We start from the raw sequence: 114118 nt of genomic DNA on the forward strand, positions 1-114118 counted from the left end.
GGCGCGCTGCTGGAATGCCGGGGCCTGGACGCCGGCTACATCAAGGGCAGTCCCGTTGTCCGTGGTCTCGATCTCGTCCTCGAGGCGGGCAAGGTCACGGCGATACTGGGACCGAACGGTGCGGGCAAGACGACGGTCCTGGTGACCGTTGCCGGGCTGCAGCCCTCCCTCGGGGGTGAGGTGCTGATGAACGGGGAGACACTGCGTAAGGGCAGCGCCCGAACTGCTGCCCGCAAGGGAGTCGTGCTGGTCCCCGACGACCGAGCGCTGTTCACCGGCCTCACGACCCGGGACAATTTGGCTCTCTGCCGTCGCCGCGGCGGGACGACCATCGAACAGGTTCTCGACTTCTTTCCCTCCTTGGCGAAGCGCTACAAGGTCGAGGCAGGCAAGCTCTCCGGTGGGGAGCAGCAGATGCTGGCAGTCGGCCGGGCACTCATGCTCGGCCCGCGTGTCCTACTGATCGACGAACTGTCCATGGGTCTCGCGCCGGTGATCGTGGAGGAACTCCTGCCGATCGTGCGGCGAGTGGCTACCGAGACCGACGCGGCGGTGGTCCTTGTCGAGCAACACGTGCGCCTGGCGTTGGGGGTTGCCGACAACGCCGTTGTCCTGGCGCACGGGGCAGCCGTGCTCTCTCGTCCAGCGGCCGAGCTCATCGCCGACCCCTCGGTTCTCGAGCGGGCCTATTTGGGTGAGACCGTAGACGCCGCATCCTGAGGGGGTCGCCGGTCTGCGAGCTGGCGAGTGAGGTCTGACCTGATGTGGTCTGGGGAGGCCGGGGCTCAAGGCACCGGCCTCCCACACGCCCCCTGATGTTGTCGGGCACCTAGCCCGGCCCGACAAACTCGTCGGGAGGGGTAGCCCAGCCGCAGAGTCGAAGTAATATCCGCTATCTCATCGAGACAAGAGCCTCGCGTGCGACGTGCTCCAGCCGGAGTAAGCGCATCGGGACCGGGGGCACCATGATCCACGTCATTGACAAGGGCGCAGCGGCCCATCGAAAAGACACACCACTGCTCTTCGTTCACGGTGGAAGCCACTCGGCATGGTGCTGGGAAGAGCATTTTCTCGACTACTTCGTGAACGTGGGCTATCGCGCAGTGGCCGTGGATCTTCGCGGCCACGGCGAAAGCCCCACGAGCAAGCCGCTCAACAGCTGTTCCATAGCGGATTACGTCCAGGACGTACGGTCGGTCGCCCAGGGGCTACCGACCGAACCCATCTTGATCGGTCACTCGATGGGCGGTTTCATCGTCCAGAAGTATCTCGAGACGCGGAGCACGCCTGCAGCAGTATTGGTGTCGACGGCCCCGCCCCGTACGTTCGTCCGCGCAGGCCTCCGCACCGCCTTCAGGCAGCCGTGGATCAGCCTGAAAATAGCGATGACTCGCAATCCGGCACGAAGCTTCGGCACTCCCGCTTCCGTGCGGAAGATGCTGTTCCGCCCGGATACCCCAGAGGAAATCGTGCAAAAGTGCTTCTCACGCATCGGTCCAGAAAGCTATCGCGCAGTGTGTCAGGACATGATCTACCGGGATCTCGTTCGACCCAACGTCGTGACGACGCCGATGTTGATACTCGAAGGAGAAGAGGTCTATTGGGGCAAGCAGCTCGCACAGGACACGGCGACGGCCTATCACACCGAACCCGAGTACTTCCCCGACATGGGCCACAACATGATGCTGGAGCCTGGCTGGGCCTCAGTTGCCGAACGAATCCATCAGTGGTTGACCGCTCGACATCTGTGACTGCCGCGAGTTGCGGAAGTCGGCTTCATAGTGGCCAATTCGGCGGCAGCTAAGGTTCGCTGGGGAGCGCCCAGTAGTCGTCGGCGCCGCCATGTGGATCGAGGCGAGAACTGCTGCGCTGACGTCGAATGGGCAGACCCAGCAACACTCGAGCTGGCTCTGAGGCCCCGAACCGGATCGATGGAGCCGTCGATGATGGCCGATCCCAACTCTCCCCGGTCGACCGAGGCGTTGAAGGTGCCGGACACGTGTTGGTCGTTTGATCTACTGCACCATCTGGCCCCCTCGTTCACGTAAAGCACGTCGGCGGCTGCCGTGCCCTTGCAGTGAACTCGACGACGACGACGATCGAACCATGCCCTGCCTCGAGGAAGATGCGGACCCTGCCGTTTATCGGCAACTCATGAGGCCGGCCCGATTGCGATCGACTTGAGCTCGCGGTAGCTCGCGAGCCCCTCTGGTCCCATCTCCCGGCCGAGGCCCGACTGCTTGTAGCCGCCGAACGGCGCATTGAAGGCCTGCGGCGCCCCGTTGATGCTCACCGCCCCGGTGCGGATCCGTCGTGCGACCGCGATTGCACGGTCGGCGTCACCTGACCACACGGAGCCGGACAGCCCATAGATTGAGTCGTTGGCGAGCACCACGGCCTGGTCGACGTCGTCGTAGGGGATCAATGCGACCACTGGGCCGAAGATTTCCTCTTGGGCCACCCGCATCGAGTTCGTGACGTCGGTCAGGAGCGCCGGTTCGACGAAGAAGCCGTCCGAATCGGGGCGACCGCCACCGATCACCCGCGCCCCCTCTTCGGCGGCCAGGCGGAGGTAGCCTTCGACCCGGTCGCGCTGACGCTGGCTAACCAGTGGACCGATCTGGGTCTGCGGATCAAACGGGTCCCCCACCGGGAGTGCGGCGAGCGCGGCTGATAGCGCGTCCTCGATGTCCCCCTTGCGGCTCCGTGGGACGAGTACCCGCGTCTGGGCGATACACGCCTGACCGTTGATCAGCATGGCCATCGGCAGGATCGAGCGGACGAAATGGTCCGGGTCGGCGTCGTCGAGGACGATGGCCGCGGACTTGCCGCCCAGCTCAAGGGTCACGCGACCAATGCGCTCGGCGCAGAGGCCCATGATCCGGCGGCCGGCCGCAGTGCTCCCGGTGAAGCTGACCTTGTCGACGTCGCGGTGGCGAACGAGGTGCTCCCCCACCTCCCGGTCGGCCGGCAGGATGCTGAGCACGCCGTCGGGCAGACCCGCCGCCGACAGCGCGTCCGCGAGCAGGTAGGCGGTCAGCGCAGTCTCCGCCGGCGGCTTGAGTACGACCGAGCACCCAGCCGCGAGCGCCGGCGCGATTTTCAACGTCTCTCCAGCCAGCGGGCCGTTCCACGGGGTGATCGCGGCGACTACGCCGACCGGTTCGCGCGCCACAATGCTGCGATAGGTGCCGTCCGTGCGCACTTCATCGGTGTCCTCGTCCGCCACCAAGCCGGCGTAGTAGCGCAGCTGCGCCATAGAGCTAGGGATCAGGGCCATCGCCGCGAACCAGCGCGGACAGCCCAGCTGGCGGGTGGCCAGGTCGACCGCGGCGTCGCCGAGCTGCTCTATTGCATCTGCAGCCGCGCGCAGAACGGCGGCCCGCTCCGCGCCGGTGCGGCCGGCCCACACGCCGGCATCGAAACTGCGACGCGCGACTGCCACAGCAGCGTCCACGTCACCGATTCCGGCGAGCGTGACGGTACCGAGCACGTCACCGTTGGCAGGGTTGATCGCCTTGTGGTCGCTGCCGTCAATCGAGCGGGTCCAGGAGCCACCGACGAAGACGTTCGGGCGGTTGTAGAGATCGTGCGAAATGGTCATTACTCGTTCCATATCCAACAGTGGGTGTTACCTAGCATTCGGATTGAGTGGACGCCAATAGGGACGTCAGGCGGCCCGCCTCAGTCCTCCGGAAAAGTGATGATGCCCCGGATGTTTTTGCCGGCGAGCATGTCGTCGTAGCCCTCGTTGATCTGGTCCAGCGTGTAACGGTTCGTGATTAGCTCGTCGAGCTTCAACTTGCCGGCCAGATACAAGTTCATGAGGAGTCGGACGTCGGTGAGGGGCTGGCAGGAGCCGAATAGCGCGCCGCGGACGACCTTCTCGTAACTCGTCATGTAGACGGCAGGGAGTTGGAACATCTCCGTCACCTTGCCGACCGATGTGATCACCACTTGGCCGCGCTTGCCCACGATGTCCATCGCCTCGGTCACATTCTGGGGGCTGAGAACACCCACGGTGATGATGGCGTGCTCGGCCATGCGGCCCCACGTCACCTCATTGACGAAGGCTGCGGCCTCCTGCGCGTTCTCGAACGTGTGGGTGGCACCGAAGCCGGTCGCGCTTTCCCGTTTGAACGGGGAGGGGTCCACCACGACAACACGCTCCGCGCCCGCCATCGCAGCGCCCTGGACTGCGTTGGAGCCGACACCCCCGGCGCCGAAGATGACCACGGTGTCACCGGGCTGGACCTTGGCTGCACGCACAGCGCTGCCCCAGCCGGTGGGCACCCCGCAGGCGAGCAGGGCACCGGCCTCGAACGAGATCTCGTCCGGGAGTGGGATCACCGAGTACTCCGAGACGACCATACGATCGGCGAACGTTCCCAGGGCACAGAACCCGCCAAGCTCCTCATCGCCCAGCTGCAGGCGGAAGGTGCCGTCCAACATCTGGCCGGTGCCTGCGTATAGGCCTTGGTCGCAGAGGTTTTGCATGCCCGAGGCACATGAGGGACACACGCCGCAGGCGGGGATGAAGGTGACGGTGACACGGTCGCCGACCGCGACGCGCTCGACGTTTGGTCCCACGGCTTCCACCACCCCCGCGCCCTCGTGACCGCCGACCACGGGATAGCGCGGAGGCGCGTCACCGGTTCGCGCGTGGTCGTCGGAGTGACACATGCCGGCGGCGTGGAGACGGACGAGAACCTCATGCGCCTTCGGCTCGGCGTAGGTGACGTGGGTGATTTCCCAGGGAGTGCCTGGAGCCCGCAGCACAGCGGCCCGCGTCTGGTTCTTCATCAGGAATTCTCTTCTCTGGGTAAGTGGGAGTTAAAAAGTGGGCGACCTCGTTCGGTGCCCAAGTCGAAAATTAGTCTCACGAGATAGATGAGTATCATGTTTTAGCGGCGCCGGTAGTCGATTCAGCCGCTGCTCCAGAACGTTCGGAAATGTACACCCTACGAGGTCTAATCACGTCGGACGTCGAGGAACATCCGCTGGTTCGCTTTTCCAGGAGGTCTGTGAAACGGCCGCTCTGTCGATGGTGGTCTGCCTTCGATGCCCGTTCGAAACACGCGTAATATTCTGTGCTTCAGTCACTTTCATCGCCACTGGCGAGAAGTTATCGGACTCCGGGGCAGGAACAGTCAGGCGTGGCTGCCAGATCGACTGGATCTAATCTAGTGAAGATGGGCGCCCAGACGCGGGCTGACCTTTGCGCAGCTAGGCCCCGACATCCGTCCCAAACGGTAGTCTCAACAACCGTTTACACAACACCCTCGGACAGGGATTCTATGAATGAGGGTCCTTATATCTGGGGCGATCAGCACGCGATTCGCAACCTGCGGATGCTCGGCAAACCGGAGACGGGCGGCGGAGTCAAGCGGCAGTCTGCGACTCCGGGCCCTCGATGCCCGAGAGGGCGGTTCCAGCTGAGCAATCGGGACCGGCACTCCGCACTCAAGCAGCAGCCTTCTACCGCGACTTGTGGTCCGACCAGCGCTGCGCCGCCCGCCACCACGGGCAATTGGTAGTCGACCTGACCGCATGAGTCTGGGCTGTGCGAGCGTTGGCTCACATGCGGGCGGGGCAGAGGGGCTGCTCTTCTGAGTGGGCCGCGCACCACGGTTGCAAAAGACGTCTGCAGCGGGGATTGAGTACACGAATAGCAGTTGATGATTGATCGTCTCGATACGCGGGCCCTCGAAAAGTATTTGATTGCCGTGGGGCGCTCCTGCTGGACGATCCGCCACGTCCAAGGGGCTTTACCTGTGTTTTCGCGGACTCCCGACATGAGGCCGCCCGGCTTTTTACGTCGTCCGCAAGGGGTCAGCGGATCGACGACATCGAGCCGAGTGTGATCTATATCTCGACATCTGGTGCGGAGTGATCTAGGCTTCAGCTGAATTGACTACCCTGAATTATGAGGAGTTGCAGTGACGAAAGTCTGGAAGAAGACGGGTGGCGCCATCGCCCTCGGTCTGGTCGCGGTGCTCGCGGCGGCCTGTGGGGACGACGGCGGTCCGTCCGACAGCTCGCCGTCGTCTGTTGACGTCTCGGTTCTGGGGAAGGCCAACCCCGCGACCGGCAGTCCGGTGAAGGTCGGAGTGTTCAGCGTCGAGGGCGGAACGGCGGTGAGTCTGCCCGAGGTCGGTGACGCGTCAGTGGCCGTCGTCGACTACGCCAACGAGTATCTGGGCGGTCTCGGCGGGCACAAGATCGAGGTGGTGCGTTGTGGTGACAAGGCTGACGGTGCATCGTCTGCGGCTTGTGCCAACCAGTTCGTCCGTGAGGGCGTTGTCGCGGTCGTCTCAGGTCTGTCGGCTACGGCGGATCAGGCGGTTCCGGTGATTCAGGGGGCTGGAATTCCGTGGGTGTCGATGTCGGCGTCGGCGCCGGCCGAGCTTGCCGACGACAACGCGTTCTTCTTCTCTGCCGGCTTCGTCGGGTCACTGGCCGCTCAGGCGGTCTACAGCGCGGAGCAGGGTTGGAAGACGGTGACGCTCATCGGCACTGAGAACCCGCAGGTGGTCTCGGCGGTAAACAGCATTGGCAAGAAGTTGTTCGACGATGAGGGCGTCAAGCTCAACCTCGTGACCGTGCCAAGTGGTACGCCTGATGCGTCCTCGCAGGTTGCTGCCGCGCAACAGACCAACCCGGATGCCCTCTCCATCATCGGTGAGTCGACGCTGTGCCAGACGGTCTTGAGTGCCGCCTCGACTGTGGGAACGAGCGTGCCGAAGATGGTGCTTTCGACCTGTGTCACCGATGAGGTCAAGAACGCCGTGGGCGAGTCGGCCATCGACGGCGCCGTCGTGTTCGCGAACTACGCGCCCACCGGTGACAACGAGGAAGCGAAGCTCTACCAAGCGGTCATGAAGCAGTATGCTCCGGATACCTCGACGGCGGGCCTGACCCCCAATGGATATAGCGTCATGCTCGGTTTCGTCCGTGGGGTCAATGCAGGTGGGCTCGGGACCGGTGATGTCACGCCGGTGGCGATCTCGCAGGCGCTGCGGGGCGCAGTCAATGTACCGCTGCCGATCGGTCTGGGGGAGACCTTCTCCTGCGACAAGACGCAGTTCCCGCTCCAGGGGGTCAAGGGCACGTTCTGCACGTCCACGCAGTTCGCCTCGACGTTTTCCTCCGGCAAACAGGGCACGCCTCAGCCGCTCGACGCGGCTGAAGCGCTAGCCAGCTAGGGCGCGGGATTTAGGCGCAACGGAGCAATCCGTTTTGCAGCGTGCTGATCTGACGTAATGCTGCTCGCGCTGGGGAAGCCACGTTTCGGGACCACTCGATTCGAGGCTTCCCCAGCGTGCGTTCAAGGCCGAATGGGGCTTCGAGGTCGCTCGCTGTACTCCGCCCAAGCACCCGGGCCTGCGTCGAACGCCAGGCCACAAGTCCATTGAGAACATCAACAGGAAGGCGATTTCTATGACGCGACGTTCGGACCGTAGTGCTCCATTTCGGGTGGCGGTGTGGGGGCCTGGTGGTCTCGGTAAAGCGTTGATCCGCGAGGCCATCAACAAGCCGGAGATCGACCTCGTCGGCGTTCTGTGTTTCAGCGACGAGAAGGACGGTCAGGACGCCGGCGAGTACTTCGGCTACGGCACGGCAGGTGTGCGGATGACTACGGACAAAGAAGCGATCCTTGCGCTCAAGCCGGATGTCATCTTGCATGCCACACGGGTCACCGCCCCGGTCGACATCGACTCCGAGGTCACCGGCGACGTGGTCCGCATGCTCGAGTCGGGGATCAACGTGGCCACCGCGGTCGCCTATCACTGGGTGCCGGTTCATGGTGCCGATTTCGTGGAGAAGATCGAGGCTGCCTGTCGCACGGGCGGCACGGCGCTGCATTCGAGTGGGATCAACCCCGGGACGCTCAATGAGCGCTGGGTCGTCGGTCTCACTGGTGTCTGTACGAGCATCGACTCGATCGAGGTTCAGGAGATCGCCGACATCTCCACTCTGTCGAGTATCGACATGCTGGTGAAGGGTATCGGGATCAGCCGAACGCTCGACGACGTGAACCAGGAGACCAAGCACACGCAGGGCAGCCGGTGCTTCCATGAGACGGTCACCTTGACGTGTCACACCCTCGGCATGCAGGTCGAGCGCATCGACTATGAGAAGGGGTACATCCTGGCAAAGGAGGATCGCGACATCTCCGTTCGCAAGCCGGATGGCTCGTCGGAGATCCTCAGGGTTCCGAAGGATACGGTCTCGGGCATTTCCTCCCGATATGTCGCGCAGGTGGCCGGGAGACCATTCTTCACCCTCGAGGAGATCTTCTTCTTGGACGAGAGAGATACCCCGGTCGAGACCGATGGGATGCCTTACCTCGCAACGATTCGCATCGAAGCACAGCCGACCTCGGTGGATGCCCGGATCGGCTTGACTGCGTCGGTACTCGAGGGCAAGCACTTGACGGCCGACGGTATCCGGCCGACGTACAACCTCACTGCGGCGTCACTGATCCAGGCCATCCCGATCGTCTGCGGGGCGCAGCCGGGCATCATCTACCCCTCGACCTTCGCGCACTACTACCCAGACCTACGGGACTTCCCGAGCCCGCTGATCGATGCCCCGCCGCAGGCGGCGTCAACAAGCTGAGGTCCGGCCTGGCTTGACCTAGAGGTTCAACCTCAGAGGAGACCCCGGGCGGGCGGTCTGCGCTGGCCTGAGACTCGGCCGATCCAGGACTACCCGGTGGCTCAGAGTTCGGTCCACAGTGCCCTGTTGAGAAGGGCGCATGACGCCGGCGTCCTGACCGGTTCACTGGCCGGTCGACAGCACCTTCTTCAGGGCGTCCCGCGGCACCGCGGGTGGGGAGGGCCTGGCCCGTCGTTGGTAAGCCCAGCGAACCGAGAGCAGATTTAGACCACTGATTACGAACCCGGAGGCGACCTGAAAGACGCGTCGACCCGGCCGCGAGTCGACTGACGCTCCGCTGATTAACCCCTGTATGGGGCACGACGCACCCGAATTAGGCTTTCACACTGCGACTTTCAAGATAGATGGCCTGTATCGGCAGGTTCGGAAAGGTGAGAGCTGCACAATATTCGGTCTCGGATGTGACGCGAGTCTCGACATGCACCGTTGCATACCTTAGGCTTCAAGGCGAATTGATTACCCTGAATTATGAGGAGTTGCAGTGACGAATGTCTGGAAGAAGACGGGTGGCGCCATCGCCCTCGGTCTGGTCGCGGTTCTCGCGGCGGCCTGCGGAGACGACGGTTCGTCCGGCAGCTCGTCGTCTGTCGACTTGTCGGTTCTCGGCGAGGCAAACCCGGCGACCGGCAGCCCAATAAAGGTCGGGTTGCTCAACGTCGAGGGCGGGACGACGGTGAGCTTGCCCGAGATCGGTGACGCGTCTGTGGCCGCCGTCGACTACGCCAACGAGTATCTCGGTGGTCTCGGCGGTCACAAGATCGAGGTGGTGCGCTGTGGAGACAAGGCCGACGGTGCCTCGGCCGCGGCCTGTGCCAATACCTTCGTCCGGGAGGGCGTCGTCGCGGTCGTTTCGGGACAGACGGCCACGGCAGACCAGGCGGTTCCGGTGATTCAGGGGGCAGGCATTCCGTGGGTGGCGACCGGGGCATCGGCGGCCACCGAACTCGGCAACGACAACGCGTTCTTCTTCGCCTCCGGCTTCGTCGGGACGCTGGCCGCCCAAGCGCTGTACAGCGCGGAGCAGGGCTGGAAAACCGTGACGGTCCTCGGTGCCGAGAACCCGCAGGTGGTCTCGGCGGTGAACAGTGTTGGCAAGAAGCTGTTCGAGGCGCAGGGCGTCAAGCTCAACCTCGTGACCGTGCCCAACGGTACGCCCGATGCGTCCTCGCAGGTTGCAGCCGCACTACAGACCAGCCCGGATGCTTTTGACATCATCGGCGATGCGACGCTGTGCCAGACCATCTTGAGCGCGGCCTCGAATGTGGGAGCGAACGTGCCGAAGATGTCGACTGCCGCCTGCGTCACCGATGAGGTCAAAAGCGCCGTGGGCGAGTCGGCTATCGAAGGCACGGTCGTGTTCGAGCACAACGTCGCCACCGGTGACGACGACGAAGCAAAGCTCTACCAGGCAGTCATGAAGCAGTACGCTCCGGACACCTTGAAGGCAGGCCTGACCCCTAGTGGATATCGCGCCATGCTCGGTTTCGTCCGTGGAGTCAATGCCGGTGGGATCCCGGAGGGTGATGTCACGCCGGCGGCGATCTCTCAGGCGCTCCGGAGCGCAGTTGACGTACCGCTGCCGATCGGGCTGGGGGAAACCTTCTCCTGCGACAAGACGCAGTTCCCCCTCGACGGCGTCAAGGCCACGTTCTGCACGTCCAAGCAGTTCGGGATGACGTATTCTGCTGAGGGTTCGGGCTCGCCGCAGGTGGTCGACGCAGCCGAAGCCCTCTCCAGCTAGGCCGTATGAGACTGCGGTGGGACGGCACGTGTTCGTCAGCGGCGCACTGATCTGAGGCCATCCCTTGTGCGCTGGGTAAGCCCCGACTCGGCAGACCAGTCGAGTCCAGGCTTACCCAGCGTGCCCAGGGCCTGCTCGAGCATGTAGTTGTTGCGATGTCCTGAGAAAGATGCCGCAACAACTACATTGACGCCACCGCTACGAGATGGAGATCGTCGATGTCCCCCGGCACTAGTCCGGGGGGCGGTTCACCGGGCCGCCGGCCGATGAAAGATCGCCAACTGTGCAGTCGCAGCGGCAATCCCGAGACCGGCAGCCACTGCGGCGGCCTTCTTCCCACTCAGTTCGCTGTCGAGGCCGAGTGCGCGATCGACACTCAACCTCCCGGGGCCGATGCCGGCCAACGCGATGGCTGCGACGGCGAGGTTGGCCACGTACTCCCAGCCTTCAGAGGTGATGAAGAACCCGTTCTGCGCGTGAACGGAGCGGGCGGCCACGGCCATTGTTCCGACAACTGCAGCCGCGGCAACGGGGGTCGCCGCACCCGCAACCAATGCCGCTCCGGCGCCGACTTCGACCGCTGCGCTCGCCTTTGCCTGCAGCTTCGGCTGCCGAAAGCCGATGGATTCGAACCAGCCGGCCGTTCCTTGGATGCTCCGCCCGTGTTTGACTCCGTGGGCGATCATGGTTCCACCGACGGCGGCGCGCAGCAATAGTTGCACCCCCGTGTGGTCTGTCCGCACGGAACGGTACAAGCGCACATCACGTTGTCTTTTCATCTTCATCCATTCATCGTTGGGTGTCGTGCGGCCGATATGGGGATCGTTCTGTCTCCCAACCCTAGTCGCTGATTGTACGGCCACAACGGCTGACTCCCGTATTTCTCGACGACTAGTGAACGCGTCAGAAACATTGTGTCCCATCGACTTAGGTGAGATCAGTCGGAACTACGATCATCCTCCGATGATCCCGATTGTCTACCCCCGCAACCGTTTCGGGCACCGAGTGGACCTGCGCGAACCGCCGATCGTCCACCTGGGCCTCGGTGATCGAAGGGTTAGCGTGCTCGAGTCAGTCCCGCGCACCGGACCCCACAGTTGAGGGGCGGACGAAGCGTTCAGTGTGAATCGGGTGCTGAGAAGACCGGTGAGCGCAGGTATCATGAATAAAGTCACCGGAAACACCGCTCGGCCATTGCCGAAGTCACCCATCACTGTGCACAACGTCCCCGGGAAGACCGGTTAGTGGACCGCGTTGAGTGAGGTGCGGATGAGGCTCCAGAGCCGGCGCCCAAAGGTTTCGACGTCTTCGTCGGGACCGTTGTCGTCCGCGAGCCACGACGCAAGCACCCCGACAGACCCGTAGGCCACATAGCGGGCAATGTCGTCCACCATCTTCGGGTCCGCGCTGTCGACCCGTTGCGCGATCTTCGGCAGCAACGCGTTCATCAGTGGTTGCAGTGGTGAGCCGCTGCTGTATCCGTCGACGCTGGCACTGGCGCGGACCAGTCGACGGTAGAGGACGCGATGAGCTGCGAACTCGGACAGGATGTTCAGCAACGTGGTCGGTGGTGTCACGGAGTCGAGATCGGCAGGCTCCGGTGAGATCACCGACTCGAGGTGGGCGGATAGGGCGTCGGAGTAAAGATCTCGAAGATCGGGGTAGTGCTGGTAGACGGTCGGGCGGCTGACGTCGGCGGCGCGCGCGAGTTCGCTGATCGAGACGTCCTTCGAGTCCTTGGTCTGCAGCAACTCGATCGCTGCCTTGCACAACCGTTGCCGGGTCTTGATGACCCTGCCGTCCTGTGTCATGCCGAGCCTCCTCGCCTCCGGATCGACAGCATACTTTACATTTGTAAGATCGATAAGTATCTTACAAATGTAAATTAAATCTGCCGAGTGATCGAGGTAGTCATGAGTGACACGGCGACAATTCAACGCCCCCAGGATTCGGGGGGCCCGCAACCGGCTGATGCCGGCAAGAAGGCGCAGAAGAAGAAGCTGCTCGGCGCACTGGTCTTCCCGCTTTTCATGATGTTACTGATGCCTCTGCTGTACAGCTGGGGTCTGCATTCACCTTCCCCGCATGACTTGAAGGTCACCGTGATCGGGACCACCAGCTCGATCTCGCAGACCGCAGCCGCTCTCGACACGCAGGCCGACGGCAAGTTCCGAGTCGATACCGTCGCTGACGACGCTGCCGCCCGCGAGCGGGTACTCGCTCTGGAGACGCGAGCAGCGTGGAACCCGGCGACCGGGACGTTGTATGTGGCGTCGGGCGGGAATGCGCTGGCAACGCAAGCAGCGGAGGGCTTCTTCGAGCAGGTGGCAGAGGCGCAGGACGCCAAGGTCACCGTGATCAATCTGCAGCCGCCAGGCGACGACGACGCGCTCGGCAACACCATGATGTTCGTTGCACTCGCCGCGATCCTGGGTGGTTTCCTGACGGCCACGATCTTGCGGCTCGCAGTGCCCGGCCTGAGCTTGCGGGTCGAGGCGATGATCCTCGCCGCCATGAGCGTGGTGTCGGCGACAATCCCGATGTTCATCGCCTACTCGGTGTACGGCGCCTTCCAAAGTGGCTTCATCAAGGCGTGGCTGCTGCTGTTCGCCGGCGCGTTCATCGTCGGAACCTTCCACCTCGCCGGGATGCGGTTGATCGGTCCCGCACAGATGATTCCGACGATCGTGCTGCTGATCATGCTGGGTATCCCGGCATCAGGTGCCGCGGTGGCACCGGAGATGGTGCCGGGATTCTTCGGCACCCTCAGCCGGATCCTGCCGACGCCGGCCTTGATGGAAGGCCTCAAACGAATCGTCTACTTCCCCGACGCCAGCCTCGGCGCGACCATATCGGCGCTAGGACTGTGGGGTCTGATCGCGCTGGCGATGCTGGGTCTCGCCGCACTCAAGCACTCGAACGAACCCGCTGTCGGCGAACGCCACGAACGGTGGTTCCGGCACTATTTCGGCGACAACCACACCGTGACCACCGAACAGATGACCCGCCGCAAGCAGCTCGCCGGTGGACTGTTGCTGCCGCTGTTCATGATGACCGTCTTACCGCTGTCGTTCATCGGCGCTTTCCATTCGCCGAGCCCCCATGACATGAAGGTTGATGTCATCGGCAGTACATCGGTGGTCGAACAGACCGTCGGGCAGCTCGAACAGGTGACCTCCGACAAGTTCGACTTCGGGCGGTCAACGGACCCGGCGCAGGCGATCGACAGAATCGAATCGCTGGAGATTCGCGGTGCCTACGACCCCCAGACAGCTACCCTCTACACCGCATCGGCAGGCGGACTGCAGGCCAGCGGTGTTGTGCAGCAGTACTTCTCGTCGGTCGCCGCAGCGAACGGCCAGGAACTCATCGTTGATGACGTCGAGGCGCCACCCACATCCGACCTGATCGCAACCGGCGTGCTCTACATCGCAATCGGCGCGATTCTGGGTGGATACCTCGCTGCCGCCGTTGCGATGACGGTCGGCGCCGGACTGCCGTTGCGCTGGAAAGTGGGGTCCGTGGTGGGTGTCTCCGCCATCGCCTCCCTCACCCAGGTATTGGTGAGCTATCAGTGGCTCGGGATATTGTCCGGCCACGAACCCCTGGCTGCACTGGTGCTCTTCCTGATCGCGGTGACGTGCGGGCTGGTCCACATAGGCGGCGCGATGATCATCGGCGATGCCATGGTCATGGTGAGTATCGCGGTGTTCTTGCTACTGGCGGTACCAGCCTCGGGGGTGGCGATCAGCACCGACATGTCTCCAGATTTCTACGGCTTCCTGCACCCGCTGTTACCGACATCGCAAGGCATCGATCTACTCAAACGGGTGGTCTACTTCCCGGACGCCGCCGTGGGAGGAGATCTGCTCACGATCTTCATCTGGCTGACGATCGGTGTGGCCGCGATCGGCGTCGGTCTGATCCTGCAGAAGAAGGGCAAGGGCCCCAAGCCCTCCCAGATGTCGATCTAATCGTGTGCCAGCACCTCTAGCAAGACGTCGCCGGCTTCTTGCGGCACCAGGTGTCCGACTCCGGGTAGTTCGATATATGTGGTTTCGGGTATGAGTCGCGTGAGGCGCATCCCGTTGCCGACGGGCATCAGTTTGTCGCGGTTTCCGTGGATGACGGTTGTGTGTGCTGTGATGCGTTTGAGGCGCGATGGACCGTTCCATGCGGCAATTGCCCTTGCCTGGTTGAGGATTCCGCTTCGCGGCGAAACCCGTTGCATGGCCTGGTCGGCGATTTCTGCGATCACCTCGGGGTGCGCGTCGGCGAACCCGTCACCAACTGACTGCCCCCAGGCGTCGATGAGGAACTCGCGCACGTCACTACCGGGTGGCGGTTGCCTCATCAGAACGAGAAGCCCGTCGAGGCCCGGCGCGATCTGGGCGGGCGTTGGCGGTCTGGTCGCGACCAGGATCAGTTCGTCGACGAACTCGCCATGACGGATGGCGAACTCCTGCGCGATCATGCCGCCCATCGAGATTCCCAGAACGGTCGCCTTGGTGATTCCGCACGCTCGCAACACATCTCGTGCGTCGTCGGCGAGATCGCCGAGCGTGAAGGGTGCCCGCGCTGAGCGTGACCACCCAGTTCCTCGGTTGTCGATTCGGATGACGCGATAGTTCTGCTCGAGCGTGCGCACCCACTCGTCGGGCCAGAGCAGGCCGCTGGCGGTGAACCCGTTGAGCAGAAGTAGCGCTGGTCCACTGCCACCCTCATGCCAGTTGACCAGAGGGCGTCGCGTCTTGCGGCGACCTTCAGGTCCTCCCAATTCGGTCTCGCGCATCTGTGCTGCTGCCGATACCTCGCGCTGGCGACGGCTCGCGGCAGGGGTCTTGTAGCCAACGAGTTTTGTACCCAAGTTCAGAGGGGCGGCAACCGTACTGCGAACGATTGCTTCGTTTCGGATCCCTAGCCCTGTCGCCCAAGCCAGCGGCCGGCTGGTGGAGAACGGGATCAACAACTGGCCCAGGCGCTGAGTGGCGGCCTCAGACAGCTGCGGCGTGAACGGTTTCATTAGGTCACTCCTGGGTCGATGTGAGTTAGTTGACGTCGCAAGACTTTGCCGGTTGCGTTACGCGGAAGCTCGTCCACGAACTCGAATACCCTCGGCACCTTGAACTTCGCCAAATGCTGTGCGATGTCCTTCTTCAGTTCGCGCACGTCGATATCGCTGCCGGGTCTGGTGACGATGACCGCTTTGAGGGCCTGCCCGAATTGGTCGTCGTCGATGCCGACGACAGCAACTTCGGCGATCCGCTCGTCGCGACTGAGGAAGTCCTCGACTTCAGAGGGATACACGTTCTCGCCGCCTGAGACGATCATGTCGTCGTCGCGGCCGACGATGAACAACTTGCCAGTAGCGTCGAAATAGCCCTTGTCCCCGGTGGACATCTGGCCGTTGATGATTTCTTTCCCGCCGCCGCCGGTGTATCCGTCGAAGCGGGCCGCGTTGGCGACGAAGATGCGACCGATGGCGCCGGCCGCGAGTGGTTTGCCCTGGTCGTCCGTGATGGACACGCGGACGCCGGGGGCCGGCCGTCCGGCGGTGGTGGGATCGCCTCTCAGATCTGCGGGGCCCGCGACGGTGGCAGTCGCGACCTCGGTGGAGCCGTACACGTTGTAGAGCACGGGCCCGAACCGGTCGAGGACTTCGGTGGCCAGCCGAGCCGGCAAAGCAGACCCGCTGGAGGCGATGATGTCCAGCGAGCTGGTGTCGACCGCGGCGAGCTGTGCTGGGGGCAGAGCGCAGATGCGTTGCAGCATCACCGGGACGACCACCAGTGCACGGGCCCGGCGACGCGACACCAGCGACAACGTCTGTGCGGCATCGAATTCCGGCGCGGTGACGATGGTGGTGGACAGGCCGAGGCCGATCAACAGATTGGCCAGGCCCCAGGCGTGGAAGAAAGGTGCCGACACCACGACAGTGTCGCGCAGCCGCAGTGGGATTGCGCCCAACAACGCCGCCACCCCGTCGACGCCGGAACCGCCCGAGGACCGGGTGGCGCCTTTGGGGCGCCCGGTGGTCCCGGACGTCAGGATGATCAAGTTGCTTTCGTGCCGGGGCCTGGAGAGATTGGCGCTGCGGTGGATGCTGCTCAGCAGCATGATCTCGGTGGCGTCAATGGTTTTGAGCCCTTCGACTCCCCTGAGAACACCTCCGAAGTCGTCGTCGTGGAGCACGGTGGTCAGTTGTTCATCATTGATCGCATCGGCCAGTTGTCCGGGCCCCATCGCGGTGTTCAGCAGGACGATGTCGGCGCCCAATTTGGCAGAACCGAGGAGCGCGTAGACAAAGGCCGGCGTGTTGCGGCACAACACTCCCACCCGACTCTTGGGACCGACTCCGGCGCGGGCAAGACCGCGTGCCAAGGCATTCGTGTCTTGCCACAGGTCACGATAGGTGACTCGATGGCCGGGTGAAGAGATCGCAGTGACGTCCGGATACCGTGCCGCCGAAGCTGCCACAGCGCCGAGCATCCCGTTGCCGTGGGCCAGCGCAGCGCGCATCGCCCGCCCAATACGATCTGGTCGCTCCCACACCGAGGTGTTGGCTTTCATCAGAATGAGCGACGTACGAGCGTCCATCATCGGGTGGTGCCCTCGTCGCCGACGCCCAGCATGGTTGCCGACGACCACGCCTCGATCACTGGGTGGGCGAGGATCAGGATGTCGTGGAGTTGATCATTCTCGTCACGTGCCTGATCGGTGAGCAGTGCTTCACCGACGAACCCGAGCTCATTGAACAGATTGATGACCCCGGATTGATCGGCGAGAACTTCCGTTGTCAGCTTCGCCAAACCCGAGTCGACTGCTGATTCAAGGCCGCGGCGCGCGAGGGCGGCGCCGATACCCTTTCCGCGCCACTCCGGGGCGACGACGAGACGGATCTCCCCTACATGCGCCGACCATCCCAGCCCCGGTATCACTGCCAGCAGGCCCGCAACCTCCTGGCCGACGTGGGCGACCAGCACGAGGCAACCGCGGCGGCTGCGCCAGCTGTCGATGACGTCAGGATTTCCGAGGTCCTCCTTGAGAAACAGGTACTCTCCGCGCGGTACGCGCGCCAAGAAGACGTTCACCGCAGGACCATCCTCTGCGGTCATTTCCGCGACCACGGGCGGGATAGATACGACAACCATTCGAATGTCCCTCTCGTTCAGTTCTTTGCGATCAGCCAGGAAATGATCGCCGGCACACACTTGGTGCGGGCTTGACGTCCTACGAACAGCCCGGCGTGCCCTGCCGGCAGGATGAGCTGTTCCAGGTCGGCATTGACCAAGAGATCGGCTAGGGGGGAGGTGGCCTCGGGCGGGACCAGATTGTCCCTCTCACCGACGACGCTCAGGACTGGGCAGTCGATGTCCGCCAGGTCGACCGAGCGCAAACCGACTGGAAATCTACCCGTGAGGAGTAGACCCTGGCGGATGAAGATGTTCACGACCTCTTCAAATATGTTGCCAGGGAGGGGAATATGGTCGTTTGACCATCCGATCAACGCATTGTGGGCGGCCAGGGATTCGTCGCTGGCCAGGCTTTGCCACAGGCCCGAGTACGTCGTCAGCGGTGCGGTCGGCTGAATGAGTCGGAAGATTGCGCGGACCGCACCTGCCGGGACGTTGCCCGTCTCGTCCAACAGATTCTCGGGTTCGAGCCGACCTTGCTCCAACAGGGACGACAGCGGGCCCATTTTGCCGAGATCGATCGGAGTCGCCAGCAACACGAGGCTTCGAAGCGGAAGATCAGCATTGCCGGCCGCGGAGATCAACGCGAGCAGGGCGCCTAGGCAGTAACCCAGCACGCTCACATCAGCAGTACCCGACTCCGTCCGGGCTGCCTTCAAGGCCAGCGGAATGTACTCGTCGCAGTAGAGGGCCAAACCGTTGTGTGCATCTACTGGTTGCGGCACCCCCCAGTCAAGGAGGTACACGTCGAATCCCTGGTTCAGCAAGTCCGCGGCGAGACTGCTGCCTGGGCGAAGATCGAGGACGTATGGCTTTGTTATCAGGCTGTGAATCAACACCAGTGGTGTTGCGCGAGTTCGTTGTTCCGAATCATAACGATAGAGACGCACCGAATCCCGCTGCCAAACAAGGCTCCGCGGACTGACGGCGGTCTCACCTCCGCCAAAGCCGCCGATGTGCTTGAGCCCGTTACGTGCACGAATCTGTGCACGCTCCATCTCAGTTGTTATCTTGGCGAGCACGTTCGACGGAACGAGGGAGACCATCGCGCACCTCCTCGGTGTCATCCGTGCGAGCATCATCGAGCTCTTTGCCCAGTTTGCGTACCCGATGCTCGACCGCGGCAAGCTGAATGAGCAACCGGTTCTGGTCGGTCGCCGTGGGCAGATTGAGCCCGTGCAAGATGTGCCGCGAGAGGCGCTCTATTCGACGCTCCACGCCTCGGCGACCGCGACTGACGACCGTCATCCCGACCGCAAACGCCTCGTGCGTAGTGACACCTTCGAGTAACGGGCCGGCTTTGCTGTCCACGGCTTGAATGCCACGAAGCCACCAGGGTTTTGAGTTGCTCATCGGGGTGTCGAATCCGGGTCGTCGAAGTGGTTGATAGGTGGCGCTGTGACACAGCCGCGAACCGTGGCTGTCACAGGTTCTGAGCCGTCAAATATTGGTGAATGCGCTCGGTGACCACGGCCCAGCCGTGATCTTCCATCGTGGCCGCGAAGATTCGGGGCTACCGCGCGATAGCTCTCGTTGACGAAGAAGTCGAGAAAGTGCTCGTCGCAACGCCGTGCCGAGTGGCTTCCACTGTGGACGAAGAGTAGTGGTGTGTGCCTTGGCTGCGCCGGTGCACCTTTGTCTATGACGTCGATCATGGTCTCCCTGCCCTGCTGCACCTACTCGGGTGGGAGCAGCATATTGCATTGGATCTCTAATCCGTTAAATGAGATAGAGGATAATACTGTTTTATTGTTCGACCCACGGCGGAATTGTGACCCTGAATCCAAAATCGTTGACAGCTTGATTACCGCTCGGACAGTGGAAGGAAACCGGTTGCAACGGGCCCATCTTGTGTGACCAAGATCAATCTACTTGCATCTTTGCCCTCTTCAACTGCAGCGTCAGGGGGGAGACGGCCTGCCCCAGCGTATCCGCTGTAGGCGTTAGTTGCATCATGTCCGGTTCAAAATGTGATCTGGGTCTCGACAGACGTTCGGGATCAGCCTAGGCTTCTGGGTAATTGATGACCCTCAATCATGGGAGCTGCAGTGACTGGTGTCTGGAAGAGAAGCGGTGGCGCCATCGCCCTCGGGCTGGTCGCGGTGCTCGCGGCGGCCTGCGGGGACGACGGCGGTTCGTCCGGCAGCTCGTCTTCGTCTGTCGACGTTTCGGTTCTGGGGGAAGCCAACCCCGCGACCGGCAGCCCGGTAAAGGTCGGCGTGTTCAGCGTGGAGGGCGGGTCGTCGGTGAGTGTGCCCGAGGTCGGTGACGCGTCTGTGGCCGTCGTCGACTATGCCAACGAGTATCTCGGCGGTCTCGGCGGTCGCAAGATCGAGGTCGTGCGTTGTGGTGACAAAGCAGATGGCGCATCGTCTGCGGCCTGTGCCAACCAGTTCGTCCGAGAAGGCGTCGTCGCGGTTGTCTCAGGTTTGTCGGCTACGGCGGACCAGGCGGTTCCGGTGATTCAGGGCGCGGGCATTCCGTGGATTTCGATGTCGGCGTCGGCGCCGACTGAGCTTGCCGACGACAATGCGTTCTTCTTCGCCCCCGGAGCGCTCGGGACGCTGGCCGGTCAGGCGGTGTACAGCGCGGAGCAGGGCTGGAAGACCGTGACCGTCATCGGCACTGAGAATCCCCAGGTGGTTTCGGCGGTGAACAGTCTCGGTAAGAAGCTGTTCGAGGATCAGGGCGTCAAGCTCAACCTCGTGACCGTGCCGAGCGGTACGCCGGATGCGTCCTCGCAGGTTGCTGCCGCACTTCAGACCGACCCGGATGCCCTCGCCATCTTCGGTGAGGCGACGCTGTGCCAGACGATCTTGAGTGCTGCCTCGACTGTGGGAGCGAGCGTGCCGAAGATGTTGCTTTCGACCTGTGTCACCGATGAGGTCAAAAACGCCGTGGGCGAATCGGCTATCGACGGCGCCGTCGTGTTCTCGCACTACGTCGCCACCGGTGACAACGAGGAAGCGAAGCTCTACCAGGCGGTCATGAAACAGTATGCTCCGGACACTTCGACGGCGGGCCTGACCCCTAGTGGATATAGCGCCATGCTCGGTTTCGTCCGTGGGGTCAATGCCGGTGGACTCGAGGCCGGTGATGTCACGCCGGCGACGATCTCGCAGGCGCTGCGGGGTGCGGTAGACGTACCGCTGCCGATCGGACTGGGGGAGACCTTCTCCTGCGACAAGACGCAGTTTCCCCTCCCGGGGGTCAAGGGCACGTTCTGCACGTCTTCGGAGTTCGCCTCAACGTATTCGACGGAGGGCCCGGGCTCGCCGCGGGTGGTCGACGCGGCTGCAGCCCTCTCCAGCTAACACGCATGAAATGCGCTGCGGCGGTATCAGCTACCTGCTCCACCCATGACGACAGGACCACGGCGTGACACCTCCTCCTTTTGCCGTCCGAGCGCTTGGACTGGTTGTAAACCTCATATCCCTTGAAAAGATGACCCCCGACGACGTCATCAAGCGCCAGAAGCCCATGTCGCGCAACGCATTGACCCGTTGGGTGTACGGCGCGGCAGACCCCACGGTCACCATGGAAACGGGCGCGGTCGATCGGACGTCGCATTCGATATCGTTGAGGGTTTACCGGCCTCGAGGAAAGCAAACCACCCGTCCCCGTCCGGTCATCGTCTACTTTCATGGAGGCGGATGGGCATTGGGCAACCTCGACTCCGGTACATGGTTGTGCAGCAGGGTCGCCGCGGCGACCGACGCGGTCGTCGTGGCAGTCGATTACCGGTTGGCTCCGCAACACCCGTGGCCAGCCGGTCCGGAGGATTGTTATGCGGCCGTGATGGACATCGCGAACCGAGCTGCCGAGTTTGGAATCGACCCGACACGGCTGGCAGTCATGGGAGACAGCGCGGGCGGCAACCTCGCGGCCGCCGTGTGCCTGATGTCGCGGGACCGCTCCGGGCCTGCAATCGTTCATCAAACACTGCTCTACCCGGCAACCGACTTGCGGTGGCAGAGCGCTTCAGCTGACCTGAATGCCAATGCCCCGGTCCTCGGCAAGTCGGATTTGTTCGCGTTCCGCAACTGGTATGCGCCGCGCGAGGAAACGTGGACGGATCCCTACTTATCCCCACTTCTAGCCGACCGTCACGTCGGCTTGCCGCCCGCCCTGATACAGGTCGCAGATAACGACCCCCTCCGCGACGACGGGGCCAACTACGCGGCGAAGTTGCGCGACGCCCACGTCCCGGTGCGATTCACCGAGTACGTGGCGTCGCCGCATGGCTATTTCGGCTTCCCCAATATCTGTCGGGCCGCGCCCCAAGCCTTGGCCGAGATCTGCGCCGAACAACGCGCGGCCCTGTACTGATACTTGTGTCATGGCGTTGCTGCACAATAGCTTACGTCAATACACGTCGCGTGATGCGGCTACTGCGGCGTCGCCATTGAGTTGAGGAACCCCGTACGTGCGTTCTCCTCATCACGCAACACGGATACGCCTAGAAGTACTGAGCCCCACCGTCGACCGAGAGATGCTCGGCGGTGATGAAGCTCGACTCTTCCGATGCCAAGAACGCTACGGCGTCGGCGATTTGGTCGGTCGTAGCGGCGTATTGGTTGAGAAAGGGTGTGCCCATGCCGGCCAGTCGTGGGTTGGCCTCGTTCGTCTCTGCGATTCGCGCTTGCATGTCGCCCGAGCCCATGGGGGTGTTGACGGATCCGGGATGCACGCTGTTGACTCGGATGTTGTGGGCACCGAGCTCGGCGGCGAATGCACGGGTCATGCCGGTGACGGCATGTTTGCTGGTGGTGTAGTGAATCATAAACGGCTGCATCTTTTTACCAGCGTAGGAACTGATCAGGATGATCGAGCCTCCGCCGCGCTCCACCAGGTGAGGCGCCGTGGCCATGATGGTGTTCCAAACGCCCGTCACGTTGATGTCCATGTGATCGCGGAAGATCTCGGGTGTGGCCTCGTCCCATGTCGCCGGAATGCAGATACCGGCGTTCGCCACCACTACGTCGAGGCCACCGAATTGAGCCACCGCGTCATCGGCGAGCGACTTCAGCCCGTCGAGGTCGCGTACGTCACCCTGCCGTAACAAGGCTTTACGGCCCTGCGCCTCGATGAGGGCTGCGGTCTCAGCAAGGTCGGCAGGTGTTGGTGAGTCGTAGGGCACTCCAGGCAGAGGGCCTGCCAGGTCGACGCCGACGATGTCAGCACCTTCGCGTGCCAGACGCACCGCGTGCGCACGGCCCTGCCCGCGTGCGACGCCGGTGATGAATGCGACTTTGTTTGTGAGTTTGGTCATTTTTCGAATGCCTTTCTGCGGCTGCGTAAATGGAGGACGCTGACATGGCTCATGAGGTGGTTTCGCCGAATCGTTTCTCGAAGCCTTCGGGGATGATGATGTCGTCGCGGGTGAGGTCGTGAATGCTGCGGCGTCCCAGTCCCATCAGGGCCGAGTCGATTCCGCCGCGCATGATGTCGAGGACGTTCTCGACGCCGGTCTGGCCGTTGGCGGCCAGGCCCCAGAGATAGGCGCGGCCGATCATCACCGCATCGGCACCGAGGGCGAGGGCCTTGACGACGTCGCTGCCGCGCCGTACCCCGCCGTCGAGGAGCACCTCGATGTCCTTGCCGACGGCGTCGGCGATCGGTCCGAGCATGCGGATGGTCGCCGGGGTGCCGTCGAGGTTGTTGCCACCGTGGTTGGAGACCGAGATGGCGGTGGCCCCGATGTCCACGGCGCGTTTGGCGTCATCGATGCGGGTGATCCCCTTGACCATGAACGGCCCGCCCCACTGTTCGCGCAGCCACTGCAGGTCTTCCCACCGCGGCGGCGCGGTCTGCATCCACTGCCCGTATGCGCCGAAGAAGGTCGGTGCCTGCTGGGCCTTGTCCACCACGTTCGGGGCGGTGAGGTCGGGGATGATGGGCTTGCCCTTGTTGAACCAGTCCCAGGCGTAACGCGGTCGCATCGCGATCTCGGGAGCCAGTTTCAGCAGGGCCTTGAGGTCGACCTTCTCCGGGATCTCGGGGCTTCCCCAGTCACGTCCCATCGAGAACGACCAGTCGGTGGTGACGATGAGACCTTTCGCGCCGGCCTCGCGGGCCCGTTCGGCGCGCTTGAGGATGTCCTCGCGAGAGTTGAGCCAGTAGGCCTGGAAGAAGATCTTGTCGTTGACTGCGGTGACTTCTTCGATCGGTTTGGAGGCGAAACTCGACAGACCCATGGCGGTACCGCGGGCGGCGGCTGCGCGCGCGACGGCGACCTCGCCTTCCTTGTCGACAGCTTGCACACCGGTCGGCGAGATCATCACGGGAAATGAGATGTCTTGACCCATCACGGTTGTCGACAATTCCCGCTCGGCATGCGCGCCGACGACGTGGGGCGCGAACCCGAGTTCGGCAAACGCATCCACGTTGTCGTTGACCGTGATGCCCTTCTCGCTGCCGGCGATCAGTGACGAATACACCGACTTGGGAAGTCGCTTCTTCGCTCGCCGCTGGGCTTCGGCGACACTCTCGAACCAGGGATTGACCATGGGGTGTTGATTCCTTTGCTCACCGGCGACATTGCCGGGGTTCTTCGATTGTCGAGCGTCTCGAGATCGATCGAGGCTCTCGCGAAGGGCAGTCCCAGTTCGAGCGCTCACCCCAGGAGCATGAGGGGCTGCGGGCGACCTAGGCCATCGTTGGGCGCTATTAGGTATTTCATATAACTATAATGGCACTCAGTGCATAAACGCCAGGGCCATCTGAAGGCGCTGTAGCCGGCCCGGAAGAAGTCGACGAAATGTGATGCTGTGGCTGAATGGCCGACCATCTCGATGGTGCCGGAAAAGTCCACCGGGATACATGATTCGGCGAGTGTCGGTCAGTGCAATCCACAACTGTCAGTCAGTGACCGATCAGAACTTTCAACAGCACGATTACCGCCGCGACCGCAGCAGTGGTCAGCCCGCCGAGAAACACCCGGAACGAGGGCGGGGAGCCGCGGAGACGTTCGGTCGCCGTGCGGACCATCGCGATACGCACCACGACGACCGCTCCCGCCCCCAGCTGGGCCCACCAGGCGGGCAGAACGTCAAGCCAGGCGAGCGCCAAGATCAGTGCAGGGAACGCGCCTGACGACGCGATGGGGATGGCGTCCCGGATCTCTGCGCGCGCGAAGGACCCGCGTTCGGACTCGCTGACATGTGGATGAGCCTCTGGGATGTTCGAGGTGGCTACGAACTGCGCGAACACGTGGGCCAGCAGCGTCGTCACCGTGGTGCCGACGACGAACAGAGCCGCGGCGCCGGTCTCGATGGTGTGCTGTCCGGCAGCGACGACCGCGGCCAGGGTGAGTACGTTGCCGTACACGTACGCAGACAGGCGGGCCGATGCTCGCGCGGCCGTCAAGGGTCCGGCGTTGCGGCGAACCAGGCGTTGATGGAGACCGCTGGGTGACCATGGGGAGGTGCTGCCGCTGCTCATGGCAGGCATTGTCGCAGACCAGGAAAGGGTAGATCCGTTCGGTGACCCCTGCTATCGGTCCGTCCACACTCGTACTGCTGAGCAGCGGGTACGCAGTTCAAGTCCGGCTGCCGAATTCCTTCGGGCCGCGAAATTACGTCCTGCATCGTCTCTTTCGCGACCCGTGGGCCGGCATTGTGTATCAGACGGCACCACAAGAGTGGTAGTCCTTGAACGTGGCAACTAGAGGTGACGTGCGGGCATCCGCACGGCGTTGGGCGAGGAGCGGCATGGCCCACCTGACTGGTGACTCCTTTACGCCGGACTTTTCGAGAGCGCCGATCCTCGCGCGGGTCGATCAGGTCGCTGCTTTATTCGACGCGGATGTCCACGAACTGTTGACGGGTCGGGCGGCACTGATGGGTACTTCGCGCGCCGGGCAGCAGGCTGTCGGCGGGGGTTCCCGCCTGCTGCGGTGCCTCGACGAGTGGGTGGCGATCACGCTGTCTCGGGGAGTTGACACCGACTCGCTGGATGCGCTCCTCGAAAGCGACGAACCGATCGGCGACCCATGGTTGAGGCTGGAGAGATCGCTGGCCGCCATGCATGCCGGCGACATCGTCGAACGAGCTCAGCTGCTGGGGATTCCGGCCTCGGTCCTGGGATCGGTTACGTCAGGTTCCACCGAGGTCAGCAAACCGTGGCCGTCTCGCGGACCGCGTGACATGTCGGAGCTTGTGGTGGTCGACTTGTCTGCGATGTGGGCGGGTCCACTGTGCGGGCAGCTCCTGCAGTCTCTCGGGGCCACAGTGATCAAGGTCGAGAGTCCGCACCGGCCTGACGGGGCCAGGGCCGGCCATCCCGACTTCTTTGCGTGGATGAACGGGCGCAAGCTGTTCTACTCGTCGGAAATCGATCACCGCGCCGCCGGGCTCGCTGGTCTTCTCGATGTGGCGGACGTGGTGATCGAGGCCTCCCGCCCGCGAGCGCTGGAACAGGCCGGTCTTGCCGCACACACGAGAGCCCCGCGGGCAGGGCGTGCTTGGGTACGCATCACCGGTTACGGGAGTGCAACTGATGTGAGCAACCGCGTGGCGTTCGGTGATGACGCCGCCGTAGCCGGCGGGTTGGTCGGGCAAGGTGCTCGGGGCCCGGTGTTCTGTGGGGACGCAATCGCCGATCCACTGACCGGGCTCGAAGCCGCACATGCAGTAGTTGCCTCGCTCGGTCGTGGTGGTGGTGAACTGATCGACGTCGCGATGGCAGGAGTGGCAGCCGAGTACGCGAAGGTGCCGGTGTTGGACGATGTCGACCCCTTGGGCGACGGCGAGATCCAAATCGCGGCACCACGGGCTCCGCGGTTTCCTGAACCGGTGTTCGAGAGCGTTGACGACAAATGGGTCATCGACCTCGTTGAGAAACGCCGCGGTCCGGGATGTTGATCAGAGACGCGCGACAAATCACCGGTGAGCCGATCGCGGTGAGTATTGCTGATGGTCGGTTGGCCGAGGTTGGCACCGAACTTGCGGCGGTGGGTGATGAAGAAGTCCTCGATGCACGCGGAGGCACGCTTCTTCCCGGACTTCACGACCACCATCTGCACCTGCGCGCGACGATCGCAGCATTTCAGTCAGTGAAAGTCGGTCCGCCGCATGTCAAGACAGCGAGACAGTTGAAAGCGGTGCTCGATCAGAGTGCACCGCGCGCGGACGGCTGGATCCGTGCGGTCGGCTATCACGACAGTGTCGCCGGCGAGTTGGACCGAAATCGACTCGATGAGTTGTTCAACCACGCCCCGTTGAGGATCCAACACCGCAGCGGCGCCTTGTGGATGGTGAACACCCTGGGCCTGGTCGCACTGAACCAGCCGGACCACCCCACCGGCCGCTTCTTTCGGCAAGACGCACAGTTCGCGTCGATCACAGCCGGCGAACCTATGGACTTTGCGCCGCTCAGTACCCGGCTGGCTGCATTCGGCGTCACCGGGTTCACCGAGGCGACACCTGATCTCGGTCCCCACGATCTTGCCGCACTCGAGCACGCCATCGATGAAGGCCAGTTGCGGCAGCGAGTTGTCGTACTGTCCCGGCCTGGCGGACAACATTATTCACATATCGAGATCGGTCCGGTCAAACGTATCCTCGATGACAGTTCGTTGGACCTCGACGAATTGACTCTCTGGATCGCACAGGTGCATGCGGACAACACTTCGGTCGCGATGCATTGTGTGACCGTTGTGCAGCTTGTTGTCGCCGTTGCCGCTCTCCGGGGAGCAGGTGTCCGATGCGGCGATCGAATCGAGCATGCAGCCATGGTGCCCGAGGAGATGTTGTCGGATCTGAGGGAGCTCGGGGTCACCGTGGTGACCCAACCCAACTTCGTGGCCGAGCGGGGCGATCAATACCTCGTCGATGTGCCAGCGCCGGAGCGGCACATGTTGTGGCGGGTGGCGAGTCTGCGACGAGCAGGGGTGCCAGTGGCCGGGAGTACCGACGCACCGTTCGGTGAGTTCGACCCCTGGGCAGCGATGCGGGCAGCAAGAGACCGGGTGACAGTTTCGGGTGCGGTGCTGTCCGGAGATGAGAGAGTCGATGCAACAACGGCTTTGAACCTGTTCACCGGTGATCCGCATTCCCCGGCACGCCCCCGGAAGCTAGCGAAGGGAGCCCGGGCGGACCTGTGCCTGATGTCTGCAGGACCCGAAGACGTCCTTGCCGAGCTGTCGGCCGACATCGTCGCGACGACAATTGTTGGCGGCCGGATCATCTGGCCGTAGGACAATTGAGTCAATCAACGATCGCGTCGACGAGGCCCCAGTCCAACGCAGTGGCGGCGTCGATGCGACGCCCGCTCATCACCAGATACGCGGTGCGCCAGCGGCCGATCCGCCGCGGAATGCTGACCGTGCCTCCGGCCCCGGGGACCAGCCCGAGGTCCAGTTCGGGTAAACCGAGAAGCGTTCCGCGATGGGCGCTGACGTGCCCGCAGTAGGCGGCCATCTCCAGGCCGCTGCCCAGTACGGCGCCGTGAACTTCGGCGCGACAGCGGGCCCCGAGTCTCGAGGTCAGCGCGTCGAGAAGCAGCGCGGGGCTGTGCCGGGTCCGAGCGAGGTGTGAGTTGGCGGGATCGGTGAACATGCCGAATTCCGACAGGTCGCCGCCGCTGCAGAACGAGCGGCCCCGGCCCCGCAACATCACGGACTCGACTGATCGATCGAGCAGCGCAACCGTCAGTCCGTCGATCAGTCCGGCGCGCAGCGAGTTGCTGAACGCATTGTGGCGATCCGGCCGGTTGAACATGATGCTGACGTCAGAATCAGTGCGGGACAACAATACTGAGTCGTCCTGAACGTGGCGACGGCGCGGGCCCTGAGTGGCGAGCCACTGTGCGAACTCGGGCCCGGCCTGCAAGGTCGAGTAGGCCAGAGATTCGGTGATCAAACCAGCTGCGGTGTTGCCCTGCGAAGATCCTGCGCGTAAAACGTCGTCGCAGATGGTCGCCGCGACAGGACGTGCAGCGATCCGCTCGATGATCAGGGCGACTGTCTCGTCGATCGAGGCGACCTGCACCAGACGAGGGTCATCGGCGACCTGATCGGTCAGGGTGAACGACGCCCGATCGAGCCACTGTGCCGCCGGCCCGGAGGTCGGCAGCGGCCCACGGCACACCCCTACAGTCGGGCCGGTCAACGACCACTCGTCGGCAACCGGCAACAGCGGATCAAGGAGGTCGATGATCGGCAAGTCATCAGTCACAATCGGCCCTCCCATCGCGATATGAAGACTACTCGAATCAACTAGCGAGCACTGCGAGTGTTCAGCTTGGGCGATCCATCCACCAAAGGTGCCGACCGAGACCAGACCATGACAAGAGACGAAGGACCCATACGGCAGGACATCGACAGGGTGTTGGTGCGAACAGTATGTTCGCACAGTGCGTGTGCAAAACGACTAGTTACTCTGTGGGTGGACCTCGACCCAGACGGCATTGACCAGCGACGCGGCTAGCGTGGGTGACCACGACGATCGAGCACCAGGAATGGTGCGACGGCGCCATGCCGGCAGTACACCGTCAGGCTCGCCGAAGCGTTCTCTATGAGATCGACGTTTGTGAGCGAAATGTGTTGTGGCCTCAGCGGTGGCCGTCACCTCTCGACCGGTCGGCTTCGACTTGCTGACCCATCACTTACCCATCACTTTGAGCTGGATTTCCAGAGACGGACATGGTGGTCCTTGGACACTCCAACCAAGTTCTTGCTGCTCAGCAGTACAGCCGTGGACTGCAGTGGACAGGTAACGATGTACGAGTCGAGATCAAGAGGTTAGGGGTTCGAATCCCCTCGGGCGCAAGTCGATACGGCCTGCACCTTCGCTCACGCGAGGTGTGGGCCGTCTTCATTTTTTGGGGTGTTCGGTGGCGGTGGATGGTCGGCGTTGGGATTCGTCCTGCGCTAAATCCATTTAGCGCAGATGCCGGCCGACCGACCTCGATAAGTACAGCCCCTAACGGCACCGGGCATGAAGTTTGCCATCAGTGTCGGTACCGCGTTGTTCGAAACTCTCATCGGGCCCTGGCCACCACCCAACTGCTCGTCGGCCGTGGAGCAGCAACCTTGTAGATTCCTTCTTCTAGGGCGAGAGATGATCTACGGAGTGCTTGCAATCGTTGTCGCGCTGAATGCCGCGGACGGTCGCTCACGCTCATCAACTCACGCGTCGGCGACGGCGCCGATCACTAACACCAGCGTATTTCCAAGGTCTCTTCGTTTGATGTCGCGCCGCCCCCGCGGGGGGTCCATGCTCTCTACGTTCGTCCGGCGCGGAACGCCCTTGCCAGGGCGTGACCCCCGCAACCCGTGACTGAGACTGAGTCACAAGTGGGGCTTCGTGGCAGTCCTCCAGGGACCGGGTGGCACCCCTGCGAGCTCTCCCGCGACGGCCGCAAACGCGGAACTTCTGTCGCCGACGTGATGGGGCGACCAGTGTTCGTGACCCGTAGTGGCAGCCGGGCGACCCCATTTTCGTAGGGCGAGAAGAAACGGTCGCAAATGGTACGCAACTAAATTGCGCACAACTGAGTGGTGCACTACTGTCTTGGGTGTAGCAAGTATCCGGGTCCCGGGCGGCTCGGCGTCACCAGGTTTTGCAAGGAGAATCACAATGAATGACAGCAAAAACGCGACCACAGACCTTTTGAACCGCCTGATCGGCGGCTACTGGTCCGGGTATGCCCAGCACAAAGCACACGTCGCTCTTGTCGATTCCTGGGGACTGGAAGGTCTGGCAACCGCGATGCGCACGCACATCGACGACGAACCTGAAACAATCACGGCCCTGCTCGAGCGGCTCCTCGACCTGGGAGGTCAACCAGACTTCACCATTGCGACGCCCCAGATAGGCGTGGACCTGAAGCAAGTCCTTCACAATGACTACGAGGCCCAGGTCAATGTTCGACCGGCTCTGAACAGTGCCGCCGAGCAGGCTGCAGCTGCCCACGATGCGACAACCCGTTCGCTGCTCGAACAGATCCTCAAAGACGAGGAAGCGCATCTCAATTGGCTTGCAACCGAAGTCGAGCTGTACGAACGGCTCGGGGACTCGCTGTACGTCGCGAACCGGCTCAACTAGACACAACCCGACTGGGAGTCGGTCGTCGAAGCCAGGTGGCTATTCGATGACGATGTCGATGCTGTCGGAGGGCGTCGGTGCCGTTGTCGAGCATTGTGGCGAGGAGAACGGTGTCGGGCGGGTCGGCGACCGAGGTATGGAACGGTTTGGCCTGGATGGAGGTGAGACCTCACGGTGTTTGGCATGGGGCGAGAGCCCCGCGGCGACGTGCGTCTCATGGGCGAGGTTCATGAAAACCCACAGGGCCGCAGAGGTTGGATACGCTGGAGTAGGTCGGCCAGGGTACTCGCCAACATCACCGATTCGGCCGATCTGTTCGCGTAGCTCAGCACAACCCGCTCGTCGTGGACTTCGGGCGCAGTTTGAGGATGGACAGCACCGGGGTGAAATCAATGCCGACCGCGACCAGAACGAGTGGCTTGTCCCAACGTGCCAGCACAAATGAGCCCGCGGGCCGCAGCGCTGAGAGGGGTCATCCCCACGGTTGCGTCGTCGCAGAGTCGATTTGACGCGCAGCCGCCCTGGGTGCATTTGACCGAAATGGCTGATCCACTGAGAAAGGGATCCGCACCGTCGAGAAGATCGAAGATCAGTTCGACGCAATTGTTTTCGCGACGGGATTCGATGTATCCATGGAGGGCACACCGATTCCGATCACCGGCCGCGAGGGCCGCGTCCTCGCTGACGAATGGAGTGCAGGCGCGTACGCCTGCAAATCCGTCGCCGTCTCGGGATATCCGAACATGTACTTCACTTTCGGTCCGAACTCCGGCCTGAACCACAGCTCAGCGTTGGTGTGCAATGATCGCCCGCGAACTGTTAGTTTTCGGACCCTGCTGGCGGCGCGAGCGATGTGATCGTCGTGGGTGTCAGGACAGCCGGCAATCTCCCACCGCGTGGCAGAACGAGCGGTCCGGTCGTGGTTGAGTCGCGGTATACCGTCGGCGATGTGTTCATTGGACCGCAGCGCGACGAGGGAAGTTGCAAGGAGACTCGGCCCATTGGTGCAGAGCTCACGACGATGGGGCTTTGCGCCCCCCAACGCAGCTAGAACCTGCGTTGGGGGGGCATGAGGATGTTCTCAGCGGAATCAGATGGTCCCGCTATCTCGGTTGATCGGTCCCGGACGGCTTGTATGCGCTGGTCGAGGACGGTCATGCCGATGATGCCGTCGAGTGGAGTTCGTGCGGCGACGTGGTAGGCGAGCACTCCGCTGGCGCTCAGGCCGAAGAGAAAGATCGGTCGGTGTGTGCGTTGGCGTTCGGCGGCAACGAAGGCAACGACAAGGTCATCGGGCGGAAGGAACTGTTCTAGTTCGCGCCATGACTGCTGCTCTGCGTAGGTGCGTGTGGGGGCTTTGGTGGTCACAGCGGTGTCGCCTCCTGGGAAGATGTGGCTTGCTCAATCGTTTTGGCGCCGTGGCCGCACGGCAGTGACTGTTATTTCCGGCGGGGCAGGGATGCGATCGCGTCCGGGCCGGCGTTGGTGGCGGTGTGGCGGTGGTCGAGGGCGATTGTGGGGTGTGTGGGGCAGGTGACCACGGCGGTGACCTGCTCTCCACAGTCGCGGTGTCGGACTTCCCATGACCCGCCGGTACTGGGTGCTCGGTGTTTGTCGCCCCAGTTCAGCAGGGCAATCAGGACGGGAAAAAGGTCGAGTCCTGCGGCGGTGAGTCGGTATTCGTGGCGGGTGCGTGTGCCGGGTTCGCGGTACTTGCGGGCCTCGATCACGTCCGCGTCTTGCAGTTCCCGGAGCCGGCGTGCGAGGACTGCCTCGCTGATGCCGATGTGGTGTTGGATGTCGTCGAAGCGATGGACCCCGTTGAACAGTTCGCGAATGATGAGCAACGACCACTTCTGGCCGACGATGTCGAGCGTCGCTTGGACCGAGCAGTTGGTGGTGTCCACATCGAGCCATCGCATAGCTCAAGCCTAGGTTGTTCGGTCTTCGCCGCGGTCAGTCGCCGCTGTGCATGGCGTTTGATGAGTGCGGTCGCGGTGCTGTCATCGCCGAGATGTTGCGGCGCACTTCGTCGAGGTGGTGTTCACCGACGTCGCGGGGCGTCATGTCGTGGCGCACGCACAACGCGGCGGCGGCCGCGGCGGCGATGGCGTGCTGTGCGCCGTTGCCCATGAACTTGGTGACCGACCCCGCGACATGGGTGACGCTGATGTGTTTACCGGCCATCATCACGTTGTCGAGGTCGGCCGAATACAGACACCGGAACGGCACGTCGAACGGGAGTCCGTCACGGGTGTCCCATTTCCAGTCCTTGAGGCGGAAATCGTAGGTGTCGTCGATCGGATAATGCAGGCAGAACGCCCCGGAGTTTGTTGCCACCGCATCGTCGAAGTGGCGGTGCTCGCGAATGTCGTTCTCCGTCAACACATGGTCACCCAGGTAGCGGCGAAATTCGCCCTGTCCGGGAACGAAAGCAACCCAGTCGAGCGCCAGGTTCGACCACGTGTCCGGTTCCAGGGCATTGACGTTCGCGAAGGTCCCGTAGATCGCGCACAGCAGATGGTCACGGATCTGTTCGCCTTGGGTGTACGGATTGAGGAACTGGCCGTACTCCCAGAAATGTGTGGCAGGAAAGAGCATTCGGCGCCGCGTGGCCGGGTCGGGATGGCGAAATCGTCCTGCCACGGGGCCCGGTCCGTTGTCGATGCCCGGCTCGACGAGTTGGCCACCCAGGTTCGCGTAGTCCTTGGCCACCTCCAGGGCCCATGGCACCTCGGGGAAGGAGACGGGTGCATCATGCTCGCGGGTGCGAAAGAACAGCGTGTGCCCGTGATGCTGTTCGAGACGCTCTGGAGGCGCCGAGGGTTCGTCGTGCTCTGCTGCTGACTCATTTCCGTACAGAGTGCGCGCGCCCGCCAGCAGGCCGATGATCGCCGTCCCGCTGCAATCGATCACGACAGGTGCCCGCAACCGGAGCTCGCGTCCGGTCCGTTGGTCGCGCGCGTCGACCGCGGTCACCCGGCGCTCCTCGGTGATCACGTTGAACACCCGGTGTTCAAAGAAGACCGTGACACGGGTCTGTGCGGCGAGGACGTCGTGGGCGGTCAGATCCCCATCGGGGTTGCGGGCCGACAACTCGTTGACCAGCGGCCCGGTTTCGCCACGTGGGGTGATGCCAATCTCCACACTGGCATTGCCGCCCAGAACAGGCCGGTCGTGGACGAGAGCGACCCGGAGGCCGAGCCGGGCCGCAGCCAGCGCGCCGGCGCATCCCGTGACACCGCCACCGATGATCAGGACGTCGAATGGGCCACCGTCAGGCGGGATATCCGGCAGCCCGAGAAGTTCTCGTCGCCATCGCCGCAGGACCACTGCCTCGTCGGGCGGGGGTGCGTCGTCGAGGCTGAGATAGATTGCGTCGCAACGCGCGTCGAAACCGGTGAGGTCATGGAGAGTTATTTCTGTTGCGCCGCTGGCGATGTGGACGGTGGGTGCGTCCGCGGGCTCCCACGCCCAACCGTTACCACTCGCTCCGAACGGCTCGGCCAGCGTGCGCCCGCCGATCGTGACGGTGAAACGTCCCGGGTGATGCGAGGGCACCCAGTCCTTGGTTCTGACCCACACGCGATAGTGGCCCGCCTGGGGAATCTCGACGGTGGCGTGAGCGTCGGCGACAGGTGTGCCCAGGCCGTGCCCCAGCAGGTACGGTGCACCCATCTCGTGCGCGAACTGTGAATCGAAGGTCCAGCCGCCGCGGTCGTGAAAGTCTTGGGCCTGCACGAGGACGTGGCGAGGCTGGGGGGAGTCGGTTGCTGTCGCGGTCATCGGGTCAGCGCTGTGAGTTCGTCGAGGGTCAGCACCGCGTGGACCAGTCGGGGGAGTGTGATGTCGATGGTGCTCTTGTGGCCGGCCGGGCTAAAACCCACACAGCAGTCGCTGACGACAGTGGTGTGCAAGCCCGCTTCGAGCGCATCGCGGGCGGTGGAATCGACCTCGATCTCGGTGCGGGCGCCCGCAACGATCACCCGATCGATCTGCCTGTCGGTGAGCGCGGCCAGCAGTGCCGGGTTGGTGAACGCTGATAGCCCTGGAAACGGCGCGATCAGCAGCTCGTTGTCGGCCAGATCAACGGATTCGTCTACCGGCTGTACCGGCTGTACCGGTTCACCGCCGGCGCCGCGATCTGCACTCTGTTCGGCCGCGTCAATGGCGGCAGACTGGTCCCGTGAGGCGACGATGACGGTGATGTCGGCCTTGCGGGCCCAGCGCCGTAACCGAACACCGTTGGGTGGGCTGTCTGGTCGCGTGTTGTGCGTTGGAGCCACGACAATGACCGCGGTGTGGCTCGGGTGGTAGGTGTTTTGCGGACGCATTCTCCATGCGACCAGTCCCCGCATCACCCGGTCGACCGCGGTGTTGAACACACTCACGATGCGAACTCCGCGGTCGTGATCAGCTCATCGACCACCAGGGGGAGCGAGCCGCCCAACGCGGCATCCTGATCGGCCGCTGTCCACGCAGCGACGGCATCGGCGAGCACACTGACTCGATAACCGAGGTCCACGCCGTGGCGGGCGGTGGATTCGATGCACGTGTTGGTCAACAGCCCACCGATCACGACGTGCTCGGTCCCGATCGATTGCAGATGTGCGTGCAGATCCGTCCCCCCGAAACCGCTGGACACGTGGTGTGGTGTGGCAACGAACTCCCCGGCGGCGGGGGCGAGTTCAGGGTGAAATCGCCCTCCGAACCCGTCGAAGAACCGACTCAGGCGCATCAGGTCCTGATTGGGTGTCGGATGTGCGTGCACCCCGCACTCGCTTGCGCGTGAATGTGGGGCGAACACGACGGGTACCCCCCGGCCCCGCGCTGATGCGATGGCTTCGCGCAGATTGTCGACCAAACCCACCTGGCCGGAGACTTCACGAAGCAACGGCCATCCCTTACCGCGGCGGGAAACGAAGTCGTTCAACGGATCCACGACAAGCAGAGCTGATGGCATGCGGCCCCCGGCCGGTCGGGGCGATCGGAGTCGATCGCCATTCAGTTGACTTTCAACCGTGAAGTTAGCCACCATAGCCCTGACTGTCAACAGTGCAGCCAGCGGTCGGGTGGAACGCTGTCGCTATCACAGGCAGCACGACTCAGGAGGGGACGAGTGGTCACCAAACGCGCCGTCTGCACGGTCTGCGACATCGCCTGCCAACTGCAGGTCGAGGTGGACGATGGCCGGGTGACGCGGGTGTCGCCGCCGGCGAATCCGGTCATCGCCGGCAACTTTTGCCTGAAGGGCATCGCTGCCCCACGGCTGTACGACCGACCTGACCGGCTCACTCGGCCCCTGCGGCGGGTGGGTGAACGCGGTGACGGCGAGTTCGAGCCGGTGTCGTGGGACGACGCGATGGGTGAGATCGCCGAGCGGCTCACCAGGGTCATCGACTGCCACGGCCCCGAAGCGTTCGCGGTGTCGACCTCGAATTGGAACACCAGCGTGGAGAACGGCATCGGCCGACGGGTGATGAACCTGCTGGGCTCGCCGAACTGGGTCAGTGGCGTCGCGATGTGTATGGGTAACACCGCCGCGGTCAACAAACTCACCTACGGCTGGTTTCCCTGGCCTGACCTGATCAACACCGATCTGGTAGTGCTGTTCGGTCACAACCCGCGCAAGCACTCCTGGACCCCGATCTACCGACTGATCCGCCAGATGCAAGCCAAGGGTGGCACTCTGATCGTCCTCGACCCGCGGGTGTCGGGTCAGGCGTCTCGAGCCGACATCCACCTGCAACTGCGCGGGGGCACCGACGCAGCGATGTGCCTGGGATGGCTCAACGTCATCATCAGCGAAAAGCTCTACGACCATGACTTCGTTCGTGACTGGACCGTCGGATTTGACGACATCGCGGCCCGGGCGGCGGAGTATCCACCCGAGCGGGTCGCCGAGATCACCGGAGTGGACGCCGAACTCATCCGGCGGGCGGCGCGCATGTACGCCGGTGCTCGATCGGCGGTCATCCCGTGGTCGCCGGTGGTGGATCAGCAGGTCTCGTCGACATCGATCATCCGGCTCCAGGCGATCCTGCGTGCCATCTGCGGTCACCTCGACATCCCCGGCGGGGACCTGCTCTACGGCTTCAACCCCGACATCCGCGCGGAGTCGACCATCGAGATGCACGAGGCACTCTCTGCCGAGCAACGGGCCAAACAGTTCGGTTACGACCAGTTCCCGGTGTATACCCATCGGGTCGGCGACATGCTCGCACCGCACACCGAGCGGGTGCACGGCTACCCCTACGCCAACATCATCATGGGCTCCTACATGGCCAACCCCAGCCTGCTGTTTCGTGCCATGGCGACCGGTGACCCCTACCCGGTGAAGGCTTTCATCACTTTGGGCAACAACACCCTGATGAGTTATCCGAACCAGCAACAGGTGCGAGCAGGGCTGCTCAACCAGGATCTGATCGTGGCTCACGAACTGTTCATGACCCCGACTGCGCAGCTGGCTGATTTCGTGTTGCCCGGCGACACCTGGCTCGAGCGCCCGAACGTGCATGACTCTTTCGGATGGCGTTCGTGGCTGGTCGCGTCCGAGCAAGCCGTCGAACCACCGGGTCAGAGCCGCAGCGTGTTCGAGTTCTGGCGTGATCTGGGGATGCGGATGGGCCTGGCCGAGCACCTGCCCTGGGCGACGCTCGAAGAGATGCTCGACTACCGGCTCGAACCGTCGGGGATGACCTTCAAGCAGTTCTGCGAGCGCTACGACATGAAATTGGCCCCCAAGCCCTACCGCACCTACCGCAAACACGGATTCGGTACCCCCAGTGGCAAAGTCGAGCTGAGGTCCTCGATCCTGGAGAACCTCGGATTCGATCCGTTGCCTTATTACCGGGAGGCGCCGCGCTCGCCGGACCATCCCATGACGGTGTTCATCGGCGTCCGCGAAGACCCGTACTTCCAAACCGGGCAACGCCAGTTGCCCTCGGCCCGCAAACTGTCACCCTGGCCAACGGTATTCGTCCACCCCGACGACGCCACGACCTACGGACTGACCCAAGACGCCTGGGCCGAAGTCGAGTCCGTCCACGGGGTAGTGCAGGCGAAAGTCGACATCCGATCCGACATGCTGCCCGGCCACCTTCGTGTGCCACACGGATGGTGGTTCCCGGAGCTGCTAAGTCACATCCCCGATGCCGGGGCCGACTTACACAACGACGGCATGTTGGTCGGCGATGGCCCAGAGCATCTCGACCGCGAGCAGGGAGTCCCGCACTTCAAGGGATTCGCCGGCCGCATCCGGCCCCTGGCGATGCCGCCCGCGCACATACCGCTCACCCTGTTCGGCGCGGGTGAGAACTGATCGTGACCCGACTCGACCAGTTGCGGCTCTTTGCCCGGGAACGCCGCGCCGCTACCGAGCAGTTTCTGCTCGGCCGGGCGTTGCGCACCGACCCCACCATCATCAACCGCATCATCACCCGCGTGGTCTTGACCAGAATCCCGCAGTTCCCGGCCGAGAAGGGGCGAACCCGCAAGGTCGACGACGCGGCGCGCGGTGGTTAGCGCCTCGTCGCCTACCGGCGGGCAACGCCAACGGTGTCCTGCTCCGCTCGACGAACTCGGACACCCGACTTCTACAGCGACCGGTGATTGAGTGCAACGGCCGGCGACAGTCCCCCGTCGTTGCCGTCGGATGCGTCCGCCACGGCGGGGGAGTTCTCGGCACCGTCAGCGCGGCCAGTGACAGTCGATGAGAGGAGCTCGCTTTGACCAACAGCAGCGCAACGGGAGTGCGACCGCCGCCGTTGGCTGGTCTGCGTGTCGTTGACTTCGGTCAATACATTGCGGGCCCGATGGCCGCGGTTCTGCCTGCCGACCAGGGCGCCGACGTAATCTGCATCGAGCCCGTGGAAGGCCCCCGATGGCCGGACCCGGCGGCCGAGACGCTCGCACGCGGCAAACGACGTGAGCGCATCGACCTGTCGACCCCGTCGGGGGCAGCGAGAGCGCGCGAACACCGACGGTCGCGGAGACTGGATCGAGGTACCGCTGCTCGACGCCACGATGTCTGCCGCGGCGGGACCGCTCCTGCGCGCCGTGGACCAGCCGCGGCGGTACAGCGAAATCCCCATCCCCTCACCGGTGCTGGACCGCATTCGCTGCCAGTGGCTTCGCCCGGGCACCGCCCGGAAAGCAGAACGGTTTGTTGGCGCACCTGCTGCCGCCCTTCTTCCGCAGCTACCTGACCGGCAGCGGTCGATCGCTGTTCGTCGCCGCGATCGATCACCGCGACCACGTCGAGGGGTTTCTGACCGCACTGTCGGTCACCGATGCGGCTAAACGTTTGGGGTTCGTCCGCGGCAGCGTGCTCGATGACCCCGCCCGCCCAGGCAACCTCTACGCCTACCGCCTCTCGATGCGATGGGTACGCCTGCGGCGCACGATTTCCGCGGCCCTGCGACACCAGGACCCCATCGATGTCGAGCAACGACTCGTCGACGCGGGAGTCCCTGCCGGAGCGCACCGAACGACCCAGGAGTTCGTCGGCGTCCCTGCGCTGATCGGCTCGGGTGTCGTCATCCACCCACCAGCCGGGCACGGCCCGGTGGTGCAGCCAGGCCCCTCGTCGACATCGCCGGCACCCAGACGCGGACAGCGGTGTCGCACACGCAGCCCGCGGCGGCGACCTAAGTGAACTGGCGAGACGAACGGCGCTTCGCCGCGCCGGTCAGCCCAACCCCCGCCACGGCCCACCAGGCCCGCCCGCCGTTGCACGGTGTGGTGGTTCTCGACGTGTCGAACGTGATTGCCGGGCCGGCCGCAACGCGCACCCTGGCCGAAATCCGTGCCGAGGTGACACGGATCGATTCGGTGACGCCGTCGATGGGTCCACGCATGCTGCTGCACATGGGTCTCGACGTCAATCAGGGCAAACGCAGCATCTGGTGCGACCTAAAGACCGAGTCAGGTCGTGACATCCGCGACCGGCTGCTCACGGCCGCCGACGTCGTCGTCTACAACAAGACATCGGCCCAGGCTCAGCGGCTTGGCGTGGCACCGGCAGATGTGCACCACCACAACCCTGACGCGGTGGTGTGTGCACTCACCGCGTTCAGCGGCATCCACGCAGGGGGGGGAGGACCGCCCAGGCTACGACCCGATCGTGCAAGCCGTCACCGGGATCATGTCGCGGTTCGGTGGTGCCGACACGCCCGCTCTGCATGGTCTGGCCGCCACCGTGGACTACCTCACGGGGTATTCCGCGGCGTTCTGGGTCTGTGTGGGACTCCTGGCCCGCCGCACCGGCTCGACCGACGTGATCGCGCACATCGCTGGTCCGCGCGGCCACCTGGATCCAGTTCCCGTTCCTGTCCCGCTCAGGCACCTTCGGAGGACGCATCACCCCGAACGGTAACAACCGATCAAGGTCGGATCCACCGTTAATCGGACCCCCCCGATTTACCTGCCTACTTTTGGGCCGGAGGCGACAATAGGGTGAAATCTTGGATGGGTGGAGGACTGTCGATCGCTGGTTCGTTGGGCGTGCGTCAGTGGCCGGCGGACAGCAACGCACGCTCTTTGGGAGTGGTGCCGCCCCAGATCCCGTATGGCTCGCCAGCAGTCAGTGCGTGTGAACGACATTCGTTCTGTACGGGGCAGTGCACACAGACTGCTTTCGCGTGGGCTTCGAGGAGTGCCCGGTCTCCTCCGCGCGAGCTGTTCGGAGGGAAGAACACCGTTACATCTGTTGTGCGGCAGCTGGCGTCGCGCTGCCAGTCCCAGTGCTCCATGACAGGACGGGGAAGTGTTGGAGTCGTGGTCCGATAGCGGGAGACGATGGCATCGGTGACGGTGTCTTTGGGCATGATCTCTCTATCTGGTCGTGCGAGCGAACGTGTTGTCGGTCGTGGTCGAAGGCTGGGGGTGCGGTGTGTGCGGATCACCGGGTTCGCTGGCTACTGCCCGGGCTGCTCTGTGTGTCGGGGCCAGTGGCGCCCGGGGGTTTGCTGTGGGGGCCACCACCTGGCGACGACGGGCGGTCGGGTAGCGGTGAGATGTGTTGCCGTGTCAGCGGTGTGGTCGTGGCGGGTAGGCGCTATTGCGGGTGCGTTTGATGGTCTCCTTGGCTTTGATCGTGGCTGCGGCTTCGATCGTTGCGTGTAGCGCGTAAGCGGGGATGATGGTGACGCCGTCACGATCGCCGATGACGGCGTCGCCGGGTTGGACGCTGACTCCTCCAACGGCGATGGGGCATTGCTGGCTATGGGGGCCATTTTTGTGGGGGCCGGCGGGGGTGACGGCTCGTGCGAAAACGGGTACGCCGAGGTGTTCGAGTTCGTCGATGTCGCGGGCGGCGCCGTCAATGACGAATCCGGCGAGGCCGCGTGCTTTGGCTTTGATGGCGATCATTTCTCCGATCAGGGCGCGCGTGGTGTCGCCAAAACCGTTGATGACCAGGACGTCGCCGGGTCTGGTGTGGTGGTCGAGTGCCTCGTGGATGCCCTGGTTATCGCCTGCGGTGGTCCACAGGGTGTAAGCGGTGCCGACGACGCGCGCGGAGTCCCACAGCGGCCTGATGGTGCTGTTGAGGGCGCCGAATCGATTCATCGCGTCGCTGAGCATTGCTGACCCGAACTCGGGGAACCGGGCCAGCAGCGTGGGGTCGCAGGGTGGGGGCGGGTGGTCGGTCATTTGATGGCGACGGCGTTCGCCGGTGAGCCGACGCCCCCGACGAGGTTGAGTGGTTTGACGGTGAGCAGGCATTCGTACACGTGGTCGTTCGCGCAGTCTGCGGCGAGGTCGCTGAGCTTCCAGAGTTCGCCGATGGGCAGGCCGAGGAGCGCGATGAGGTCTTGGTGCATCATGCCGTGGTCGGTGTCGGCGCCGAACGGTGATCCGGGTACTGCGGGCAGGCGTTCGAGGGCGAAGGTGTCTGAGGCGGCAAGCGCGACCTGCCGGTCGGCGAACCAGTCGATAGCGTTGTGCGACTGCGCGATTCCGGTGCACTGTTTTGATGCGCGGATTGCGGTGCGTTGGTCGTCGGTGGCGTCGTGGAGGTACCAGTGTGCCCACCCGGTGTGGATGAGTAGCAGATCGCCGGTGCGCAGTTCGATGTGTTGTGCGGTGAGTGTGTCGTCGAGTTCGGCGATGTCGAGTGGTTCTGCGGCGGCGTGGTCAATGGGGTGTCCGTGTGCGGCGCGGTGACCAGCGAGGTCGATGAGGATCCCGCGGCCGACGATGGGATTTTCGGACCAGTGGTTGACTCCGAGTTCGGGTGTGCCGGCGGCGATGGCCTCGTCTGGGGTGTTGTTGTAAAAGCCGTGTTCGGCGTGCCTGCGGTGCCGGAGGCCATCGAGGTGGCTGGCCGCTTGCGGCCAGAATCGCTCGAGGTAGTCATCGCGGTGGTCTCGGTGGCGGGAGATGAGGTGGTGCTCTGGGGCACTGCGCAGGGCCGCCAGGGAGGGGGTGAACGTGTTGAGGGGGTAGTCGAGTCCGAAGACTGCGCCGCGGCGGACCAGGGTTGCCGCGGTACGCACGTGGTCGCTGCTGGCGTAGTTGGCCATTCCACGGTCAGGGGTGGTGGGGAATGCGCCCCAGGTTGAGCGCGCTGGTGTGTGCGGCATGTCAGTGTCGGTCATCGCTCGGTGGTGTGGTGAGGTGTCGCGGCGCGTGTCCGGTGTAGGTGGGCAGCAGTTGTCGTGGGATGGGGCCTTTGTTGCGTCCTCCTTGCTGGGTTTGTTCCCAGCCGTGTGCGAGGATCCCGACCGATCGGGACAGGACGAACAGTCCCCGGCCCAGGGGCGGGGGGAAGCCGAGTTCGGCGTAGACCACTGCCGTGGCACCGTCGATGTTCATCGGAACCGGGCGGGCGCGGCCGATGGCGAGGGCTTCTTCGAGCGCGAGGGCGGCGTGCAGATGATCCCCGGGCACTGCGCCGTCTTCGCGTGCGGCGGCAACGAGATCAAGCAGGGGGTCGCGGCGAGGGTCGCGGGGGTGAAAGCGGTGCCCGAAGCCGGGCACGTACCGGCGTTCGGATCGGTGGTCGCGTACCACTTGCTCTGCGGTCGTGCGCATGTGCGCGGGTTCGCGGCCGGCCGAGACGATGGTGTCGAGAACGTTCATGCATTGTTCGCCGGCCCCTCCGTGTACGTCGCCGAGCATTCCCACTCCGGTGGCCATGACGTTGTTGAGCCCAACCCCGCACGTGGCAGCCATGCGTGAGGCGGCGATGGACGGCGCCTGCGGGCCGTGGTCGACGGCGGCGACGAGCGCGGCGTTGAGGAGTTGTTCTTGCCACGGCGTTGCTCGCTCACCGCGGATCATGAGCCATACCATCGCGGCGTAACTGGTCGCGGGGATGAGTTCTTGGATTGGGTAGCCGCGAAATCGGATGTGACCCGGGGAGATGTCGCTGATCTCGGTGGCCCACCAGTCGGCCGATTCGTGTGCATTGGTGGTGGCGTCGAGGGGACGTGCGGCGGCGTCGGTGCTCATACTGCTCCTTGGTTGTGCAGTGCGCTGATCTGTTCGTCGTTGAAGCCGAGGCTTGCCAGCAACGCGTCGGTGTCGGCGCCGAGCAGGGGCGGATCGGCGCTGGGCCGCAAGGGTTCGCCGTTGACATGAAATCCCGAGCCCAACACGCGGACGGTGCGGTCAGGCAGTTCCACGTCGTGGATCAGCTCTCGTTGTCGGATCTGCTCGAGGTCGAGTGTTTCCGGGACGGTGAGCACCAGCCCTGCTGGCACGCCGGCGTCGTTGAGGAGTGGTTCCCAGTCCCGCGCCGGTTTGGCGGCCAATGCTGATTCGATTTCGACACGCAGTTCGGTTCGGCGTTCTTTGCGGTCATCGCGGTCGGCGAATCGTGGGTCGTCGATGAGGTCTTCGCGGCCGATGAGCTTGCACAGCATCTCGAACTGTTCCTGCTTGTTGGCCGCGATGTTCAGGTGGCCGTCGCCGGTGTGGAAGGTCGCTGACGGTGCGGCGGTAGGGTTTTCGTTGCCGTTAGCTGTGGGGTGTCGACCGGCCACGAGGTAGTCCGAGACCACCCACCCCAGCGCGGTCAATGAGCTCTCGAGCATGGACACATCTAGGTAGGCACCTTGGTCGGTGCGCGCGCGAGAGGCCAGTGCGGCGCTGACGGCCATGGCCGCGGTGATGCCGCCGACGCTGTCGCAGACCGGAAATCCCACGCGTAGCGGCGCGGTGTCGGGCGTGCCGGTGGCGGCGCTGATACCCGAGAGGCCCTGGATGATCTGGTCGTAGGCCGGGCGGTCGCGCATCGGGCCTGTTTGGCCGAAACCGCTGATCGCGCAGTAGATCAATTGTGGGAATCGTTCGTGCAGTTCGTCCCAGGAGTAGCCGAGGCGTGCCAGGACACCTGGACGGAAGTTCTCGATCAGTACATCAGCGCCCTCGAGGAGGCGATCGAACACCTCCCGCCCGAGCGAATGTTTGAGGTTGACGGTGATCGAGCGCTTGCCGGAGTTCTGCGCGACGAACGACGCGCCGAGCCGGTTGCGGGACAGCTCCGGTTCGGCACCGAGCTGGCGAGCCAAGTCTCCGCCCTGGGGTACTTCGACTTTGATGACATCTGCGCCCAGCAGGCCGAGCTGGTAGCTGGCGTAGGGGCCAGCCAACACATTGGTCAGATCCAGCACGCGAATCCCGTCGAGCAGTGTCATGCAGCACCTCTCAGAAGCGAACCGGGCGCGACTGTGTGGCTGGTGCCACAGCTGGGGTCATTGCCCGGTACGGATCACTCTACCGTGGAACCGTTAGATGGTCCAGTAAAACCATCTGACGGTTCCATCTGGTGTCGGTGTTGAGATTTTGGTTCGCAGGGTCCATAGAATGGGTTGGACTATCGACGGTCCAGTGAGGGAGAAGCTACCGATGAGTGTTGCGGTGGAAGCGGAGAGCAAGGCCTCGTCCTCGGGCGATGCGGGGGTTCGCAGTGTGACGCGGGTCTTCGATTTGCTGGAGTTGTTCGACGCCGCGCACCCGACTCGCACCCTCAAAGAGTTGGTGGAGCACACAGGTCTGCCGAAGACGACAGTGGTGCGTCTGGTTGCCACGATGTGCGCCCGCAGCGTACTGACCGCCCGCAATGACAGCAGCTACAGCCTAGGTCCCGAGCCGCTGCGGTGGGCACGTCTTGCTGGCCGGTTGTGGACACCTCCTGATGAGGTACTCGAGGTGATGCGTGTGCTGAGCGAACAGACTGGTGAGACCGTCAATCTTTATGTCCGCCAGGGATTGTCTCGGATTGTTGTCGCGCAGTGTGAGAGCACCTCGACGGTGCGCAGTGTGATCCCGGTCGGTGCGCCGTACCCGTTGTGGGCTGGTGCCGCAGGCAAAATTCTGTTGGCCGCCGCGCCGGAACTGGTCGACGCTGTTGCTGCGCAATCGCCCCACGGCCCGGACTACGGTGAGGTCTTGCGGGCAGCTGTGGAGGAAGGCCAGGCTCGGGGGTATGTGTTGGTCCATGGCGAACGTGAACTGGGGGCCTCCGGGCTCTCGTGCCCGATCGAGGGACGCGGAACGGTGATGGCGGCGTTGACTCTGGGTGGTCCGACGGGGCGGTTTACCAGCGAGCGGGTGCCGGACTACATTGCACACACCCAGGCCGCTGCGGCACAGATCAGCCACATCGGATTGCCCGGCTTGGACTAGTGAGGCACAGCGGTGCGCGACGCCCGCAGTGGGGCGTCGCGCACGGGTGGGCCGATATTGCGTTTAGCTGCGGGCGTCGAGACGGCGGGCGACTTTTGACAGTGAGATGTTCACCAGCAGGTAGATGAGGCCGATCATCACGTAGATCGGGATGGCGTACTGACCGCCCAGGTATTCCACGGCCACCCGGCCGCTGCGCAGGAGTTCGGTGTAGCCGATGACGAAGCCGAGTGAGGTCTCTTTGACGACGATCACGACTTGGCTGATCAGCGCCGGGAGCATGATGCGTACTGCCTGGGGGAGCAGGATGAGGCGCTGAATCTGCAGCCGCCGCAACCCAATCGCGGCAGCGGCTTCGGTCTGACCTTTGGGTAGTGAGGCGATGCCGGCGCGGAAGATCTCACTCATGACTGCGCTGTTGTAGAGGGAGATACCGATCGTCAGTGCCCAGAAGGTGGGCACGATGATGCCAAACCTCGGTGCGCCGAGGAAAATGAAAAAGATCAGCAGCAGCAGGGGCAGGCCGCGGAAAATTTCGATCCATATCCGGGCGGCACCCCGGAGCAGTCGGTTGTCGGAGATGCGCAGTGTCGCCAGGACCATACCGAACCCGATGGACAACACGATCGAGACCGCCGCGCACAGCAGGGTGTTCTTCAGACCCCACAGCAGACCGCGCATCAGGTCGCGATCGAGCAGCACGCTCCACAGCTCGGGACTGAGCTGGCCGTGGCTGTAGAGCTGATACCCGGCCAGCGCGGCCACGCAGGCCACGATGATGCCGCCCAGGATCGATGCTCGGCGAACCCGCCGCTCACCTTCGGGTCCGAGTGCGTCGTACATGGCGGGCAGCGCCGGGGGTGAGGAGACTGGTGGACTTGGCAGGGTTGCTGTGGTCATCGGGCGACTGCGACTTTCTTCTCGACCCGCGTGGCAAGAGTGCCCGCGGGAATGGTGATGACGAGGTAGAGCACGCTGGTCGCACCCAAAATCCACAACACGTCCTGGGAGTCTTCGGCGACGAGACCTTCGGCGCGGGTGAGCAGTTCGGCGACACCGAACGCCGAAGCAATGGCCGAGCTCTTCGTCAACGCGATAAAGCAGTTGATGAGCGGGGGGATGGTCCCCCGAAATGCCTGCGGCAACACGATGAAGCGCAGCGACGTGCTGAACGTCAAACCGATGGCCCGGCCCGCTTCGAACTGCCCGGCTGGGATGGCGTTGATACCCGAGCGGATGGCCTCACAGAAGAACGCTGCATAGTAAATCGACAGAGCAGCGACCGCCGCCCAGAAGAACGGAATCTTGATTCCCAACTGGGGGAACCCGAACAAGGTCATAAAGTAGACCAACGCTGTGGGCACGTTGCGGAAGACGTCGACATATCCAGAGGCCACCCGCTGCAACACCGGGACCGGTGAGACCCGGAACCCGGCCAGGATCGTGCCACCGGCCAGAGCTAGCGCCGTGGACACGGCAATGAGCAGCAAAGTCATCCCAAAGCCCTCCACGAGGGCATCGAGGTTCTCGATCACGGTGTTCATGGCGTGTCCTGAGCAGAAGTAGGGAAAGGGTCAAAAGAATTGGCTGGTGCGGCCGATGACCGTTGCCGCTGAGGTGTCATCGGCACGTGTCGAGTTCGGGTAGCTCGGGTTGTTGTTCGGTGTAGCGACCCAGGCTCATGTCCCAGGACTGCCCAGCGGAACCGTCGGTATAGAAATCGGTGATGGCGGTGTTGAGGAACTCACAGAAGGCCACATCACCTTTCGCGATGCCCACGCCCCATCGCTCGTCAGTGAACGGGCGGTTGATCAGTTCCAAGTCATTGAGGTCTTTGCTGACGTATCCGGCCCCGATCGGCCCCTGCGTGGCCAGGGCATCGACCGACCCGTTTTTCAGGGCGTCGATGCATTTGGACGACACGTCGAACTCGACGAGGTTGGTGTCGGGGTATTGCTTGTGCAGTGATGCCGTCACAGCCCCGCCGAGTGTGGAGCACACCTTCACACCCCGTGGGGTCACCGGGTCGGTAATGTTCTTCGGGTTCCCCTTGGCGGTCACCAAATCGTTGTTGATGTTGAGATATGGTCCACCGAAACTGATGACCGTCCGGCGTTTGTCGGTCATCGACATCGTCGCCACCACCACGTCGACTTTGTCCTGCTGCAGCAATTGTTCACGACTGGCCGAGTTGGCTTCGATCCACTCGATGCGGTCGGCGGGTACGCCGAGATGCCCGGCGATGTAGCGCACCAGATCGATCTCGAAACCTTCCTGGATGCCGCGGAGGTTGCGTGCGGAGAGGCCCGGGTGGTCAAACCGGGTCCCGACCCGCAGCACTCGGTCGTCGGCGATGCGCGCCATCGTGGTCCCGGGCTCGAACTGCGGCGCTTGGGCGACGGCAGGGGTCAGGCCGGTGGTTTCGGTCGACTCGGTGCCGAAGACGGCCACCGCCGCGATACCGAGCACCGCCACGATGGGCACGATCGCTGATCGGGAAAGCTTCATCGGATCACTCTTCTCATGTCGTCGATTAGCCGATCAGTGCAGCACCTTGGACAGAAAGTCCTTGGCGCGCTCGGTAGTTGGGGAGGCGAAGAACTCCGCGGGTTGAGCCTGCTCCACGATTCGTCCGGCATCCATGAAGATCACCCGATCGGCAGCAGATCGGGCAAAACCCATCTCGTGGGTAACCACCACCATCGTCATACCCGACTTGGCGAGCTCCTTCATGACCTCGAGAACCTCAGTGACCATCTCCGGATCGAGCGCCGATGTCGGCTCGTCAAACAACATCACCTTCGGCTTCATAGCTAACGCCCGAGCGATAGCCGCTCGCTGCTGCTGACCGCCCGACAACTGCGCCGGCATCTTCTCGGCCTGATTGCCCACCCCGACACGATCGAGCAACGTGCGGGCAGCGGCCTCAGCATCCTTCTTCTTGACCCCGAGCACCTTCGTCGGCCCCAACATCACATTCTGCAGAATCGTCATGTGCGAGAACAGGTTGAACGACTGAAACACCATGCCTACCTCCGCCCGCAACCTGGCCAGCGCCTTGCCTTCCCTGGGCAGTTCCACTCCGTCGATGGTGATACGACCAGACTCGATCGGCTCGAGCCGGTTGATCGTCCGGCACAACGTCGACTTGCCCGACCCGGACGGGCCGATCACCACCAACACCTCACCCTGGTGCAGATTCAGATCTACATCGGTCAGCACGTGGTGCGCACCGAAGTATTTGTTGACGTTGTCCATCGCCACCAGCACCGGCGTCTGCGCTGCTGCAGCAGAGTCAGAACCCTGCGGGTCTGCGGGCCGATCAACGGTCGAGTGCATAGACAAGCTCCTTCATTCTGCGACCTGTGAGCGTTCGCTTAGATCGCACGGAGAGTGATCCAGGTCATGTTTACGAATATGGTCACGCTAGCACAAGACCATCAGGTGGTCTAGAGAAACTATCTAGCGGATCAGTGGGCGCGCTGCGGCGTGCGCGTACGCGGGGGCACCAACAAGGACTGTCTCCAGGCCTAGGCCCAGGCCGTCGTCAAGCTCGCCGAATGACCAGTGCTCCACTGACGCGACAGCGCTGAACCGTCGTACTGGTTCGGTGGCTGTCGTCGCCAAGGGGCTACTGCGCGCGCCAGCGAGCTCGGACGACAGCCCTGGGACGCAGTCGCGCCGCCGCTCATCGGTAGAACCCTGTGGACTGTCGCTGATGAAGGTCGGCGATGCGGCTGCGTGAGACCGATGTGATGGTCGCAACGGGAGTCGCTAGCTGGATGGGCTACGGGGTAGAGCTCCCGGGGGAGGCCGGCGACCCGCCCGGTGCGAAGTCCGAACCATCGACCCACGGGGTGTACGCATGAGAGGCACCGACGAAGACGGCGACTGGACACACTGAAGCGAACCACCGGGCGTGATGACGAAGTGTGGACCAGCATCGTGACGGTATGAATCGCCGGAATACTCGCGATCTTGTTCGTGCTGCTGTGGGTGGCAGTCAGCTTAGCCGCTGCCCGGCTCCACCCGTTATGTCAAGGGTGCCGAATTATGTTCGAGATCAGCCTTTTTCAACAAAGAAGAACGGGCTGGATGCCCGGCCTCGCCGTCCGGTCGTGTCCGTCGCTGCACTGTCCGCCCGGTAAGCCCGGCGGCAGAGTCATGCGATCATGGGTGCCTATGCGTGCCGCGCGACATCCACCGTAGGCACACGGTGAAGGATGTCAGATAGTTCGCAATCATGTTGCGAAGCAGTCCATTTCGTACGCTGATAAAACAGGTTACGCACCATCAAGGCTCTGGCGTTGATGGGTGCGTATGGTGCTTTCGGTGGCGGTCTTCCGCGAGCCATTGAGGCTGTCAGAGCGACAGCAGCGTCCTGGTGTGTGTCGGGGCACCGCGTGCCGGCCAGCATCTCAGGGTGATCTGGACTTTCCCATACTTCTTCAGACCTGTCGATTAGTTGGGTTGTTGGCGATCCTAGCGGGCTATCGAACTTCGTCCTTGGCGGAGGACATAACGCAGGAGCATCGTCACCCGACGGGGATCCATTGGGGCATATAAGGCACTGTCCATACGGCAGAAATGTGGTAACAATCTTGGATGGGTGGTCCGAGAGGCCTGAACGGGCGGGTGTGGACCGGTCTGACCTGGGTAAACCGGTTCGTTCTGGTGTCGCTTCTATCTGAAAATCGGAAGGTCATCGCGAGGTTCGGAGAACCTGAGCTGACTCACGGCAACTGCGACCCGTGGTCGAACCACCAAACATCTGCGCTAATCAGATTTAGCGCAGGAGCCGGGCGCGCCACCTGCCTCAACAGCCCTGGTGTGGTTCTTGATGCGGTGATGGGTCCTGGCGAAGATGGTCATGACGATCGAGCACCGAGTCTGGTATGGCGACGACGTGCGGTAGACATTGTCCGGCTTACGAATTCGGTCTCGACTAAATCGACGTTGTGGGTGCGAAATATGTGGTGGCGCAATAAATGCAGGCAGTCGGTGAACTCGCGGTTGTTGTAGCGGACAGCTATGGTCCGGAATCGATTGAGAGTTCCCTGTGCTCATGGAGGCTCGACGGAACGTGTGCCCTCATACGGGTGGAGTGGTCGCGGTGGGTGACTGCTCCAGCGGGAACGCACGTCGGACATACAAGAAACGAGTGAGTGTGCCGACGCTCGGCGAACTGTCCGAGCCGTCGAGTCTGTGGCGTGATGTCAAAACGTGCACGGGTTCGACTACATGACAACGTGGGTCTCTTCGGACACGTTCCCCCATTTCACCGCTCAATTGCTCGACGGCAACTCCTGCTCGAGCTGATGCGGGCTCACGGATACGTACCCATCGGCGGCCCACGTCAGGTCCAAGCAGTGGCAGCAGACGATCTCGTGGCGGGGCGCCTGCATGTTTCCGCCGGCGATCCGCTGCTGTTGCTTGAAGGCGTCACAAGGGATGAATCCGGCCGCGGACTCGAATGGTTCAGGGTGTGGCACCGACAGAATACGGTCTTCGACGTCGATGCGTCAGTGACTGGCGGCCCAGACGCCTCGGCGACCGATCTCCACACGGCGAGGTCACTCGTCGCGGAGTTGCAAGACACCCTGTCGGAACTGCGCCGTGAACTGGAACCGATCCCGATCGAACCGCAGGGAACCCGGCGTGAACTCGCGGTCCGTGACCGATCGGACTACATTGCGCTGCAATAGTCGATAGGGCCCACGGCGCTCAGGCGGAGCTTCGAGTCGGCGCTGACTTGCTTCGCCCATCGCTTACCCACCAGTTTGGGTTGAGTTCCCACAGACGGACTTGATAGCCCTGGACACCCGAACTGAACGACTGCCGCTCAGCGGTACAAACGTGGACGACTGTGGACGGGTGCAACGTGCGAGTCGAGATCAAGATGTTCGGGGTCCGAATGCATTCGAGCGCAACAGAATACCGCCCCTCATTTTCGGATGTGACTTCACTCGAGGATACGGTCGACGGCGTCGACGCCGAGGGTGACGAGTGTCGCCACCAGCTCGATGCGGTCGAGCGTCACGTCGCCGCGCAACCAGAGTGCGACCCCCTCGGTGGTGCCTCCGACCAGCACCCGGGCGATGAGTTGAGCCCGTGGATCGTCGGCTCGGTCGGCGGCGAGCAGGGTCAGCAGTTGGGTGACGAAACGGGCCACCGCGTCATCTCTCGCCGCGCGCAACCCGCGGTTTCCGGGTGCCTCGAGATATAGGCGTGCGACGCGTGGATCGTCGAACGCGGTGAGGATCTCCTGTACGGCGACTTCGATGATTCGGGCTCTGGACACGTCGCGGTCGAGTTCGGCCGATGCTGCGACGATGCGATCGGCCGCCTGTGCGAGAACGTCGGTCAGTGTCTCCTCGGTGAGGTCATCGAGGCTGGAGAAGCTCAGGTACAGATGCTTTTTGGAGACCGATGCGCGTTCGCAGATCGCTCCGACGCTCAGCGATTCGATGCCGCTCTCGTCAACGAGGTCGAGGACCGCTTCGATCAGCCGACGTCGGCGCGATAGTCGGCGTTCTGTAGCGCTCTGCCCACCGTAGGGCCGCCCGGCGGGCTCGGAGGTCGGCGTCACCTGCTCATAGTGCCAGTGCCAAGCACTCTGCTGTCTCACGCCGGTCCGAACGTTGACGAAGCACTGTGCTCGATCTAACGTAATGCGAAACCGAAACGATACGGTTTCAGAATGGGGTTTCGATGCTGTGCTGCGCAATGTTGGTGCTGTTTATGGTCGGTCTGCGCAAAGTCTTTGTTGGGCTCGCCTGGTGGGCGGGGCGAGAGTTCTCGTCGGTGACAGCGATGCCGCCGGGCGCACGGCGCGTTGTTACAACGGAGCTGCCGTCGTCTGCGGTGCTCGGGCGATGAGCTCAACGCCACTGGGGCGGCTGGGTCGTCGGGTTGCAGTTCCGCTGTTGCCGACGTCGCGCCCGGTGTTGTCGCCGGTGACAAGGGGCAAGTTCGGCCGTGTCGCAGGCGTGTACGCCGTGCTTTGGTCCGTTGCCCTGCTGGGCGCCGCCAGCGGTAACGCCGTGGCAGGCGTCGCAGCGACGGGTTTGCTGCTTCCCGGCGGTGGGCATCTGGCATCAGGTCATATCGCGCACGCAGCATTGGCATTGGCTGCATTCGGACTCGCCGTCTTGATCTGGTGGATGATCGGTGCCGTCATTGCCCCGATCATCGTATGGCTGGGGTTTCTGATCGAAGCGGTTGTGACGCATTCCCATTCGCATCTGTCGATCGCCTGGACCGCGATCACCGCCGGCGTGATTCCATGCGTTGCGACGGTCTCATTCGCTGTGCACGCCCTGCGTCATCGCCATCAACTGTTGGTCGCGCGCCGAGTGAACACCGAACTCGCAGGTGTCACCTTCTTTCAGACGTCAGTACCGTCGTCTCCTGAACCGTCAGTCGATGAGGCCTCGGCGGATGACCTCGCGCATCTTCGGTTTGCGCTCGACCTTGCGTTGCAACCATTGGCGGAGTTCGCAGGCTTCGACCGCCGCGATCAGTTCCGTGAGGCTGCTCTTCGTTACCAACTCTGCGTCCTGGGTTACGCGTTGTCGATGTACCGATACACCCGAACGCCTTCGTTCTCCGGGTACCTGGCCGAAGCGCAAGAGCAGTCGATTCTCAAAATGGGGGACAAGCGCGTATGGGGCTACTGGGCGCTCGAAAATGCCTGGGGCCGAATGTCTTTTGGCAGAGACCCAGTTAACAACCACGACAATGTGATGCTGACCGGATGGCAAGGGGCCGCAGTCGGAATGTACGAGAGCTTCGGCGACAGTAGGTTTTCCCGGCCGGGAGGGCTGACCTATACCTGGTCTGATCAACAACGGTATCGGCACGATTTTCACGACCTCGCAGAGTCGATTCACCGCAACATGCGTCGGTCTCCCTACACGCTGTTCTCCTGCGAACCGCGCTGGATCTATCCCGTCTGCAACACCTTTGGTATCAACACCCTCATCGCTCATGACCGACTACACGGCACCGGTTTTCATGCCGACCTCGACGACGCAATCGCGCGGGCGTACGAAAGCGAGTTCACGCGCCCCGACGGCAAACTCATCGGTGTTCGCAACGAGACCCTGGGTCTGTCGTGGAACATCTGGGCCAGCGACGGTGTCAGCCTCCCCACGATCTACTGGATGAACGCGTTTCTTCCCGATCAGGCACAACGATCGTGGTGGTTGACGAAACGTGACTCGTTGGAGTTCGACGGGGATCATTTCCGGCTCCCGCGGACGGCGGCCAACCGTTGCGATGTCGGCAACTACTCATTCGGTAGTGACTCTTTCGCCCAGACCTTTCTCTCGTTGACTGCTCGTGAGATGGGAGATGTTGATATCGCAGACAAGGCATTCGCGTACGTCGACGCAAGAGAACACGTCGAACGTGTCGCCGGGGTCGCACGGTACGACAGAATGTCCACGCAGGGCAACCTGTACTCGCTGCTCGCACGGTTTTCGCGGCCAGCGGCCAATCGTGACCTGATCTGCGCGGGCTTACCCACTCATTGGCTCTCGGGCCCTCGTCTCGCCGAGGCCGCCTATCCGGATGTTCTTGTGGCACGGGCCGTCACCGATGGCAGGGCACTGGATCTGGTTCTCTACCCCGGTGACGGTGGGGTACGCGCGACCTTGGTCGTCGATCAGCTCCGGCCGCACAGCCGGTACGCGGCGCTGGGAACGCTCGATGCGACGGTCGAAGCAGACAGCAACGGCCGGGCACGCATAGATCTCGACATCGAAGGACGCACCGCCGTCCGATTGGAGCCCACCTCATGAAACTACGTCCCGGTCACCTCGTCTCTCGACGGATCAACATGTTGGATCCGGTCACAGATGCCGATGAAATCGCTCGGCTGTCTCTGGTCACTTTGCACGGCAATCCATCTCTGACCTACGCCCTGTTCACCGTCGCGTTCATGAAACAGGTGGCGGTGCCGGCTATGGCCCGAATCCTGTACCGCCGCGGAGGCGGGGACATCATGCGGTTCCCAGTCCAACGCAACGACGACACTCTGCTGTTTTTCGGGCAACTGCTCGATCACGGAGCGACGTCGCCGACCGGACGTGCATGGGTCGCGCGACTGAACCAGATCCACGCGCATTTCCCGATCCGCAACGACGACTCGCTGTACACGCTCTCAACTCTTGCTCTCGACCCACATCAGATCACCGCCGGTCTCGGGCATTCACCCTTCACGCCCCTAGAACTGGAAGGGCAGTGGCGCTTCTGGCGTTCGGTGGCTGAGCTGCAGGGTCTCAAGGATGTGCCCGAGACACGCGACGCCCTTCACGAGTGGGCACGGTCCTATGAACAGCGCGAGTACGCAGCGACCAGCGATGGTCGCGCCGTGGCCCGCGCGCTGATCGACGCGTTCGCAGAGCAAGTCCTACCCAGACACCTGCAGCCCTACGCGGCCCAGATCATCTCCGCGTTGTGCCCATCTGATCTTCGGCAAGTTCACGACCTACCGCACCCCTCGTGGCTGCTCCGGTGCGCAACCAGATTGGCAGTTGCTGCTTACGCTCGGTCCACGCCGCTGCGCCTGGTCGACCTCGACCGGTCCATGGTCAACACATTCGGAGTCCGAAAGTACGGCGAGCGAGTGCCGTCCCAAGTTGGCTACCGACGGTCGCAGCACGAAGATCAGCCCCAGTGACTAGCGAAAGGTCACCAGACATCCCGGCACTGGTCTGCACTCGCCAGGCGGCCTCAGTTGACTGGAGGGGACTGTATTCAACCAGGTGCTGCATGTCGGGCAAGACCAACCACACACTCCGGTGTGAGGTTTTGCAGTAGCTGGTGCCTCACTGAGGTGGCTTGGCCAGCCGCGACGCTCGGAAAGGATCGGTGCAAACGATCACCCGTTCGCACGCGGATCAACAGTCCTTCCCGATGGCAGCTATGACCTGTACTGGGGGTGCACCACCGTTCCGAATGTCGACGGAGTCGAGCAGTGGGGCACCCTGGAACCCACCGGTGCGGTGTCTACAGCCGACACCACGCGGCTGGTGTTGCCTGGCCCGACACCCAGTACCCCGATACCCGTCGCGACCGTACCGTCGACCGCGTTTTTGCTACGACGCAAACTGCCTTCCGCCCGAGGTGGCAGACATTGTCGACGATCTGTGGAACGAGTACACCTCACCATGACGGTCCTCAGCGGCCTCGCCACGAGACGAGCACCAGCTGAGCTGTCGCCACGCGGGCTGTGTGCTGTACCGCCGGAACGTATCTCACCGCTCTACCGGTCGGAGCAACACTTGTTGCATCGCGCTCGCTCTGATCAGGGTGTGTGGATGAACGTCAGTCGGATCGCGCGGCGATCACGCCGACAAACCCGCACATCCCTCGATGCTGTGGGCGCCTCGATTCTCGCTGCCCATGCGAACAGTTTGCCGCTCGATGAGGAAACTATTTCGACTTCGTGCCTGTCAGCCGAAGATCGCGGTCAGGGCCGGAGCTACGTCGTGGTGATCGCGGATCACGCGGCATCGTCCGCGGCCGACGACTGCCAGGTCCCGGCCGAGGTCCAGATCGTGTTCGCCTGAGGTGTCGAGCAGCACGTCCAGACGTGGCAATCGTGCCGCGACACCCCGGGGGTCTGGTCCGGCGTTGTGCACGCAGTCGCTCAGTAGCAACACCCTCGCATCGGCGGGTGGTACGCCGGTCACCTCGCTCGCCGCGACCTCCAACGCGAACGCGACGTTGGTCAGGCCCTGCGTCGGCAGGGTCAGCAGCTGATCCAGCACGGTCTCGGAACTGACTCGTTCTCCGAACCCCACCAGTAGTGCTGCATCCGACCAAAACGCAACGACTGCAACGTCATCGCGCGCCAGTTCGCCGACCATCGCGCCGACGGTGGCCGCCGCGGTCCGCACCTGTTCACCTTTGGTCGAGCCGGAGATGTCGACGACGAGGACGATGGATCGGCGGTTGCGGACTCGCTCTCGCACCAGGATGTCGTCGTCGGTCGGCAGCGGGTTGCCCGCGATCGCTTCGAGGGTCGCGTCGAGATCGAGTTCGTCGGTTCCACCGCGCCAGCGCATGGTCGTCAGTGTTCCTGCACTGGCGCGCCGCGCGCGACGTTGCCGCATCGGTTGCGTGAGCGCGAGTCTGCGCGCGATTTGCCGCGCGCGCCGGCGCCCGGCCTCGTCGACGACGAGGGCGCCGTCCGCAGCCGTCAGGTCACCGTCATCGTCCGTTTCGCCCGGCGCCGACGTCCCCGGCAGTTGCACCGGCTTACCCGAGGGGCCTTCTTTTGGGATCAGCGCGAATCCGCCACGCCCATCGGCGGCAGGCTTGAGCAGTGCAGGTTCTTCATCGAGTTGCTTTGGTTTGCGCCGCAACGGTTTCAAACGAGCGCGGTCGTGGCCGGCACCCTTGCCCGGCCTCGACACAGGACTGTCCGCCGGAACCGCTCTTCAACCGGGTTCGGCAGCAGCGGGCAGCAGGATGAAGTGGTCGTGCCAGATCTGATGCAACACCGCTTCGGGTGTCTCGAATGTTGTGTCGTCGAGATGGATTCGACCGGACAGGGCAACCAGCATGGCGTCGAGCACCACTGCCGTGTACTCCTCGGGCAAGCCGCGCGGCGGGGCCAACGAATCTGCGGCAGGTACCTCGACCCCGCGCATCTGCGCAAGCTGCGCCACCATCAGCGCGACGTCGATCGCGCCCCGGACGCTGCTGCCCTGACGGATGTCGTCGCGCTCGCGAGTCGCCCTGGTCACCGCGACCGCATCGGCCACGACCCTTGCGGAATGGACTTCGGTTCGGCGGGTGACGATTTCGCGTTCGGCCGCGGCGTCCTGGTAGGTGATGACAAGTCGGCACATCCGGTCGTGGACGGACGTCGACAACCTGGTGGTGCCGATGTTGTCGTACGGGTTCATCGACGCCACGATGCGGAAGGTCGGCAGGGCGGTGACGCTACCCACCCGTGGCACGGTGATCACCCGCTCGGCCATGGCGGTGAGCAGCGTGTTGAGCGTGTCCTCCGGCGCCCTGTTGAACTCCTCGATGTAGAGGAAGCCGCCGGTGCGCATCGCCTCGATCAAGGGGCCTTCGACAAAGTTGTCCGCCGTGTAGTCCTCTTTGAGAACCCGCGCCGGATTGTGATGCCCCACAAGGCGGCTCGGTGTCAGATCGGCATTGCCTTCGACGAACACCAGTGGAATGTCCCATTCGGAGGTGATGGCACCCAGAAGCGTCGACTTGGACGTGCCCGGCGGGCCCTCGAGCATCAGGTCCCGGCCGGCGCCGACTGCAGCGAGCAGAAGGTCGGTCTCCCGTTCACGGCCGACCACCCTGTGTGCGATCCGCGACCGCACCTCCGACAACGACGCTGCTTCGACCACCGAGGCATTGTTCTGCACGCCCTAGAGTCTTCCACCTGCGTCGACAACATGAGTGGTTCCGGTTACGTATCGGCCGTCGTCAGAAACCAGATAGAGGATCGCGTTGGAGATGTCGATCGGTTCGACCATCGTAACCGGAAGCCGGTTCATCTGGGACGCCGCCTCGTCGAAGTCGGCACGGGTTGGGTTCTCGAGGTCGGGCCGGAACAATCTGTAGGTCGGCTCGTTGAGGATCATCGGCGTGGCGACAGTCGTCGGATGAATGCTGTTCACCCGAATTCTTAGCGGCCCAAGCTCTTTCGCGAGTACGCTCATCAGGCCGACCAGTCCGGATTTGGCCGCGGAGTAGTGGGCGATGTTCTCATTCACGCTGATCGACGCCAATGAACTGGTGATGACGATGGAACCGCCGCGACCCCCCGCAACGATGTGGGGGGCGGCCGCACGAATCGACTTCCACACTCCGGTGAGGTTGATGTCGATCATGGTCTGCCAAGTCTCTTCGTCCATCTCGAGCGCGGGTGCCATGCTGTTGATCCCGGCGTTCGCGATAACGATGTCGAGGCGGCCGAGTTGGGCCACACCATCGTCGGCGGCCTTCGTCAGTGCGGCCAGGTCGCGCACGTCGACCTCCGACGCCACGATCCTGCGATCGAGGGCCTCGACCTCCTTGACCGTCTGCTCGAGGTCCGCAGCGGTTGCGGTGTCGTACGGAACGGTGGCGACCTGTTTCGCGGTGTCCACAGCGATGATGTCTGCACCCTCCTGCGCGAGCCGGACCGCGTGACTGCGTCCCTGACCTCGTGCAGCACCGGTGATGAAGGCGACTTTGCCCTCGAGTCTTCCCATATCGACACTCCTTGCGTTGTGACCCAGCTCTCACGTTCGAGGTTATGTCACCTAGTGCCAAAACGCCAGGGTGGATTTGCCACGAGCCGGCACACCGACCGGCGAGGGTGAGACGATAGTGAGATGACAGACGGGGATGTCTACGCCGCGGCGACCGACACAGTTGATCGAGGCGGCCGTCCAGCGTCGACCAGCGCACACCAGCTGGCCGCCGCCGCCCAGAAGTTGTTTGTGGAGCGGGGCTTCGAAGAGACGAGTGCGGAGGACATCGCCACGGCGGCAGGAGTCAGTCGCCGCACGTTCTTTCGCTACTTCGCGACGAAAGCCGATGTGCTGTGGGTCGAGTCAGCCACTGAGTTTCGCCGATTCACGTCTTTTCTGGCCGCCGACGACGGGTTCACCGCGCCGCGCGACGTCGTCGAGGCCGCGATCGTCTCTGCCCTCACCTTTCAGCCGGGGGACGAGGAATGGGCGCGCCACCGTGCCCAGTTGGTCCTGACGGTGCCGGCAGTGCAATCCCATGCTTCGGTGCTGTATCGGCAGTGGCGTGAGGCGGTCGCCGACTTCATCCGCTGTCGGGGTCTCTGGCGCGACGATGAACTGTTCGAGACCGCCTTCGCCCACTCCACGACCGCCGCCATCATGACCGCGCATGAATACTGGGTATCGCATACGGAAACAACTCTGCCGCAATGTCTTCGGTGGTCGATTCGCCTGCTTGTACCAGACAGTCCTCCGCCTCCCGGATGATGCTGGATCTGCCTCCGTCGTACGTCGGCAAAACCCGATTTCCGCCGCTTGGCGGCGTTGGCCGAGGGTTGCGCGACTATCACGAAAGTTTCGAAGACACTCGTCGTTTAGTGCCAGCGTAGACATGTGCTGGTTCCGCGTCGGAAATGCGTACCGCTGGTGAGCGGTCGATGGCTCGCAGCGTCGATCCGCGGGCTGTGCGCACCCGGGAGAAGCTGGTTGACGCTTTCCGCAGGCTTGCGCAGTCGGCCGGCCCCGGCGACATCACGGTCTCCGCGCTGACCGAGGCTGCCGGTGTTCACCGGTCGGTGTTCTACAAACACTTTGCGTCGCCGGATGATCTGGCGATCCACATGTTGCGTGATCTCTTCAGCGCCATCAGCAGCACTGATGTGATGATGCGCAGTGAGTTTGCCGTGGGAGGGCTCGAGGCGAGCCAGAGTGCGATGTCGGACATCGTGCGGTTCGTCGGTGCCCGTCGGTCGCTGTATGCCCCGCTGCTCGGTCCGCAGGCGCCGGCCGGCGCCGTTGCGCGCATCACGGACGCGTTCACCGAACTGACCGTCGAAGCGATTCAGCAGATGACGACTCGCCCGCCGTCGGTCGATCCGCAGGTGGTGTCGCGGTTCTCGGCACACGGAGTGATCGGGGTGGTGGGTCGCTGGCTCGATGATGCGCATTCGCCGCTCTCGGACGAACAGGTCGTCGAGCAATTGATGTTGTGCTTCCCGGGCTGGCTGACCGCGTCGTCGTCATCGCCATCCGAAGGCACGGGTCGGCGACGCACCGAAGAATGATCGACCAATCAAGAAAGCAGGCAAGACATGCCATCGTTTGAGAACAAGGTAGCCATCGTCACGGGCGCGACCACGGTTGAACCGGGCGGCCTGAACATCGGTGGGGCAACAGCCACCGAGTTGGCAGCAGGGGGAGCCAAGGTCGCGTTGGCGACGTGAATATCGCTGGGGCGCAAGCGCTTGCCGACCAGCTCAATGAACGACACGGCCGCGAGGTCGCGATCCCCGTCGAGACCGACGTGAGGTCCGAAAATCAGATCGAGCGTCTGGTCGCCGCGACGGTCGAGATGCTCGGTGAGCCGACGATCGTCATCAACATCGCCGGCATCTTCCCCGCCGACGACGGAGACGTTGCCACGATGACGGTGGAGACCTGGGACAACGTTTTTGCCGTCAACCTGCTCAGCGTCATGCTGCTGAGCAAGCACACGCTGCCCTACCTGCGAAAAGCCGGCGGAGCCATCGTCAGCACGGCATCCACCCACGGTTCTGCCGGTGATACCAGCCTCAGTGGCTACGGATCCTCGAGGGCTGGTGTCATCGCACTCACGAAGTTCCTTGCCACCCAGTACGGCCGGGAGGGCGTGCGTTGCAACGCGGTCAGCCCGGGCACCACAACGTCTCCGCCGGCTCAGCAACTCCCCGAAGAAACAAAGGACATTTTCCGGCGGCAGAACTTGAACCCCGAGATGCCCACCCCGGAGCAGCAAGCCAAGGTGTTCGCCTTCCTGGCCTCAGATGACGCGGCCGGCATCAACGGTCAAGAGGTCAAAGTCGACGCCGGCTTGCTCTCGCATCAACCGATGGTCGCCGACATGAGCGCACTCGGCGCCACCACCGTCTGATCGTGCGGGACCGAGGTAGCTGAACCACCGCACCGACGGTTCCGTTGGGCGAGGTCGACTGCTCGCGTGCAACGCCGGTTCTGCTCAGGCCGGCATGTTCTGGGCGGGTTCTGGCTGGGCCGCGGTGCAGCCGCCGTCCACGGCTTGTAGGGCGGCCCGGTGGTCGGTGTAGGTCGCGTGGAGGAGCCCGCGGTACCGGTCGAGGTCGGGCATGACCGAATGGTCGGCGGTGATGGAGATCGAGATGGTGTCGTTTCGGTTGGACGCTGCATGGGCCAGGGTCGAGAGCGGGGTGAGTGGTTGGATGCCGAAGCCATTGATGATGGGGTGCCCGAAGATGGTTTGTGACGGGTTCGGGTTGTAGACGTTGGACACGATGATGTTGGCGGTGGCCCGAGTGGGAGGGGGCCTCCGGGCGTGGCTGGAGGCTTGTCGGCGGGTGAGCCACCCGAGCATTCGTAGCAGGGCGGCGGGCGCTACTTCAAGGAGTGGCGCGGTGTCACTCGAGGTCAGTTGAGCGGCTCTGTTCTTCTCCTGGTTGCTGGCGTCGGTGATGAGTCGCAGTCGGCGAACGGGATCTGGTTCGTTGATGGACAGATCGATGACCAGGGGAGTGAACTGATTCGACCCACTGGCGGGTGCCTCGCGGCCGTTGTCGATCGCTCGGGTGGACATCGGTGCCAGGGCTGACAGTGTCTGGGGGCGTTCGTCGTGTTCGGTCAGGTATCGGGTGACGGCGTCACCGATCACCGACAGCAGCACCGTGTTGACCGTGGCGCCCGGCACGCTGCGCTTCATGGCCCGAACCTCGTCGAGTTTCATTTCGTACATCGTGGTCGCGCGGGGCCCGGTAAATCCGGTGTTGAAACGTGTTGCGGGCCAGTGCTTGAGGGCCACCGAGTGGGCGGCCCGCGGACGTGATGAGACGCTCTGGCCGAGTGCGATCAGAAACCGTATCCATGTCAGTGGCAGACGTACTCCGGCACGTACGAAGTGACTGACCCAGGAGCGTTCACGGGCAGGAAGAAGGTAATGAGTGGTCTCGGTGGGGATTCTTTCGTTGCATATTGCGGACATCACGGACGCCATCGATATCCCGTCGATCGCGGCGTGGTGCAGTCGCAGCGCGACCATGGTGACCACACCGCTGCTGTCGGGGTGATCGACGATGTCGGGGAGCACGTCCAGCGACCACAGCGGGCGGTCGGCCAGCACGGGTGCATCGGCTATCGATGACAACATCTGCTGTGCCGATGACCAGATCATCCCGGGGTTGTGGACGGTGACGTGGTCATCGAGGTCCAATTGGGTATGTCGGGTCCAGTAGGGCGTCCCGATATCGCCGGGCAACCGGACCAGCCGGGCACCGAACATGTCTGATGCTTTCAGCCGAGGTGTGATGTAGTCGCGGACGTCAGCGGCAGTGACAGCCAGCGGGCGGCCGTCGGTGGCGGCGATGACCATGCACGACAACACTGTCGATTCGGTGGCAGCACCGGTGAAATAGATGTACGCGGCATCATGCGCGGACAGTTCACCCCATGCTTGCTCAACCATGTCGATCAGGCCTTTCGCAGCCCCCGACGTGCCCGCACCCGAGTCCCTGAGCGGGAGGGGGGATCACGTCGGCGTCGGTCAACAGCGCTGCAACGTAAACGAACGCAAGCGCCGCCGTCACCCACACCGCAGCTCCGATATCAATCCACCACAACACCCGTTGAGTATGACGGATGCGAAAAGAGTTGACACGACTAAAGATTCAAATGATCGTCACGATCACAAGCCAGAGGTGCGGACACAAAGAAGAGTCGCTCGGCTATCAGCCGATGGACCGCGCTGACGTGCCTAAAGTGCTATGCCGTCGCGACGGAGGCTCCCACTCGCCGCGGGGCTTTGCCTCAGTTACCGGATTGATGAAGGAAGCTTCTGGCCCCCAGCCTTCGAGCAGGCAGCAGCAACCTTTATGTGGCCATATCAGTGCGCGCAAGGTGCCACCCTGACGCAACCAGAAACAGCCCCACAAGGCCGAACACAATCTGTGGCGGATTGAACTCTCGGATCACCGCGACTTGCACGGCGATCCATACCACCAGCATCACTCCCGCGATCAGAGTTGTTACGGCGGCTTGGGGCATGGAACGCCAGAGCGTGAAGGCCGCCAAGGTGGTTGGCACACCGACCACGAGGGCCAGGGCGATGCCGGCGAGCACGGGACTTTCGAAGGGCAGGCGCTGCCCGATCTCTCTTCCGAAATCGGCTCCACCACCGACGACTCCGATGGCTCCGGCGAAGGCAAGCAGTCCGGTGAGGCCGGCGACGATGGTCGAGACGACCTGCAACCGGTGATTGGTTGTGGTGCTCGTGGTGCTCGCGGTGCTCGTGGTGCTCGTGGTGCTCGCGGTGGTCGGGGTTTGTGCGGTGAGCATTGCTCGTTCTCCTGGTGATGTGGTGAGCGACAAGCGATTGTTCCCATTGGACCGTGAGGAAGCGGCTGTCGGAGAGAGTCGTTTGACGCCCGTTGAAGTGACCAATTGCCATGTGCGTGTCCACCGTGCCGGTGGACACTTGAGTTGTGACCTCGGAGTACTCGACGTTGGTGGTGGGCCTGGAAGAAGTGGGGGCCCGTCGCTGGTGGGCCGCTCTCCTGGCGACTCTTGCATCCCAATCGGGGAATGCGTACATGCGTTTTGTCGGTGTCGTCGATGGGAAGCAGGAGTACTTCAGCGCGACGTTCCCGGTTCCCAGGACATGGGGATCGATTCCGCCGCAGGAGGCTTGGGCGCCGGGTATGACTCAGGCCCTGTCAGATCTGCAGAAGCAGCTGCACAGCGACGGGTGGCAACTACGGGAAACACAAGATGACCCGTGGCGTTCGGTCTACACCCGCGCGTGACCACGGCCGAGGTGCCATCCGGTGGCCATCAAGAACAGTCCGATCACCCCGAATACGAGCTGCAGTGGGTGGAACACATCGTCGGCGGTCATCTGCACCGCGATCCACGTGACGAGCAAGGCTCCTGAGATGAAGGTCGTCGCGGCCGCATGAGGTGTGCATCGCCACAACGTGTATGCGCTCAGCAGCATCGGAATGCCCACAACCAGCGCCAGCGCAAGTGCGGCCAACAATGTTCTCTCCCAGGGCAATCGCGTCGCCGCCCGTCGTGCGAACTCGTCCTCGCCGTCCGCGATGGCAATGGCAACGGCGAGTGCCAGACCACCTGTCACTGCGGACATGGGCGCCGCGACCAACGACCATCGCCGATCGGAATACGAGCGAATCGTCGGTATTTGGTTGCTGCGCATGGGGATCCGATCTCGTCAGCCGATATCACGGTGTTTGAGCAAGTAGGAGCCGGTGAACGCGCCTGCGATTGCGACTGCACTCATCACCATTGCAGGAGAGGCTGACTGTGCACCGGTCACTGTGGGTGTGTGGCTGAAGGGGGACAGCTCGACGAGGTCGACGTCCAGGTCGATCAACGGCCCGAAGATGGTGACAATCGCGACGACGACAAGTACCGACCACGACCAGGGGCCGGCGTGGCGTGTGATCCCGAACAGTACGGTGGCGATCGCGCCGATGACCCAGATTGCCGGGGCCTGCCCGATGGCGGAAGTGAATATTTTCCAAGCGTGTGCGTTGTCCCCGGTATCGATGACCTCACCGATCGCGAGGACGCCTCCAGCAATCGCCATCAATGCTGCGGTCCCGACAACCGCGACAAGGAGCTGGGCCGCGAGCCATCGTGACCGAGACGGAGCAGCAGCCAGAACATCTGAGCGGCCGGCCGCCTCGTCTCGAACCATATCGGCAATGACGTAGATGCCGAAGGCTGCGGCGAGCAGTCCAATATAGGTGAGTTCAACCGAGTACAGACTGTCGACGACCGAGCCAGAGTCACCCAGCGCTTCGAAATAGTCATTCATACCGCTGTCGCTGAGCATGGTGTCCGCGTTGGCCGCCACGTTGCCGACCACCAAACTCAGTGCGGCGGTGCCCGCGGCCCACATGTACCAGCCCGACCGTAGCGACCTCCACGCCAATCCGAGGTGGCTGTGCAGATCGGTATTGCTGGAGGTCGACGTTCGCGACCACGTTGCCCCAACCACATGGCGGGATTCGGCAAAGACCCAGGCCCACATAGCGGCTATGAAGACGACGTATCGCCGCCGCCGGTCGTGGCTTCGCCGGTCACACAACGACATTCTGGGCGAGATTGACTCAGGACGCCGCTAACCAGGACTGTCGCGTTACGTAGTTGCATATCTTCACCCTAAAACCTCACACTGATGTGAGGTACACGCCAGTGAATAGTGATCTCAAACACGTCATCCCCTGGGGGCAGCACATGAAAATCGGTGAACTCGCCAGAATCACGGGCGCCAGCGTGCGTTCACTGCGCTACTACGAACAGCAGCGGCTGCTGCTTTCGCGCCGGACCACCGGCAACCAACGCGTATACGAGGAGGACGCAGTCGAGCGCGTCCTACTTATCAAAGAGTTGTTCGCTGCCGGTCTCAATGCCGATGGTGTGGTGCAGCTACTTCCGTGTATCGACTCGGGAACTGCGACACCGGCAATGGTGGAGCGCCTGGTGTGCGAACGCGCTCGAATCGACGATGAAGTGAATAGGTTGACCGCCACGCGTGACCGGCTTGACCGGTTCATTCTTGAGACCCGAAACAGCGTGGCGCCTTAGCCTTATAGTCCCGGTTGAGCGTGTCTGTACTTCGTTCCCTCGTTGCACACTTGAGCGAACTGCCTTGGCGGCGAGTCGTCGTCGATGGCGTTGACGGCGCCGGCGAAACGAATTTCAGCACTGCGCTCGTTAACCAGCTCAACGAGCACCATAGCTCGGCATCATTGGAATGCGGCACGATCCCGATGGAGTTCGGAGAACCAGCCGGATCAACAAGGTGCGCAGTCGAATTAGGCCCCGCTGGGTGAGCCCGGTGGCCGCCGCATCGGGACGGTGATCGGGTACTGGCCGATCCGCGGGCGATCTTTAGGCGCCGCAACGGGAACCGTGACGACAACCAGGCCTCGGCGCCCTGTGCGGAGCGAGCAACAACTTCTGCGCTAATCAGCTTTAGCGCAGGAGGCGGGTGCGTCCAACGCCAATGAACCTGCTGTGTGGGCTGGTCCAGTCAGGGAGCAGCGGTCGACCGGAATGCCCGCGGGCCGCGAAGCACCGCCACGTCAGAGCGCTGCAGCAGATGCACCGAGCGGTAGGGAGTCAGGCGGGTTCCGTCGTGGGGTATATGGCGTGTTCGAGCACTGAATGCAGCGCTGTGTCGTAGGACTGCGGCAGAGGTCGTCGGCACATTTGTTGAGCTTCTTTTTTGGGTACGCCCAACGCTCGCAGGACGTCGACTGTCATTTGATCGACCGCGGTCTCGCTATCGCGAGCAGGGTTGTCTAGGAGTAGGCGGCCCAGCGCGAGCAGGGATCCGGCTACGAGCGCTAAGGCGACCTCAACATCGTCGACGTCGAACTTTCCCGCCTGAGCTGCGGCCTGAATGTCGCGCCGTGAGCGTGGAGCGAGACCGTGTTCGGATGTTATCGACATCAGTGCTGAGTTCAGTATTACCCGGCTCAGATCGGGTTCTAGACGGAACAGTCGGCCGGACAGTCGGAAGGATTGCGTGAAAATTTCCACCGGATCATCGAGTCCGGCGGTCAAGGTATCGAGGTAGGCGCCGACCGATTCGAGTGCACTGTCGAGGGCCGCGCTGAATAGGTCTTCTTTGCTGTCGAAGTGGTTGTAGAACGAGCCCATCCCGACATCGGCGGCTTGGGTGATCTCCAGGACCGGTGCGTTGATTCGGCCATTGGCCAAAAATCCTTGTGCCGCTGTTACCAAGGCGGCCCGGGTGCGTGCTTTGCGGCGCTCGAGCCGACTGCTGTGTGTCATTTTCAGCCCCTGCCTTCTCAGACACTTCCAGCCTGCGGAAAGTGTGCCGCGACGGTCTTCAGAGTGACGATATCTTGATTGGTGTTACCGCTCTACGCGTGTGCGACCGTCAGCCTAGTTCTCTGATCGTGAGTACCAGCGCAAGGACTGCAAGGATGCCGAAGAGGACAGCTGGCGCGGCCGCCTTCGGGGGTCCCCATGTCGTAGGTGGGCGACGAGTGCGCCGATGAGCAACACCGTTAAACCGGCGGCGGCGGCCACTGCGAGAGCGGGGAGCCACAGTCCGATGATGAGCCCAACGGCTGCCGCGAGTTCAGCGAGCTAGATGAGCCGGTAGCTGGTGATCGAGTAGCCCAGATGGTGCCCTCGCTCTCGCATCGGGGGCACCGCGGCGACCTTGGAGCCTCCGATTACCGCGAATGCGACGGCGAGCACCACGTCCACGACAATGGTGGGTATCCCGAGGTCAGGCATCGGTGGACGCTTTCTTTGTCAGGCTGTTAGGGACAGGCCCGGGTGTGAATGGTAGTTGCCGGACGAACCGGTCGGTGCGTCCGCGGTGGGCGGAGGGAGGGGCATGAGGTGGCTTTACTTTCTACGGTGGCGGGTAGTGGACAAAATTGGGCGTCGCAGAATCAGGGCGAGGTGTGCGGTGCTGCTGCGTCTTCGAAATCCTGGATGCGGACCAGCTTGACTCGTCGGCGGCCCTGCGTACGGCCGGCAGACTTTTCGGCGCTGTCGATGCGGTGCCAGCCGTCGGCGTCGATGCGGTTGGCCCCCCGTTCGGCGATTAGGGGAGCGATCATCTCGCGGGGCGCGGTCGGCTGGGGGAGGCTGCCGCGGGTGTGGTCGGCGAGTATGGCGCGGGCGGTGTGCTGTCCGTCGAGCCGGTTCATGCCGATGCCGCCGGTTGCCCCGCGTTTGATCCAGCCCGTGACGTAGACGCCGGAGATCGGATCTGCATCTGGTGCGGTGAGCACGCGGCTGTCGGCGTTGGGTACGACGCCGTGCGAGTCGTCGAACGGCAGGCTGTCGATGGGAACGCCGTGGTAACCGATGGCGCGCATGACCAATGTCGTGTCGATGGTGAAGCGTTCGTCGGTGGCCGCGACCGTGACGCGGTCTGCTGTGATCAGCTCGTTTCGGACGCAGGTGATGGCCGAGACAGATTCTTGCCCGGTGAGGGCGATCGGGGAGACCAGGTAGCGGAAAACCACCCGCTTGTTTGCTCCGTTGCCCCCGCGTTCTGCGAACTCGCGTGCGATGCGGATCTTGCCGGCGATCGTTGAGTCCAGTGATCCCCTGGCTAGGCCCTGTTCGCTGGCGGCGTCGAGGGTCAGTTCGGCCGGGTCGATGATGACATCGACCCCGTCGATGTCGCCCATGGCGAGGAACTCGGCATTGGTGTAGGCGGCTTGGGCGATGCCCCGTCGCGCTAGGAGGATGACTTCGGTGACGCTACTTGTGCGCAGCTGTTCGAGGGCGTGATCGGCGATGTCGGTGCGGGCGACGATATCTGGGTCGGTAAGCAGGATTCGTGCGGCATCGAGAGCGACGTTGCCGTTGCCGACGATGACCACCCGTGGGCATGTGAGGTCGACCTCCAGGTCAGCGAAGTCGGGGTGCCCGTTGTACCAGGCCACGAAATCAGTTGCCGGTATTGATCCGGGGAGATACTCGCCAGGGATTTGCAGCCTTTTGTCAGTGGACGCGCCGACGGCGTAGATGACGGCCGAATAATGCTTGCGCAATTCCTCGTGGGTGATGTGCGTGCCGACCTCGACGTTGAGGAAATACTCGAAACCGGCCTTGTTCGCGGTGGCGGCGAACGTTCGCTCTACCCCTTTGGTGGACGGGTGGTCAGGAGCTACACCGGCACGAACAAGTCCGTATGGGGTGGGGAGGCGGTCGAACATGTCGATGCGGACCCCCCGATGTCGCAGTAATTCTTCGGCGGCGAAAAAGGCGGCCGGACCGGCCCCAACTATTGCGACATGTAGCTGCGTATCTGCAGGCAAAGGAGGCTGCTTGGCAGGGGGAACTGGGCGATGGTGCACACGGTGGTCGGTGTAGTAGGCAGCGTTGATCTCGAGATAGCGCTGACTTTTGTCGCCGAGTTGGTCGTCGGGGACGATCGCTGAGACCGGGCACTCGTCGATACAGGCACCGCAGTCGATGCAGGTAGCTGGGTCGATGTACAGCATTTCTTCGGTGGCAAACCCGGGTTCATCGGGCGTGGGGTGAATGCAGTTGACCGGGCAGACGCTGATGCAGCTGGCGTCGTTGCAGCACGGCTGCGTGATCACGTGGGGCATGGGCAGGTACCTCGGCTCCTCGGGTGTTGCAGGAAATGCAGGCGTTGTGCGGGTCAGGGGGTGGTTTGGTTGCCGAGTTCGATGACGGCAACGAGATCGCCACCGTCGACTTGCGCGACGCGACCGATCGCGAGGCGCCTGACTGTCCCGGCGCGTGGCGCGGTGATGGAGGCCTCCATTTTCATGGCTTCGATGCTCGCGATCGGCTGACCCGCCTCGACGGAGTCTCCCTCTGCCACTGTCATAGTGACGACGCCAGAGAACGGGGCCGCGACATGCGAAGGGTCTGTGCGGTCAGCCTTCTCTGATGCGGGGGTGTCGGGGGCGATCGCGCGGTCGCGTACCGACACTGGCCGCAGCTGACCGTTGAGGATGCACATGACCGTGCGCATCCCGGCCTCGTCGGGTTCGGAGATGGCCTCGAGCCCGATGAGCAGCTCGACGCCGGCGTCGAGCTGCATCCGATGCTCCTCGCCTTGGCGAAGTCCGTAGAAGAACTGATTGGCCGACAAACCGGTGGTGTCGCCGAAACGTTCCCGGTGAGAGAGGAACTCGGCGGTGGGGCCTGGGAACAACAGCCGGTTCAGTGTGGCACGCCGCTCACCGGGCCGGTTCAGGGCGCGTTGGTCGTCGTGGCTGAGTTCTGCGACCGGTTGCGCGGCGGTACGTCCCTGCAGGGCCTTCTCGCGGAAGGGTTCGGGCCAACCGGCCGCAGGGGTACCCAGGTCGCCACGGAGAAACCCGATGACCGAGTCGGGAATGTCGAACCGGCTTGGGTCGGCAGCGAACTCGTCAACTCCAACGCCGGCGCCTACCAGGTGCAGGGCCAGGTCGCCCACGACTTTGGAACTGGGAGTCACCTTGATCAGTCGCCCGAGAAGAGCGTCGGCGTCGGCGTAGGCTCTCTCGATCTTTTCGAATCGGTCCCCCAAACCGAGGGCAATGGCCTGCTGGCGCAGATTCGACAGTTGCCCACCGGGAATTTCATGGGTGTAGACCCGGCCAGTGGGTGCGGGGAGACCGGACTCGAACGGCGCGTACACCTTTCGCAGGGCTTCCCAGTACGGTTCGAGGTCGCAGACAGCTTCAAGGTTGAGGCCGGTATCGCGGTGGGTGTGGGCGGTGGCGGCCACGATCGCCGACAGCGACGGTTGGCTGGTGGTCCCGGCCATCGGGGCTGATGCGCCGTCGACGGCGTCGGCGCCCGCGGACCAGGCGGCGAGGTAGGTGGCGAGCTGGCCGCCGGGGGTGTCGTGGGTATGGACATGCACCGGAAGGTCGAAGTTCGAGCGCAGCGCCGCAACCAGTGTGGTGGCCGCGGCCGGGCGCAAAAGACCGGCCATGTCTTTGATCGCCAGGATGTGGGCACCGGCGTCGACGGCTTGTTCGGCCAGACGAAGGTAGTAGTCGAGGGTGTAGAGACGTTCGGCCGGGTCGGCGAGGTCTCCGGTGTAGGACAAAGCGACTTCAGCGACCGCCGTTCCTGTGTCGCGGACGGCGTCGATAGCCGGTCGCATCGCGTCGATGTTGTTCAGTGCGTCGAAGATTCGGAAAATGTCGACGCCGGTCTCGGTGGCTTCGGCGACAAAGGCGCGGGCGACCGTGTCGGGGTAGGGGGTGTAGCCGACGGTGTTGCGTCCCCGGAGCAGCATTTGAAGGCAGATGTTTGGCACGGCCTCGCGAAGTGCAGCCAGCCGTTCCCAGGGATCTTCGTGTAAGAACCGCAGCGCAACGTCGTAGGTCGCGCCGCCCCATGCTTCTATCGACAGTAACTGGGGGGTCAGGCGTGCGACATGCCCGGCGACAGCAACCAGTCCTGAGGTGCGAACCCTGGTGGCGAGCAATGACTGATGCGCGTCACGGAAGGTCGTGTCGGTCACGGCCAGGGCCGATTGGTCTCGCAGGGCTTTCGCGAACCCGTCTGGTCCGAGGGTTGCCAGGCGTTGGCGGCTGCCCTCAGGGATCGGCGCGGTCATATCGATGTCGGGCAGTTTGTCGCGTGGGTAGATCGCTGATGGACGGTCTCCGTGTGGCTTGTTGACCGTCACATCGGCAAGGTAGGTCAGTAATTTGGTGCCACGATCACCTGAGGTGTGGGAGGTGAGTAATTGGGGGCGTTGCTCGATGAAAGATGTGGTGATGGTGCCGGCGCGGAAGTCAGGGTCGGCCAGAACTGCCTGCAGGAAAGGGATGTTCGTTGCGACTCCACGGATGCGGAACTCTGCTACTGCGCGTTGGGCGCGGGCGACGGCGGTTTCGAAGGTACGGCCTCGGCAGGTGAGTTTGACCAGGAGTGAGTCGAAGTAGGCCGTGACTTCGGCGCCGAGAGTGGTTCCGCCGTCGAGGCGGATGCCGGCGCCGCCGGGGGTGCGGTAGGCAGTGATACGCCCGGTGTCTGGGCGGAACCCGTTGGCGGGGTCCTCGGTGGTGATGCGGCACTGCACGGCTGCACCGTTGATACGGACAGCGTCCTGGTGCAGGCCCAGATCGGAAAGACGTTCTCCGGCCGCGACGCGCAATTGGGCGTGAACTAGGTCGATGTCGGTGATTTCCTCGGTAACGGTGTGTTCGACCTGGATGCGGGGGTTCATTTCGATGAACACGTGGTTGCCGTCGCGGTCGACGAGGAACTCGACCGTCCCGGCGCAGGTATAGCCGATGTGACGGGCGAAGGCGACCGCGTCATGGCATAGACGGGCGCGCAATGTGTCGGGGATGTTGGGGGCGGGGGCGAGTTCGATGACTTTTTGGTGCCGGCGCTGCACCGAGCAGTCACGTTCGAATAGGTGAATGACATTGCCGTGAGTGTCGGCAAGAATCTGGACCTCGATATGGCGAGGTTCGATGACGGCTTGCTCGAGGAATACCGTGGCGTCGCCGAAGGCCGACTCGGCCTCGCGGGCGGCGGTCTCGATGGCCTCACGCAGCGCTGGTCGTTTGTCGACGCGGCGCATTCCTCGCCCGCCTCCGCCGGCCACAGCTTTGACGAACACCGGGAACGTCATGTCTTCGGCGTGCGCAAGCAACTGGTCGACGTCGGTAGATGGGGGTGAGGAGGACAGAACCGGCAGCCCGGCCTCACGCGCTGCCGCGACGGCCCGGGCTTTGTTGCCGGTCAATTCGAGGACGTCTGCCGATGGCCCGACGAAGGTGATTCCCGAGTCGGCACATGCTCTTGCGAGGTCGGGGTTTTCCGACAAGAACCCGTAGCCGGGGTAGATGGCGTCGGCGCCGGAGCTGACCGCGGCATCGATGATGGTGTCTACCGACAGGTAATTGCGGACCGGGTGACCGGGCTCGCCAATCTCGTATGCTTGGTCCGCCTTGGTGCGGTGGGGGGAGTTGCGGTCTTCGTGTGGGTAAACCGCAACGGTTGTCACGCCCAGTTCGTAGCCGGCTCGGAAAGCACGAATGGCGATTTCGCCGCGATTGGCGACCAGCATCTTGGTGAACACGATTGCCTTTCAGCCCCGGGGCGCGTGGGGTAGTTGCGCGTCGGCCAGCGCCCCGGCAACAGCAAATCCGCCGGCAACAGCGCAGCCGGCGGTTCGTGTGCGGCGGGGCAGATGGGCGGTGAGAGCGAAAGCGCCTGTGTCCCAGACGTCGACGGCGACACCTGCCCGAAGCATCGGCCGTACCAATGCCGGTGCGAATCTGGTCGCCGCCAGCAGACCACCACCGACGTAGATCTCGCGGATCCCGAACGTGCGGGCGGCCGCGCGGGTGGTCGCGAGTGCGGCGTCCGGGCCGGCGAGAAGCTCATTGGCGCGGGTCGGTGCAATCATGTGCGCCACTCCGATAGCTGCGCGTGCGGCCCCGACGATCGCGGGGAGGTTCTCCAGGAGCCGGTTCGGTGCGAAGGAGCGCCGGGATGAGGGCACGAAAGAGCCACGAGACATGATGGTTTCCCTACTTTATGGCGAGGTGGGCTAGGACGAGTGAGCGGTCAGGGGCACGCCGGCGACAACGGACGCCGCGACCTGATCGATGTCTGCGGAGGTCAGTTCGCGATCGGACCCGTAGATGAACCGGTCCGGTCGAACCAGGACGCCACGGACGCGGCTACGGCGCATCTGACGTTCGAGGATGCGTTCGGTGTCGACGTAGTGTCCGGCAGGGACATGGTGGGTCGCGATCGCGGAGGAGTACTCGAGCTTCACCTCGGCTACACCGGCTGCGGCCAACGCCGGCGGGATCGGCGATTCACCGAACCCGACCCACGTCCAGCGGTTGTCGAGGACGGTGTCCAGGCGTACCGGTGTGTGGTCTGCACCTGACACCCAGGGTTGCTTGATGAACGTGCCGCGAAGACTTCGCCGTGCCGGGGTGTTGCTGAAGAATCCGCCGTCGGTTCCCAGCCGGTACAGCGGTTTGAGGCCGATGCCGGTGAGCCAGTTGCCCACCAACGGTGTCTTCGCGGCCGCCATGAACGCGGCGTCGCGCACATGTGATGCGGCGTTGCTGCCGAGCATGACCATGCCGCCGATGCGGAGCGAGAACTTTGTGAGTTGTTCGACGTTCAAGCGTCGTTCTGGCTCATAGGATTTCAGTAGATCTGGCCCGGCTCCGGCATTGAGGGCTGCGTCAATTTTCCAGCACAGATTGGCCACGTCGCGGACGCCCGAGGACACGCCCTGCCCGGCGAACGGCGGCATGATGTGAGCAGCGTCGCCGGCGAGGAACACTCGGCCTCTGCTCCACTGTTCGGCTTGTCGGATGTGGAAGGTGTATCCCCAGCTCCGGTAGATTTCGACGTCGTCGTAGTTGATGCCGCGTTCGGCGAGAAGTCCACGCAGCCCGGCTTCGGTCTGCAGCTGTTCGACGGTTTCGCCTTTGTTGACGCGAAACTCAACTCGGTGGTATCCCATCGGACATGGACAATCGACACCTGGGCGTTTCGGATCGGAGATGAACGTGAAGTCCAGGGGCGCGTCGGTGGGCAGGTCGTACCAGGCGCGTAACTGGATGTCGAACCATGGTTCCTCGATGTGCTTGCCGGGCAGTGCGATTCCGAGCATCTTGCGGACCGGACTCGATCCGCCGTCGCACGCGATGACGTACCGACTGGTGATGGTTTGGTCCGCTCCCCCTTCGACGGGACGGAGAGTGAGAGTCACCGAGTCGGTGTCTTGGGTCAGGCCGACTGCCTCGACGCCGGCCAGTATCTGAACGTTTGGGAATCGTTGAATTCCCTCTCGGAGTATGCGTTCGAGTTCGGGCTGGTGGTAGAACGCGGTGCCAGGAACACCTTGATCACGACTTTCGTTGCCCTGCATCGACATGAAGGTGCGGTCGCCGTGCTTGAAGTGCACGCGAATATCCGACGACATCGTCTTTTGCATCTCGTCGAACAATCCCAGTCCCTGCCAGACACGGTGGGCGTCCTCATCGGAGGCGATGGCCCGTTGACGGGGGTAGATGGCTGCTTCGCGTTCAACGACGACGGTGGAGATGCCGCGCTGGCCTAGGAGGTTGGCGGCCGTAGCTCCGGTGGGGCCCAAGCCCACGATGACGACATCGACGGTGCGTCCCCCCTCCAAGGCTGGGGTCTGTGGGTGTTTGGTCGACTGATTTGTGCTCATGTGAACCTCGCCTGGAACGATTCGAACCCCTGGAGGCAGTTGTTCGACAGTGGGACCGGATTGGAAACCTCGATGGTCTCGACTCGGGAGATCAGGACCTGCAGGAGTGTTTGCATTTCCAGCTTGGACAGTTGCATGCCGACACAGGTGTGCATGCCGTGCCCCCAGCCGAGGTTGCTGCCGCGGCGGTGCAACGAGAATGTCTGGGGGTTGTCGAAATGGCGCTCGTCCATATTGGCTGCCGCGTAGAGCATCACGACGCGGTCACCGGCTCGAAGTCGGACCCCACCGATGTCGGTGTCGCGCGCGACACTGCGGGTGAAACCCCGGATCGGTGAGGAGACCCGTACCGCCTCGACCACAGCGGTCGGGATCAGTTCAGGTTCAGCCTTCAACTGGGCGTAGACATCCGGATTCTGTCCCAGGCTCCACAAGAGTTGCCCAGTGGCCAGGATGGTGGTGTCCAGACTCGGTGCCACGAAGTCGATCACCATGGTGCGCGCTTCGGATCTGCTGATCTCGCCGCGGTCGGCAGCATCGAAGACACTCGAAGCCCATCCATCAGGGGTGACCCGGGCCCGGCGCAGTCGCATCGTGTACAACAGCAACCCCAATGCTGTCGGAGTCGCGTCGATGGCTCGTCGGTTCAGCGGACCGAGGATGTCGAATGTGCCCGCACCCCAGGTGAGTAACTGCTGCGGTCCCACTTCGACACCGACGAGGTCGGCAACCGCGGCGATCGGGAGGCGGGAGGCGAAGTCGGCAATCCCGTCGAAGGAGTCCCGTTCGAGCAGCCGGTCCACGGTGGCACGCGCTTCGTCACGAAGGATCGGTAAGGACGGCCTGATCGCACGCGAGACCAACGACTGCATCAGGATTCGGCGCCGCGTCGAATGCCGATCGTCATCGCTGGACAAGACGGTTTTGCGTCCCAATAAGTTCGCCACCGGGTTGGCCGCGACACCGGTTCCGCTACGGAAGGTGGAGTCGTCGCGCAACGCGGCCCGCACGTCGTCGAAACGGCCCATGGCCCACACCTTGTGTTTTGGCAGCCACACCACCGGGCCGGCATCGCGAATCTGCCGGTACACAGGCTGGGGGTCGATCAGCGCTGAACGTCCGTACAGATCGACGTCAACGACTGGGCCGTCACGACGTCCCGCGCGCCGCGGACCCACATGTAGCACCGTCATTGAGCACCAACCGATTCCGACGTGTTTTGACTGTCGGCGATATGCCATGTGATGGCATAGCCGCCGAGGATCCTCGCCGCGTCCGATTCAGATACCGACGCCGGTATCGTGACCGTCACGGCGCCATTGACGACGTTGGCCCGTACGTCGGGGGTGGCCTCGGGGTACCCGCTGGCGGCGAGCTCGTCGGCGACCACTTCCCGGGCCGCGTCGGCCCGCAGCGGCGGCTTGAACGGTTTCCCGATGTCGGTGACGGGCAACGATTCTCGGATGTGGATGGATTTCGGCATGGCGGCGCGTTCGACGATGTGCTGCTTTGCCCATGTGTGGAGGTCGTCGATTTCCACTGGCTGCGACACCGTTACGTACACGACGGGGACTTCACCCGAATGTTGGTCGGGTCGCCCGACTGCGCAGGCGTCGATGACCGAGGGATGCTCGCGCATGGTGTCCTCGATGACGGCTGGGTCGATGTTGTGACCGCCGCGGATGATCAGATCTTTGGCCCGTCCGGACAAGTAGATGAAGCCGTCGGCATCGATACGTGCCAGATCGCCGGTGGCGAGCCATCCGTCCGTCACCACGCCTGAAGGGTCCACCACACGGCCTGCTTCAGTTCTCCTGACGTATCCGGCGAACACCGCGGGCCCGGCTATTTCCAGCTCGCCGGTGCTGTCGACATCGTTGATCGGTGCTCGGGATTCTGCGTCGACAACACGTACATGCTGATAGGGCATTCGTTGTCCGACCGACCCCGGGCGGGGATGATCCGGGAAACTTCGTGCGCTGGCACAGGTTGCCTCGGTCAGACCGTAGCCCTCACACAGTCGAACGCCGGTGTGCGTCTCGAACGCGGTGCGCACCGCGGGCGGCAGCGGAGACGCCCCGACGACGGCGAACTGCAGACTGGAGATGTCGGCGTCGAGCGGCATCTGCGCGAGCACCGAGTAGACGGTCGGCACACCCGACAATGCGACGATGCGGTAGCGCTCGATGAGTTTCCAGAAGATGCCGTAGAGCGGGACGTCGCGGTAGCCGAGAGGACCTGCCCACAGCACATGCTGGCTGCGTAGCAGGGGCGCGAGTGTGGTGACCATGAGGGCATTGACATGGAACAGGGGCAACGCCGCGAACAACGTGTCACCGGGGGACAGGCTACCGTTCGCGGCGATCATCCATGCGGTCGCAACCTGATTGGCATGCGTGTGCGCTGCCAACTTCGGCGCGCCGGTGGTCCCGCCGGTGTGAAAGAACGCCGCCAGATCGTCGGCGGCCGGGGGGGCTGCGGGTAGCCCGTCGTCCGGTAGGGCTGCCGCGTGGTCGGTGAGGTAGGCGACGGTGACGCCGTCGAGGGGCTCGAGCACGCTCGCAGCGACGTCTGGATCATCGGTGTTCAGTGCGAACAGTGTTCGGACACCGGTGCGCACGGCGAGCGAACGGGCCAGCGCCCACGCCGTCGGGTCCAGTTCAGGACCGGCGGCGACGATGACCGACGCCTCGGCCAACTCGGTCAGGGCTGCGGCGTGATCGAGCGAGAGGGACGAATTGATGGGGGCGGCGATGCCGACGGCTTCGGCAGCCAGTGTGATCGCATGCAGTTCACTGCAGTTGGGCGAGAGCAACACCACCGCGTCACGACGCGCGACTCCGACGCTGTGCAGCGCGTGGGCAAAACGGTGCACTGTTCTCAAAAGCCCCGAGTACGTGAGGGTGCGTGGGCTCTCCCATCTGGTGGCATCGGGTAGGTACGACGCGGCGATTTGATGGGCGGTTCTGGTGGCCGCTCGCAGAACGATGTCGTACGTGGTCGCCGGTAAACCGCGCTCGGACAGCGCTGTTCGCTCTATGTCTGCCAGATCGTCGGGGCTGTCGTAGCGTGGCCACAGAAGGTCGTCTGTCATACCGATACTTTCTTTGGGTCGGTGCAGTGTGCACGCTGGTAGGTGGAAAGCAGAGCGCCCACATCCGCGTCGGTTCGGGCTGAGGCCATCACGACACGATCAGGGCGGAGCAGGACTGCATATGTGTGCTGCGAGCGCATCACCGCAGACGGGGATGGATTCGTCGACGGCACACACGCGAGGTCATCGACGTCTATGTGGGTCAGTCCCATATTCGCGAGTCGGGTGGCCGTGTGGTCGCGCAGGGGACCGCGCGTGATCAGCGCATAGCGCCGGCCGAGCAGGTCGTCGAGCCGGCGGGCGCCGTCGGGGGTGCGGACCCACGGTTGCGGGAACAGGGTTCCGTTGAGGCGCGACCGCATTCCGCGGCGCTGGACCAGTGGTCCGTGGTTCAGTGACGGGCTGTTCTCGGGTAGTGCGTCGCCGATGCGAGGGATGTGGCATGCCGCCGTGACCAGTGCCCTGCGAGCGGAGGCAAGGTGGTCTTGCCCGCCGGTGAGGGCCCATCCGACTGCCAGGGCCATCAGGATGATTCGGGTGGCGTGCGGTTTTCGTTCGGATTCGTAGGTGTCGAGCAGCGACTCAGGTGCAGAACCGTCGAGAACGTCGGCCAGCTTCCAGGTCAGGTTGTGTGCGTCGCGCAGTCCAGAGCCGAGTCCCTGTCCGACGAACGGTGGTGTCTGGTGGGCGGCGTCGCCGGCAAGGAAGACTCGGCCGTTGCGCCAGGTGTGAGCCACCCGCGCGCGGAAGGTGTAGAAGGCCTGGCGCATGATCTCGGATTCGGCGAGTTCAGCCTTGGTCATCCACGGCGACAACAGCTTCTGCAAGGTCTGCTCGGATCGGAGTGCATCGAGGTCCTCGCCGTCGTGGACACGGAACTCCCAGCGGTATCGGTTGCCGGTGACGGGCATGAACGTCGCAGCGCGGTCGGGGTCGCAGATCTGGTGGACACCGCTCCACACGTCCAGCGGCGCCGGAGTGAGGACGTCGATCACCAGCCACTGTTCGTCGAAGTTGAAGTCGCGCATGGTGATACCGAGTTTCTGGCGCACGGGGCTGTTGGCGCCATCGCACCCGATCACTGCGGCCGCGTCTATGAGTTCGTCGCTGCCACTGTCATTGTGGTAGCGCACCGCCGGCCGTGCGCCGCCGGTCACATCGGTGACCTGGCAACCACGCCGCAGGTCGATCAGGTCAACGGCCGCTGCCTCCTCCAAGAGGATACGTTCGAGGTCGGGCTGGTCGAACATGCTGTCTGGAGGGAACCCGTTCCGGCCGTCATCGGTGTTACGGGTGAACTCGGTCATCACCCGCCCGCGCCCGTTGATCAGCCGCATGCCCGGCATCGCCCGGGTGTGCGGCGCGAACTTCTCATCGACGCCGACGGCCTGCAGTATCCGGAACACCTCGTCGTCGAGGTGCACCGCCCGCGGCAGCGGATACGGTTCGCGGTGACGCTCCAGGATCACCGTGGCAACACCGCGTTTGGCAAGGAGCAGAGCGCAGGCGAGCCCGACGGGGCCCGCGCCGACGATCACAACGGGGCCGTGCTGGGCGGTCATGCGTAGGTGACGTGGCAGCGTTGACGGCCCAGATCGATGGCACCGTCGTCGGTCGCGATACGAACCTCGACGACGTCACCGTCTTTGAGGTATTTCGGGTTTGATGCCTGACGCTTGAAGAAGGTTTTCCATTTCACATGCGGCGGAATGAGTGCACCGATGATCTCGATCGGTTTGGGTGGCGCGGCCAGTGCGGTGCCACCGGGAGTGCCGGTGAGCAGGAGATCTCCGGCGTCGAGCCGTTGAAAACCGGTGAGTACGGCGAGCGCGCGCACCGGGTCGATGATCATGTCGCCGCCAACACGACCGTTCTGCCGGCGTTCGCCGTTGACCCAGAGTTGCAGGCGAAGCTGGTCGAACCGGCGCCATTCCTCGTGCGTCAGCAGCACCAGTCGAGGGCCGACCGGGGTGAAGGTGGGGTAGGACTTGGATTCGTAGAACTGGGTTTTCGGTAATTGCACGTCGCGAGCGCTGACGTCGTTGGTGATCACGACTCCCGCGAAGTAATCGCTCAGGGTGTCGGTGGTGATGGAAGTGCCGACATCGATCGAGGCTCCGGCGACGAGGCCGATCTCCACTTCGTAGTCGAGCAGTGTGACGTGCGCCGGCTTGACGATGTCGTCGAACGGACCGGTGATCGAACCGGACGATTTGCGGAAGAAGGTGGCCGACACCCTGTCGGGGTTGATGCCCGAATCGGTTGCGTGGCTGCGGTAGTTGACCATCTGCGCGACCACCCGGCACGGAGCGGTCACCGGGGAGAGCAGAGTCAAATCTGCCACGGGGGTTGCGCCGGATTCGCCGTCCGTGGTTGCCGCGTCTATGGCGGCGCGGTCGGCCAGTAACTCGCCAGTGGTCTTCGCGGACGTGCGAATGGGGTAGGCGTTCTGGTCACGCTGGACCCACCAGCTGGTGTCTGTGCGCAGGACGGTTGTGGTCATGAACGTGCCACTTTCAGTAGGCCCAGAAGGCGGTGGATGTCGAACTCGTTGTCGTCGCGAAGGCCGGCGAGCATGCCCTTGACCAGATCGGGGTCTGGGTTGGCGCCGAGGAAATCGCGGGTGACGGGCGGCCCCCATTGCGACAGGCCGCTTGCGGTCATCGGCGCCCATCCCGCCTGAATGGTGCTGTCGAACATGTCCCCGTCAGCAAAGTGCTCCACCATGAACCGGTCCGGGTCCCGCCAGTAGTCAAAGAGTTGGCTGCCTTGGATGTGGCGGCCGATTCCCCACGCGTGGTGATAGCCGCGGTCGGCGAGGTAGGCACCGCCGGCGGCGACGGCATCGAGGTCTGCGACCTGATACGCCGAGTGGACATATCGAGACATCGGCCCCAAAGTCATTGCCAGCGTGTGATGGTCGGCCGGTTCGCCACCGCGATCACAGCGCATGAACGCCATGGTCGGGCCGCGGTCGCGTTGGCCGGGGAAGAAGAGGAAGTCGCTGACGATCAATCCCAGCATCTCTTGGTACCACGAAAGATTCTCGCGAAAACGGGGCGTCTCGATCACGACATGCCCCAGGCGCTGCACTCGCGCGGGCTCGCGCGGCGGACGCTGAATCGCGTTGACCCGCTCGACCTTCCCGCTGAAATTGAACGTCAGAGAATCTTGGTCTGGCAGTGACGGTAGATCGGTCATACCGGCCACCACGCGAATCGGCATCCCGGACGGGTCGGTGAGGTCGATGGCCGCGCCACCGAGATCGCCGAGAGGGTAGACGCGCCGCCCGGTTTCGCGAGACAGTCGCAGCAGGTCATCGCGATCGGACGCACGAAACGCCGGTCCGATGAACTTCGATCGATGTGATCGCCGGATCAGGACGCAGGGCGCTCCGGACCATGTGCCGCGCAGGGACAGCTGATCAGCGGTTCGCGAGACGGTGGTGAATCCGAAGTCGTGCGCGAACCGTTCTGCCTGCGCGATGTTCGGTTTCTCGAACTCGAGCCACGCAATGTCGACAACCTTGACAACAGGCGCCGCCGCTCGATCCTCGGGATCGCCAGGGCGAGCGCCGTCATCACTGTGCAGATCTGCATGCGGGGTGCTTGCTGGGACCGTCATCGTTGACCTCCAATGTATTGAGTAAATCGTCACTTATGACTAGGGCGGCAGTCAAGGGCGATGGCGAGTTGGAATTTCGTCAGTTGTGAACGCGGTTGTGCTGAACGTCACGTCGCATGGTGCACGTTCTGTGTGGACGGGGTTTTTGAGGAGTGCTATTGCACCGAAGTGGCTGACAATGTACTCATAGATGAGGAAATAGTCAGAACCGGGGATATGTTGTTCCGGCACGGCGACGTCGATGCCTGGCCGGTGAAGGCGACGCGGCTTCGAACCTCAGAACAGTCGGGGCGCCATCCGAGTCGTGCAGCCGTAGTTCCGTACGGCGGCAAGCGATCTCTCGACAGCGATAGGTCGCCCGGACGCGGCGATCAACTATGTGCACTAGTGAGAGGCGTAGGTCAGTGGCGGACAGGGCCAATGAAGCGATTGAGACATGATCGAGCCGCCGGAGCACGGGCGAAGCCCTGTCACAGTCGGATTCATCGGCATCCTGGTGATCCTGATGATGTCGACGTCGGCATTCTTCTTGACCTCGCTCCCGCTCCTCGGGGCCGGCATCACCTATTCAGCGAACTTTTCCGAGGCAGCAGGCCTCAGACCGGGCGCCGAGGTGCGAGTGGCCGGGGTCAAGGTGGGCGCCGTGCAGTCGGTCGCGCTCGACGGCTCCAAAGTCCTTGTGCGCATGAAAGTTCAGGGAACGTGGATCGGCGACCAGACCACGGCGTCGATCCAGATCAAGACCGTCCTGGGCCAGAAGTACATTGCCCTCGATCCGCAGGGCAGTGAACTCGCCGATCCCAAGGACGTCATCCCGCTGAGCCGGACCACCTCGCCGTATGACGTGATCGAGGCGTTCTCCGACGCCGCCGATCAGATCGAGGAAGTCGACACCAACCAGCTCGCGACCAGCATGCGCACGTTGTCGGATGCCTTCTCGGGCACACCGGCCGACCTGCGTGCCTCGCTCGACGGGCTCACCCGGCTGTCGGAGACCATCGCGAGCCGCGACCAGAAGGTCCAGGAACTGTTGGAGGCGACCAAGGACACCTCCAAGATCCTCGCCGACCGCAACCAGGAGTTCGAGCGATTGATCAACGGTGCGGGCCAGTTGCTCGAGGAACTGAACAATCGTCAGCAGTCGATCTCACGGCTGCTCTCGAGCACGATCACGCTCTCCGATGCCCTCAGCGGAATCGTCAAGGACAACCAGGAGCAGATCGGCCCGACGCTGGAAACTCTGCGTCAGGTGATCGAGATCCTCAACGACCAGAACGAGAACCTGCGTCAGTCCCTCACCTACATGGCGCCGTTCTACCGACTCTTCACCAACGTGATCGGGAGTGGCCACTGGTTCGACGGAATCATCACCAACCTGCTACCCCCTAGCTTGCCGCAGCAGAACACCACGCGTTTGCCGATCAAACAGAAGCAAGGAAACAATGGCGTCAGCAGCCTGCTAGGTGGCAGATGAGGTGGCAACAAGACAACTTTGTAGGCGAGACGTAACTTGCTGCGCTGGGCAGAGTCTCGGCAAACCGACTCAGTGCCCACCAACACCTGTCGCTACCCGCAGGGATCGCGCATTACTGAACCTACCGACTGGAGCCTTTGACCTGTGATCAATTGGCTCCAACTCGCAGACGAGCTGACGTCGTCGCCCTGGCTCTACCTCATCTTGATCGTGGTGTCACTACTCGACTCGTTTTTGCCAGCGGTTCCCAGCGAGCCCGTAGTCGTCGTCGCCGGCGTAGCTGCGGCGACCGGGGACGCTAATTTGATCCTCGTCGTCGCTGCCACCGCCGTAGGGGCTTTCGCTGGAGACACGATTCCCTACGGGGTTGGTCGTGTCGCAGCAGATCCGATACTCAGACGCCTTCTCCCGGACACCAGGCGGCGTAGGGCGTACGACTGGATCCACTCCGAACTCGATACTCGGGCCGGCTACGTTCTCATTACCTCCAGGTTTATCCCGGTCGGACGGTATCTGGTCACGTTGTGCGCAGGCATCACCAGACTGCGCTGGCCGAAGTTCGCCACCTACACCGCGATTTCCGTCGCGGCCTGGAGTACTTACACCGTGCTCGCCGGCTACCTAGGAGGCGCCGCGTTTCAAGATAACCCGCTCCTGGCGGTCGGTGCAGGGTTCGCGTTAGCGTTACTCGTTAGCGGTGCAATAGCACGCGCAAGGCAATGCGCAAGGTCTGAACGCCCCGCTTGAACAGCCGGTTCGACCACGAATTCGCCATGTACTGAGTAACGACAGCACAATTCTCTTCTCTCTCGCGCTGAAGGTGACACGCCCGCGGGTGTCGAATGCCCTGGTGCGCCGGGCGAGCTGATGGTGACGAGGTCTCCTGAGGGGACAACACGGACCACTGTGATCCCTACGTTGTAATTCAGCACATCGATTAGCCCATCTGGCCATCGTTGGTGGACACCGGCGCTGGGACCGGCACGATTGTATTCGCGCGGCCGAGCCGCACGTTAATAGCCAGTAGTGATTAGTCATCAGCGCACGTTCACTGGCGGCGAAACGTCTTCGGCCGACCCGCCTCCGTGGGGAAGCCAACTCCCCGCTCACTCGATCAGCCGTGGCCGCTCTCCAGAACGAGGATGTGATGTCGTAGGCGCAATTATCCACCGTCCCCTGTCCTAATGACTCTTTGTTCGCGGCCCCGCTTGCAGGCATATGTGATGGCCGATCACTGAACGTATTGCGGCACGACCGATCACGGTCGAAATCAAGTCCTTCCGGCCTCGAGTATGTCTGGAGGATCTGGGTTGGATGAACTGGCGAGAGCCACCTGTCCGGTTCGCGGTAGACAGCAGCACACGGAACCCGCACGCCGGAAATGGTGAAAAACAGTGGTCCTGTCGCGTAGGTAGCGACCACGCAGGGTTTGTCCAGATCGCAACCGTGCAACGGTTTGTCGCGCTTGGCTGCCGGGCTCGTCAGGGGAGGGGCGGAGACTTGTTGGGTGGGGTGGAGACAGAATTGCTTCAGGCGGCCAACGAGGTGGGTCGGCGCAAACGGGGCCGTCCGATTGTGTCGAAAGTCGATGTTGACGCTCGGTGTGAGGCCGTGCTCGATGCCGCCAAAACTGAAATCGATGAGCGGGGCGACAGTTTCGGGTTGATCGGGATCGGTGCTGGTCGAGCGCAAACGTTTCGAGCGCGAGCTTCGAGGTCTCCGCGCTGATGGTCGGCACGTACGTCAGTTCGACGCGAACTCCTCGGGGTGAAAGCTGAGTAAGTTGCCGCAGGTGTCGTCAGAGATTCCATAATGGCGGTGCCGACGACGGTCGGGGTTGGGTGACTGGACTCTGACTACTCGGCACCTCGGACCGTTGATCCTTCTCTCAACGTCGGCCTCGCTGTGACAAGCAGAATGCGCCGGTTTGAATTCAGAGACGGATAACGTTCACCGCGAAACGAACTCGGACCCGGGCGTACCCCTTGAGGCGGCCACATCTAACCCAGGATCTACCTATGTGAGTTGCTATTGTTAGCGGCTACCCCCGGCTTCGACACGACCAATGATCGCGTCGATACGGTCGTGCTTTTCCGACGGATGTTCGACCACGCCGATTGATGGACCGCCCTCTGTCGTGCCCCACGGAACGAGTACATCAAAGTCGAGACCGCGGGCAAGCGTGAGGCTATCCAAGTAGTCGCCGCGGAGGGCGGGTTCGAGGACGACGGCCTTCCATTGTCCGTCTTCGATCCAGATGAAGTCACCGGTGAAGAGAAACCGATGGGTGCCGTTATCCCAGAGAAAGGACGTTGTTCCGGCCGTGTGTCCGGGTGTGGGGATGACTTCGAGATCATTGTCAATCATCGTCCGTTCCTTGAAGTTGCCAGTTACTTTGAGTGACTTGACAAGTTCTGCGTGATCTCTTTCGTGTCCCCAAATAGGCACGTCTAGTTCGGGTTGCCCATACATGGCCTCGTGGCCGTGGTTGACGAGGAGTCGCGTGGGCGCCCCCAGGGCGCGTATCGCACTTGCTGAGCTGCTGACGCCGGGCGAGTTGTAGACGATCACATTGCCTTGGGGACGCTCCAGCACGTAGGAGCGTAGAAGCACGTTGTGTTGGTAGGGCAACCGCGCGGTCGGGGTGGCTAGTAAGCCCTGCACGGGCGATTCCAGGAGTTCGCTTCCGAACGGCGTCATGTCATCCTCTTTCTCGGCCGAACGCACCCGAGTTCACAGATGCGTTATGGTCCATTGGCTTCCTACGGTACGAGTTGAAGTCGACTTCAAGTCAAGGTGGATCACCTGAAGGGGCCAATCGGTAGTATTGGTCGCCTGCTGAGAACGACGACTTGACAAGCGGTCCTTATATCCCGCTCGCTCGGGATCTGGCGGTCGGTGGAGCTACTCGTGCGCAATACCTCCATCGCTGGAGTATGTCCCATCTCGGTGCTTGTGAAGGCCCTTGGTTCGAGGCGCGTATGGCGCGTCTGCCGAAAAATACTGCGCCACAGCGATTATGACGATCATAGACACTACGACAGCGGGCTCGATATGAGAGCGGGGTGAGATGCGAACCTCGGGGAGGGGGCAAGCAGGGTGCCATCGTTGTCCCCGCCCGGTGGAAATCGTTGGCGCTGGCGGTGTTTGGGGGCTACTTCTTGGCAGTTACTTGCGGGGAGCTGCTGGCAAGGCCACTTGCAACGACGAGCAGTAAGGCAACGATGGACAGGTAGCTCCCTGCCCGCAAATTGGGGATCTGGTCAATGTAGGCCGACCAGCCCAACGGTCCCTTGGTGCCGAAAACGAGGAAGACAAGCCCCACAATACCTGCGATGATGGTCGCGGTGGCGATTGCCTTACGGGCCAGAACTGACGATGCGAACGCAAGTATTGTGCAGATGATTGCAGTGGTCCAGGCTAGCCATCCGAAGTAGCTTTGCTGGAATCCGTTGGTGGGGGCCATGCCCGAGTGCACGGCAGCGTCGAGACCACTGAAGTCGAGCGCCATTGCCGGGATCGGCGGGGCGGGGCTTGCGGGTATGAACAACCACGCCGGTCCCCAGAGGGAGATCGCGAACAAGACCGCTGCACCTAGGGCGGCGGCGAGCGTCCGGATGTTGATGGATTGGGTCTGGGTGGGGGTTTGCGTGGTCACGGTTGCTCCTGGGAAGTGTGGGTCGGTGGTGGGGGGTGACGAGTTTGTCGGCACCTCGCATGGGGTCACGAGTTCAGGTGCCTGCGGTTCGTTGCTGACGTGTTATCTAAGGGCGGAGGACGGTGTCGATGGAAACCTCACTGCCATCTAGGTTTTCGTATTCGTTACCTTGTCGGCGAGGATCGCTTTCATCAGCGGTCGGTGGTAGCGCATTATCGGACACTGTCCGGTGCTGAAGGATAACGACTTCGCCCAGCCGGTTCCGAGGCTGAGGGAGAGGCTGCCACGCTTGGCCAGGTCATCGACTCCGCCGGGATCCCCGGTGACGTAAAGTCCCGGGATGCCAATCGCGCCACCGGCATGGGTGAGTTCCATCAGGGAGTTCAGCACTGTGGCCGGCGCCGGCGATGTAGACGCTGCTTCCCGGGCCAGCTCCGGCGGTGACGCACCAGTGGTAGTCGGTGGGGAAGATTCGACGTCCGGACCCACTTCGACCACCTCACCGGTGATTTCGTGTCCGAGTACGAGTCCTTCGGGTGCCGTCGTGCGCCCGCGCACCAGTGCTGGTCGCTGCCGCAGATATTCGTCGACACCACACGCAGGATCACTCCATGCGGACACGGCCGTCCGATGTTGGCCGGATCAACCTCGGGGCCGTCCTTGACCGCGAAGGTCGGATGGTCGATATCGCGGACTTCGACTACCCCCGGCGCGGAGTATGTAACTGCTCGATTTCTTGTCATGGGTTGCGCAGATCCTTCTCACGTGCTTGGAGTGTCCTCGGCGGCGAAGGGTCACCGTTGTACGGGCGGAATACCGTACGACAGCATCGTTTCCGGTGACAGACCGTCCCATTGACTCAGCCAGCCGGGGTCGTCGAAATCCCAGATGATTGCGTCGCGCTCTTTGTCGTAGATCATTTCCATGTCGGTGTAGAGCTCGACGAGCCCGGCGCCCGGCTCGACGAAGTAGGCGGCGATGTTGTGGCCGGCGCCGTGTCGAACGGGACCCCAGAACAGGCGTGACCCCGCTTTGTTCAACCGATCGGCGAGGTGGCCGAGGTCAACGATGCTTTGCGCCTGCCAGGCGTGGTGATGCATGGATGGCTCTTCATCGGGTGCTTTGACGACAGCGATACCGTGATGTTCTGGGTTGCATCGCAGGAAGAAGGCGAAGTCTTCTCCGATCCGATCGGAGACTCGGAAGTCGAACACCTCGACGAGGAACTTCGTCATCGCGATCGAGTCTTTGACCTTGAGGTTGATGTGGCCGTAGCGGTCGGGCCCGATGCCACCGTCTCGTTGGTCGAGGATCGCCATACCCGTGTAGATGTGCCAGGTGAAGCCCATCGGGCCCACGAACGCGAAGCCCTGGTCGATGTGCTCCTCGATCGGTTGTTCGGCAACGATCTTCCATCCGCCGCGCCGCACCTTTTCTCGGATCGCCATCAGGTCGTCAACGCTCGCCGCGACTAGTCCGATGTGGTCGACGCCGTTGGCGTCGGACGACATGTAGACCAACTCGTGGTGTGTGTTTGATGCTGCCAGATAGGATTTCGTACTGGAGTTGTCGACGGTCTTGAGACCGAAGACGTCGGCCGCAAGTTTCGTCGAGGCAGCCAGGTCTGTGGTGCGCAGAGCGATGTATCCCATCGCAGTGATCGATCCGGTTGGCGTCATCGTAGATTCCTTCTGTGTCGCGTCACGTGATTGAAGTTGTGACCTGTGGTTGAGTTCGGAGTCTGGTCGAGTGGTCGGGGGAGTCACTCGATCGGCTGGGTACGCAGCGCCTTCTTGTCGATCTTTCCTACGGCGGTGGTAGGCAAAGGTGATTGTGTGACAATGGCTTTCGGGCGCTTGTACGTGGCGAGGCTCTCGCGACAGGCTTCCCGAACGAGTCTTTCGTCGTAGTGCGATGAGGGATCGATGAAGGCGACCACGGCCTCGCCCCAATCGGGATGCGGGACGCCGACGACCGCAACAGCTGAGACGCCTGGGCAGGCGCTGATCACCTGTTCGACTTCGGAGGTGTAGACGTTCATGCCGCCGCTGATCACCATGTCGTTCTTCCGGTCGAGAAGGTAGACGTAGCCGTCGGCGTCGACGCTTCCGATGTCTCCGGTGTGTAACCAACCGTGCTGGAGGGTTTCTCGGGTCTTTGTATCCAGACCGAGGTATCCGTCCATCAGGTAGGGCGCCTGCGCGCAGATCTCCCCGATCTGGCCGGTGGCAACCTGATTGCCGTTGGGATCGAGAACCGCGATGCGTACCATTCCCGCTGGTCTGCCGCAGCTTGTCAACCGGTGCGGGTCTGCTGATTGGTGGTCCTGGCGGGTGAGGCGCGTCAGGAAGTTGGGGGCTTCGGATTGTCCGTACAGCTGCATGAACACCGGTCCGAACACGTCGAGTCCCCGACGAAGCCGTTCTGAGGTGATCGGTGCCGCGCCGTAGAGAATCGTGCGTAGCGCGGATTGCTGCCGTTGTTTGCCGTCTTTTTCGGCTGCGTCGAGCAGGCGGTAGATCATCGTAGGGACCATGAACAGAAAGGTGACCGAACCATCGTCGATCTGCCGAAGGACCTCGTCGACGTCAAACTTCTGCTCTATGGTGATCGTTGCCCCGCGGCAGAGCCCCGCTTGGAGGAGAAATCCAGCCGAATGAGCGAGCGGGGCCGTCAGCAGCATCTGCTCGTCGTCGAGTAGACCGATCTCGATTTGATGGGCGAGCAGGTTGGCGGCCAGGCTCCGATGTGAGTGGACAACTCCCTTCTGCTGTCCGGTGGTTCCTCCGGTGTAAAGGATTAGTGCGGTGTCGTCGGCGGCGACGGTGATGTCGGGCAGATCACCTGGGTTGCTCGGCCGGCCATCGCCCGGTGCCGCCGAGAGGTTGACGACGTGGTCGAGGTCAGCAGCTTCGGCGATGGAGACGAAATGGTCGTCGATGATAGCGATCCGGGCGCCGGAATCACGGAGAATGTAGTCGATCTCGCCGGCGGTCAACATGTCGTTGATCGGGACCTTCGCTCCACCGGCACGGATGATGGCCTGGTCGGCGATCGCCCATTCAGCGCTGTTCTTCATCATCAGCGCGATGGGGTATCCACTGCGAACACCCATCTCGATGAGGAGATGCGCGAGTCGATTCGCCCGCTCGATGAGTTGCCCGTAGGAGAGGGTCCCGGTAGGAGTGACGATCGCGGCGCGATCGTCGAATCGGTCGATCGCTGTGGTCATGAGCGATCTCAGGGTGATGTCCATGGTCAGTATCCGCTGCTCAGTGGTGATATGACGTCGGCCTCGGTTACCCGGTGGGTGAGGGTGCCCAGGTGTTCGACGCTGAGTTCTACGAGGTCACCGGGCGTCAGCCACCCCTGGAACCGGCTGGAGTCGGCGACGAAGTGCTCGAACAGACACCCGGTCTCGACCGTGCCCGAGCCGATGAGGTCCCCGGCGCGCAGTCGGGTGCCTCGAGAGGCGTAGGCGATCATGTCCGGGAATCCCCAGTCGATTGTGTTCCACCGGCCGTCGGTGACGAGGTTTCCGTTGACGTGTGCGGTCATACGAAGGTCGAAGGCCTTCTGTGCGCGGTATGGTTCGATCTCGTCGGGCGTGACGAGATACGGGCCGATGGTGTTCGCAGTGTCCTTTCCCTTGGCCGGCCCCAGACGCAACGGCATTTCCTGGACCTGCAGGTCGCGTGCACTCCAGTCGCAGAAGAGCATGTAGCCGGCGATGTGTGACTCGGCCTCGGTGTAGGCGATGTTCGACCCGGATCTGCCGATGACCGCGGCGATTTCGAGTTCGAAATCGAAGCGCTCGCTGTTCGGTGCGATGGGTACGGGGTCGTGCGGCCCTATGCGGGTGTCCGGATTGGTGAAGTAGAACGGTGGGAACTGGGTGTGTCTGTCGTCGACGGGGAGGTCGACGGCGTCGGCGAGGTTGCGCAGGTGCTGAAGGAACCCTGCGCAGTCGCGGATCGAGCGGGGTTGCAACGGCGCGCGCAGCACGACAGCGGCCAGCGAGACCGTTTCGTGTGGGTGCTGGGCGAGTTGGTGACCTTGTTCGAGCAGATCGCCGTTCTCGATAAGAGAGACCATGTCGAGGCCGGGAGCCAGACCGATCACCTCGGCGCCGTCGACAATGCCGACGCGGTCGTCGCCGGTGCTGGATATGTAGGTTACAAACCTCATCGAGCGGTCAACTCCCGCGCAGTGCCGGGGAGCTGTGCCACTGCGGGATCGGACGCACCGACGGCGGCCTCCAGCCGGGCAGACAGGGTGTCGAGCTGGGCTGCGTCTTTCGCGCCGTCGAAGACGTACCGGTCCGGGCGGATGACGACGGCGTGCACGCCGAAACCGTTGAGCCACTGTCGAGTTGTCGCGTCCAGGTCCGTGATCACCACGGCACCCATCCGCGCCCAAATGGCCGTGGTCGACGAGTCGACGTCGCCGATGACGCTCGGGTCGCCGACGACGGCGAAGTTGTAGCCGACCATGTCGTCGAGGAGGGTGCCGTTGCGCAGCCGCGGCTGAATGCTCAGCGCACCCGCCGGGCCGTTGGTTTCACCGTGAAGTCCGTGCCCGAGTTCCGGGATGGGGAAGGGGATCTCCATCAGTGACGGGACGTCGTCGAGGGGCCCGGGGCTGGCGGCCAGGTGCTCGACTGCATTGGCCGCCCCGGCTGCGGCCTCCATGTAGACGCGAACATGGTGTTTGCGTTCGGACTCGTAGGTGTCGAGCAGCTGGTCGGGGGCCCCGCGCAGTCGGGCTACGACCTTCCACGACAGGTTCATCGCGTCCCGGATGCCAGAGCACATGCCTTGCCCGAGGTGGGGGGTCATCTGGTGGGCGGCGTCGCCGGCGATGAAGAATCGACCTCGTCGCCATGCATTAGGCAAGAGTGATTGCCAGCGATACACATCCGCGCGCATGATCCGGTAGGAGCCGGCAGCGTAGTAGGGCTGCAACAGGTCGTACCATTTGCTGGGCTGCTCAAAGTCTTCGGTCGCATCACCGTCCATAAGCAGGAACTCGAATCGAACCATTCCGCGTGCTCCCGGGACGACGGTGATGGGGTTGGGGAGCTCGGCGCGGGTGTAGGTGAACACCGAGGGGTTCGGTTCGCCCGCGATGGGGACGATGTCGAGGATGAGGGATCGATGAGTGGCGTGCAGATCCTCGACCTCGGCAGTGACCGATTCGCGGACAAGCGAACGTGCGCCGTCGGCACCGATGAGGTACTCGGCGGTCAGTACGCGGACTTGTCCGGTGCGTTCGTTGCGCACGGCGACTTCCACACCGTCGGCACTCTGTCCGATCGACTGCGCTCGCCAGCCGAACCACGTTGTCGCCGAGTCTGATTGATGTAACTGGCCGCGAAGGTGGCTTTCGAAGTCGGGCTGGAAGAATTGGTAGTCGCCGTACCATCCTTGATTGGTGGGAGTGGTTCGCCACGGAAAGCTCTGGATCAGTTGGCCGTAAGCGTTGAAGAACTGGTAGTTGCCGTCTGCCTGCCGGTGCCACGTCGGCTCAAGATGAGATGCCCCAAGCGACTGGAATGACCGCATCGTCTCGTCGTCGATGTGGGTGGCACGAGGATGGTGGGCGGGTAGGCGGAACGGGTCGACTATGGCTACCTCGACGCCGCTGTTGGCCAGCAATGTCGCGGCAGTGAGGCCGGTTGGGCCGGCTCCCAGCACAATGACCTGCGTGTTGTTGTTGTTCATGATGTCACTCTCAGAGTCAGGGAGTTCTGGTCGTCCGGTGTGCGATGTTTGCTCGCGTGATGGTGCCGCGGATCAGCTTCTTGGGCAGTGCTTCGGTGAGCAGATCAAGCGAGGGATCGGTACTGCGAGAAGTCGAGTAATAGATGTCGTCGCCATCGAGGCAGCACGCCACCGCAAACTCTCCAGGCGTCTCGATGACGTCAAGCACGTTGCCTTCGCGAACCCGCACGAACCGCTCGCCGGTCGTTGTGGCGACCCATACCGAACCATCGCCGACGGCGCAGATGCCGTCGGGTCGATGCCGGGCATCGAACAGGGCGGTCAGGTCGGTCCACACTCGACGATGGGTCAGGCTGCCGTCGTGTTCGATATCGAAGGCGGTGAGCCGGCTTCCGTGGGTTTCGGCCACGATGAGGGTCGAGTCGACAACGGCGAGGCCATTCGGGAACCGGAGCTGATCCGCGGCAACCCCGACGGTGCCGTCTGGGGCGACAGTCACCAGTCGGCCGACTGGTTCACCGCTGTGGGGGTCGGGGCCCATCTCGTCGACGTAGAGCCGTCCGTCGTCGGTGCCGACCATGTCTCCCAGCCGATCTCGTACGACCTCGGAAAGGTCCGCATAGGGCTGGAAGTCGTCGTCGACAAGTACATCGATGCGTTTGTCCCACCAGCGCGCTGCGGCCAGGTGCCCGTCGGGCAAAAACCACAGACCGTTGGTAGGACTGTCCAGGTAGCGGCGAAGAACCTCCGTGCCGCTAACTGAAACCAATTGCTTCGACTGGGTATCGGAGAACCAGAGCGCGCCCTGATGAACGCGCGGGGATTCTCCCCACAGGAGGTCGTCGCGGATGACGACCGGGGTCATTTTGTGGCTCCGCTGCCGTCGACCAACTTGGTGTGCAAGGTGCCGATTCCCTCGATCTCGCTGGTGAGCAGCTGCCCGGGCGAGAGGAAACGTTTGGGATCGCGGGCGAACCCGACACCGGATGACGTGCCCGTGAAGATTAGGTCACCGGGCCGTAGCTCAACGACGGTTGACAGATGGGCGATGAGGTCAGGGATGGGGAAGATGAGCTTCGACGTGCGGAAGTCCTGCACGACTTCGTCATCCAGCGTGCAGCGAAGTCCGACGTCGTCTCGGTTGGGCAGTTCGTCGGGGGTGACCAGCCATGGACCGGTCGGCCCGTATCCGGGGTGGGATTTTCCCAGACTGAACTGGGGATAGGGCATCCCGGCCAGCTGTAGAGTGCGGTCGGAAATGTCCTGTCCGATAGTGAGACCCGCGACATGGTCCCATCCCTGTGCCGGGCTGATGTTGTGGGCGCTTCGTCCGATGACAACCACGAGCTCGAGTTCCCAGTCGGTTGTCGGCCGGGCGAGAACGACGTCGTCGGCCGGCCCGCCGATGCACGACGGGAACTTGGTGAATACCGACGGGAAGTCGGGTATGACGAGGTTCGCTTCTTCGGCGTGGTCGGAGTAGTTCAACGAGATGGCGAACACTTGCGACGGATTCGGGGACGGCGGCCCGAGTCGTTCCTCCGGAACATCGCCGGAACCGCTCGCGCCGACCTCGTTACCCCACTCGCGAAACTCACCCCACACGGGATAGATATCAGCGATGTTCGCAGAGAAGCGGCCCTGACTGGCGTCCGCGACATCTACCGATGTGCCGTCGACAAACACCGTGAGGCGGCCGCGTACCGATGCAACAAACATAGAAATACTCTCAATTCAGTTGGGACAAGTGGATTGTCAGAGGAGTCGGCCCGGTCACCGCGAGTGCGCTCGCGGAAACTGCCGGTCGTGCTTCTTACGCTCTGATCACTGACACCGGCAGCGATCCGAGGCCGCGGACGGTGTTGTTGATGTGTCGGACCGGCGGCCCCGCCGCCGTGAACGTCTCTACTCGGTCGGCAAGTGCGGCGAACAGAGCGTGTGCTTCCATGCGGGCGAAAGCCTGTCCCGCGCATCCGTGAAGGCCGTAACCGAAGGCGAGGTGGTCACTTGCGTCACGAGTGATGTCGAACGTGTCAGCGTTGTCGCCGTAATGTCGTTCGTCACGATTGGCCGACCCGTACATCACCAGGACGCGGTCACCGGTCTTGATGTCGATGTTGTCGATGACGGTGGCGGCTGGCGCTACACGGGTGAAGTAGTGGACGGGACTCTCGAAACGAAGTACCTCGTTGAACGCGGAAGGGATGAGTGATCGATCCTCGCGCACGGCGGCCCATTGCTCCGGATGCTGACTGAACAGCCAGATGGCCGACCCAATGGAGTTCACAGTTGTATCCATCGCGGCGGCGGTGTACGCAGCCAGCAACTGAGGCGCGTGCTCACGTTCGATCTTTCCTGCATCAGCGGCTTCGTACACTGCTCGACCCATACTGCCTTCGGCGAGTTCGGTGGGCGCGACGGTGTGCGCCCACTGGAACATCTCACCGAGATCGGGTAGGGAGGCGACCATGCGGTCGTTGGCGGGTCCGAGTGAGTTGAACATCGCGTCGCCCCAGGGGAGTAGACGGGGTCGAACTTCGTGGGGAATACCGAGGAGGTCGGCAACAATGGACGGGGGAAAGATCTGGGCCAGCTCGGTGACTGCATCGAAAGTGCCGCGTGTGACGAGCGACTCGACGAGTGAGTCCGCCTGGGACCGGATGTGGTCGGTGAGCGATCGAATTGCCCGCGGGCTCAGACTTTCGGCGAGAACCGCTCGAAGGGTGTCGTGCAGTGGCGGATCGGAGGCGAGCACGGTGTCGACCGACATGGCGTTCACGTCGTCATTGAGCCCGACTCCTTGTGCAGCACTGAATCTTTCCCAGTCACCGAGCACCGTACGCACCTCGGTGTAGCGGGGCACCGCCCAACAATTGAGCTGGTTGAGCCACACAGCCGGGGCGGTGTCCCGAAGTGCGCGGAACGCTGGGTAGGGATCGTTCAAGGCGTTGTCGGAGAAAAGATCGACATCCGAGATACTTGCGGATGTGGTCATTGGAACACTCCTATCGGGGCGTTTGAGTTGGGTTTCCAGCGACTCGGTGTAGCCGGGAAATGGGAATACGCTTGTTCAGTGCGAGAGCGCCCTTAGCCCGCCCGCTGTCGTTCCACTGGAGGATCGCGGCAAGATCGTCGACGGAGCCATCGACGATCTCGGGCTGGCCGACGAAAGGTGCGGGCCCGCCCATCTTCAAAGAGAGTGCGAACTGGTCGGTCCAGAAGTACGGACGGTGGATCAGTTCATCGGCGGCGTCGCCAAGCATCAATGCTGCAGCAGCCACGCGGGCTTGATCGATTGCGTTCGACCACTGCGGGCTACGGCGAAGCGGGTCACCCATCGCAGCGACATCGCCGGCAGCGACAATGTTGTCGGTGACTCGGCAGCGCGAATCCACGACGACGCCGGGAGAGCAGTGGATGCCGGTGTCTTCAAGCCACTCGACGTTCGGAACGTCACCTACCGCGCTGACTATCACATCTGCGTGGAGCATCGTGTCTGAGAGTTGGACCGCCGGTTGACCATCATCGCACCGGACCAGCGACGCGCCGTCCGGATTGATGCGGATGTCCACACCGCTGGCAATGGCTTGCCGCGTGACCAGATCGGAGATCCAGGTCCCACACTGACGCAGCATCGGCGCCTCATTGGTGACTACTGTTGTGGACAGTCCCAAACCCACGCTGGCTGAGGCGATTTCCATACCCAACGCCCCGCCGCCGACGACAGCGATGGACGAAGCGCCTGTGATCGCATCGCGTAGACGGACGGCGTCGCGGAGGGAACGAACCACGTACTCATCGACCCCAGAGGCGTTTTTGCCGAGGCTGGCCAACGTGCGCGCTCGGGCGCCCGAGGCGATGACGAGCCCGCCGTATGCAATAGCTCGACCGCTCGCCAATCGGACGGCCTGACCGTCTCGATCCAGAGCCACGACTCGGTCACCGAGCACGATCTCGACGCGCGAGCGGTCCAGCGGTGGCAACTGCGCCGAGTCGGGCTTGTCAGCGCCGGTGAGGACCCCCTTCGACAACGGGGGTCGAGCGTACGGCTCAGCATTGTCAGAATCGATGAGAACGATCCGGCCCCGGTGGCCCAGTCCAAGAAGTTCTTCGACTGCGGTGACGCCTGCAATCGACGCGCCGACCACGACGACCGTGTCGTCCAGACCGACCATCTCAGGACTCGTCCAGCAGCAAGGCCGCCACCGGACAGCTACGTACAGCGCGGCGAACTGCGTCCTTCTCATCCTCGGGGGCCGATTCCGACAGGACTTCGAGTTCGCCGTCCTCATCGAGCCGGAACATCTCCGGCGCCCTCTCTTCGCAGAAACCGTAACCCTCGCAACGGTTTCGATCGACGGCAACTTTCACTACGGGCTCCTCGTCACATCGACACATCAACTGTGCCCAGTGTCACAAGTCCGTTCGCCCATGTCAAGCAGAAGAAGAATTCTGGTTCTGTTTGAGTAGACCTAAGATGGATGGGTGCCACAGACCCAACAGCAACTCGCCCAGACCGCGGTGAGCCCGCCGAAACAGGCGCGATCACGTGCTGCCTGGGGGCGTGTCCTCGACGCCGGGGCCGCGATCCTCGAAACGGACGGTCTGGATGCGTTCACGATCAGCGCGGTCTGTGAGCGAGCCGAGGTGTCGGTCGCGGCGATCTACTCGCGCGTGCAGAACAAAGATGCACTGTTCCTCGCCGTGTACGAGAACGCGCTCGATCAGATGACCACTGAACGACGTGTGCTCGAGAAAGACGAAGAATCGTATGAGGATGTGCCCACAGCGGATCTGATCTCATTCGCCGTGACAACCGTGGCAGACATCTTCCTGACGCGACGAGGTCTGATCCGGTCCATAATCTGGCTTTCCGCATCGCACGAGGAGGTCCGACGGCATGGATCGGAATGGATGACAACCCTGGGGCGCACCTTCACGATGTTGCTTCAGAGTCGTGAGGACGACTACACCCACGACGACGTACCCGCGGCTCTGAGCGCGTGCTACCGCACCCTTTGGTCATCAGTGGCGATGTACGTCGCATACGGTCCCGATTTCGCCTCCGAACTCGACACCGCGGATGACCAGTTCAAAGACGAACTCCGCGACACCGCAATCAGATACCTACTCTCAGAGCCGCCGAAACGGGAGGCAGAGTCCGAACGGTAGTGACGACGCGGTCTGCCGGACAGCTGAACCGCCCGTACTGCACCAAACCCTGCCCGTTTACGTCGACTCCATCTGGGCTCGTGATCCGCGGATAGCCGAACGTGAAGCGTCCCCGGCGCAAAGAGACGCCGGGACGACCTGGTCAAGTCGGTGCACACCACGGTTGCTGTTATGGCGCTGATGGAACGCGTTTCGGGTGTGCAGGTGACGCACTCGGTGCTTCACGAGTCGACGTTCCTGACTGCATTGGTGAGGCCGGTTTGACGGCCCTGTGAATCAGTCGTCACCCAGCCGTTCGCATTGTCTTCGTCACTGGTGGTGAAAGACAATGCGCCACAGTTTGTTACGCCGATAAGATGCCCTATGTCGGTTAAGGGCTATGACCTTGATAGAAAGCGACGTCACCGGCGAACTTCGGGCGCCTTCGCGGGAACCCTTGATAGCGTCGTCGTCGCCCTGCGCCGAAGCGAACGGCAGCTTCTGCGCTAATCAGCTTTAGCGCGGACTCCGCGTGCGTCACGCTGGCCATTCGTCACGAAGCCCGCGGAGTGATTGCGATGACGTCCGTTTCAGCGTGCACTCGGAGACTTGCAGCGTCCGGCAGACTGTGCCGGGTTGATCAGGTCTCTCCGAGACAGTGGTGCTGAACGTGCCGTGGTCTTTGGTTTGCCGGTGAAGAAGAAGTGGTCGACTGCCGAACCTCTCAAGCCCAGTTACTACCTCGATGACAATGCGCCGTGTCACTACCATTCGCTGACCGACGTGCTCGTACTTGACTCTCTTGCGACTTTCGATGAGGCGCCCGGTTTCACTGTGGCGCCGCTCATCTGCGGTTTTGATCCGACAGACCGTTTGGCGGTCGACCATCTCGAAGCAGTGTGGGCCAGGTCTGACCGATGGGCCGGCATCGGGGAGGTGTTGCTTCGGCACGACGACCTGACCAACCTGTCGCGGGGCGAAACCCCTGTCGCGGACCACCTGGCCATGGACAACGTCTTCGGCTTTTGCGACGATAAGAAGGTTCCCATCTCGGTGCACCACGATTCCAGCTCGGCGGGGCGGCCATCTGAGCAGGAGTACGTCGAACCGTTCGAGAACGCGATACGGCGACACCGCACCACCCGCATCGTGTGGTGCCACGCGGGGGTCTCGCGTCGAGTGCATCCCGATGGCCAGATCGAGCTCGTCGAGAGCCTCTTGTCTCGGCACCACAATCTGACTGTTGAATTGTCGTGGATTCTTCTTGATTCTGTGGTCCACGGCGACGGCGGCGTGCATCCCGACTGGCGCACCTTGATATGTAAGTTCGCTGACCGGATCGTTGTCGGTTCGGACAGCGTGGCCGACCCGAACACCATCTCGGATCGCGCTACGCAAATCGACCAGCTACTGAGGGCTCTTCCTGGGTCGGTCGCCCAAGCCGTTGCAACAGATACCGCTGGCGAATTGTGGTTCAGTTGACATTTTTCACCACTGGTGGGTTCCAGCCTGGGTTGGTCGGTCCGTACAGCCGCAACATGAGACGGAAATCGCCTGGGGGACAGGGAAGCCAATTGGATGAGCGCCCCTCTGAAGGTGCCTTGTTCTGGAGGTGGATCGTCAGTGATCCATCAGGACCGATCTGTAAGCCGGGGGTTCGATCGGTGATCGCGTAACGGCTGATCTCGTTCTCGTAGAGAAGACCTTTCGAGTGGTACACGGTCAGCGACCAGAAGAAGGCGGCGGGCGGGCGATCACCGTTGGCAAAGGTCAGTGTGTAGGCGTGGGCTCCATTGAGCTGGCTCTGGGTGTCGTCGACCTCGCACACCGGGTAGAGGGCTTCGGCCGCCGGGTTGATGAAGATCTGGGAGTATGCAACCGCCGCGCGAAGGAGATAGTTCTCTCCAAAGGCTGTACCAACGTCGTTGATTGCCCAGCCGTTGACGGCGCGGCCCAATGTCTTGACATGACTCGCGATGTCGCTCATCCCCTGCGCCAATCCGCTTGCGATCGAGTCGCGAACCGGGGGGTCGGCCGTGTCCGTGATCGCTTCCTGTAGCCGATGATGGGCCGAAGCGACCCACGACGGGATGTCGTCAGCGGCAAGCCCGTCGATGGCGTGGCCTACGGAGTGGACGAAGGACTCGGGTTCGCTCACCTCGGCCTCACGATTACGACTCGCCAGGCGAACCGCATCCGCTGCCGTCTCCACGGGTGGGCTCGGTGGGCCGACTAGCTCGATCTCGTCTTGGAGACCCATGACGAGCGCCACGTCGTCGGGATCGGATGGATCCACGAGTATCCGGATGGCCACCATGACAAAACGGGATCGGCATTCGATGATCTCACCGGCAGCCGAGTCGTGTGCGCCGGAGTTGTACCGCCGGATGAACAGACGCGGCAGCGTCGGTCCGACATTGCGTTGTCCGAGAACAGCTGTGGTGGATGAATCGGCTTCACCGATCTGCACGCTGTAGTACCGATCTGCGAAATCAGGGAGGCGAAGCTCGAACTCTCCCTGATCGAGATCCAGGAACGCCAGCGAGTAGAGCGTGTCGACGTTCGGTGCCACTCCCGCGGTCAGCGTGGGGTCCGAAAGTCGTCGTTGGTGGCCGAGGTTGTTGAGGCGAGCCCCAGCTGAGGTCGCAGACCGGGGGGCCTCCGGGTCCAAAGGCAGAGTGAACCGCAGCCTGAGGCGTTGGGCAAACACCACCGGGAACCCCCAGATCTGCAAATCGCGAGCGACATCGGCCAGGGAGGCTTGGTGTTGCTGCATTACTTCCCGCCTTCATAATTGAACTGAACTCAACTAGAGTATAGCGAGTGGGCCCGTGATGATCGGGGCCGTTCTACCGAGGTGGAGGCGACGTGCAATACGGGAAGAAAGGTGGCCAACAGAGACGATTCCCGCGGTGGGTGTACGAGCGGGGCAGTGAGCCGGATGCTCGATTCAGCCTCGCGAACGAACGAACCTACCTCGCTTGGATACGAACGTCCCTGGCGCTCATGGCGGCTGGGGTTGCGCTACAGGCGTTCGGGGTTGGCAGGGGATCGATTCCGAGTACCGCTGCGTCGGTGTTGATGATCGGCGCATCGATCCTGTTGCCACTGCAAGCGTGGTGGTCGTGGGCGCGAACCGAGAGCAGCTTGCGAAGCGAAGGTTCGCTGCCGTCGCCCCGGTTTGCTGCGCCGCTCGCATTGGTCCTGTCGGTCGCGGCTGTCCTCGTGCTGTGGTCGGTGCTGATATGACGGACGCGCCAGGGCATTCACCGGCTGCCGAACGAGTGGTGCTCCTTGATGGCGGGCTGCAGATGGAGCGTACGGCGCTGTCGTGGCAGCGAACCAGTTGCGCGTTGGTTGTCATCGCGGTGGTCGGCATCAGATTCAGCGCGATGACCAACCAGTGGCTACTCGTCGCATTGGAAAGTGTCATCGCGCTCAGTGCCGCAGCGCTTTTCGTTCGCTGCATGTGCCGGCCGGCATCGACTCACCGAGACCTGGCCATATTGCAGACGGGCCGAGTTCATCTGACCCACAGTGCCGGGGTGCCCATGCTTATGCTGACCGTGATCGTGTCGCTGATGGGGCTGACAGCGCTCGTCGTGGCGATGTCGATGAGCCCACTTCGGTGATCCAAGGCATTCTTACCGCGAATGCACTGTGCCGCCGCATATCTCACGCGATGTGAGATACGCGGCGACCGGTCGTCGTGCTCAGCGAGTGAAGAGCTGCTCCCATTCCTGGGATTTCTTGTCGACGTACTGCGGCGTCAACTGGCCGGGATCGGGGGTCTGAATGGAATGTGCGTCCGCGGTCGCCCCGGGAATGCCCGGGAGGGCGGTCGCCACACCGATGGCTTGTGCGGTTTGACCCTCGCGGCTGACCATGAAGTCCGCAAGTACCTGTGCCGCGTTGGGATGTGTGGCGACGGAGGTCACGTGGCCGAAGAACGGTGTCCCCCATGAAGGCTTCGGAAGGGCCCAGTTGACCGGGGCGCCAGACGCGACCTCGCGTATCAGCGGTTGCACCATCGGGGCGACCACGATCTCGCCGGAGGTGAGCGCCTGTGCAACACCGAGTGCACTCGGGTAGATTCTCGGTTCGAGAGCCGCCAGCTTCTTCTCGTAGTCGGCGCCGAAGTTCTTGGTGTAAAAGTCGTAAAGGTCCACGTATGAGGCGATTCCGACGGGGTTGACGATTCCGATCTTGCCCGCATACTCGGGGTTCAGGACATCCGCGGGGTTCGACAAGCCCTCGGGAACCGTGTTGGTGTTCCAGCCCATGCCGAAGGTTGCCGCCACGTCGAGGAAGAACTTGCCGTTCTTGATGCTTGCCTCGGGCTGATACTCGGGATTGCCGAAGCTGGGCCCGCGAAGGTCCTGGGAGTAGGCGCCGGAGTCAGATGCCGCGGCAATCCAAGCCGTATCGGTGACGACATGAACGTCGGCAGTTCCCTTTCCTGTCCGGTTCTCGGTCTCGATGCGGGGGTTCAGGTCTGCATCCGTTCCCCGGACGAACTCGAGCTTGATCTCTGGATACTGTTTGCTCCAAGCTTCTTTCAGACTCTCGAGTATCGCGATGTTCTGACTCGAGTAGAGCATCACGGAACCTTCCTTCTTCGCGGCGGCAACGACTTCGTCCCAATTGCCTTCGACCGACGCCGTGTTTCCCGAACCGCCCCCGCAGGCGGTGATCACCGTGCCCAGTACAAGGGCTGCGCCCAAACAGGCTGCGCGTAATCCACGTTTGTTCATGGTCTGGGTTCTCCTTTGGTACTTGAACTGAGATCAGTTCACCACCTAAGATCGGGTGATGTCAATCACGTTGTATCGGCGGACGCATGGCGGAATGGCGACTCGCTTCGGGGAAGGGGGTTGCGCATCGTGAGTGAAGAAGGCAGTGACCGTGGTCGTGCAGGTTTCGCCCGGTACCACCCCATGCGCGCGGACCAGCTGTCCTCGTCTACTGCGAAAGATATTGTGCCGCTAGGCGACAAGTCGAAGACAGCCTTGGCTTCGTCTTTGATGCAGCTGGCAGTGATGTACGGGCTTCCGTCGGTGTACCAGTACGCGAGCATGTGTGCAGCCTGCGCTCCAGAAGGCGGTCGCGGAGCCTGGAGGCTCAACCTTCTCACCCACGAGCGCGACATCGCCGGTGCCGGGTACCAGCCGTTTCGGGTGCCGAACGTGGACACGCTGTACTCGAACGCCTGGATCGACCTCACCGACGGTCCGGTAGTGCTCGAGCTCCCCCGGTTCGACGGCCGTTACTACACCCTGAACTTTCTCGACGCGTACAGCAACGCGAGCAACATCAGCCACCGAACTCATCCGAACACCCCTCGACGGGTCCTCGTCGCAACCACGGACTGGGAGGGCCTCCCGCCCCATGGTGCGGAGGTCTTCCGGGTGGCAACACCAATGATGTGGCTACTGATGAGAATTCAGGTGTTCGGGAAGGCCGATCTGCCCGTCGTGCACGAACTGCAGGACTCGGTGACCATTTCCGGCGCGAGCGAGGAATCACGAACGTGGCCGGTGGTGTCTCAGCACGAGGTGGAGTCCGCCTGGAAACCGTTCTTGGTAGCGCTCGATGCATCGTTGCGCATCAACGGGGTCCCCGTCGAGGACTACAGCCTCGCGTCGCAGTTCCGGCTCCTGGGTGTCGGAGGCCAATTCGGTTGCGATCCGGAAACTTTGGGCCCCGCAGTCGCGGAAGGTGCCCTGGATGGCTTTGCGAGCGCGATGACGATGATCGAACAGTCGCGCCCGCTACTGGGTAGGCGACTCCCGGTTGGTTGGACACGCGTACTCGACAAAGGCGCGCACGGCACCAACTTCCTTGCGCGCGCGGTCATGAACTTCGTGGGCCTGGGCGCAAACGTCGTCGAAGAGAACTGCTCCTACAACACCTACGTCGACTCCGGGGGCGGGGCACTGGACGGATCGATTGGGGTCTACCGAATCGAGATCACAGAACCGCCTCCGGCAAAAGCATTTTGGAGCATCACTCTCTACGAGGCAGACAGTGGTTGGCTCTATGACGCTCCGGAACACAAACATTCGGTTGGGTCCGCCACGGGCCATGGGGGAGCCGACCGCCTGCTATCGCGTGCGATCTACATCAGTAGGCAGCGACCGCCCGCCGGAACCCACGAGGACTGGCTTCCCAGCCCTGCCGGCAAGTTCTTTCTGGTCTTGAGGATTTACCAGCCACGTGAGGAAGCCTTGTCGGAGGCGTGGACGCCGCCTCCAGTGCGTCCGGTTCAAATCTACTCATAGCGGACATCGCAACCCAGAGGACGGAAGTGAGTCCTACTCTGGTCCGATGCAGACGCGGTTTCGGCGTTGGAGACAACGGCGCCAACTCAACAAGCTCGGCCCACGCGCCGACATCGCGAGCCTGGCTCGCCCCTCGGTTCCCTCGGATGCGGTTCGCAGAGAGGCGGTTCAGGATTTCGTCTGGCAGGTCGAGATCAAACGTCGACTGACACAATCCCCGGGCACCCAGAAGCAGGTGGCGCGCGACCTCGGTATTCCTGTCGGATTGGTGAACCGGCTCGCACGCCGCCCATTCAGCATGACGATCACGGTGACCGTAGCCGCTGAGCCGGTCCCGGTGATCCTGGAACGCTCCGAACTCGAAGACGCCATGGGTAGCGCCGGCGCACTGGATGAGGCGATCGAAATCTGCACCCGTTACGACTCCGAGAGCTGACTCGGTAGGCCACTGTTTCAGCATCGGAGCGCCTCGAGGGTCGGCGCGCGATCGTCGAGAGTTCGTCGGTGTCGGACTTCTCGCGTCCACGCCGCCCTCAGGTGGTTGGTTACGGTGTTGTCGTGACGTCGTTGACCATTGACATAGTTCCGCAGCGCATCGCGCTACTCGACGGCGAGTTCAAGATCGAGCACACGCCGCCGGGTGTCGAAATGCCTGGTGCGCCTGACGGCCTGATGGTGGCAACGTCTCCTGAGGGGACAACACGGGTTCGCCGAGCTGAACCGGACGAGGCAGATCGCTGGCTCGCCTTCTACTCGGGTGGATCGGCACACGGGCTCGATGAGCCTGGGATGACGGTGTCGATTGCTGCGCCGCTGTCGGCGTCGGGTTGTCCGATCTTTGTTGTTTCCACGGCCGTCGCAGATGTTGTTCTGGTCCCGGGCGTTCAGCTGGGCAATGCCTGCGCTGCACTCCGATCGGTCGGGCACATCGTCTCGGTGTAGACCTTCATCCCGGTTGCGCGAGTCGCGTGAGCTTCGGGAATCATGGGCCCATGAGCACCAGAGACGACTCTTGGCCCGCCTTGCCGGTGGACTCGTGGATCGACACCAGGGACACCGTTCAGCTGTGGACCCAGATCGTCGGCAAGACCCGGATGGCTCTCGGGCCGAAACTCAACCACTGGTGGGGCGTCGCGCTGTACGTGGACGCGCGCGGACTCACCACGTCGCTGATGGTCGTCGGTAACCGCGGCCTCGAGATTCGCTTCGACTTCATCGAGCACGAGTTGCTGTTCCTGGTCACCGACGGCAGCACCCGCCGGATGAAGCTCGAACCGCGGACCGTCGCCGACTTCTACGCCGAGTACATCGGTCACCTCGACGCTCTCGGTTTCGACGTCAAGCTGGTCGGCACCCCCGTCGAACTGCCTGATGCGACTCCGTTCGCTGAGGACACCGTGCATGCGTCGTACGACGCGGACGCCATGTCTCGCTTCTGGCGGTCGCTGGTCAGTGCGCATGGTGTCTTGTCGAGGTTCCGTCGTGAGTTTCGGGGAAAGTCGTCACCTGTCCATTTCTTTTGGGGTGCATTCGATCTCGCCGTCACGCGGTTCTCGGGACGACCGGCCCCCAGGCATCCTGGCGGCATTCCGAACTGCCCCGACTGGGTCATGCACGAGGCTTACAGTGACGAGGTCTCGAGCGCGGGCTATTGGCCCGGGGGTGCCGAGGAAGGCGTCTTCTACGCCTACGCGTACCCCCACCCCGACGGATACGACACCCATCCGGCCGTCGAAGCTCCTGCGTCCTGGGACGCCGCGCTGGGGGAGTATGTGCTTCCGTACCATCTCGTGCGTCAGTCACCCGATCCCGAAGCCATGGTTCTGAAGTTCCTCGAGCAAACCCATCAGGCGGCGGCGGAAACGGCGGGCTGGACGTAGAAGGTGAGCGGCCTGCCGCCTGCCTCTTCCTGAGCAGTGCACTCCCTCCGGTTTGGACCACTCCCTCCGACTGCAACCGGAGGAAGTACACGAAGCCGGAGGGGATGCCGCCGCGCCACCCTGCGCCCAGATTGCCGGAACCCGATGAGTGATTGACATCACCTCAAGCACGGCCCTAAGCTCCTGAACCAAGATCGGTTCAGTTTCCGACGAAGGGTATGACCTTGAGAACACTCAAAGTGGTGGCTGTCGCGTTGGGCGCGACGCTGACCATGTTCGCCTCGGCTTGTGGCGGCTCGTCTCCATCCGGACCTGTTGAAGGGAATTGGGACGAGGTCGTCGCCGCGGCGAAGGAGGAGGGATCGGTGGTGCTCTATTCGACACAGCATCCCGAGAACCTCGAGAAGCTCAAAGTCGCTTTCCAGCAGAAGTATCCGGACATCGCCCTGGAGTTCGTGCGTGGCACCGACGTGGAGATGAACCCGCGTGTGGAGACCGAGAATCGGACCGGCAAAGGGACCGCGGATGTCCACATGGTGTCGGATCCGGCGTGGATCACCAATGCGGCCGACTCGGGTTCGTACTCCACCGAGATCGTGGGACCGGCATTCGACAACCCGGAGTACGAACGAGACCGGAGCGTAATCAACGACCGCTTCTTCTTGACGAGCGCAGCAGTCTTCGCACTCGGCTGGAACACCAATGCGCTGCCGGGCGGCCTCGCATCGCCGGACGATCTGTTCGCCCCGGCGCTCAAAGGACGGATCGGCGTGGTCAACCCCGCCGGCTTTGCGGCCGTGGTCGACGAATATCAGTTCTTCGAGAAGAACTGGGGGCCGGATGATTTCAACCAGCGACTCGCTCAGATGGATCCTCGGGTGTACCCGAGCGCACTGGGTATCGCGCAGGCCTTGAGTTCAGGCGAGATCTCTGCCACGCCGATGGTCCAGCCGCTGTTGCGCGAGGTGGCTGCCGGTGCGCCGGTGAACTGGGCGCTGCCCGATCCCGCGTGGGGCACACCCTGGTACTCGCACGTGCTCTCGTCGGCGCCGCACCCCAATGCCGCCCAGGTGCTGGCGGACTTCATGGTGACGGTCGAGGGGCAGACGGCGCTGTCATTCGGTTACGGCAGTGCTCTGCCAGACATACCCGACTCGGTGGCACGGGCCCAGGACATCCCTCTCCCCGACATCGCGGCACTGTCGCCGGAAAAGATCGCCCAGTTCCAGGAGCAGTGGGAAAAATCATTCCTCGGCTAGTGCGCACCTAGGTTCCCACATGAGCTTCACCGGAAGGACTTTGATCGATGCCAGGGACCTCTTGTGACCTGCTGGTGATCGGCGCGGGGATGGCGGGGCTGACCGCGGCGGCCAGAGTCGCCCTCGCGGGAAAGTCGGTGACTGTCGTTGAAGTCGGTGACGACGTCGGTGGATCGGCCAGGTTTGCCGGTTACGCCTGGACCGCGCCCGACCGAGAGGTCATGGCGCGACACAATCCGCATGGCGATCAGGCTTTGCGTGAAGCACTCGTCGACGGATTCGCCGGGGGCGTCGACTGGATCCGCTCCGTCGGCGTGACGGTCGGTCCAGCACAACCGATTCTCGGTTTCGGTCAGGGGCACAAGTTCGACACCAATCACTACCTCGACACGTGTAAACGGCTTGTGCTCGAGAACGGGGGGAAACTGTTGCTGCGCACCGAGACCGAGGAGCTGCTGACCGAGGGGGGCCAGGTCGTCGGCATACGAGTGCGCGGTCCAGGCGGCGCGGCGGACATTCGGACGAAGAACACGCTGCTGGCCACCGGTGGGTTCCAGGGCAGCAAAGACCTCCTGGCAAGGTATGTCCACCCGGAGGCCGGCAGTATGCCGCTGAGATCAAACCCCAACAGTGTTGGCGCCGGCCTGCGTCTGGCGCAGCAGATCGGCGCCGCAACGGGTGCCGACGGCGCGGGGTTCTACGGACATCTGATCCCGGCCGGTGTCGAGTTCAGAGACTCCGGCGACTTCGTTGACCTGTCGTTGTATTACAGCGAACACGCTCTGTTGTTCAACACTGCCGGCCACCGTTTCGTCGACGAGACCCTGGGCGACCACCTCACGACGATGACCCTGCTGGAACAACCGGGCGGCCGTGGTCTGCTCGTTGCCGATGCCCGGGTCCACCGGGAGTGGATGGTGGCCTCGTACGTGGAGGGCGCCGTGGCCGTCGACAAGTTCACCTTGGCGAGCAAGCGTGGTGGTCGTGTGGGTGTGGCCGAGGACCTGTCGGAATTCGAGTACCTGCCCGACGAGTGGGGTTACGACGGTCTGGCCATCGCCGAGCAGATCGCCGACTTCAACAACCGAGCCAGGAACCAAGACCCTCTGATCCCCGGCAGATCGCACGACGCACTGCCTCTCGACGAACCGCCGTACTACCTGATCGAGGCGGCACCGGCGATCACGTTCCCCTTCTACGGGGTGAATATCGACGCCCGGGCTCGTGTGCTCGACCCGAGCGGCACACCTGTCGGTGGGCTGCTCGCGGCCGGTTCGGATACGGGGGGTCTGTGGAACCGCGCTTACGCGGGTGGTCTGGCCACGGCACTCGTGTTCGGGCTTGCGGCTGGTGAGACCGTGTTGGCGTCACCGGGATCATGACCCAGCCGAGTACGTGCTGGTCAGACTACCGCAGAAACTGAAGTGCATTCAGTTCAAATAAAATCCCTGTCGGTGATTGACATCACAGCGCACGCAGTTTAAGTTCAAACTGACATCAGTTCAGTTTGGTGAAAGGCAAGTAATGTCCTTCCTCTTGGTGCACGGCGCAGGTATGAGCGCGACGTGCTGGGACCGCCTCGCCCCACTGCTTGCGGGGCGCGTTGTCGCCGTTGATCTACCCGGTCGTGGCACACGCGCCGACCAGGATCTCCGCGCGGTGACCCTCGACGACTGCGCGGCAGCGATCATCGACGACGTCCGCAACGCCGACCTGGAGGACATCACCGTCGTCGCACATTCGTTCGCCGGCGTCTCCGTCCCGCGAGTCCTCGCGCAGTTGGCCGACAGGATCAGGCATGTCGTCTTCTTGTCGGCGGTGGTGCCCGCCGACGGGACGCGTGTGATCGACGGCATCGATCCCGGTGTGCGCGAGGCGGTTCAGCAATCCATCGATGGGGGCCTGTACCAGCAGAACCCGGCAGCTGTGCCGGGGATGCTGTGCAACGACATGACCGAGGAGCAGACAGAGTGGACGCTTGCCCAACTGGTGGACGATGCGGCCGCATTGCTCTCCGAGCCGGTTGACCTCTCTGGTCTGAAAGAAGATGTGCCACGAACTTACATCCGGCTGTCCCGGGACGCCTGCTACACCCCAGAGCTTCAAGCCAGGTCGGCGGCTCTGGTGGGAGGGCAGACCTTGTACCTCGAGTCGGGCCACATGGCGATGATCTCCATTCCGGAGGTACTCGCGAAGACGCTGAATCACATCGGCTGACAACCAGTTCGACTGCTCGACCTCCATCAGTGGGAACCTCGCTCGAGAGGTCCGGAAGAGAAAGCATTGTTAACAATGAGACCCATCTCGAAAGCGATTGCGGCAGTTGCCATAGCAGCGTCCACGTTCGGTCTGGCCGCGTGCGGGGGTAGCTCGTCTTCCTCCGGTCCCGTGGAGGGTAGCTGGGACGACGTCGTCGCGGCCGCCAACAAGGAGGGCAGCGTGATGCTGTACTCCAGCCAGAAGCCGGCGAACCTCGAGGCGCTCAAAGCGGCGTTCAATTCGAAATACCCGGACATAGCAATGGATTTCGTTCGCGGTACCGACGCGGAGATCAATCCGCGAATCGAGACCGAGAACAAGACCGGAAAGGGCATCGCCGACGTACACATGCTCACCGACGCCGCGTGGATTCAGAACGCGGCCGACTCGGGCTCGTACTCGGCCGATCTCGTTGGCCCCGCACTGGACGCGCCGGCCTACGAACCGGACAAGAGTGTCATCAACGACCGGTTCTTCCTCACCAGCGCAGCCGTGTTCGCCCTCGGCTGGAACACAGGCGCGGTACCAGGAGGGCTCAATACACCGCAGGACATCTTGAACCCGGCATACAAGGGAAAGATCGGCATCGTCAATCCGACCGGGATCGCTTCGTACGTCGACCTTTATCGCTACTACGCCAAGACCTACGGCGAAGACTACTGGGAGCAGCTCGCTGCACTCGAGCCTCGTGTGTACCCCAGCGCGCTCGGTGTGGCGCAGGCGTTGACTTCAGGCGAAGTCGTGGTCTCTCCGTCGGTGCAACCACTGGTCACCGAAGTCGAGGCCGGCGCACCCGTCAACTGGAAGCTTCCCCCGACCCCTTGGGGCACACCCTGGTACAGCCAGGTCGTCGGCGTCGCACCCCATCCGAACGCTGCGCAGGTACTCGCCGACTTCATGGTCACCACGGAGGGTCAGACAGCGCTGAACCCGGGCTACGCCGCTGCGCTGCCGGACATCCCTGGCGCGGTGGCCAGAGCGCAGGACATCGCGTCGCCAGACATTGCCGAGCTGACACCCGAGAAGGTCGAGCAATACTCCGAAGAATGGCAAAAGCTCTTCCAGAGCTGACCGAACACCGCACGAACCCCCGATTCCGAGTCGAAAGGACGCCATGAACAGCTCGTCACCACAGTTCCGCGGGACCAACGTGTTGATCACCGGCGCGTCGAAAGGGATCGGGGGTGCGTGTGCCCGGGAGTTCGCGCGGCGAGGGGCAACCGTCTGGCTATCCGACGTCGACGACGCGGCGGGCCGGGATCTGGCCGACGAATTGGGCGCCGACGCCCACTACCTCCATCTCGACGTGACCTCAGAAATCGATTGGGCTACAGCGACTGCCGAGATATCGCGTCAGGCGCCCCTTGATGTCCTGGTCAACAGCGCCGGCGCGGCAATGAAGGCCCCGCTGGCAGAAACCTCGCTTGACCAGTTTCGCGTGATGATTGATCTCAACTTGATCGGCACATTCCTGGGGATCAAGGCAGCCGCCTCGGCGATGTCGCAAGGCGGCTCCATCATCAACCTCGCGTCGCTGCGCGGCGTACTCGCGACCGCCGAACTCGGGGCCTACGGTGCGTCGAAATTCGGTGTCCGCGCCCTGACCAAGGTGGCAGCGCTCGAACTCGCAGACCGCGGGATCCGGGTCAACGCAGTATGCCCGGGCAGTATCGACACCGCGATCACGTCGTCGGCGGGCTTTGCGGCCGACGACGTGGAGGCTTACGTGAAAAGCATCCCGATGCAACGCCGCGGCACTCCTGCCGAAGTCGCGAAGGTCATCGCGTTCCTGGCCGGAGACGACAGCAGTTACGTCACCGGCACCGACATGCTCGTGGATGGTGGCACCGCCGCCGGTGTCCGCACTCCGAAGAAATCAACGCAGAAGGTATGAGATGACCTCAGAATTCAGAGTTTCCGGTCTGACCAAGACCTACGGATCGAACACGGTCGTCGACCAACTCGACCTGACGATCGAGGAGGGCGAGTTCCTGGTCTTACTCGGTCCCAGTGGCTGTGGCAAGACGACGACCCTGCGGTGTCTGGCTGGACTCGAGACCCCCCAGGACGGCACGATCGCATTCAAGGACCGGACCGTGTTCGACGGCAAGGAACATCTCAATGTGCCCGCGCATAAGCGGAACATCGGAATGGTCTTTCAGTCCTACGCGCTCTGGCCGCACATGACGGTGCGGAAGAACATCCAGTATCCGCTCAAGGTGCGAAAGATGAAGCAGGCAATGGCCGACGGCGCCGTCGAGGCAGCGGCCGACATGGTCGACTGCGGCCAACTGCTCGACCGGTACCCGTCACAGCTCAGTGGCGGGCAGCAACAGCGCGTCGCAGTTGCCCGTGGCCTCGTCTCTCAGCCCGACCTCATCCTCTTCGACGAGCCACTGAGCAATCTCGATGCGAGGTTGCGCGACCAGGTCCGTTCGCAGATTCACCAGTTGCACCAAAACCTGGGCTTCACCGCGGTTTTCGTCACGCACGATCAGGCCGAGGCGTTTGCACTCGGCGACCGGCTCGCAATCATGAAGTCCGGAAAGATCGAGCAGTACGATGCTCCGGAGCACGTCTTCGAGAACCCGGTTTCGGAATATGTGGCGGCATTCATCGGAATGGGGAACCGCCTGGAATTGCGACGCGGCCACGACGGGTGGATCACCTCGGGAGGCGACTCGATCGATCTGCGCCATTCCGTGGTCCGCGGCGTTGCCGACGAAGGGACATCGGCAGTCGCCCGCTTCCGGGCGGACGATCTGCACCTACACCAGTCGATGGCCGAGGTGCCCGCCGGAAACGTTGCGCTGCACGCCGAATTGGTGACGTATGAGTACGGTGGCCGCCACTTCGATGTCACCGTCAAAAGCGGCAGCGAAGAGCTGACGCTGCGTGCCAATGCCTCCGAACACAGCGCCGCCCTTCGCCGCAGCAAGCCAGGTGCGCCGATGGTCGTGAGCTTCTCACCGTCGAGCCTTCGGGTGTTCGCCGGTGACGAGGCAGATCGCGCGGCGGCAGCGGACTTGGCGACCAGCCGAGCCAAGGAGACGGTCTGATGGCCACACTCACAGCCGAACCCCAATCGCCGCCGTCTCCGCGGCCACGCCCGTCATCACGGTCGGTCATTCCCGCACAGTGGCGCGGAAGGATCTGGTACGGCGCACTGTTGGCGATACTCGCATATCTGGTGCTCCTGCCGATGATCCGGCTGCAACTCTTGGCATTCGAGAACGGTGGCCAGGGTTACCGCACCACCTACGGTCGCTTCGACATAGCCGAGACGATCTGGACGACGATCGCACTGGCACTCGGATCCCTCGTGATCGCGATGGTGCTCGGAACCCTGCTCGCCTTCGCTGCGAGTAGGCTACCGGCGAAACTGGGCTTCCTGCGCATCATTCCGATTCTCCCCATCGTCATGCCGGCCGTCGCCAACATCGTCGGCTGGGCGTTCCTGCTCTCTCCGGGACCGGGATACCTGAACGTTCTCCTGCGAAAGTTGCCCTGGTGGAGCGGGTCCGACACCGGGCCGATCGACGTGTACACCGTGCCGTGGATCATCATCCTCACCGGATTCGGGCTGACCTCGTTTGTCTATCTGTTCGTCAGCTCGGGTATGCAGAACATCAGCTCCGAGCATCTGGAGGCCGCCCAGGTGAGCGGGTCGTCAACATTCGGTGTGTTCTTCAAGGTGGTACTGCCACTGCTCCGGCCGTCTCTCATCTACGGCGGCGGCATCGCTTTCCTGCTGGGGCTCGGTCAGTTCACCGGGCCGTTGCTGCTCGGCCAGAACAGCGGAGTCAAGGTGCTCACCACGGAGATGTACCGACGTGTGTCGGAGTCGCCGTCGGACTTTGCCGCAGCCGCGGCCGCCGGCTCACCGCTGGTCATCTTCGGTATCGCTCTGGTCCTGGTCCAAAAGTTGATGCTGGGCAACCAGACCCGCTTCGTCACCCACGGCGGCAAAGCCTTCGCGCCGCCCACGGGAAAGGGAACATGGGCAACGGTCACCATCTCGCTGTTTGCTCTGTTCGCGCTGGTGATCCCGCTCGTAGGGCTGATCATCGTCTCGCTGACCCCCTACTGGTCCGGATCGCTGTCCTGGAGCCTGTTCACCCTCGACAATTTCCGAGAGCTGCTGCGTACCGATGCCATCGTCGAGTCCGTCATCACCAGCGTTGTCACGTCGCTCGGTGCGGTCGTGATCGTGGTTCCCATCGGCTATCTGATGGCCAACCTCTTGGTCCGAGGCCGGCGATTCAAGATCCTGGCGCTGATCGGCGACCTGATGACCGCCCTGCCCCTGGGCATTCCGGCAGTGATCTTCGGCGTCGGATTCCTGCTGACCTACACCGAGCCGCCGTTCATCCTGTACGGCACCCGGACGGTCATCATCCTGGTGTACATCGTGCTGATGCTTCCGTTCGCGACGCGCATGCAGATGACAGCGATGCTGGCACTGGGCAACACCTACACCGAAGCGTCGGCAACCAGTGGTGCCTCACCCTTCGTGACGAACATGCGAATCATGCTGCCGCTCATGCGTCCTACGATCCTCAGTGCGGTTGCGTTGATGTTCATCCTGCTCACCCACGAGTTCGCTGCGTCGCTGCTGGTCCGTGCTTCCACGACGCAGGTGATGGGAACGCTTTTGTTCGACATGTGGCAGAACGGCACCTATCCGCTGGTGGCGGCCATGGCGCTACTCATGACGGCGGTGACGACCGGTGGTGTGGCAATTGCCATGCTGATCGGTGGCCGCAACGTGCTCAGCAAGCTCTGAGCCGACACAGAAGGCGAAGAGTAAATGACTGATGGCAGAACGCGTTTGCAGGGCAAGGTCGTGTTGGTCACCGGCGCAACCGGAGGGATCGGCGTTGAGATCGTGCGCCGACTCGCCTCCGAGGGCGCGACCCTGGTGGTGACCGATCTTGCGCTCGACGGTTGCGAGAAGCTGGTCGCAGGGCTGGATTC

106 protein-coding genes and 3 pseudogenes (2 of these 109 running past the window's edge) are annotated in these 114118 nt (G+C 63.1%); 47 read left to right on the plus strand and 62 right to left on the minus strand.

From position 1 onward, the window contains the following. Together ACVWY6_RS18265 and ACVWY6_RS18270 are read left to right on the plus strand one after the other, a co-directional pair. Window positions 1–720 carry the 3' portion of an ABC transporter ATP-binding protein gene (locus tag ACVWY6_RS18265; protein WP_457539941.1) on the plus strand. The gene continues 6 nt to the left of window position 1, outside the view, so 720 of the gene's 726 nt are visible here — the last part of the coding sequence; its start codon lies beyond the left edge, outside the window; it ends in the stop codon at window positions 718–720. A gap of 245 nt (window positions 721–965) precedes the next feature. Then, window positions 966–1751: an alpha/beta hydrolase gene (locus tag ACVWY6_RS18270; protein WP_457539943.1), complete on the plus strand. Its 786-nt coding sequence runs from the start codon at window positions 966–968 to the stop codon at window positions 1749–1751. 401 nt (window positions 1752–2152) lie between these two features. Here ACVWY6_RS18270 and ACVWY6_RS18275 read toward each other — a convergent pair whose 3' ends face one another. Continuing rightward, window positions 2153–3616, minus strand: coding sequence for an aldehyde dehydrogenase (locus ACVWY6_RS18275; RefSeq protein ID WP_457540206.1), 1464 nt, complete (start codon window positions 3614–3616; stop codon window positions 2153–2155). A gap of 68 nt (window positions 3617–3684) precedes the next feature. After that, window positions 3685–4803, minus strand: a complete 1119-nt coding sequence (locus ACVWY6_RS18280) for an NDMA-dependent alcohol dehydrogenase (RefSeq protein ID WP_457539945.1) — start codon at window positions 4801–4803, stop codon at window positions 3685–3687. A 1136-nt stretch (window positions 4804–5939) separates the two neighbouring features. Between ACVWY6_RS18280 and ACVWY6_RS18285 the strand changes: the two genes are divergently transcribed. The 3 genes from ACVWY6_RS18285 to ACVWY6_RS18295 all read left to right on the plus strand — a co-directional run bounded on the left by ACVWY6_RS18285 (window position 5940) and on the right by ACVWY6_RS18295 (window position 10423). Next, entirely contained in the window at window positions 5940–7205 is a 1266-nt protein-coding gene (locus tag ACVWY6_RS18285; protein WP_457539947.1) for an ABC transporter substrate-binding protein, read from the plus strand. 235 nt (window positions 7206–7440) lie between these two features. Beyond that, complete coding sequence (locus ACVWY6_RS18290) at window positions 7441–8622, plus strand: hypothetical protein (RefSeq protein ID WP_457539949.1); 1182 nt, start codon at window positions 7441–7443, stop codon at window positions 8620–8622. 541 nt (window positions 8623–9163) lie between these two features. Continuing rightward, entirely contained in the window at window positions 9164–10423 is a 1260-nt protein-coding gene (locus ACVWY6_RS18295) for an ABC transporter substrate-binding protein (protein ID WP_457539950.1), read from the plus strand. Window positions 10424–10671: 248 nt separating this feature from the next. Here ACVWY6_RS18295 and ACVWY6_RS18300 read toward each other — a convergent pair whose 3' ends face one another. Together ACVWY6_RS18300 and ACVWY6_RS18305 are read right to left on the minus strand one after the other, a co-directional pair. Next, window positions 10672–11202: a DoxX family protein gene (locus tag ACVWY6_RS18300; RefSeq protein WP_457540208.1), complete on the minus strand. Its 531-nt coding sequence runs from the start codon at window positions 11200–11202 to the stop codon at window positions 10672–10674. Between the two features lie 462 nt (window positions 11203–11664). Then, window positions 11665–12234: a TetR/AcrR family transcriptional regulator gene (locus ACVWY6_RS18305; protein WP_457539952.1), complete on the minus strand. Its 570-nt coding sequence runs from the start codon at window positions 12232–12234 to the stop codon at window positions 11665–11667. 102 nt (window positions 12235–12336) lie between these two features. On the opposite strand from ACVWY6_RS18305, the gene ACVWY6_RS18310 reads away from it, so the two are divergent. Then, window positions 12337–14397 carry a hypothetical protein gene (locus ACVWY6_RS18310; RefSeq protein ID WP_457539953.1) on the plus strand — a complete coding sequence of 687 codons (2061 nt, stop codon included), beginning with the start codon at window positions 12337–12339 and terminating at the stop codon, window positions 14395–14397. Here ACVWY6_RS18310 and ACVWY6_RS18315 read toward each other — a convergent pair. From ACVWY6_RS18315 to ACVWY6_RS18335, 5 genes are read right to left on the minus strand one after another with little or no spacing between them, the layout of a single operon-like run. Continuing rightward, window positions 14394–15446, minus strand: a complete 1053-nt coding sequence (locus tag ACVWY6_RS18315) for an alpha/beta fold hydrolase (RefSeq protein WP_457539955.1) — start codon at window positions 15444–15446, stop codon at window positions 14394–14396. The genes ACVWY6_RS18310 and ACVWY6_RS18315 overlap by 4 nt on opposite strands. Next, entirely contained in the window at window positions 15446–16993 is a 1548-nt protein-coding gene (locus ACVWY6_RS18320) for an AMP-binding protein (RefSeq protein ID WP_457539957.1), read from the minus strand. The genes ACVWY6_RS18315 and ACVWY6_RS18320 overlap by 1 nt, the downstream gene beginning before the upstream one ends. Before the next feature lie 26 nt (window positions 16994–17019). Continuing rightward, window positions 17020–17574 (minus strand): N-acetyltransferase family protein, encoded by a 555-nt coding sequence (locus ACVWY6_RS18325; protein ID WP_457539959.1) that lies wholly within the window; start codon window positions 17572–17574, stop codon window positions 17020–17022. Between the two features lie 17 nt (window positions 17575–17591). Next, complete coding sequence (locus tag ACVWY6_RS18330) at window positions 17592–18662, minus strand: alpha/beta fold hydrolase (RefSeq protein ID WP_457539961.1); 1071 nt, start codon at window positions 18660–18662, stop codon at window positions 17592–17594. After that, the gene (locus ACVWY6_RS18335; RefSeq protein WP_457539963.1) at window positions 18616–18969 is read right to left on the minus strand and encodes a hypothetical protein; all 354 of its coding nucleotides are present in this window, start codon (window positions 18967–18969) and stop codon (window positions 18616–18618) included. The genes ACVWY6_RS18330 and ACVWY6_RS18335 overlap by 47 nt, the downstream gene beginning before the upstream one ends. Window positions 18970–19664: 695 nt before the next feature. Between ACVWY6_RS18335 and ACVWY6_RS18340 the strand changes: the two genes are divergently transcribed. Both ACVWY6_RS18340 and ACVWY6_RS18345 read left to right on the plus strand, forming a co-directional pair. After that, a complete protein-coding gene (locus ACVWY6_RS18340; RefSeq protein ID WP_457539965.1) occupies window positions 19665–20930 on the plus strand; it encodes an ABC transporter substrate-binding protein in 1266 nt (421 codons plus the stop codon). A gap of 130 nt (window positions 20931–21060) precedes the next feature. Next, window positions 21061–21945 carry an alpha/beta hydrolase gene (locus ACVWY6_RS18345; RefSeq protein ID WP_457539966.1) on the plus strand — a complete coding sequence of 295 codons (885 nt, stop codon included), beginning with the start codon at window positions 21061–21063 and terminating at the stop codon, window positions 21943–21945. A gap of 130 nt (window positions 21946–22075) precedes the next feature. Here the strand turns inward: ACVWY6_RS18345 and ACVWY6_RS18350 are convergent, their stop codons facing one another. From ACVWY6_RS18350 to ACVWY6_RS18360, 3 genes are all read right to left on the minus strand, one after another. Next, on the minus strand, window positions 22076–22888 hold the full coding sequence (locus tag ACVWY6_RS18350) for a mycofactocin-coupled SDR family oxidoreductase (RefSeq protein WP_457539968.1): 813 nt from the start codon (window positions 22886–22888) through the stop codon (window positions 22076–22078). Window positions 22889–22937: 49 nt separating this feature from the next. After that, window positions 22938–24125 carry a pre-mycofactocin synthase MftD gene (mftD, locus tag ACVWY6_RS18355; protein WP_457539970.1) on the minus strand — a complete coding sequence of 396 codons (1188 nt, stop codon included), beginning with the start codon at window positions 24123–24125 and terminating at the stop codon, window positions 22938–22940. 355 nt (window positions 24126–24480) lie between these two features. Next, entirely contained in the window at window positions 24481–25059 is a 579-nt protein-coding gene (locus ACVWY6_RS18360) for a hypothetical protein (protein WP_457539972.1), read from the minus strand. Between the two features lie 398 nt (window positions 25060–25457). Between ACVWY6_RS18360 and ACVWY6_RS18365 the strand changes: the two genes are divergently transcribed. Together ACVWY6_RS18365 and ACVWY6_RS18370 are read left to right on the plus strand one after the other, a co-directional pair. Beyond that, entirely contained in the window at window positions 25458–26480 is a 1023-nt protein-coding gene (locus ACVWY6_RS18365) for a CoA transferase (RefSeq protein WP_457539973.1), read from the plus strand. After that, entirely contained in the window at window positions 26474–27814 is a 1341-nt protein-coding gene (locus ACVWY6_RS18370) for an amidohydrolase family protein (RefSeq protein ID WP_457539975.1), read from the plus strand. The genes ACVWY6_RS18365 and ACVWY6_RS18370 overlap by 7 nt, the downstream gene beginning before the upstream one ends. A 10-nt stretch (window positions 27815–27824) precedes the next feature. Here ACVWY6_RS18370 and ACVWY6_RS18375 read toward each other — a convergent pair whose 3' ends face one another. Continuing rightward, a complete protein-coding gene (locus ACVWY6_RS18375) occupies window positions 27825–28772 on the minus strand; it encodes an enoyl-CoA hydratase/isomerase family protein (protein ID WP_457540210.1) in 948 nt (315 codons plus the stop codon). 1425 nt (window positions 28773–30197) lie between these two features. Here ACVWY6_RS18375 and ACVWY6_RS18380 point away from each other — a divergent pair. After that, window positions 30198–30665: a ferritin-like domain-containing protein gene (locus ACVWY6_RS18380; protein ID WP_457539977.1), complete on the plus strand. Its 468-nt coding sequence runs from the start codon at window positions 30198–30200 to the stop codon at window positions 30663–30665. A gap of 554 nt (window positions 30666–31219) precedes the next feature. Next, window positions 31220–31462, plus strand: a pseudogene (locus tag ACVWY6_RS18385) (4-hydroxyacetophenone monooxygenase); the annotation flags it as partial. A gap of 322 nt (window positions 31463–31784) precedes the next feature. Here ACVWY6_RS18385 and ACVWY6_RS18390 read toward each other — a convergent pair. From ACVWY6_RS18390 to ACVWY6_RS18410, 5 genes and pseudogenes are all read right to left on the minus strand, one after another. Next, window positions 31785–31955, minus strand: a pseudogene (locus ACVWY6_RS18390) (alpha/beta hydrolase); the annotation flags it as partial. Window positions 31956–32104: 149 nt separating this feature from the next. Further along, complete coding sequence (locus ACVWY6_RS18395) at window positions 32105–32587, minus strand: winged helix-turn-helix transcriptional regulator (RefSeq protein WP_457539978.1); 483 nt, start codon at window positions 32585–32587, stop codon at window positions 32105–32107. Window positions 32588–32621: 34 nt separating this feature from the next. Then, window positions 32622–34451 carry an FAD-dependent oxidoreductase gene (locus ACVWY6_RS18400; RefSeq protein ID WP_457539980.1) on the minus strand — a complete coding sequence of 610 codons (1830 nt, stop codon included), beginning with the start codon at window positions 34449–34451 and terminating at the stop codon, window positions 32622–32624. After that, the gene (locus ACVWY6_RS18405; RefSeq protein WP_457539982.1) at window positions 34448–35056 is read right to left on the minus strand and encodes a cysteine hydrolase family protein; all 609 of its coding nucleotides are present in this window, start codon (window positions 35054–35056) and stop codon (window positions 34448–34450) included. Before ACVWY6_RS18405 ends, ACVWY6_RS18400 begins: the two co-directional genes overlap by 4 nt. Further along, window positions 35053–35628, minus strand: coding sequence for a cysteine hydrolase family protein (locus tag ACVWY6_RS18410; RefSeq protein ID WP_457539983.1), 576 nt, complete (start codon window positions 35626–35628; stop codon window positions 35053–35055). The genes ACVWY6_RS18405 and ACVWY6_RS18410 overlap by 4 nt, the downstream gene beginning before the upstream one ends. A 156-nt stretch (window positions 35629–35784) precedes the next feature. Between ACVWY6_RS18410 and ACVWY6_RS18415 the strand changes: the two genes are divergently transcribed. The 4 genes from ACVWY6_RS18415 (at window position 35785) to ACVWY6_RS18430 (ending at window position 39321) form a co-directional block, all read left to right on the plus strand. After that, window positions 35785–37986, plus strand: coding sequence for a molybdopterin-containing oxidoreductase family protein (locus tag ACVWY6_RS18415; RefSeq protein WP_457539985.1), 2202 nt, complete (start codon window positions 35785–35787; stop codon window positions 37984–37986). A gap of 2 nt (window positions 37987–37988) precedes the next feature. After that, a complete protein-coding gene (locus ACVWY6_RS18420) occupies window positions 37989–38189 on the plus strand; it encodes a hypothetical protein (RefSeq protein WP_457539987.1) in 201 nt (66 codons plus the stop codon). Window positions 38190–38479: 290 nt separating this feature from the next. Beyond that, window positions 38480–38872 carry a hypothetical protein gene (locus tag ACVWY6_RS18425; protein ID WP_457540212.1) on the plus strand — a complete coding sequence of 131 codons (393 nt, stop codon included), beginning with the start codon at window positions 38480–38482 and terminating at the stop codon, window positions 38870–38872. After that, window positions 38830–39321: a hypothetical protein gene (locus ACVWY6_RS18430; protein WP_457539988.1), complete on the plus strand. Its 492-nt coding sequence runs from the start codon at window positions 38830–38832 to the stop codon at window positions 39319–39321. Before ACVWY6_RS18425 ends, ACVWY6_RS18430 begins: the two co-directional genes overlap by 43 nt. On the opposite strand, the gene ACVWY6_RS18435 is transcribed toward ACVWY6_RS18430, so the two are convergent. After that, window positions 39314–39523 carry a hypothetical protein gene (locus ACVWY6_RS18435; RefSeq protein WP_457539990.1) on the minus strand — a complete coding sequence of 70 codons (210 nt, stop codon included), beginning with the start codon at window positions 39521–39523 and terminating at the stop codon, window positions 39314–39316. The genes ACVWY6_RS18430 and ACVWY6_RS18435 overlap by 8 nt on opposite strands. On the opposite strand from ACVWY6_RS18435, the pseudogene ACVWY6_RS18440 reads away from it, so the two are divergent. Both ACVWY6_RS18440 and ACVWY6_RS18445 read left to right on the plus strand, forming a co-directional pair. Then, window positions 39429–39683, plus strand: a pseudogene (locus ACVWY6_RS18440) (CoA transferase); the annotation flags it as partial. The gene ACVWY6_RS18435 and the pseudogene ACVWY6_RS18440 sit on opposite strands and share 95 nt — an antisense overlap. Window positions 39684–39690: 7 nt before the next feature. Beyond that, entirely contained in the window at window positions 39691–40041 is a 351-nt protein-coding gene (locus ACVWY6_RS18445) for a CoA transferase (RefSeq protein WP_457540213.1), read from the plus strand. Between the two features lie 133 nt (window positions 40042–40174). Here ACVWY6_RS18445 and ACVWY6_RS18450 read toward each other — a convergent pair whose 3' ends face one another. From ACVWY6_RS18450 to ACVWY6_RS18470, 5 genes are all read right to left on the minus strand, one after another. Continuing rightward, window positions 40175–40492, minus strand: coding sequence for a WhiB family transcriptional regulator (locus ACVWY6_RS18450; protein ID WP_457539992.1), 318 nt, complete (start codon window positions 40490–40492; stop codon window positions 40175–40177). 202 nt (window positions 40493–40694) lie between these two features. Further along, window positions 40695–41318, minus strand: coding sequence for an RraA family protein (locus ACVWY6_RS18455; RefSeq protein ID WP_457539993.1), 624 nt, complete (start codon window positions 41316–41318; stop codon window positions 40695–40697). Continuing rightward, window positions 41315–42265, minus strand: a complete 951-nt coding sequence (locus ACVWY6_RS18460; RefSeq protein ID WP_457539995.1) for a cyclase family protein — start codon at window positions 42263–42265, stop codon at window positions 41315–41317. The genes ACVWY6_RS18455 and ACVWY6_RS18460 overlap by 4 nt, the downstream gene beginning before the upstream one ends. After that, window positions 42252–43121 (minus strand): citryl-CoA lyase, encoded by an 870-nt coding sequence (locus ACVWY6_RS18465; RefSeq protein ID WP_457539997.1) that lies wholly within the window; start codon window positions 43119–43121, stop codon window positions 42252–42254. The genes ACVWY6_RS18460 and ACVWY6_RS18465 overlap by 14 nt, the downstream gene beginning before the upstream one ends. Further along, window positions 43118–44308 (minus strand): CaiB/BaiF CoA transferase family protein, encoded by a 1191-nt coding sequence (locus ACVWY6_RS18470; RefSeq protein WP_457539999.1) that lies wholly within the window; start codon window positions 44306–44308, stop codon window positions 43118–43120. The genes ACVWY6_RS18465 and ACVWY6_RS18470 overlap by 4 nt, the downstream gene beginning before the upstream one ends. A gap of 211 nt (window positions 44309–44519) precedes the next feature. Here ACVWY6_RS18470 and ACVWY6_RS18475 point away from each other — a divergent pair, with 211 nt between their 5' ends. Further along, on the plus strand, window positions 44520–45299 hold the full coding sequence (locus ACVWY6_RS18475; protein WP_457540001.1) for an IclR family transcriptional regulator: 780 nt from the start codon (window positions 44520–44522) through the stop codon (window positions 45297–45299). A 63-nt stretch (window positions 45300–45362) separates the two neighbouring features. Here ACVWY6_RS18475 and ACVWY6_RS18480 read toward each other — a convergent pair whose 3' ends face one another. The 4 genes from ACVWY6_RS18480 to ACVWY6_RS18495 all read right to left on the minus strand — a co-directional run bounded on the left by ACVWY6_RS18480 (window position 45363) and on the right by ACVWY6_RS18495 (window position 48557). Beyond that, window positions 45363–46199 carry an amino acid ABC transporter permease gene (locus ACVWY6_RS18480; protein ID WP_457540003.1) on the minus strand — a complete coding sequence of 279 codons (837 nt, stop codon included), beginning with the start codon at window positions 46197–46199 and terminating at the stop codon, window positions 45363–45365. Beyond that, the gene (locus ACVWY6_RS18485) at window positions 46196–46843 is read right to left on the minus strand and encodes an amino acid ABC transporter permease (protein ID WP_457540005.1); all 648 of its coding nucleotides are present in this window, start codon (window positions 46841–46843) and stop codon (window positions 46196–46198) included. The genes ACVWY6_RS18480 and ACVWY6_RS18485 overlap by 4 nt, the downstream gene beginning before the upstream one ends. Before the next feature lie 76 nt (window positions 46844–46919). Further along, complete coding sequence (locus tag ACVWY6_RS18490; protein WP_457540007.1) at window positions 46920–47807, minus strand: glutamate ABC transporter substrate-binding protein; 888 nt, start codon at window positions 47805–47807, stop codon at window positions 46920–46922. Between the two features lie 33 nt (window positions 47808–47840). Further along, complete coding sequence (locus ACVWY6_RS18495; RefSeq protein WP_457540215.1) at window positions 47841–48557, minus strand: amino acid ABC transporter ATP-binding protein; 717 nt, start codon at window positions 48555–48557, stop codon at window positions 47841–47843. 1955 nt (window positions 48558–50512) lie between these two features. Here ACVWY6_RS18495 and ACVWY6_RS18500 point away from each other — a divergent pair. Then, on the plus strand, window positions 50513–51004 hold the full coding sequence (locus tag ACVWY6_RS18500) for a UTRA domain-containing protein (protein WP_457540009.1): 492 nt from the start codon (window positions 50513–50515) through the stop codon (window positions 51002–51004). A 257-nt stretch (window positions 51005–51261) separates the two neighbouring features. On the opposite strand, the gene ACVWY6_RS18505 is transcribed toward ACVWY6_RS18500, so the two are convergent. After that, complete coding sequence (locus ACVWY6_RS18505) at window positions 51262–51888, minus strand: TetR family transcriptional regulator (RefSeq protein ID WP_457540011.1); 627 nt, start codon at window positions 51886–51888, stop codon at window positions 51262–51264. Window positions 51889–52174: 286 nt separating this feature from the next. Here ACVWY6_RS18505 and ACVWY6_RS18510 point away from each other — a divergent pair, with 286 nt between their 5' ends. Further along, window positions 52175–54103 carry a linalool dehydratase/isomerase domain-containing protein gene (locus ACVWY6_RS18510; protein WP_457540013.1) on the plus strand — a complete coding sequence of 643 codons (1929 nt, stop codon included), beginning with the start codon at window positions 52175–52177 and terminating at the stop codon, window positions 54101–54103. Further along, window positions 54100–54984 (plus strand): oxygenase MpaB family protein, encoded by an 885-nt coding sequence (locus ACVWY6_RS18515; protein WP_457540015.1) that lies wholly within the window; start codon window positions 54100–54102, stop codon window positions 54982–54984. Before ACVWY6_RS18510 ends, ACVWY6_RS18515 begins: the two co-directional genes overlap by 4 nt. A gap of 775 nt (window positions 54985–55759) precedes the next feature. Here the strand turns inward: ACVWY6_RS18515 and ACVWY6_RS18520 are convergent. From ACVWY6_RS18520 to ACVWY6_RS18530, 3 genes are all read right to left on the minus strand, one after another. Next, a complete protein-coding gene (locus ACVWY6_RS18520) occupies window positions 55760–56674 on the minus strand; it encodes a vWA domain-containing protein (protein WP_457540017.1) in 915 nt (304 codons plus the stop codon). Window positions 56675–56749: 75 nt separating this feature from the next. Beyond that, window positions 56750–57703, minus strand: coding sequence for an AAA family ATPase (locus ACVWY6_RS18525; protein ID WP_457540019.1), 954 nt, complete (start codon window positions 57701–57703; stop codon window positions 56750–56752). 3 nt (window positions 57704–57706) lie between these two features. After that, complete coding sequence (locus ACVWY6_RS18530) at window positions 57707–58534, minus strand: mycofactocin-coupled SDR family oxidoreductase (RefSeq protein ID WP_457540022.1); 828 nt, start codon at window positions 58532–58534, stop codon at window positions 57707–57709. Window positions 58535–58657: 123 nt separating this feature from the next. Here ACVWY6_RS18530 and ACVWY6_RS18535 point away from each other — a divergent pair, with 123 nt between their 5' ends. The 4 genes from ACVWY6_RS18535 to ACVWY6_RS18550 all read left to right on the plus strand — a co-directional run bounded on the left by ACVWY6_RS18535 (window position 58658) and on the right by ACVWY6_RS18550 (window position 60926). Next, complete coding sequence (locus tag ACVWY6_RS18535; RefSeq protein ID WP_457540024.1) at window positions 58658–59284, plus strand: acyl-CoA-like ligand-binding transcription factor; 627 nt, start codon at window positions 58658–58660, stop codon at window positions 59282–59284. Window positions 59285–59454: 170 nt separating this feature from the next. After that, a complete protein-coding gene (locus tag ACVWY6_RS18540; RefSeq protein WP_457540026.1) occupies window positions 59455–60081 on the plus strand; it encodes a TetR/AcrR family transcriptional regulator in 627 nt (208 codons plus the stop codon). A 27-nt stretch (window positions 60082–60108) separates the two neighbouring features. After that, entirely contained in the window at window positions 60109–60240 is a 132-nt protein-coding gene (locus ACVWY6_RS18545; RefSeq protein ID WP_457540028.1) for a hypothetical protein, read from the plus strand. Next, on the plus strand, window positions 60237–60926 hold the full coding sequence (locus ACVWY6_RS18550; RefSeq protein ID WP_457540030.1) for an SDR family NAD(P)-dependent oxidoreductase: 690 nt from the start codon (window positions 60237–60239) through the stop codon (window positions 60924–60926). The genes ACVWY6_RS18545 and ACVWY6_RS18550 overlap by 4 nt, the downstream gene beginning before the upstream one ends. An 84-nt stretch (window positions 60927–61010) precedes the next feature. Here ACVWY6_RS18550 and ACVWY6_RS18555 read toward each other — a convergent pair whose 3' ends face one another. Continuing rightward, entirely contained in the window at window positions 61011–62483 is a 1473-nt protein-coding gene (locus tag ACVWY6_RS18555; protein WP_457540032.1) for a wax ester/triacylglycerol synthase domain-containing protein, read from the minus strand. A 404-nt stretch (window positions 62484–62887) separates the two neighbouring features. Further along, entirely contained in the window at window positions 62888–63352 is a 465-nt protein-coding gene (locus ACVWY6_RS18560) for a hypothetical protein (protein ID WP_457540034.1), read from the minus strand. Window positions 63353–63498: 146 nt separating this feature from the next. Between ACVWY6_RS18560 and ACVWY6_RS18565 the strand changes: the two genes are divergently transcribed. Then, entirely contained in the window at window positions 63499–63819 is a 321-nt protein-coding gene (locus ACVWY6_RS18565; RefSeq protein WP_457540036.1) for a hypothetical protein, read from the plus strand. On the opposite strand, the gene ACVWY6_RS18570 is transcribed toward ACVWY6_RS18565, so the two are convergent. Next, window positions 63804–64160, minus strand: a complete 357-nt coding sequence (locus ACVWY6_RS18570; RefSeq protein ID WP_457540038.1) for a hypothetical protein — start codon at window positions 64158–64160, stop codon at window positions 63804–63806. The genes ACVWY6_RS18565 and ACVWY6_RS18570 overlap by 16 nt on opposite strands. Before the next feature lie 84 nt (window positions 64161–64244). Further along, on the minus strand, window positions 64245–65069 hold the full coding sequence (locus ACVWY6_RS18575; protein ID WP_457540040.1) for a hypothetical protein: 825 nt from the start codon (window positions 65067–65069) through the stop codon (window positions 64245–64247). A 206-nt stretch (window positions 65070–65275) separates the two neighbouring features. Here ACVWY6_RS18575 and ACVWY6_RS18580 point away from each other — a divergent pair, with 206 nt between their 5' ends. Next, a complete protein-coding gene (locus ACVWY6_RS18580; RefSeq protein WP_457540042.1) occupies window positions 65276–65626 on the plus strand; it encodes a MerR family transcriptional regulator in 351 nt (116 codons plus the stop codon). 537 nt (window positions 65627–66163) lie between these two features. Here ACVWY6_RS18580 and ACVWY6_RS18585 read toward each other — a convergent pair. From ACVWY6_RS18585 to ACVWY6_RS18640, 12 genes are all read right to left on the minus strand, one after another. Then, complete coding sequence (locus ACVWY6_RS18585; protein WP_457540043.1) at window positions 66164–66841, minus strand: TetR/AcrR family transcriptional regulator; 678 nt, start codon at window positions 66839–66841, stop codon at window positions 66164–66166. Between the two features lie 114 nt (window positions 66842–66955). Further along, a complete protein-coding gene (locus ACVWY6_RS18590) occupies window positions 66956–67102 on the minus strand; it encodes a DoxX family protein (RefSeq protein ID WP_457540045.1) in 147 nt (48 codons plus the stop codon). A gap of 60 nt (window positions 67103–67162) precedes the next feature. Beyond that, entirely contained in the window at window positions 67163–67315 is a 153-nt protein-coding gene (locus ACVWY6_RS18595) for a hypothetical protein (protein ID WP_457540047.1), read from the minus strand. 161 nt (window positions 67316–67476) lie between these two features. Further along, entirely contained in the window at window positions 67477–69156 is a 1680-nt protein-coding gene (locus ACVWY6_RS18600; RefSeq protein ID WP_457540049.1) for an FAD-dependent oxidoreductase, read from the minus strand. 53 nt (window positions 69157–69209) lie between these two features. Continuing rightward, the gene (locus tag ACVWY6_RS18605) at window positions 69210–72611 is read right to left on the minus strand and encodes a pyruvate carboxylase (protein ID WP_457540051.1); all 3402 of its coding nucleotides are present in this window, start codon (window positions 72609–72611) and stop codon (window positions 69210–69212) included. Window positions 72612–72620: 9 nt separating this feature from the next. Beyond that, on the minus strand, window positions 72621–72941 hold the full coding sequence (locus ACVWY6_RS18610; RefSeq protein ID WP_457540052.1) for a hypothetical protein: 321 nt from the start codon (window positions 72939–72941) through the stop codon (window positions 72621–72623). A 144-nt stretch (window positions 72942–73085) separates the two neighbouring features. Next, a complete protein-coding gene (locus ACVWY6_RS18615) occupies window positions 73086–74738 on the minus strand; it encodes an FAD-dependent monooxygenase (RefSeq protein WP_457540053.1) in 1653 nt (550 codons plus the stop codon). Further along, window positions 74735–75931 carry a cytochrome P450 gene (locus ACVWY6_RS18620; RefSeq protein WP_457540055.1) on the minus strand — a complete coding sequence of 399 codons (1197 nt, stop codon included), beginning with the start codon at window positions 75929–75931 and terminating at the stop codon, window positions 74735–74737. Before ACVWY6_RS18620 ends, ACVWY6_RS18615 begins: the two co-directional genes overlap by 4 nt. Further along, complete coding sequence (locus ACVWY6_RS18625) at window positions 75928–77832, minus strand: acyl-CoA synthetase (protein ID WP_457540057.1); 1905 nt, start codon at window positions 77830–77832, stop codon at window positions 75928–75930. The genes ACVWY6_RS18620 and ACVWY6_RS18625 overlap by 4 nt, the downstream gene beginning before the upstream one ends. Next, a complete protein-coding gene (gene mhpA / locus ACVWY6_RS18630; protein WP_457540058.1) occupies window positions 77829–79394 on the minus strand; it encodes a bifunctional 3-(3-hydroxy-phenyl)propionate/3-hydroxycinnamic acid hydroxylase MhpA in 1566 nt (521 codons plus the stop codon). The genes ACVWY6_RS18625 and mhpA overlap by 4 nt, the downstream gene beginning before the upstream one ends. After that, on the minus strand, window positions 79391–80335 hold the full coding sequence (locus ACVWY6_RS18635) for a fumarylacetoacetate hydrolase family protein (protein WP_457540060.1): 945 nt from the start codon (window positions 80333–80335) through the stop codon (window positions 79391–79393). Before ACVWY6_RS18635 ends, mhpA begins: the two co-directional genes overlap by 4 nt. After that, a complete protein-coding gene (locus tag ACVWY6_RS18640; RefSeq protein WP_457540062.1) occupies window positions 80332–81456 on the minus strand; it encodes a VOC family protein in 1125 nt (374 codons plus the stop codon). The genes ACVWY6_RS18635 and ACVWY6_RS18640 overlap by 4 nt, the downstream gene beginning before the upstream one ends. A 436-nt stretch (window positions 81457–81892) precedes the next feature. Here ACVWY6_RS18640 and ACVWY6_RS18645 point away from each other — a divergent pair, with 436 nt between their 5' ends. Next, window positions 81893–82930 carry an MCE family protein gene (locus tag ACVWY6_RS18645; RefSeq protein WP_457540063.1) on the plus strand — a complete coding sequence of 346 codons (1038 nt, stop codon included), beginning with the start codon at window positions 81893–81895 and terminating at the stop codon, window positions 82928–82930. A gap of 213 nt (window positions 82931–83143) precedes the next feature. Then, window positions 83144–83677, plus strand: coding sequence for a DedA family protein (locus ACVWY6_RS18650; RefSeq protein ID WP_457540217.1), 534 nt, complete (start codon window positions 83144–83146; stop codon window positions 83675–83677). Between the two features lie 1287 nt (window positions 83678–84964). Here the strand turns inward: ACVWY6_RS18650 and ACVWY6_RS18655 are convergent. The 12 genes from ACVWY6_RS18655 to ACVWY6_RS18710 all read right to left on the minus strand — a co-directional run bounded on the left by ACVWY6_RS18655 (window position 84965) and on the right by ACVWY6_RS18710 (window position 96682). After that, a complete protein-coding gene (locus ACVWY6_RS18655; RefSeq protein ID WP_400723580.1) occupies window positions 84965–85630 on the minus strand; it encodes an MBL fold metallo-hydrolase in 666 nt (221 codons plus the stop codon). A gap of 454 nt (window positions 85631–86084) precedes the next feature. Continuing rightward, window positions 86085–86588, minus strand: coding sequence for a hypothetical protein (locus ACVWY6_RS18660; protein ID WP_457540065.1), 504 nt, complete (start codon window positions 86586–86588; stop codon window positions 86085–86087). Between the two features lie 147 nt (window positions 86589–86735). Further along, the gene (locus ACVWY6_RS18665) at window positions 86736–86963 is read right to left on the minus strand and encodes a hypothetical protein (protein WP_457540067.1); all 228 of its coding nucleotides are present in this window, start codon (window positions 86961–86963) and stop codon (window positions 86736–86738) included. A gap of 419 nt (window positions 86964–87382) precedes the next feature. After that, the gene (locus tag ACVWY6_RS18670; protein WP_457540069.1) at window positions 87383–88267 is read right to left on the minus strand and encodes a VOC family protein; all 885 of its coding nucleotides are present in this window, start codon (window positions 88265–88267) and stop codon (window positions 87383–87385) included. A gap of 83 nt (window positions 88268–88350) precedes the next feature. Continuing rightward, complete coding sequence (locus tag ACVWY6_RS18675; RefSeq protein ID WP_457540070.1) at window positions 88351–89820, minus strand: class I adenylate-forming enzyme family protein; 1470 nt, start codon at window positions 89818–89820, stop codon at window positions 88351–88353. Window positions 89821–89846: 26 nt separating this feature from the next. Continuing rightward, entirely contained in the window at window positions 89847–90776 is a 930-nt protein-coding gene (locus ACVWY6_RS18680) for a fumarylacetoacetate hydrolase family protein (RefSeq protein WP_457540072.1), read from the minus strand. Beyond that, window positions 90773–92311, minus strand: coding sequence for a bifunctional 3-(3-hydroxy-phenyl)propionate/3-hydroxycinnamic acid hydroxylase (locus ACVWY6_RS18685; protein ID WP_457540074.1), 1539 nt, complete (start codon window positions 92309–92311; stop codon window positions 90773–90775). Before ACVWY6_RS18685 ends, ACVWY6_RS18680 begins: the two co-directional genes overlap by 4 nt. 16 nt (window positions 92312–92327) lie before the next feature. Beyond that, window positions 92328–93176 (minus strand): SMP-30/gluconolactonase/LRE family protein, encoded by an 849-nt coding sequence (locus ACVWY6_RS18690; RefSeq protein ID WP_457540076.1) that lies wholly within the window; start codon window positions 93174–93176, stop codon window positions 92328–92330. Further along, window positions 93173–94030: a fumarylacetoacetate hydrolase family protein gene (locus tag ACVWY6_RS18695; protein WP_457540078.1), complete on the minus strand. Its 858-nt coding sequence runs from the start codon at window positions 94028–94030 to the stop codon at window positions 93173–93175. The genes ACVWY6_RS18690 and ACVWY6_RS18695 overlap by 4 nt, the downstream gene beginning before the upstream one ends. A gap of 94 nt (window positions 94031–94124) precedes the next feature. Further along, a complete protein-coding gene (locus ACVWY6_RS18700; protein ID WP_457540079.1) occupies window positions 94125–95306 on the minus strand; it encodes a cytochrome P450 in 1182 nt (393 codons plus the stop codon). Between the two features lie 10 nt (window positions 95307–95316). Then, on the minus strand, window positions 95317–96486 hold the full coding sequence (locus ACVWY6_RS18705) for an NAD(P)/FAD-dependent oxidoreductase (protein ID WP_457540081.1): 1170 nt from the start codon (window positions 96484–96486) through the stop codon (window positions 95317–95319). Window position 96487: 1 nt separating this feature from the next. Continuing rightward, window positions 96488–96682 carry a ferredoxin gene (locus ACVWY6_RS18710; protein WP_400723610.1) on the minus strand — a complete coding sequence of 65 codons (195 nt, stop codon included), beginning with the start codon at window positions 96680–96682 and terminating at the stop codon, window positions 96488–96490. A 114-nt stretch (window positions 96683–96796) separates the two neighbouring features. Here ACVWY6_RS18710 and ACVWY6_RS18715 point away from each other — a divergent pair, with 114 nt between their 5' ends. The 3 genes from ACVWY6_RS18715 to ACVWY6_RS18725 all read left to right on the plus strand — a co-directional run bounded on the left by ACVWY6_RS18715 (window position 96797) and on the right by ACVWY6_RS18725 (window position 98944). Beyond that, window positions 96797–97483, plus strand: coding sequence for a TetR/AcrR family transcriptional regulator (locus tag ACVWY6_RS18715; RefSeq protein ID WP_457540083.1), 687 nt, complete (start codon window positions 96797–96799; stop codon window positions 97481–97483). A 138-nt stretch (window positions 97484–97621) separates the two neighbouring features. Further along, window positions 97622–97747, plus strand: coding sequence for a DUF6461 domain-containing protein (locus tag ACVWY6_RS18720; protein WP_457540219.1), 126 nt, complete (start codon window positions 97622–97624; stop codon window positions 97745–97747). A 390-nt stretch (window positions 97748–98137) separates the two neighbouring features. Then, window positions 98138–98944 carry an amidohydrolase family protein gene (locus tag ACVWY6_RS18725; protein ID WP_457540085.1) on the plus strand — a complete coding sequence of 269 codons (807 nt, stop codon included), beginning with the start codon at window positions 98138–98140 and terminating at the stop codon, window positions 98942–98944. Here the strand turns inward: ACVWY6_RS18725 and ACVWY6_RS18730 are convergent. Further along, window positions 98937–100238 carry a DUF1214 domain-containing protein gene (locus ACVWY6_RS18730; protein ID WP_457540087.1) on the minus strand — a complete coding sequence of 434 codons (1302 nt, stop codon included), beginning with the start codon at window positions 100236–100238 and terminating at the stop codon, window positions 98937–98939. The genes ACVWY6_RS18725 and ACVWY6_RS18730 overlap by 8 nt on opposite strands. 92 nt (window positions 100239–100330) lie before the next feature. Between ACVWY6_RS18730 and ACVWY6_RS18735 the strand changes: the two genes are divergently transcribed. Together ACVWY6_RS18735 and ACVWY6_RS18740 are read left to right on the plus strand one after the other, a co-directional pair. Further along, window positions 100331–100711 carry a YidH family protein gene (locus ACVWY6_RS18735; RefSeq protein ID WP_457540089.1) on the plus strand — a complete coding sequence of 127 codons (381 nt, stop codon included), beginning with the start codon at window positions 100331–100333 and terminating at the stop codon, window positions 100709–100711. Then, window positions 100708–101094: a DUF202 domain-containing protein gene (locus ACVWY6_RS18740; protein ID WP_457540091.1), complete on the plus strand. Its 387-nt coding sequence runs from the start codon at window positions 100708–100710 to the stop codon at window positions 101092–101094. The genes ACVWY6_RS18735 and ACVWY6_RS18740 overlap by 4 nt, the downstream gene beginning before the upstream one ends. 81 nt (window positions 101095–101175) lie before the next feature. Here ACVWY6_RS18740 and ACVWY6_RS18745 read toward each other — a convergent pair whose 3' ends face one another. Then, window positions 101176–102216 carry an ABC transporter substrate-binding protein gene (locus ACVWY6_RS18745; protein WP_457540092.1) on the minus strand — a complete coding sequence of 347 codons (1041 nt, stop codon included), beginning with the start codon at window positions 102214–102216 and terminating at the stop codon, window positions 101176–101178. A gap of 270 nt (window positions 102217–102486) precedes the next feature. Between ACVWY6_RS18745 and ACVWY6_RS18750 the strand changes: the two genes are divergently transcribed. The 12 genes from ACVWY6_RS18750 to ACVWY6_RS18805 form a co-directional block, all read left to right on the plus strand. Then, on the plus strand, window positions 102487–103743 hold the full coding sequence (locus ACVWY6_RS18750; protein WP_457540094.1) for a DUF1254 domain-containing protein: 1257 nt from the start codon (window positions 102487–102489) through the stop codon (window positions 103741–103743). A 46-nt stretch (window positions 103744–103789) separates the two neighbouring features. Beyond that, a complete protein-coding gene (locus ACVWY6_RS18755; RefSeq protein WP_457540096.1) occupies window positions 103790–104179 on the plus strand; it encodes a hypothetical protein in 390 nt (129 codons plus the stop codon). A 122-nt stretch (window positions 104180–104301) separates the two neighbouring features. After that, complete coding sequence (locus ACVWY6_RS18760; RefSeq protein WP_457540098.1) at window positions 104302–104685, plus strand: ACT domain-containing protein; 384 nt, start codon at window positions 104302–104304, stop codon at window positions 104683–104685. Window positions 104686–104735: 50 nt separating this feature from the next. After that, complete coding sequence (locus tag ACVWY6_RS18765; protein WP_457540100.1) at window positions 104736–105623, plus strand: DUF5996 family protein; 888 nt, start codon at window positions 104736–104738, stop codon at window positions 105621–105623. Between the two features lie 218 nt (window positions 105624–105841). Continuing rightward, window positions 105842–106882: a substrate-binding domain-containing protein gene (locus ACVWY6_RS18770; RefSeq protein WP_457540102.1), complete on the plus strand. Its 1041-nt coding sequence runs from the start codon at window positions 105842–105844 to the stop codon at window positions 106880–106882. A 47-nt stretch (window positions 106883–106929) separates the two neighbouring features. Beyond that, complete coding sequence (locus ACVWY6_RS18775; RefSeq protein ID WP_457540103.1) at window positions 106930–108264, plus strand: FAD-dependent oxidoreductase; 1335 nt, start codon at window positions 106930–106932, stop codon at window positions 108262–108264. Between the two features lie 142 nt (window positions 108265–108406). Then, window positions 108407–109099, plus strand: coding sequence for an alpha/beta fold hydrolase (locus tag ACVWY6_RS18780; protein WP_457540105.1), 693 nt, complete (start codon window positions 108407–108409; stop codon window positions 109097–109099). Between the two features lie 75 nt (window positions 109100–109174). Continuing rightward, a complete protein-coding gene (locus ACVWY6_RS18785; RefSeq protein ID WP_030168362.1) occupies window positions 109175–110212 on the plus strand; it encodes an ABC transporter substrate-binding protein in 1038 nt (345 codons plus the stop codon). 43 nt (window positions 110213–110255) lie between these two features. After that, the gene (locus ACVWY6_RS18790) at window positions 110256–111035 is read left to right on the plus strand and encodes an SDR family NAD(P)-dependent oxidoreductase (RefSeq protein ID WP_030168365.1); all 780 of its coding nucleotides are present in this window, start codon (window positions 110256–110258) and stop codon (window positions 111033–111035) included. A 1-nt stretch (window position 111036) separates the two neighbouring features. Continuing rightward, complete coding sequence (locus ACVWY6_RS18795; protein WP_033335162.1) at window positions 111037–112200, plus strand: ABC transporter ATP-binding protein; 1164 nt, start codon at window positions 111037–111039, stop codon at window positions 112198–112200. Beyond that, complete coding sequence (locus tag ACVWY6_RS18800) at window positions 112200–113927, plus strand: ABC transporter permease (protein ID WP_400723705.1); 1728 nt, start codon at window positions 112200–112202, stop codon at window positions 113925–113927. Before ACVWY6_RS18795 ends, ACVWY6_RS18800 begins: the two co-directional genes overlap by 1 nt. A 24-nt stretch (window positions 113928–113951) precedes the next feature. After that, window positions 113952–114118, plus strand: the 5' portion of a protein-coding gene (locus ACVWY6_RS18805; protein WP_457540107.1) for an SDR family NAD(P)-dependent oxidoreductase. It continues 598 nt past the right edge of the window; the window shows 167 of its 765 coding nt (coding positions 1–167); it begins with the start codon at window positions 113952–113954; its stop codon lies off the right edge, out of view.

Source organism: Williamsia sp. R60, assembly GCF_054063855.1.

Coding starts and splice junctions, on each gene's coding strand:
- ACVWY6_RS18270 (WP_457539943.1), top strand. CDS start 966: ATGATCCACGTCATTGACAAGGGCGCAGCGGCCCATCGAAAAGACACA.
- ACVWY6_RS18275 (WP_457540206.1), bottom strand. CDS start 3,616: ATGGAACGAGTAATGACCATTTCGCACGATCTCTACAACCGCCCGAAC.
- ACVWY6_RS18280 (WP_457539945.1), bottom strand. CDS start 4,803: ATGAAGAACCAGACGCGGGCCGCTGTGCTGCGGGCTCCAGGCACTCCC.
- ACVWY6_RS18290 (WP_457539949.1), top strand. CDS start 7,441: ATGACGCGACGTTCGGACCGTAGTGCTCCATTTCGGGTGGCGGTGTGG.
- ACVWY6_RS18300 (WP_457540208.1), bottom strand. CDS start 11,202: ATGAAAAGACAACGTGATGTGCGCTTGTACCGTTCCGTGCGGACAGAC.
- ACVWY6_RS18305 (WP_457539952.1), bottom strand. CDS start 12,234: ATGACACAGGACGGCAGGGTCATCAAGACCCGGCAACGGTTGTGCAAG.
- ACVWY6_RS18310 (WP_457539953.1), top strand. CDS start 12,337: ATGAGTGACACGGCGACAATTCAACGCCCCCAGGATTCGGGGGGCCCG.
- ACVWY6_RS18315 (WP_457539955.1), bottom strand. CDS start 15,446: ATGAAACCGTTCACGCCGCAGCTGTCTGAGGCCGCCACTCAGCGCCTG.
- ACVWY6_RS18320 (WP_457539957.1), bottom strand. CDS start 16,993: ATGAAAGCCAACACCTCGGTGTGGGAGCGACCAGATCGTATTGGGCGG.
- ACVWY6_RS18325 (WP_457539959.1), bottom strand. CDS start 17,574: ATGGTTGTCGTATCTATCCCGCCCGTGGTCGCGGAAATGACCGCAGAG.
- ACVWY6_RS18330 (WP_457539961.1), bottom strand. CDS start 18,662: ATGGTCTCCCTCGTTCCGTCGAACGTGCTCGCCAAGATAACAACTGAG.
- ACVWY6_RS18335 (WP_457539963.1), bottom strand. CDS start 18,969: ATGAGCAACTCAAAACCCTGGTGGCTTCGTGGCATTCAAGCCGTGGAC.
- ACVWY6_RS18345 (WP_457539966.1), top strand. CDS start 21,061: ATGACCCCCGACGACGTCATCAAGCGCCAGAAGCCCATGTCGCGCAAC.
- ACVWY6_RS18350 (WP_457539968.1), bottom strand. CDS start 22,888: ATGACCAAACTCACAAACAAAGTCGCATTCATCACCGGCGTCGCACGC.
- mftD (WP_457539970.1), bottom strand. CDS start 24,125: ATGGTCAATCCCTGGTTCGAGAGTGTCGCCGAAGCCCAGCGGCGAGCG.
- ACVWY6_RS18360 (WP_457539972.1), bottom strand. CDS start 25,059: ATGAGCAGCGGCAGCACCTCCCCATGGTCACCCAGCGGTCTCCATCAA.
- ACVWY6_RS18365 (WP_457539973.1), top strand. CDS start 25,458: ATGGGTACTTCGCGCGCCGGGCAGCAGGCTGTCGGCGGGGGTTCCCGC.
- ACVWY6_RS18370 (WP_457539975.1), top strand. CDS start 26,474: ATGTTGATCAGAGACGCGCGACAAATCACCGGTGAGCCGATCGCGGTG.
- ACVWY6_RS18380 (WP_457539977.1), top strand. CDS start 30,198: ATGAATGACAGCAAAAACGCGACCACAGACCTTTTGAACCGCCTGATC.
- ACVWY6_RS18395 (WP_457539978.1), bottom strand. CDS start 32,587: ATGCGATGGCTCGATGTGGACACCACCAACTGCTCGGTCCAAGCGACG.
- ACVWY6_RS18400 (WP_457539980.1), bottom strand. CDS start 34,451: ATGACCGCGACAGCAACCGACTCCCCCCAGCCTCGCCACGTCCTCGTG.
- ACVWY6_RS18410 (WP_457539983.1), bottom strand. CDS start 35,628: ATGCCATCAGCTCTGCTTGTCGTGGATCCGTTGAACGACTTCGTTTCC.
- ACVWY6_RS18425 (WP_457540212.1), top strand. CDS start 38,480: ATGGCCGCGGTTCTGCCTGCCGACCAGGGCGCCGACGTAATCTGCATC.
- ACVWY6_RS18435 (WP_457539990.1), bottom strand. CDS start 39,523: ATGCGTGGACCCATCGACGGCGTCACCGAATCGATCCGTGTCACCTCG.
- ACVWY6_RS18445 (WP_457540213.1), top strand. CDS start 39,691: ATGTGCACCACCACAACCCTGACGCGGTGGTGTGTGCACTCACCGCGT.
- ACVWY6_RS18450 (WP_457539992.1), bottom strand. CDS start 40,492: ATGCCCAAAGACACCGTCACCGATGCCATCGTCTCCCGCTATCGGACC.
- ACVWY6_RS18455 (WP_457539993.1), bottom strand. CDS start 41,318: ATGACCGACCACCCGCCCCCACCCTGCGACCCCACGCTGCTGGCCCGG.
- ACVWY6_RS18460 (WP_457539995.1), bottom strand. CDS start 42,265: ATGACCGACACTGACATGCCGCACACACCAGCGCGCTCAACCTGGGGC.
- ACVWY6_RS18465 (WP_457539997.1), bottom strand. CDS start 43,121: ATGAGCACCGACGCCGCCGCACGTCCCCTCGACGCCACCACCAATGCA.
- ACVWY6_RS18470 (WP_457539999.1), bottom strand. CDS start 44,308: ATGACACTGCTCGACGGGATTCGCGTGCTGGATCTGACCAATGTGTTG.
- ACVWY6_RS18475 (WP_457540001.1), top strand. CDS start 44,520: ATGAGTGTTGCGGTGGAAGCGGAGAGCAAGGCCTCGTCCTCGGGCGAT.
- ACVWY6_RS18480 (WP_457540003.1), bottom strand. CDS start 46,199: ATGACCACAGCAACCCTGCCAAGTCCACCAGTCTCCTCACCCCCGGCG.
- ACVWY6_RS18485 (WP_457540005.1), bottom strand. CDS start 46,843: ATGAACACCGTGATCGAGAACCTCGATGCCCTCGTGGAGGGCTTTGGG.
- ACVWY6_RS18490 (WP_457540007.1), bottom strand. CDS start 47,807: ATGAAGCTTTCCCGATCAGCGATCGTGCCCATCGTGGCGGTGCTCGGT.
- ACVWY6_RS18495 (WP_457540215.1), bottom strand. CDS start 48,557: ATGGACAACGTCAACAAATACTTCGGTGCGCACCACGTGCTGACCGAT.
- ACVWY6_RS18500 (WP_457540009.1), top strand. CDS start 50,513: ATGTCAAAACGTGCACGGGTTCGACTACATGACAACGTGGGTCTCTTC.
- ACVWY6_RS18510 (WP_457540013.1), top strand. CDS start 52,175: ATGAGCTCAACGCCACTGGGGCGGCTGGGTCGTCGGGTTGCAGTTCCG.
- ACVWY6_RS18515 (WP_457540015.1), top strand. CDS start 54,100: ATGAAACTACGTCCCGGTCACCTCGTCTCTCGACGGATCAACATGTTG.
- ACVWY6_RS18530 (WP_457540022.1), bottom strand. CDS start 58,534: ATGGGAAGACTCGAGGGCAAAGTCGCCTTCATCACCGGTGCTGCACGA.
- ACVWY6_RS18535 (WP_457540024.1), top strand. CDS start 58,658: ATGACAGACGGGGATGTCTACGCCGCGGCGACCGACACAGTTGATCGA.
- ACVWY6_RS18540 (WP_457540026.1), top strand. CDS start 59,455: ATGGCTCGCAGCGTCGATCCGCGGGCTGTGCGCACCCGGGAGAAGCTG.
- ACVWY6_RS18545 (WP_457540028.1), top strand. CDS start 60,109: ATGCCATCGTTTGAGAACAAGGTAGCCATCGTCACGGGCGCGACCACG.
- ACVWY6_RS18555 (WP_457540032.1), bottom strand. CDS start 62,483: ATGGTTGAGCAAGCATGGGGTGAACTGTCCGCGCATGATGCCGCGTAC.
- ACVWY6_RS18560 (WP_457540034.1), bottom strand. CDS start 63,352: ATGCTCACCGCACAAACCCCGACCACCGCGAGCACCACGAGCACCACG.
- ACVWY6_RS18570 (WP_457540038.1), bottom strand. CDS start 64,160: ATGTCCGCAGTGACAGGTGGTCTGGCACTCGCCGTTGCCATTGCCATC.
- ACVWY6_RS18575 (WP_457540040.1), bottom strand. CDS start 65,069: ATGTGGGCCTGGGTCTTTGCCGAATCCCGCCATGTGGTTGGGGCAACG.
- ACVWY6_RS18580 (WP_457540042.1), top strand. CDS start 65,276: ATGAAAATCGGTGAACTCGCCAGAATCACGGGCGCCAGCGTGCGTTCA.
- ACVWY6_RS18585 (WP_457540043.1), bottom strand. CDS start 66,841: ATGACACACAGCAGTCGGCTCGAGCGCCGCAAAGCACGCACCCGGGCC.
- ACVWY6_RS18595 (WP_457540047.1), bottom strand. CDS start 67,315: ATGCCTGACCTCGGGATACCCACCATTGTCGTGGACGTGGTGCTCGCC.
- ACVWY6_RS18600 (WP_457540049.1), bottom strand. CDS start 69,156: ATGCCCCACGTGATCACGCAGCCGTGCTGCAACGACGCCAGCTGCATC.
- ACVWY6_RS18610 (WP_457540052.1), bottom strand. CDS start 72,941: ATGATTGCACCGACCCGCGCCAATGAGCTTCTCGCCGGCCCGGACGCC.
- ACVWY6_RS18615 (WP_457540053.1), bottom strand. CDS start 74,738: ATGAGCACAAATCAGTCGACCAAACACCCACAGACCCCAGCCTTGGAG.
- ACVWY6_RS18620 (WP_457540055.1), bottom strand. CDS start 75,931: ATGACGGTGCTACATGTGGGTCCGCGGCGCGCGGGACGTCGTGACGGC.
- ACVWY6_RS18625 (WP_457540057.1), bottom strand. CDS start 77,832: ATGACAGACGACCTTCTGTGGCCACGCTACGACAGCCCCGACGATCTG.
- mhpA (WP_457540058.1), bottom strand. CDS start 79,394: ATGACCGCCCAGCACGGCCCCGTTGTGATCGTCGGCGCGGGCCCCGTC.
- ACVWY6_RS18635 (WP_457540060.1), bottom strand. CDS start 80,335: ATGACCACAACCGTCCTGCGCACAGACACCAGCTGGTGGGTCCAGCGT.
- ACVWY6_RS18640 (WP_457540062.1), bottom strand. CDS start 81,456: ATGACGGTCCCAGCAAGCACCCCGCATGCAGATCTGCACAGTGATGAC.
- ACVWY6_RS18645 (WP_457540063.1), top strand. CDS start 81,893: ATGATCGAGCCGCCGGAGCACGGGCGAAGCCCTGTCACAGTCGGATTC.
- ACVWY6_RS18655 (WP_400723580.1), bottom strand. CDS start 85,630: ATGACGCCGTTCGGAAGCGAACTCCTGGAATCGCCCGTGCAGGGCTTA.
- ACVWY6_RS18665 (WP_457540067.1), bottom strand. CDS start 86,963: ATGGAACTCACCCATGCCGGTGGCGCGATTGGCATCCCGGGACTTTAC.
- ACVWY6_RS18670 (WP_457540069.1), bottom strand. CDS start 88,267: ATGACGCCAACCGGATCGATCACTGCGATGGGATACATCGCTCTGCGC.
- ACVWY6_RS18675 (WP_457540070.1), bottom strand. CDS start 89,820: ATGACCACAGCGATCGACCGATTCGACGATCGCGCCGCGATCGTCACT.
- ACVWY6_RS18680 (WP_457540072.1), bottom strand. CDS start 90,776: ATGAGGTTTGTAACCTACATATCCAGCACCGGCGACGACCGCGTCGGC.
- ACVWY6_RS18685 (WP_457540074.1), bottom strand. CDS start 92,311: ATGAACAACAACAACACGCAGGTCATTGTGCTGGGAGCCGGCCCAACC.
- ACVWY6_RS18690 (WP_457540076.1), bottom strand. CDS start 93,176: ATGACCCCGGTCGTCATCCGCGACGACCTCCTGTGGGGAGAATCCCCG.
- ACVWY6_RS18695 (WP_457540078.1), bottom strand. CDS start 94,030: ATGTTTGTTGCATCGGTACGCGGCCGCCTCACGGTGTTTGTCGACGGC.
- ACVWY6_RS18700 (WP_457540079.1), bottom strand. CDS start 95,306: ATGACCACATCCGCAAGTATCTCGGATGTCGATCTTTTCTCCGACAAC.
- ACVWY6_RS18705 (WP_457540081.1), bottom strand. CDS start 96,486: ATGGTCGGTCTGGACGACACGGTCGTCGTGGTCGGCGCGTCGATTGCA.
- ACVWY6_RS18730 (WP_457540087.1), bottom strand. CDS start 100,238: ATGCAGCAACACCAAGCCTCCCTGGCCGATGTCGCTCGCGATTTGCAG.
- ACVWY6_RS18740 (WP_457540091.1), top strand. CDS start 100,708: ATGACGGACGCGCCAGGGCATTCACCGGCTGCCGAACGAGTGGTGCTC.
- ACVWY6_RS18745 (WP_457540092.1), bottom strand. CDS start 102,216: ATGAACAAACGTGGATTACGCGCAGCCTGTTTGGGCGCAGCCCTTGTA.
- ACVWY6_RS18750 (WP_457540094.1), top strand. CDS start 102,487: ATGCAGCTGGCAGTGATGTACGGGCTTCCGTCGGTGTACCAGTACGCG.
- ACVWY6_RS18755 (WP_457540096.1), top strand. CDS start 103,790: ATGCAGACGCGGTTTCGGCGTTGGAGACAACGGCGCCAACTCAACAAG.
- ACVWY6_RS18765 (WP_457540100.1), top strand. CDS start 104,736: ATGAGCACCAGAGACGACTCTTGGCCCGCCTTGCCGGTGGACTCGTGG.
- ACVWY6_RS18770 (WP_457540102.1), top strand. CDS start 105,842: ATGACCTTGAGAACACTCAAAGTGGTGGCTGTCGCGTTGGGCGCGACG.
- ACVWY6_RS18775 (WP_457540103.1), top strand. CDS start 106,930: ATGCCAGGGACCTCTTGTGACCTGCTGGTGATCGGCGCGGGGATGGCG.
- ACVWY6_RS18780 (WP_457540105.1), top strand. CDS start 108,407: ATGTCCTTCCTCTTGGTGCACGGCGCAGGTATGAGCGCGACGTGCTGG.
- ACVWY6_RS18785 (WP_030168362.1), top strand. CDS start 109,175: ATGAGACCCATCTCGAAAGCGATTGCGGCAGTTGCCATAGCAGCGTCC.
- ACVWY6_RS18790 (WP_030168365.1), top strand. CDS start 110,256: ATGAACAGCTCGTCACCACAGTTCCGCGGGACCAACGTGTTGATCACC.
- ACVWY6_RS18795 (WP_033335162.1), top strand. CDS start 111,037: ATGACCTCAGAATTCAGAGTTTCCGGTCTGACCAAGACCTACGGATCG.
- ACVWY6_RS18800 (WP_400723705.1), top strand. CDS start 112,200: ATGGCCACACTCACAGCCGAACCCCAATCGCCGCCGTCTCCGCGGCCA.